85 protein-coding genes, 1 tRNA gene and 1 riboswitch (2 of these 87 cut by a window edge) are annotated in these 115,343 nt (G+C 60.8%); of the genes, 43 read left to right on the forward strand and 43 right to left on the reverse strand.

What is annotated here, in order from left to right:
- Positions 1-535 carry the 5' portion of a Rossmann-fold NAD(P)-binding domain-containing protein gene (locus ACYVM5_RS06265; protein ID WP_460617267.1) on the reverse strand. Its footprint begins 458 nt before the window's first position, so the window shows 535 of its 993 coding nt (coding positions 1-535); its start codon is at positions 533-535; its stop codon lies beyond the left edge, outside the window.
- A 143-nt stretch (positions 536-678) separates the two neighbouring features.
- Between ACYVM5_RS06265 and ACYVM5_RS06270 the strand changes: the two genes are divergently transcribed.
- From ACYVM5_RS06270 to kbl, 3 genes are all read left to right on the forward strand, one after another.
- Positions 679-1,116, forward strand: coding sequence for a BLUF domain-containing protein (locus ACYVM5_RS06270; RefSeq protein ID WP_460617268.1), 438 nt, complete (start codon positions 679-681; stop codon positions 1,114-1,116).
- 42 nt (positions 1,117-1,158) lie between these two features.
- Positions 1,159-2,232, forward strand: a complete 1,074-nt coding sequence (locus ACYVM5_RS06275) for a patatin-like phospholipase family protein (RefSeq protein ID WP_460617269.1) — start codon at positions 1,159-1,161, stop codon at positions 2,230-2,232.
- A gap of 175 nt (positions 2,233-2,407) precedes the next feature.
- The gene (gene kbl, locus ACYVM5_RS06280; RefSeq protein WP_460617270.1) at positions 2,408-3,604 is read left to right on the forward strand and encodes a PLP-dependent aspartate aminotransferase family protein; all 1,197 of its coding nucleotides are present in this window, start codon (positions 2,408-2,410) and stop codon (positions 3,602-3,604) included.
- A 105-nt stretch (positions 3,605-3,709) separates the two neighbouring features.
- Here kbl and ACYVM5_RS06285 read toward each other — a convergent pair whose 3' ends face one another.
- From ACYVM5_RS06285 to folP, 3 genes are all read right to left on the reverse strand, one after another.
- A complete protein-coding gene (locus ACYVM5_RS06285; RefSeq protein WP_460617271.1) occupies positions 3,710-8,101 on the reverse strand; it encodes a beta strand repeat-containing protein in 4,392 nt (1,463 codons plus the stop codon).
- Positions 8,102-8,445: 344 nt separating this feature from the next.
- On the reverse strand, positions 8,446-9,279 hold the full coding sequence (cdaA, locus tag ACYVM5_RS06290) for a diadenylate cyclase (RefSeq protein WP_460617272.1): 834 nt from the start codon (positions 9,277-9,279) through the stop codon (positions 8,446-8,448).
- A gap of 110 nt (positions 9,280-9,389) precedes the next feature.
- Positions 9,390-10,265 carry a dihydropteroate synthase gene (gene folP / locus ACYVM5_RS06295; RefSeq protein WP_460617273.1) on the reverse strand — a complete coding sequence of 292 codons (876 nt, stop codon included), beginning with the start codon at positions 10,263-10,265 and terminating at the stop codon, positions 9,390-9,392.
- Between the two features lie 138 nt (positions 10,266-10,403).
- Here folP and ACYVM5_RS06300 point away from each other — a divergent pair, with 138 nt between their 5' ends.
- The 5 genes from ACYVM5_RS06300 (at position 10,404) to ACYVM5_RS06320 (ending at position 14,820) form a co-directional block, all read left to right on the forward strand.
- Entirely contained in the window at positions 10,404-10,940 is a 537-nt protein-coding gene (locus tag ACYVM5_RS06300; protein WP_460617274.1) for a DUF1599 domain-containing protein, read from the forward strand.
- 214 nt (positions 10,941-11,154) lie between these two features.
- Positions 11,155-12,324, forward strand: a complete 1,170-nt coding sequence (locus ACYVM5_RS06305) for a BT_3928 family protein (protein WP_460617275.1) — start codon at positions 11,155-11,157, stop codon at positions 12,322-12,324.
- 3 nt (positions 12,325-12,327) lie between these two features.
- A complete protein-coding gene (locus ACYVM5_RS06310) occupies positions 12,328-13,386 on the forward strand; it encodes an ABC transporter permease (RefSeq protein WP_460617276.1) in 1,059 nt (352 codons plus the stop codon).
- 120 nt (positions 13,387-13,506) lie between these two features.
- Positions 13,507-14,106, forward strand: coding sequence for a shikimate kinase (locus ACYVM5_RS06315; protein ID WP_460617277.1), 600 nt, complete (start codon positions 13,507-13,509; stop codon positions 14,104-14,106).
- Positions 14,107-14,142: 36 nt separating this feature from the next.
- Positions 14,143-14,820, forward strand: coding sequence for a sterol desaturase family protein (locus ACYVM5_RS06320; RefSeq protein WP_460617278.1), 678 nt, complete (start codon positions 14,143-14,145; stop codon positions 14,818-14,820).
- A 79-nt stretch (positions 14,821-14,899) separates the two neighbouring features.
- On the opposite strand, the gene ACYVM5_RS06325 is transcribed toward ACYVM5_RS06320, so the two are convergent.
- A complete protein-coding gene (locus tag ACYVM5_RS06325; RefSeq protein WP_198069810.1) occupies positions 14,900-15,079 on the reverse strand; it encodes a hypothetical protein in 180 nt (59 codons plus the stop codon).
- Between the two features lie 153 nt (positions 15,080-15,232).
- Here ACYVM5_RS06325 and ACYVM5_RS06330 point away from each other — a divergent pair, with 153 nt between their 5' ends.
- Complete coding sequence (locus ACYVM5_RS06330; RefSeq protein ID WP_460617279.1) at positions 15,233-15,871, forward strand: DUF1684 domain-containing protein; 639 nt, start codon at positions 15,233-15,235, stop codon at positions 15,869-15,871.
- 79 nt (positions 15,872-15,950) lie between these two features.
- On the opposite strand, the gene ACYVM5_RS06335 is transcribed toward ACYVM5_RS06330, so the two are convergent.
- From ACYVM5_RS06335 to ACYVM5_RS06345, 3 genes are all read right to left on the reverse strand, one after another.
- Positions 15,951-16,721, reverse strand: a complete 771-nt coding sequence (locus tag ACYVM5_RS06335; protein WP_460617280.1) for a TPM domain-containing protein — start codon at positions 16,719-16,721, stop codon at positions 15,951-15,953.
- A gap of 83 nt (positions 16,722-16,804) precedes the next feature.
- Positions 16,805-17,263, reverse strand: coding sequence for a TPM domain-containing protein (locus ACYVM5_RS06340; protein WP_460617281.1), 459 nt, complete (start codon positions 17,261-17,263; stop codon positions 16,805-16,807).
- Positions 17,264-17,378: 115 nt separating this feature from the next.
- Positions 17,379-17,957 carry a LemA family protein gene (locus tag ACYVM5_RS06345; RefSeq protein ID WP_198069806.1) on the reverse strand — a complete coding sequence of 193 codons (579 nt, stop codon included), beginning with the start codon at positions 17,955-17,957 and terminating at the stop codon, positions 17,379-17,381.
- Between the two features lie 201 nt (positions 17,958-18,158).
- Here ACYVM5_RS06345 and ACYVM5_RS06350 point away from each other — a divergent pair, with 201 nt between their 5' ends.
- A complete protein-coding gene (locus tag ACYVM5_RS06350) occupies positions 18,159-19,160 on the forward strand; it encodes a sugar phosphate nucleotidyltransferase (protein WP_460617282.1) in 1,002 nt (333 codons plus the stop codon).
- A 133-nt stretch (positions 19,161-19,293) separates the two neighbouring features.
- Here the strand turns inward: ACYVM5_RS06350 and ACYVM5_RS06355 are convergent, their stop codons facing one another.
- A complete protein-coding gene (locus tag ACYVM5_RS06355; RefSeq protein WP_460617283.1) occupies positions 19,294-23,943 on the reverse strand; it encodes a T9SS type A sorting domain-containing protein in 4,650 nt (1,549 codons plus the stop codon).
- 297 nt (positions 23,944-24,240) lie between these two features.
- Here ACYVM5_RS06355 and ACYVM5_RS06360 point away from each other — a divergent pair, with 297 nt between their 5' ends.
- The 4 genes from ACYVM5_RS06360 (at position 24,241) to ACYVM5_RS06375 (ending at position 29,598) form a co-directional block, all read left to right on the forward strand.
- Positions 24,241-25,338, forward strand: coding sequence for a hypothetical protein (locus ACYVM5_RS06360; RefSeq protein ID WP_460617284.1), 1,098 nt, complete (start codon positions 24,241-24,243; stop codon positions 25,336-25,338).
- Positions 25,339-25,399: 61 nt separating this feature from the next.
- Positions 25,400-27,631 (forward strand): prolyl oligopeptidase family serine peptidase, encoded by a 2,232-nt coding sequence (locus ACYVM5_RS06365; protein WP_460617285.1) that lies wholly within the window; start codon positions 25,400-25,402, stop codon positions 27,629-27,631.
- 127 nt (positions 27,632-27,758) lie between these two features.
- Positions 27,759-28,802, forward strand: coding sequence for an LLM class flavin-dependent oxidoreductase (locus tag ACYVM5_RS06370; protein ID WP_460617286.1), 1,044 nt, complete (start codon positions 27,759-27,761; stop codon positions 28,800-28,802).
- A gap of 28 nt (positions 28,803-28,830) precedes the next feature.
- The gene (locus tag ACYVM5_RS06375; RefSeq protein WP_460617287.1) at positions 28,831-29,598 is read left to right on the forward strand and encodes a hypothetical protein; all 768 of its coding nucleotides are present in this window, start codon (positions 28,831-28,833) and stop codon (positions 29,596-29,598) included.
- Positions 29,599-29,667: 69 nt separating this feature from the next.
- Here the strand turns inward: ACYVM5_RS06375 and ahcY are convergent, their stop codons facing one another.
- Together ahcY and ACYVM5_RS06385 are read right to left on the reverse strand one after the other, a co-directional pair.
- Complete coding sequence (gene ahcY / locus ACYVM5_RS06380) at positions 29,668-30,987, reverse strand: adenosylhomocysteinase (protein ID WP_460617288.1); 1,320 nt, start codon at positions 30,985-30,987, stop codon at positions 29,668-29,670.
- A 123-nt stretch (positions 30,988-31,110) separates the two neighbouring features.
- Positions 31,111-31,887: a DUF4397 domain-containing protein gene (locus tag ACYVM5_RS06385; protein ID WP_460617289.1), complete on the reverse strand. Its 777-nt coding sequence runs from the start codon at positions 31,885-31,887 to the stop codon at positions 31,111-31,113.
- 278 nt (positions 31,888-32,165) lie between these two features.
- Between ACYVM5_RS06385 and ACYVM5_RS06390 the strand changes: the two genes are divergently transcribed.
- The 4 genes from ACYVM5_RS06390 to metK all read left to right on the forward strand — a co-directional run bounded on the left by ACYVM5_RS06390 (position 32,166) and on the right by metK (position 36,196).
- Positions 32,166-32,654: a hypothetical protein gene (locus ACYVM5_RS06390; protein WP_460617290.1), complete on the forward strand. Its 489-nt coding sequence runs from the start codon at positions 32,166-32,168 to the stop codon at positions 32,652-32,654.
- A 29-nt stretch (positions 32,655-32,683) separates the two neighbouring features.
- Positions 32,684-33,904: a class I SAM-dependent methyltransferase gene (locus tag ACYVM5_RS06395; protein ID WP_460617291.1), complete on the forward strand. Its 1,221-nt coding sequence runs from the start codon at positions 32,684-32,686 to the stop codon at positions 33,902-33,904.
- 108 nt (positions 33,905-34,012) lie between these two features.
- Positions 34,013-34,747, forward strand: a complete 735-nt coding sequence (locus ACYVM5_RS06400) for an SDR family NAD(P)-dependent oxidoreductase (protein ID WP_460617292.1) — start codon at positions 34,013-34,015, stop codon at positions 34,745-34,747.
- Positions 34,748-34,933: 186 nt separating this feature from the next.
- Positions 34,934-36,196 (forward strand): methionine adenosyltransferase, encoded by a 1,263-nt coding sequence (gene metK / locus ACYVM5_RS06405; RefSeq protein ID WP_198069794.1) that lies wholly within the window; start codon positions 34,934-34,936, stop codon positions 36,194-36,196.
- Positions 36,197-36,274: 78 nt separating this feature from the next.
- On the opposite strand, the gene hpf is transcribed toward metK, so the two are convergent.
- The 4 genes from hpf to ACYVM5_RS06425 form a co-directional block, all read right to left on the reverse strand.
- Positions 36,275-36,574: a ribosome hibernation-promoting factor, HPF/YfiA family gene (gene hpf, locus ACYVM5_RS06410; protein ID WP_198069793.1), complete on the reverse strand. Its 300-nt coding sequence runs from the start codon at positions 36,572-36,574 to the stop codon at positions 36,275-36,277.
- 38 nt (positions 36,575-36,612) lie between these two features.
- Positions 36,613-37,491 (reverse strand): site-specific integrase, encoded by an 879-nt coding sequence (locus ACYVM5_RS06415; RefSeq protein WP_460617293.1) that lies wholly within the window; start codon positions 37,489-37,491, stop codon positions 36,613-36,615.
- A 167-nt stretch (positions 37,492-37,658) separates the two neighbouring features.
- On the reverse strand, positions 37,659-37,853 hold the full coding sequence (rpsU, locus tag ACYVM5_RS06420) for a 30S ribosomal protein S21 (RefSeq protein ID WP_168672574.1): 195 nt from the start codon (positions 37,851-37,853) through the stop codon (positions 37,659-37,661).
- Positions 37,854-38,030: 177 nt separating this feature from the next.
- On the reverse strand, positions 38,031-39,176 hold the full coding sequence (locus ACYVM5_RS06425; protein WP_460617294.1) for an acyl-CoA dehydrogenase family protein: 1,146 nt from the start codon (positions 39,174-39,176) through the stop codon (positions 38,031-38,033).
- Positions 39,177-39,425: 249 nt separating this feature from the next.
- On the opposite strand from ACYVM5_RS06425, the gene ACYVM5_RS06430 reads away from it, so the two are divergent.
- The 6 genes from ACYVM5_RS06430 (at position 39,426) to ACYVM5_RS06455 (ending at position 47,362) form a co-directional block, all read left to right on the forward strand.
- A complete protein-coding gene (locus tag ACYVM5_RS06430) occupies positions 39,426-40,391 on the forward strand; it encodes a polysaccharide biosynthesis/export family protein (RefSeq protein ID WP_460617295.1) in 966 nt (321 codons plus the stop codon).
- A 57-nt stretch (positions 40,392-40,448) separates the two neighbouring features.
- Positions 40,449-42,953: a P-loop NTPase family protein gene (locus ACYVM5_RS06435; RefSeq protein WP_460617296.1), complete on the forward strand. Its 2,505-nt coding sequence runs from the start codon at positions 40,449-40,451 to the stop codon at positions 42,951-42,953.
- A 14-nt stretch (positions 42,954-42,967) separates the two neighbouring features.
- Positions 42,968-43,738, forward strand: a complete 771-nt coding sequence (locus tag ACYVM5_RS06440) for a tyrosine-protein phosphatase (RefSeq protein ID WP_460617297.1) — start codon at positions 42,968-42,970, stop codon at positions 43,736-43,738.
- Positions 43,739-43,822: 84 nt separating this feature from the next.
- Entirely contained in the window at positions 43,823-44,845 is a 1,023-nt protein-coding gene (locus tag ACYVM5_RS06445; protein ID WP_460617298.1) for a Rossmann-fold NAD(P)-binding domain-containing protein, read from the forward strand.
- Between the two features lie 164 nt (positions 44,846-45,009).
- Positions 45,010-46,407, forward strand: a complete 1,398-nt coding sequence (locus ACYVM5_RS06450; protein WP_460617299.1) for a tetratricopeptide repeat protein — start codon at positions 45,010-45,012, stop codon at positions 46,405-46,407.
- 124 nt (positions 46,408-46,531) lie between these two features.
- The gene (locus ACYVM5_RS06455) at positions 46,532-47,362 is read left to right on the forward strand and encodes a phosphosulfolactate synthase (RefSeq protein WP_460617300.1); all 831 of its coding nucleotides are present in this window, start codon (positions 46,532-46,534) and stop codon (positions 47,360-47,362) included.
- 147 nt (positions 47,363-47,509) lie between these two features.
- Here the strand turns inward: ACYVM5_RS06455 and ACYVM5_RS06460 are convergent, their stop codons facing one another.
- Positions 47,510-50,839, reverse strand: a complete 3,330-nt coding sequence (locus ACYVM5_RS06460) for a T9SS type A sorting domain-containing protein (protein WP_460617301.1) — start codon at positions 50,837-50,839, stop codon at positions 47,510-47,512.
- A gap of 211 nt (positions 50,840-51,050) precedes the next feature.
- On the reverse strand, positions 51,051-51,974 hold the full coding sequence (locus ACYVM5_RS06465) for a bestrophin family protein (protein WP_460617302.1): 924 nt from the start codon (positions 51,972-51,974) through the stop codon (positions 51,051-51,053).
- A 421-nt stretch (positions 51,975-52,395) separates the two neighbouring features.
- Here ACYVM5_RS06465 and ACYVM5_RS06470 point away from each other — a divergent pair, with 421 nt between their 5' ends.
- From ACYVM5_RS06470 to uvrB, 5 genes are all read left to right on the forward strand, one after another.
- A complete protein-coding gene (locus ACYVM5_RS06470) occupies positions 52,396-53,058 on the forward strand; it encodes an SNARE-associated domain-containing protein (protein ID WP_460617303.1) in 663 nt (220 codons plus the stop codon).
- Between the two features lie 122 nt (positions 53,059-53,180).
- The gene (locus ACYVM5_RS06475) at positions 53,181-53,933 is read left to right on the forward strand and encodes a shikimate dehydrogenase family protein (protein ID WP_460617304.1); all 753 of its coding nucleotides are present in this window, start codon (positions 53,181-53,183) and stop codon (positions 53,931-53,933) included.
- Between the two features lie 159 nt (positions 53,934-54,092).
- Complete coding sequence (locus ACYVM5_RS06480) at positions 54,093-54,752, forward strand: RNA polymerase sigma factor (RefSeq protein ID WP_460617305.1); 660 nt, start codon at positions 54,093-54,095, stop codon at positions 54,750-54,752.
- Positions 54,742-56,457, forward strand: coding sequence for a hypothetical protein (locus tag ACYVM5_RS06485; protein WP_460617306.1), 1,716 nt, complete (start codon positions 54,742-54,744; stop codon positions 56,455-56,457). The genes ACYVM5_RS06480 and ACYVM5_RS06485 overlap by 11 nt, the downstream gene beginning before the upstream one ends.
- A gap of 188 nt (positions 56,458-56,645) precedes the next feature.
- Entirely contained in the window at positions 56,646-58,688 is a 2,043-nt protein-coding gene (gene uvrB / locus ACYVM5_RS06490) for an excinuclease ABC subunit UvrB (RefSeq protein WP_460617307.1), read from the forward strand.
- Between the two features lie 26 nt (positions 58,689-58,714).
- Here uvrB and ACYVM5_RS06495 read toward each other — a convergent pair whose 3' ends face one another.
- From ACYVM5_RS06495 to ACYVM5_RS06545, 11 genes are all read right to left on the reverse strand, one after another.
- On the reverse strand, positions 58,715-59,218 hold the full coding sequence (locus ACYVM5_RS06495; protein WP_460617308.1) for a DUF421 domain-containing protein: 504 nt from the start codon (positions 59,216-59,218) through the stop codon (positions 58,715-58,717).
- Positions 59,219-59,299: 81 nt separating this feature from the next.
- Positions 59,300-60,550, reverse strand: coding sequence for a metal-dependent hydrolase family protein (locus ACYVM5_RS06500; protein WP_460617445.1), 1,251 nt, complete (start codon positions 60,548-60,550; stop codon positions 59,300-59,302).
- 215 nt (positions 60,551-60,765) lie between these two features.
- On the reverse strand, positions 60,766-63,165 hold the full coding sequence (locus tag ACYVM5_RS06505; protein ID WP_460617309.1) for a glycoside hydrolase family 3 C-terminal domain-containing protein: 2,400 nt from the start codon (positions 63,163-63,165) through the stop codon (positions 60,766-60,768).
- 34 nt (positions 63,166-63,199) lie between these two features.
- Positions 63,200-65,194, reverse strand: a complete 1,995-nt coding sequence (locus ACYVM5_RS06510) for a glycoside hydrolase family 65 protein (RefSeq protein ID WP_460617310.1) — start codon at positions 65,192-65,194, stop codon at positions 63,200-63,202.
- A 192-nt stretch (positions 65,195-65,386) separates the two neighbouring features.
- Positions 65,387-66,952, reverse strand: coding sequence for a RagB/SusD family nutrient uptake outer membrane protein (locus tag ACYVM5_RS06515; protein WP_460617311.1), 1,566 nt, complete (start codon positions 66,950-66,952; stop codon positions 65,387-65,389).
- 25 nt (positions 66,953-66,977) lie between these two features.
- Positions 66,978-70,037: a SusC/RagA family TonB-linked outer membrane protein gene (locus ACYVM5_RS06520; protein WP_460617312.1), complete on the reverse strand. Its 3,060-nt coding sequence runs from the start codon at positions 70,035-70,037 to the stop codon at positions 66,978-66,980.
- A 164-nt stretch (positions 70,038-70,201) separates the two neighbouring features.
- Complete coding sequence (locus tag ACYVM5_RS06525) at positions 70,202-72,034, reverse strand: glycoside hydrolase family 13 protein (protein ID WP_460617313.1); 1,833 nt, start codon at positions 72,032-72,034, stop codon at positions 70,202-70,204.
- Positions 72,035-72,079: 45 nt separating this feature from the next.
- Positions 72,080-73,624, reverse strand: coding sequence for a glycoside hydrolase family 32 protein (locus ACYVM5_RS06530; protein ID WP_460617314.1), 1,545 nt, complete (start codon positions 73,622-73,624; stop codon positions 72,080-72,082).
- 45 nt (positions 73,625-73,669) lie between these two features.
- Complete coding sequence (locus tag ACYVM5_RS06535; protein WP_460617315.1) at positions 73,670-74,551, reverse strand: carbohydrate kinase family protein; 882 nt, start codon at positions 74,549-74,551, stop codon at positions 73,670-73,672.
- 171 nt (positions 74,552-74,722) lie between these two features.
- Complete coding sequence (locus tag ACYVM5_RS06540) at positions 74,723-76,045, reverse strand: MFS transporter (protein ID WP_460617316.1); 1,323 nt, start codon at positions 76,043-76,045, stop codon at positions 74,723-74,725.
- A 203-nt stretch (positions 76,046-76,248) separates the two neighbouring features.
- On the reverse strand, positions 76,249-79,029 hold the full coding sequence (locus ACYVM5_RS06545) for a hybrid sensor histidine kinase/response regulator transcription factor (RefSeq protein ID WP_460617317.1): 2,781 nt from the start codon (positions 79,027-79,029) through the stop codon (positions 76,249-76,251).
- A 485-nt stretch (positions 79,030-79,514) separates the two neighbouring features.
- Here ACYVM5_RS06545 and ACYVM5_RS06550 point away from each other — a divergent pair, with 485 nt between their 5' ends.
- The 4 genes from ACYVM5_RS06550 (at position 79,515) to ACYVM5_RS06565 (ending at position 83,461) form a co-directional block, all read left to right on the forward strand.
- The gene (locus ACYVM5_RS06550; RefSeq protein ID WP_460617318.1) at positions 79,515-80,885 is read left to right on the forward strand and encodes a site-specific integrase; all 1,371 of its coding nucleotides are present in this window, start codon (positions 79,515-79,517) and stop codon (positions 80,883-80,885) included.
- Between the two features lie 21 nt (positions 80,886-80,906).
- Entirely contained in the window at positions 80,907-81,884 is a 978-nt protein-coding gene (locus ACYVM5_RS06555; RefSeq protein ID WP_460617319.1) for a hypothetical protein, read from the forward strand.
- Between the two features lie 68 nt (positions 81,885-81,952).
- Positions 81,953-82,237: a helix-turn-helix domain-containing protein gene (locus tag ACYVM5_RS06560; RefSeq protein WP_460617320.1), complete on the forward strand. Its 285-nt coding sequence runs from the start codon at positions 81,953-81,955 to the stop codon at positions 82,235-82,237.
- 6 nt (positions 82,238-82,243) lie between these two features.
- Positions 82,244-83,461, forward strand: coding sequence for a hypothetical protein (locus tag ACYVM5_RS06565; protein ID WP_460617321.1), 1,218 nt, complete (start codon positions 82,244-82,246; stop codon positions 83,459-83,461).
- A gap of 503 nt (positions 83,462-83,964) precedes the next feature.
- Here the strand turns inward: ACYVM5_RS06565 and ACYVM5_RS06570 are convergent.
- On the reverse strand, positions 83,965-84,507 hold the full coding sequence (locus ACYVM5_RS06570) for a hypothetical protein (RefSeq protein WP_460617322.1): 543 nt from the start codon (positions 84,505-84,507) through the stop codon (positions 83,965-83,967).
- 206 nt (positions 84,508-84,713) lie between these two features.
- Between ACYVM5_RS06570 and ACYVM5_RS06575 the strand changes: the two genes are divergently transcribed.
- A complete protein-coding gene (locus ACYVM5_RS06575; RefSeq protein WP_460617323.1) occupies positions 84,714-85,223 on the forward strand; it encodes a Panacea domain-containing protein in 510 nt (169 codons plus the stop codon).
- A gap of 15 nt (positions 85,224-85,238) precedes the next feature.
- Positions 85,239-85,898, forward strand: coding sequence for a hypothetical protein (locus ACYVM5_RS06580; protein ID WP_460617324.1), 660 nt, complete (start codon positions 85,239-85,241; stop codon positions 85,896-85,898).
- Between the two features lie 395 nt (positions 85,899-86,293).
- On the opposite strand, the gene ACYVM5_RS06585 is transcribed toward ACYVM5_RS06580, so the two are convergent.
- Positions 86,294-86,366, reverse strand: a tRNA-Gly gene (locus tag ACYVM5_RS06585).
- 104 nt (positions 86,367-86,470) lie between these two features.
- Between ACYVM5_RS06585 and ACYVM5_RS06590 the strand changes: the two genes are divergently transcribed.
- Genes ACYVM5_RS06590 through ACYVM5_RS06600 form a run of 3 tightly spaced genes read left to right on the forward strand, consistent with a single transcriptional unit; the run spans position 86,471 to position 88,386 of the window.
- Positions 86,471-86,740 (forward strand): hypothetical protein, encoded by a 270-nt coding sequence (locus tag ACYVM5_RS06590; protein ID WP_460617325.1) that lies wholly within the window; start codon positions 86,471-86,473, stop codon positions 86,738-86,740.
- Positions 86,741-86,769: 29 nt separating this feature from the next.
- Positions 86,770-87,315 (forward strand): GNAT family N-acetyltransferase, encoded by a 546-nt coding sequence (locus tag ACYVM5_RS06595; RefSeq protein ID WP_460617326.1) that lies wholly within the window; start codon positions 86,770-86,772, stop codon positions 87,313-87,315.
- Positions 87,316-87,339: 24 nt separating this feature from the next.
- Positions 87,340-88,386, forward strand: coding sequence for a dienelactone hydrolase family protein (locus ACYVM5_RS06600; RefSeq protein ID WP_460617327.1), 1,047 nt, complete (start codon positions 87,340-87,342; stop codon positions 88,384-88,386).
- 15 nt (positions 88,387-88,401) lie between these two features.
- On the opposite strand, the gene ACYVM5_RS06605 is transcribed toward ACYVM5_RS06600, so the two are convergent.
- Complete coding sequence (locus tag ACYVM5_RS06605) at positions 88,402-89,406, reverse strand: lipocalin-like domain-containing protein (protein WP_460617328.1); 1,005 nt, start codon at positions 89,404-89,406, stop codon at positions 88,402-88,404.
- A gap of 91 nt (positions 89,407-89,497) precedes the next feature.
- Positions 89,498-91,807 carry a B12-binding domain-containing radical SAM protein gene (locus ACYVM5_RS06610; RefSeq protein ID WP_460617329.1) on the reverse strand — a complete coding sequence of 770 codons (2,310 nt, stop codon included), beginning with the start codon at positions 91,805-91,807 and terminating at the stop codon, positions 89,498-89,500.
- A gap of 113 nt (positions 91,808-91,920) precedes the next feature.
- Here ACYVM5_RS06610 and ACYVM5_RS06615 point away from each other — a divergent pair, with 113 nt between their 5' ends.
- Complete coding sequence (locus tag ACYVM5_RS06615; protein WP_460617330.1) at positions 91,921-92,436, forward strand: hypothetical protein; 516 nt, start codon at positions 91,921-91,923, stop codon at positions 92,434-92,436.
- Here the strand turns inward: ACYVM5_RS06615 and ACYVM5_RS06620 are convergent.
- The 4 genes from ACYVM5_RS06620 to ACYVM5_RS06635 all read right to left on the reverse strand — a co-directional run bounded on the left by ACYVM5_RS06620 (position 92,433) and on the right by ACYVM5_RS06635 (position 94,324).
- On the reverse strand, positions 92,433-92,630 hold the full coding sequence (locus tag ACYVM5_RS06620) for a hypothetical protein (protein ID WP_460617331.1): 198 nt from the start codon (positions 92,628-92,630) through the stop codon (positions 92,433-92,435). The genes ACYVM5_RS06615 and ACYVM5_RS06620 overlap by 4 nt on opposite strands.
- Positions 92,631-92,729: 99 nt before the next feature.
- Positions 92,730-93,302 (reverse strand): helix-turn-helix domain-containing protein, encoded by a 573-nt coding sequence (locus ACYVM5_RS06625; RefSeq protein ID WP_460617332.1) that lies wholly within the window; start codon positions 93,300-93,302, stop codon positions 92,730-92,732.
- A 5-nt stretch (positions 93,303-93,307) separates the two neighbouring features.
- The gene (locus ACYVM5_RS06630; RefSeq protein WP_460617333.1) at positions 93,308-93,667 is read right to left on the reverse strand and encodes a hypothetical protein; all 360 of its coding nucleotides are present in this window, start codon (positions 93,665-93,667) and stop codon (positions 93,308-93,310) included.
- Positions 93,668-93,721: 54 nt separating this feature from the next.
- Positions 93,722-94,324 carry a thioredoxin family protein gene (locus ACYVM5_RS06635; protein ID WP_460617334.1) on the reverse strand — a complete coding sequence of 201 codons (603 nt, stop codon included), beginning with the start codon at positions 94,322-94,324 and terminating at the stop codon, positions 93,722-93,724.
- A 168-nt stretch (positions 94,325-94,492) separates the two neighbouring features.
- Here ACYVM5_RS06635 and ACYVM5_RS06640 point away from each other — a divergent pair, with 168 nt between their 5' ends.
- A complete protein-coding gene (locus ACYVM5_RS06640; RefSeq protein ID WP_460617335.1) occupies positions 94,493-94,765 on the forward strand; it encodes a hypothetical protein in 273 nt (90 codons plus the stop codon).
- Positions 94,766-94,922: 157 nt separating this feature from the next.
- On the opposite strand, the gene ACYVM5_RS06645 is transcribed toward ACYVM5_RS06640, so the two are convergent.
- The 5 genes from ACYVM5_RS06645 to ACYVM5_RS06665 form a co-directional block, all read right to left on the reverse strand.
- Positions 94,923-95,927, reverse strand: a complete 1,005-nt coding sequence (locus tag ACYVM5_RS06645; protein WP_460617336.1) for a DUF5074 domain-containing protein — start codon at positions 95,925-95,927, stop codon at positions 94,923-94,925.
- 96 nt (positions 95,928-96,023) lie between these two features.
- Positions 96,024-97,973: a TonB-dependent receptor gene (locus ACYVM5_RS06650; RefSeq protein WP_460617337.1), complete on the reverse strand. Its 1,950-nt coding sequence runs from the start codon at positions 97,971-97,973 to the stop codon at positions 96,024-96,026.
- A gap of 176 nt (positions 97,974-98,149) precedes the next feature.
- Positions 98,150-98,364: riboswitch (cobalamin riboswitch) on the reverse strand.
- 14 nt (positions 98,365-98,378) lie between these two features.
- Positions 98,379-99,233: a transporter gene (locus tag ACYVM5_RS06655; RefSeq protein WP_460617338.1), complete on the reverse strand. Its 855-nt coding sequence runs from the start codon at positions 99,231-99,233 to the stop codon at positions 98,379-98,381.
- 31 nt (positions 99,234-99,264) lie between these two features.
- On the reverse strand, positions 99,265-101,670 hold the full coding sequence (locus ACYVM5_RS06660) for a TonB-dependent receptor (protein WP_460617339.1): 2,406 nt from the start codon (positions 101,668-101,670) through the stop codon (positions 99,265-99,267).
- A 244-nt stretch (positions 101,671-101,914) separates the two neighbouring features.
- Positions 101,915-103,276, reverse strand: coding sequence for an Nramp family divalent metal transporter (locus ACYVM5_RS06665; RefSeq protein ID WP_460617340.1), 1,362 nt, complete (start codon positions 103,274-103,276; stop codon positions 101,915-101,917).
- 272 nt (positions 103,277-103,548) lie between these two features.
- Here ACYVM5_RS06665 and ACYVM5_RS06670 point away from each other — a divergent pair, with 272 nt between their 5' ends.
- Positions 103,549-104,544: a cation diffusion facilitator family transporter gene (locus tag ACYVM5_RS06670; RefSeq protein WP_460617341.1), complete on the forward strand. Its 996-nt coding sequence runs from the start codon at positions 103,549-103,551 to the stop codon at positions 104,542-104,544.
- Between the two features lie 92 nt (positions 104,545-104,636).
- Here ACYVM5_RS06670 and ACYVM5_RS06675 read toward each other — a convergent pair whose 3' ends face one another.
- Positions 104,637-107,258, reverse strand: a complete 2,622-nt coding sequence (locus tag ACYVM5_RS06675; protein WP_460617342.1) for a gliding motility-associated C-terminal domain-containing protein — start codon at positions 107,256-107,258, stop codon at positions 104,637-104,639.
- 785 nt (positions 107,259-108,043) lie between these two features.
- Here ACYVM5_RS06675 and ACYVM5_RS06680 point away from each other — a divergent pair.
- Entirely contained in the window at positions 108,044-113,566 is a 5,523-nt protein-coding gene (locus ACYVM5_RS06680) for a beta strand repeat-containing protein (protein ID WP_460617343.1), read from the forward strand.
- Positions 113,567-113,659: 93 nt separating this feature from the next.
- On the opposite strand, the gene ACYVM5_RS06685 is transcribed toward ACYVM5_RS06680, so the two are convergent.
- Entirely contained in the window at positions 113,660-115,060 is a 1,401-nt protein-coding gene (locus ACYVM5_RS06685; RefSeq protein WP_460617344.1) for a PQQ-dependent sugar dehydrogenase, read from the reverse strand.
- Between the two features lie 135 nt (positions 115,061-115,195).
- On the opposite strand from ACYVM5_RS06685, the gene ACYVM5_RS06690 reads away from it, so the two are divergent.
- Positions 115,196-115,343 carry the 5' end (the start) of a GNAT family N-acetyltransferase gene (locus ACYVM5_RS06690; RefSeq protein ID WP_460617345.1) on the forward strand. It continues 311 nt past the right edge of the window, so the window shows 148 of its 459 coding nt (coding positions 1-148); the start codon lies at positions 115,196-115,198; its stop codon lies off the right edge, out of view.

Below are 115,343 nucleotides of genomic sequence, written 5' to 3' on the forward strand. Positions count from 1 at the left end.
GCACGTCCAGTCCGTGCTTGCGGTGGTACCACTCGCACCACTGTTCGCCGGCCAGTTTGCTGATGCCGTACACCGTGTTGGGGTTCATGATGGTGACCTGCGGCGTGTTATCGCGCGGCGTGTCGGGGCCGAACACGGCAATGGAGCTGGGCCAGTACACCTGGGCCACGCCGTGGGCCACAGCGGCTTCGAGCACAATGAGCAGGCCGTCCATGTTCAGCTGCCAGCCGAACAGCGGGTTCTTTTCCGCCGTGGCCGAAAGCAGGGCGGCGAGGTGATAAATCTGCTTGGGCCGGTACTGGCGGATGAGCTTGTCGAGCCGGGTGCGGTCAAGCACGTCGAGCAGCTCAAACGGGCCGCCGGCCAGCAAATCCGGGTTTTTGGGCGGGCGCACGTCGGCGGCTACTACCAAGTGGGGCTCGTAGCGCTGGCGCAGGGCGGCCACCAGCTCGAGGCCCAGCTGGCCGCAGGCGCCAATGACCAGCACAGAGCCGGGTAATACAGAAGTTTCAGTGTCGCCGGGATTGGTGGCCATGCGCGGGGGTCGGGTTGAGGTGGTGGGAGTGGGAATTGGGCTGCAAAGATACCGGGGCGACCGTAGCCGGGCCGTGGGAGCGGGCACGGTTTTGCCCACAACGGTGTTGGAGCGCCTTAGTTACACCAACCCCGTCTCACGCTATGCCACCCCGACCCACACTTTACACCCTGATTTACCGCAGCCAGGCCTCGCGGGCGGTGCACGAAGTGACGCTGCCGCCGCTGCTGCGCAAGGCCCGCCTGCACAACGAGCGCACCCGCCTCGGCGGCCTGCTGCTGTATGCCAAAGGCGAATTTATGCAGGTGCTCGAAGGCCCCGAGCCCGCCCTAAGCCAGCTCTACGCCCGCATCAAGGCCGACCCGCGCCACTACGCCGTGCGCACCCTGGCCTATGGCCCCATCACGGAGCGCGCCTTCCCCGACTGGCGCATGGCCTACGTGCCGGCCGATGCCAAAGCCCTGGAAAAAATCACCGGTTTCCTGCCGCTGGCGGCGGTCCCCGGCCACACCCCGCACCCGCCCCAGGAAGTGGCGCAGCTGCTGCATAGCTTCGCCCAGGGCCGCGCCCAGGACCAATAGCGTCCGGCGGCCCGGCTAGCGCTCAGCGGTATCTTTGGCGCCATGAAGGTGCGTCTGCTGTTCTTATTTTTTGGAATCTGGCTGCTGGGCAGCACGGCGGTGCGTGCCCAGGCACCCGCCCGCCCACGCTACCGCAACCTCGTGATGGAAGGCGGCGGCATCCGGGGCATTGCCTACGGCGGGGCGCTTCTGGAGCTGGAACAGCGCGGCGTGCTGGCCGGACTCACGCGGGTGGGCGGCACCTCGGCCGGGGCCATTCAGGCGGCGCTGCTGGCAGTGGGCTACTCGGCCCAGGAAATCATCGACGTGGTGAACGCCACGCCCGTGCAGCGGCTCAACGACGGCCGGTTCATCTTCTTCGGCGGCACGCACCGGTTGGTGAAGGAGTACGGCTGGTACCGGGGCGACGAGTTCAGCACCTACCTCGGCGAGCTGGTGGCCCGCAAAACCCAGAACGCCCACCTCACGCTGGGGGAACTGCACGCACTGGCCCAAAAAGAGCCCACCCGCTTCCGCGACCTCTACACCACGGGCACCAACCTTACCCAGCAGCGCGTGCAGGTGTTTAGCCACGAAACCACGCCCACCATGCGCGTGGCCGATGCCGTGCGCATCAGCATGAGCATTCCGCTCTACTTCCGGGCGGTGCTGCTTGATGCGCAGAACAATGTGATAACCGGCACGCCCACGCCCGGCCAGTCCGTGCAGGTGCTCGTCGATGGCGGCCTGCTGGCCAATTATCCCATTGATTTGTTCGACTACCCGCGCTACCTGGCCGCCGGCTTTACCGGCCCGCCCGATGCCCGGGGCCACGTCTTCAACCCCGAAACCCTGGGCCTGCGCCTCGACCGTGCCGAGCAGATTCCGCTGGATGGCGCGCCCGCCGGCCGCCAGCAGCTCGCCCCCTACGACATCACCGATTTCAACACCTATATGGGCGCGCTCTACACCGTAGCCCTCGAAAACCTCAACCCTGTGCATCCCAACGACTGGCAGCGCACCATCAGTATCGACTTTCTGAACTTCAGCCCGAAAATCAAACGGATTTCGGATGAGCAGAAAAAGCAGCTGATGGACAGCGGAAGAAAGGGCGCGCAGGCGTTTTTTAACAAATGAACGAGATGAAAAGAACGTCATGCTGAGCGGAGGCGCAGCCGTAGTCGAAGCATCTCTACTGCGTAAGTAATTCGCTGCTTGCAACGAAGCGGTAGAGATGCTTCGACTACGGCTGCGCTCAGCATGACGTTCTTTTACATCCGTTACTTCACTACTCCACTCAACCCACCAAAATATGTACGCCACTCTCCAGCCCGACCTCACCCAGCAGCTTCAGGAAATCAAAGACGCCGGCCTTTTCAAGAAGGAGCGCATCATTACCTCGCCCCAAGGGGCCGAAATTGAAACCGACGAAGCTGGCGAAGTGCTGAACTTTTGCGCCAACAATTACCTGGGCCTGAGCTCGCACCCCGAGGTCATCAAAGCAGCTAAGGAAGCCATCGACACGCACGGCTACGGCATGAGCTCGGTGCGCTTCATCTGCGGCACGCAGGACATCCACAAGGAGCTGGAAGCCAAGCTGGCCGAATTCCTCGGTACCGAGGACACCATCCTCTACGCAGCGGCTTTCGATGCCAACGGCGGGGTATTCGAGCCACTGTTTAATGAACAGGACGCCATCATTTCGGATGCGCTGAACCACGCCAGCATCATCGACGGCGTGCGCCTGTGCAAGGCCCAGCGCTACCGCTACGCCCACAACGACATGGCCGACCTGGAAAAGCAACTCCAGGACGCCGTGGCCAAAGGCACGCGCCACCGCATCATCGTCACCGACGGCTCGTTTTCGATGGACGGCACCATCGCGCAACTCGACAAAATCTGCGACCTCGCCGATAAATACCAGGCCCTGGTGATGGTGGACGAGTGCCACTCGTCGGGCTTCTTGGGCAAAACCGGCCGCGGCACCCACGAGTACCGCAACGTGATGGGCCGCGTCGACATCATCACCGGCACGCTGGGCAAGGCGCTGGGCGGGGCCATGGGCGGCTTCACTTCGGCCCGCAAGGAGATTGTGGACATGCTGCGCCAGCGCAGCCGCCCCTACCTGTTCTCCAACACGCTGGCCCCGGCCATCGTGGGCGCCAGCCTGCGCGTGCTGGAGCTGCTTACCGAAAGCACCCAGCTGCGCGATAAGCTCGAAGAGAACACCAAATACTTCCGCGAAAAGATGACGGCCGCCGGCTTCGACATCACGCCCGGCGAGCACCCCATCGTGCCCGTTATGCTCTACGATGCCAAGCTGGCCCAGGAATTCGCGGCCCGCATGCTCAAGGAGGGCATTTACGTGGTGGGCTTCTACTACCCCGTGGTGCCGCAGGGCAAGGCCCGCATCCGGGTGCAGCTCAGCGCCGGCCACGAGCGCGAGCATCTGGACAAGGCCATTGCCGCCTTCACCAAAGTGGGCAAGGAGCTGGAAGTGCTGAAATAGAAACCTCGGCTCAGTCAGTTGCTGAGGCTGTTTCATCGACCACAAAAAAAGCCCCGCTGGCAGCTGCCAGCGGGGCTTTTTACTTGCTTGGCGCAAGGCGCTACGCTATTCGCGTACCACGCGCTGGGTCAGCACGCCTTCGGTCGTTTTCACGCGGAAGGTGTACACGCCCGAAGCCAGGTGGCCGAGGTTCAGCGAAGCCGAGCCGGCGGCGATGGTGCTGGTGTGTACCACCTGGCCCAGCGAGTTCAGCACGGTTAGCTGCGAAGCCGTGGCGCGGGGGCCGCGCAGCTCCAGCGTCAGGCTGCCGTTGGGCGTGGGGTTGGGGTACACCAGCAGGCTCACGCCGGTGAGCGAAGCCGTTTGCGTAGCCGTCACCACTACCGCCACCGCGTTGGACGGGGCCGACGAGCAACCTGTGGTCGAAGTTACCACCACGGTGTAGTTGCCATTCTGGGCACCGGGCTGGAGCAGCAGCGTGTTGCTGGTGCCGGGAGTGGCAGTTACGGGAATGCCGTTGCGGAAGAACTGGTAGGTAACCCCGGCCAGGGCCGGCGTAGTCAGCAGCACGCCGCCGCCCGTCTGCGCCGTCGAGGTGAGCGTAGGCGTCACCACGCCAAAGTTGATGGTGATGGTGGTGCTGGACGAAGTACCGCTGCAAGCGCCCGACGTAGCCACCGTGTTGAGGATGGTGTAGGTACCGTCGCTGGTGGCCGTGGCCAGGTTGATAGCGCCCGTGGTCGGGTTCACGCTCAGGCCCAGGCCCGTGGTGGAGAACGTACCGGCCACCGCGCCGGGGGCCAGCACCGGCAGCACCGGCGTAGTCGAGCCCGTGCAATACGTGCCAGCGGGGTAGCTGAAGGCCGCGTTCGGCGGCGTAGCCAGCGTCAGCACCACCTGCCCCGTCGAGGTGCACGGAGCCGAGGGACCGGTAGGCGTCAGGGTGAGGGTCACGGTGCCGGCGGTTACGTCAGCGGCCGAGGGCGTGTAGGTTGCGTTGAGCGTAGTAGCATTGGGCGAGAATGTGCCCGTGCCGCTGGTGGTGTAGGTAGCGCCCGTGGCCGAGCCGGCAATGGTGCCGGACAGCTGGTAGGGAGTCCGGCCGCAGCTGGTAGCGGCGGCCACCGGCAGCGAAGCCACCAGGCCCGGCGTCACGTTCACCACAATCGGGGTGCGCGAAGCACCGACGCACTCGCTGCCGAGCACCCAGTCAAAGAAGTAGTAGTAATACATCGGGTAGCCCGAGAAGGTATTACCAGTAATGCTAACGGCCCCGCTGGGCGAGGTGTAAGGGTACGAAGCCCCGGCCGTGTTGCGGTACAGGCTGGCCGTGGAGCCCGTCGAAGTCAGCGCCAGGCGCTGGCCCGTGCCGGCTGGCAGGGCAAAGTTCAGGGGCACGAACGTCTTCACGTTCAGGTCGGCCGCCGTGAAGGTAGCCTGGTAGGTTTGCAGCACCGTACCAGCGCTGCTTTGCAGCTGAATGTTGCTGACGCCAGCCGCCGTGGGGTACACATACACGCCCGTGAGCGTGGTCGGCGAGGTCACGTCGAAAATCAACGCGTAGGTCAGGTTGGCCCCACCACCGGCGCCGATAGTGTTGGTTAGCGGGCCCACCCGCTCCGAACCGCCGCTGAATGCTTCGGCGTAGAAGGTGGTATTAGCCGTGAGGGCCGACGTCACGAAGGGATTGCCGGTACCGAGGGCCGTGCCGCCGGTAGCCGCCGCGAAGTAGCGCACCGAAATGCCCGTGGGCACCGTGGCCGACAGCGTAGCCGTGCCACCCGCGCAGGTGCTGAGCGGCGAGGGAGCCGTCGAAATCACCGGGTTGTTCACCGTGATGGCGGCCACGTTGCTGTAGGTGGTGTTGGTGTTGCAGGTGTTGCGCACGCGGTAGTAGGTGGTGCTGGTGAGCACGGGCGTGGTGTACGTAGCTGCCGTAGCGCCGGCAATATCCGTGAAGGTGCCGGTGGCGCTGCTGCTGCTCTGAAATTGGGTAGTGCCGTTAGAAGCCCCGGTGAGGACCAGCGTGGCGCTGCCGCTCACGCAGATGCTGGAGGCCGCGGGGGCCAGCACGCCGGCCACTGGTGCCACCACCGTGCGGGTAACGGCGGGCGTCAGCACGTTATTGGTGGTGTTGGCATCGCCCACTACGGTAGCCGTCACGGCAAACGAGTAAGCGCCCAGCGTGGTCATGTTCAGGGTGCCGGTCAGGGTCACGTTCAGGGTAGCGCCGCTGGTCAGGGTACCCGTGCTCACGGTGCCGGTGATGGTTTGGGTGGTGCCGCCGGGCAGCGTAACTACTACCGATACCGTAGCCGGCGTGGTAGCGAAATTGAGGGTCGAAGTACCGGCGTTGCGAATCTGCACAATCACCGCCTCGGTGGCGCTGTAGCAGCTCGTGCCCGTAGCCGGGCCCACCAGGGCCACCGGAGCCACGTCCACGCCCACTGGCGTAAACTCATAAGCGCCCAGGTCAGGCGTTGCGCCACGGGTTGCGCCCGTGATGTCGTCGGTCACGCGGGTGAGCGGCGTGCCGGCGTTGTTCAGCAGCACGTTGCTGGGCAGCAGGTTGCCGGTGCCGGCTCCCACGAATACCGGGTCAGCCGAGATGCTGTTCTGGTCGAACGCGTTGTTGTTGGCGGCCTGCAGGTTAGCCAGCGTCACCAAAGCGGCGCTGTAGTAGCCCACGTTGCCGTTGGGCACGTAAATGTCGTTGTAGTTGCTGCTGGTCGGAGCCGTCGAGTAGTACAGGCCGTACTTGGTGCCTGCAGCGGGACGGATGATGCTCACCACGTTATTCTTCACCTCGACGCTGGCGCCGGAGTTGTAGATGCCGTAGGTGGTGCTGGTGTTGGCCGACTGGTCGTCCGCGTTGATAGTGTTGTTGTAGATGCGGCTGAAAGCAGCACCCGAATTGTAGATGAGGTACTGCGTACCCACGCCGTTGATGTTGTACAGCACGTTGTTCACCACATCGTTGGTGGTCGTGGCCGTAGCCCCGGTGCTGGTGGCCAGGTAAATGCCGTAGGTGGTACTGGTCGAAGTCGGGTTGCCCGTGAACGGGTCGTGCAGGCGGTTTTTCTCGATGGCCAGGCTGCGCGACGAGCCGAAGTTGTAGATGCCGTAGTACGTGCTGGGGTTGGTGCGCAGCGCCCGGCTCACGTCGTTGCCAATAAACTGAGCGCCGTCCTGATACCCCGAGTAAATCCCGTAGGTATTGAAGTCGCGCACGTTGTTGTTCCGCACCACGTTGCCCGTGTTCAGCGAAGTCGCGGTGTTGCCATACAGCGTGATGCCATAGTAACCGCCGTTGATGGTGTTGCCCTCAATGGTCAGGTTGTTGGCCGAGTTGCCGCTGGTGGTGGCACTGGTCAGCGAACCGTTCACCGCAATGCCTGCGAAGTTGCTCGACGTGGTGGCGATGTCCGCGTTGATGGTGTTGTTGGTGATGCGGTCGTTGTCGGCCGCGTTGGCCAGCAGCACGCCGTAGCCGTAGGTGGCCGCCGGCGACGCCCCGGCACCGCCGGTCGCATCAATGTTCAGGTTGTTGATGGTGGTGTAGTCGGTGCCATTGAGCTGCACCACTGCCCGCTGCGTGCTGTTGGTCGAGGCGTACTGAATGGTGCGCCCGCCGCCGTTCACCACAATGGTGTTGGTGGCGCTCACGCCGGTCACGTCGTTCAGCAAAAACTGCTCGGTGTAGGGGCCGCCCGAAACCGTCAAAGTCACCGGGCCGCTGATGCCGTCCTGGTTCAGGCGGTTAGCCGCATCGGTGAAGCTGGTGAAGTTGGTGCCGGCCGTGGGCTGCGCGCTGTTGATGGTGTAAGCCCCGCTGATGGGAACAGCCACGCGGCTGGTTACCGAAATGTTGTCAATCGTGGCCGGGGGCTGCGCGCCGCCCGTGCCGTCATTGCGCCAGGAAAAAATGAGGCGCTGGGTGCTGCCGGCAAGGCTGCCCGGCAGTTGAAGCGTGGTGCGGCCAAAGGTAGTTTGCAGGTTGATTTGGGCCAGCACCGTGACACCGGTGGTGCTCAGCGCGGTGCCGGCTACTGGCGTAAACGAAGTCGGAGCTACCTGCACCAGGATGTAGTCGTAGGTGCTTTCGCCGGCCGCTTTCCAGTCGAAGCTCAGCTGAATGTTACCCTGGCCAGCGGCCACGGTCACATCGCGGTACATGTGCACGAAGGACGACGACGTGATGGTGTAGGCGTTGCTCACGCCCGCGTCGTTGCTGATGTAAGCCGATTTGGTGCCCGTGGTGGTCGGGCCATTGCCGCCAGCCGTGCCCACCGCCCATTGGTTAACAACAGAACCGTTTACGAGCGTGAAGCTGTTGGTAGCGCCTTCAAAATCTTCATTGAAGACCGTGGTTTGGGCCTGTGCTCCTAGGCCACCCAAGAGCAGAAGCCCGGCGCCAAACAGGCGCGTGAACCGCTTTGGTGATGACAGGGCACGGAGCAGCAACCCCTGCTGCTCGCGGAGTGTTTTTTTGTGCATAAGACAAAAGAGTAAAAAGAATGAATACGAGGGTGAAGAAGGGGGTGAACGAAAAAATCGGGTGGTAGCGCAGCGTCTAGAAACCGTTCCGAAGTTGGTCGACAGTTGGACTTTGTTTAGAAAGGCGGTGGGTGAGTCGCACCAAAATACAACTACCTATAAAGGCACAGCACAGAACGCTACGAGAAAAGTAAAACCGAAAAGCTCATAAACCTAATCGGCCTCTGGCTGAGGCCAGTACCACCCAAGCCCAAACCGCAGTATTACGATTTGATTAACAGTTGAATACCCTTAAAAAATGATTTTCCGCATTGCGCCTGCCCCACCACTGGCGCGCACCATTATCAGGCGGTGGCTTCTGCTTTGCGCGAGGCGTTGGCGGCGTTGGGGGCCGGGGCTAAGAGCCATTCGTTCAGGCGGGCACGCAGCTCGCCGGTGCCCAGGTTGCGGAATACTTCGCCGTGGCGCACGAGGCTCATGGCCCCGGTTTCCTCGCTCACCACGAGCACCACGGCGTCAGTGATTTCGCTCAGGCCGATGGCGGCGCGGTGGCGCAGGCCGAGGGAGGCGGGCACGTCGGGGTTTTCGCTCACGGGCAGGATGCAGCGGGCGGCCCGCAGGCGGCCGTTGGTCACAATCACGGCCCCGTCGTGCAGGGGACTGGTTTTGTTGAAAATGGAGAGCAGCAGGCGCTTGCTGATTTCGGCATCGAGCCGGTCGCCGGATTCGGCGAAGGCCGTGAGGTCGGAAGCCTGGGTGAAGCAGATGAGCGCGCCGGTGTACTTGTTGGAAAGGCTTTTGGCGGCTTCCACAAAGGGGCTGATGGGCAGCGGGGCCACCTCGGCCGGGCGGCCCCAGGCCCAGCCGCGCATCCGCTCCAGTGCCGTGGCCTTGCCCACATTCAGCAAAAACCGCCGGATTTCCTGCTGAAACAAAATGATGCTGGCCAGCACGCCCACGCTCATAAACTGCCCCAGAATCTTGGTGAGCAGTTCCATGCCGGTGGCCTTCACCACCAGGTACAGCAGGTAAAACGACACCAGCCCCAGCGCCACGTTCAGCGCCACCGAGCCGCGCAAAAGTTTATATAACTGGTACAACAGCACCGTCACCAGCAATACATCGGCCGCGTCAATCCAGCCGAACTGCAGGAAATTGATGGGGAATGGGCCGTTCATCGGGTGGGGCTGAAGGAGGGAGTACGGGCAATAGCGCGCCCGTTACAAAAGAGGCGCGCCGGATAGCGGCCGTTGCACGGCCGGACTTCCCGCCCTTCAAATTACGGCCTTTATTCCGCCATTGGAAAGGTATTGGCAAATAATTGTATGGTTTGATGGGCTTCGGCCACGTCGTGGGCACGCAGGAGCTTGGCGCCGCCTTGCAGGGCCACCATGTGCAGGGCCGTGGTGCCGTTGAGGGCCGTTTCGGGGCCGAGGCCGAGGGGGCCGTACACCATGCGCTTGCGCGAGAGGGCGGCCAGCACGGGCAGGCCCAGCGCCTGCAGCTCGGGCAGGCGGCGCAACAACTCGTGGCTTTGGGCAGCGGTTTTGGCAAAGCCGAAACCGGGGTCGAGCATCACCTCGGTCACACCCAGGGCGCGCAGGGCGGCCAGGCCGTCGCGGAAGTAGCGCAGCAGGGTGAACACCAGGTCGTCTTCGTAGTGCGTGAGCTTGGCCATGGTTTGGGGCGTGCCGCACAGATGCATTAGCACGTAGGGCACACGCAGGCGGGCCACGGTGGCAAACATGGCGGCATCGAGCGTGCCGCCGCCCACGTCATTCACCAGGTCGGCCCCGGCGTGCACGGCGGCTTCGGCCACGCCGGCCCGGAAGGTATCGGCGGAAAGAAAGGCCTGCGGAAACTCCCGACGCAGGGCCTCCACGGCGGGCAGCAGGCGGCGGGTTTCTTCTTCGGCCGAAATGTCCTCGGCCCCGGGGCGGGTGCTGTAGGCCCCGAGGTCGAGCATGGCGGCCCCGGCTTGGAGCATGGCCTCGGCGCGGGTGAGCAGGTCGTTTTCGGAGGCCACGCGGCTGTTGGCGAAGAACGAGTCGGGCGTGAGGTTGAGGATGCCCATCACCTGCGGCCGGCGCAAATCGAGCAGGCGGCCGTGGGGGCTGTGGAGTGACTGAGCGGCGGGGTGAATAGACGGATGCTGAGAATGCATGGATTTACTTTGTCATGCTGAGGCACGAAGCATCTTATCACGGCTGCGTGTTTTTGGAATTATTTACTCAAAGCAGGGCGGACGTGATAAGGTCCTTCGCGCTGCTCAGGATGACAATATTAAGTTGTCGCGCACCGCTTGAACACTCCCGAACACTACGACCTGCTGCTGGCCCGCTGCCGCACCCTGTTCCTGGCCAAAACCCACGACTACGGCACGGCGTGGCGCATTTTGCGCCTGCCCTCGGTCACGGACCAGATTTTTATCAAGGCCAACCGCATCCGGACCATTCAGGAAACCGGCGTGCAGCTGGTAGCCGATGACGTGAACGAGGAGTTCGTGGCCATCATCAACTACTGCCTCATTGCCCTGATGCAGCTGCACCTGCCCCAGGACACGCCGCTCGATATGACGCCGGAGGCCGTGGCCCTCGCCTACGACCACGAAGCCGCCGAAAACCGCCGCCTCTTGCTGGCCAAAAACCACGACTACGGTGAAGCCTGGCGCCAAATGCGCGTAGCCAGCATCACCGACCTGATTCTGATGAAGCTGCACCGCGTGAAGCAGCTCGAAGACATCGGTGGCGCGGCGCTGGTGAGCGAGAGCGTAGAAGGCAGCTACCGCGACATGCTGAACTACGCCGTGTTTGCGCTGATTTTGCGGGGCGAAGGGTAAGGAGTTAAACGAGAAAAAGAACGTCATGCTGAGCGCAGCCGAAGCATCTCTACTGCTGAAGTAAATTAGATTACTTGTGCGGTAGAGATGCATCGGCTGCGCTCAGCATGACGTTCCTTATAATATATCTTCTGGCCTTACTTCGTCCGGCGGCCCGACCTTTACCCAAACATTGCGCGTTGCCTGCGCGTTTGCCACCGGCTTACTTTGTCTTATGTCTCCAACTAGCTCTGCTCCGGCCGTTGCGCCGGCCCCTCATTTGTTGCGCACCATCACCCGCGTGTGCTGGTTTTTGCTGGGCGCGCTGTTCATTTTTTCGGGTCTGATTAAGCTGAACGACCCGGTGGGCACGGCCTACAAGCTGGAAGAATACTTCGAGGTATTTGCCGTTTCGGTGCCGTCGCTGGAAGGGCTTTTCTTCTGGTTCAAGGACTTTTCGCGCACGCTATCCATCCTGCTCAGCTCGCTCGAAGTCATTCTGGGAGTGGCGCTGCTGCTGCGCTGGCACCTGCGCATCACGCTGTGGGTGCTGCTGGGGCTGCTCATTTTCTTCGCCTTCCTCACCTTCTATTCGGCGGCCTTCAACAAGGTGACGGACTGCGGCTGCTTCGGCGATTTCATCAAGCTCACGCCCTGGATGTCGTTTGCCAAGGACATGTTCCTGCTGGTGCTATGGCTGGTGGTGTTCACGCACCAGCGGTTTTTGCGGCATTCCTTTGTCACGGGCACGTTCGGGATTATGGTCATGACGTTTGCTACGGCCATTGCCATCGGCATTGGGGTGCGGGCATTGGGCCACCTCCCCTACTTCGATTTCCTGCCTTATAAAGTTGGCAACGACATTGGCAAACTGATGAAGCCCGCCGAGCCCGCCCAGTACCGCTACACGATGACGCGCAACGGCGAAACCAAGACCTTCGACGCCTACCCCACCGATACCACCTGGAAATACCAGGCCATGGAATCGCTGAATCCCAAAACCTCCACCCCGGTCATCACCGATTTCGAGGTTTCGGACGTCAACGGCAATTCCTACACCCAGGAACTGCTGAAAGGCAGCAAGCTGGTGCTCATCGTGCAAAACACCAATAAGGCAGACCGCGACCGGTTCACGGCCATCAACGCCCTGATGGATGCGGCCGCCAAATCGCGCCGCAACATCACGCCCCTCACCATCACGAGTACCAGCGCAGCCAAGTTCGACTCGTTCCGCCACGACGTGAACCTGCCCGGCGCTTACTACTTCGCCGATGCCACGGTACTCAAATCCATCATCCGCTCCAACCCCGGCCTCATGGTGCTGCAAAACGGCGTGGTGAAAGCCAAGTACCACTACCACGACATTCCGGCGCTGTGGCAGGTGGAAAAAGTGCTGAAGGAGTAGTTTATGCTCGCCTTTATCCTCCGTCGCCTGGGCCAGGGCGTGCTTGTACTGGTTGGCGTGGCCTGCACGGTGTTTCTGCTCTTCAACGTGCTGCCCGGCGACCCCGCCGCGCTGCTCGCCGGCCAGCGCAGCGACCTGGCCACCAAAGCCGCCATCACCGCCGACCTCGGCCTCGACCAGCCCTTGCCCGCCCGCTTAGTGGGCTACCTGAACGATATTTCGCCGCTCGGCCTGCACCCCGCCGACTCGGCCGGCCGCGCCCGCTACGGCGGCTTCGCGGTGCTGCCGCTGGGCAGCAAAGCCCTGGTGCTGAAAACGCCTTATCTGCGCCGCTCCTTCCAGAGCAACAAGGATGTGCTGCGTATTCTGCTCGATTATTTCCCCGGTACCATGTGGCTGGCGCTGGCCGCCATGCTCATAGCCAGCGTGGGCGGCGTGGCCTTCGGCGTAGTAGCAGCGCTGCGGCCCCAGTCGTGGCTGGATAGGGTGCTGGTGAGCACGTCGGTGCTGGGCATTTCAGTGCCGTCGTTTGTGGCCGCCATTCTCATTGCCGTCACCTTTGGTTTTTACTGGAGCCACTGGACGGGTCTGAGCCTCACCGGCCAACTCTACGAAACGGACCCATTTACGGGCGTGCGGCACCTCGTGCTGCGCAATTTGCTACTGCCGGCCGTGGCGCTGGGCATCCGGCCGCTGGCCATCATCACGCAGCTCACCCGCTCCAGCATGCTCGATGTGCTGAGCCAGGACTATATCCGCACGGCGCGGGCTAAGGGCCTGAGCCGCACCGCCACCGTGCTGCACCACGCCCTGCGCAACGCCCTGAACCCGGTGGTGACGGCCGTATCGGGTTGGCTGGCCTCGCTCATGGCGGGCGCGTTTTTCATCGAATACATCTTCAACTGGAAAGGCCTGGGCACCGTGACGCTTCGCGCCGTCGAAAACCTCGATTTTCCGGTGGTAATGGGGTCGACGCTGTTTGTAGCCGCATTATTTGTACTGATAAATATTATCGTGGACGTCCTCTACGCCATACTCGACCCGCGCGTGAAACTGAGTTAGCGCGTTCGGCATTCAAGGCAATGGCCTGTCATCCTGAGCTTGCGAAGGACTTTATCACCGCTGAACATTTTGCAGTAATTCAGATAATAAGGACGTGATAAGGTCCTTCGCAAGCTCAGGATGACAGACAATAAAAAACCTCTTCTGACCACCGACTCCATTATTCCGCGCGGCGGCTCTGGGCACTTGAGCCTGGTGGGCCTGCCCGGCGCGGGCAAAACCACCCTCGGCCGCCAGTTGGCCGCCCACTTCAACCGCCCGTTTCTGGACCTGGACGTAGCCATTGAAGCCCGCACCGGCCGCAGCGTGCGCGCCATTTTTGCCGAAGACGGCGAAGTCAGCTTCCGGGCCCTGGAAGCGGCGGTGCTGCGCGATGCGCTGGCCCACGCCGGGCCGCCGCTGGTGCTGGCCACGGGCGGCGGCACCCCCTGCTTTCATGATAACATGGCCCTGCTCAACCAGGCCGGCCCCACGCTCTGGCTCGATGTGCCCATTGAGATGCTAGCCGCGCGCCTACCTCCCGAAGAAGTAGCTAAACGCCCCTTACTGGCCGCTGCCGGCGGGGCCGAGGCCTGGCTGCGCGAAACTCTTGCCGCCCGGAGTAAGTTTTATGCCCAGGCGCGGCTGCGGTGCTCGGCATCCTGCACGTTACCGGCCGTGGTGGCCCAGCTGGCGGGGGCCGGATTTGCCCTCCCCGCGACATTGCCGCCCGCATCGTAATTTTGTTAATTGATTCGTTCGACGTCTGTTACCCCTATGCAATCAGTATCCACCGAAGAACCGGCTGTAAACGAGGCACCTACCCCCGCTACGGCAGCCCCTGTCCGGCCCAAGCACAAAGGCTCGGCCCAACTCTTCCAAAACCCGGTGCTGGAGCGGCTTTCGCACACGCACATCGCGTTGCCAGTGGGCATTTTTGCCGCTACGGGCATCATCAGCATGTATTATGGCCTTACGCATGGCTTCATGACGGGTGTGGCCGCGCTGGGGCTGTTTTTGGTGGGGCTGCTGGCTTTTACGCTGGTGGAATACCTGGTGCACCGCTACGTGTACCACATTCCGGCCACTACGCCGGGCCGGGCCAAGTTTCAGTACACTATGCACGGCGTGCACCACGAGTACCCCAAGGATAAAACCCGGCTGGCCATGCCGCCCATCATCACGGTGTTCGTGGCGTCGCTGCTGTTTTTCATTTTCCGCTTCAGCTTCGGCTCGTATGCGTTTGGGCTGCTGTCGGGTTTCACGTTTGGGTATGCCATGTACTTGTTTGTGCACTACGCCATTCACGCCTACTCTCCGCCCAAAAACTTCCTGAAAGTGTGGTGGACGCACCACAGCCAGCACCACTACCGGCAGGACGAAGTGGCCTTCGGCGTAAGCAGCACGCTCTGGGACCACATTATCGGCACCATGCCCAGCAAGAAAAGCGCCTAGCTTTTCCCAATTGAAAGACATAAAAAAAGCGCGACTCCCGCCAGGGAGCCGCGCTTTTTTGTGGTTGCTACACGCCGGATTAGGGGCGCGGGCCACGCATTTTGCTCACGATGAAGAACAGCAGCGCCACCACGATAAACACGGCAATAATGCCCGTGTAAGCGCCGGCTTTGAAAATGTCGCCGATGACTTCGCAGCCAGTCAGCGCAGTAGCCATCACGCTGAGAAAAAGAAAAAGGGTAAAACGGGAAGCATTCATGGCGTGAAAGAAAAAGAAGGGAGGTGAAAGCCGCGTAGCACGCTGGCTACCGGGTTAGGCCTGATACTGTGCCGACGCCAAAAAGGTTGAGACCGGGCCGATTGCTGTGGTTGGCGGCCGGGCTTTTGGCGGCTTCTGCGGTAGCTTTGGCGCATGAATCGTTTCCTTCTACCGGTCTGCCTGGCAGTGCTGCTGCCCGTGGTGGCGGCCGCGCAAGCACCCGCTGTTGCCACTCACCTCACGGCTTCTGCCCATCAGCAGAGTGTATTGGAATTTCAGACGGCCCTGAACAAGGAATTCCACGACCCGCAGGAGTCGCCGCTCACGCCAGCTGAACAACAGGCCCTTACTACCCTGCCCTTTTTCCCGACCGATTATAGCTACTACGTGGAAGCCACCCTGGTGCGCGATTCCACTTCCCGGCCGTTTGCTATGGAAACCAGCACTGCCCGGCGTCCCATGTACCGCAAGTATGGCGAGCTGCGCTTCGTGCTGAACGGCCAGCCCCAACGCCTGAGCGTGTACCAAAACCAGGAGCTGCTGAAGCGGCCCGGACTGGAGGATTACCTGTTTGTGCCGTTCACCGACCTCACCAATGGGCACGGCAGCTACGGCGGTGGCCGGTACATCGACCTGCGCATTCCACCGGCTGGCACCAGGACTTTGGCGCTGGACTTCAACCGGGCCTACAACCCGTCCTGCGCCTACAACCACGGCTATTCCTGCCCGGTACCGCCCGCCGAAAACCGGCTGGCCATTGCCATTCCAGCCGGGGTTCGCAGCGACCATTAATCCGACCCGACGCACACCGAAAAAGAACAGGCCCCGCATTGATGCGGGGCCTGTTCTTTTTTTAGCATTTGCGGAGGCTTTACCAGCTGCCACTGGCCCCGCCGCCGCCACTGCTGCCGCCGCCAAAGCCCCCGAAGCCGCCACCTCCGCCGCCACCGCCTCCCCAGCCGCCGCCACCGCCGCCGAAGCCACCACCAAAGATGATGGGCGGAACAAAGCCGCCGCCAAAGCCCCGGTTGCCGCGCCCGCCGCCACCGCCCCGGTTGCGTATCATGGTGAACACGATGACCATCACGAGAATGATAATCCAGAATGGAAAGCCCGAGCCGGTGCGGTCGCCCTGGCCCTGGGGCCGGGCGTCGGCGGGGTCGGCCTGGTATTCGCCTTTGGCTAGGGCAATGAGCTGGTCGGTAGCCCTATCGAGGCCGGCGTAGTACTGATTCTGACGGAAGGCCGGCACCAGCGTGTTGCTGATGATGCGCTTGGCCAGGGCATCGGGCACGGCTCCTTCTAGGCCGTAGCCGGTCTGGATGCGGGCGGTGTGCTCCTGCTGCGCCACCAGAATCAGAATGCCGTTGTTCTTGCCCTTGCGGCCAATGCCCCAGCCTTCGTACAGCTTCTGGGCATAGTCGGCAATGTCGTCGCCGTCGAGATTTGGCACGGTGACCACGGCGATTTGCGACGACGTGCTGTCGTTGTACGCCACCAGCTTGCGCTCCAGCTGGTCGGCCTCCCCGCCCTGCATCAGCCCGGCCAGGTCGTTGACTAGGCGGGGGGGATTAGGCCGGGGCGGGATGTTCTGGGCCGCGCTGCTCAGGGCTGATGCCAGCCCAAACAACAGCAGCAGCATTGGCCACCATGCCCTTGACACAGCTGATTTCAGCAGGGAGAAGCTCAACAAAGGCGATATCCTGGCAGTAGCCACGGAATTTTTCATGCGTCGGAAGACGGTTTTTGACCGCCGAAAGAAATGGAATCGTCCAGCTCGTTCTGGTCGGTGGCGGCGTTGTAGGGAAAGTAGCGCTTGAGCTGCTCGCCCACCATTCGGATGCCGCGCTCCAGGCCCAGCACGTAGTTTTCGTGCCGGAACTGCTCGAGCACGGCTTCCTTAGTGGTTTCCCAGAAGTCGTCGGGCACGGCCGCGTTGATGGCCGAATCGCCTACGACGGCAAACTGCCGGCTTTGCCAGGCCAGGTAAAACAGGACGCCGTTGCGGGCAGCGGTTTTGTGCATATTCAGCTCGCCAAATACCTGAGCGGCGCGGTCCAGCGGCTCGGGCGTGGGGCAGGTGTCTTCGAGATGCACCCGGATTTCGCCGGAAGTGGTGACTTCGGCCTGCCGGATGGCGGCCACCAGAGCCGCATCCTGGGCGGGAGTAAGGGGGGAGGTCATGGAATTATATGGGAGTAGGGTGCGGGGCTTGCCCCCGCCCGGCGCTGCACGGAATCGTTGAAACGGCGCGGACGGCGGGCGGGGACAAGCCCCGCACCCTACACAAGATTCAACCCTAAAACTGAACGGTCGGAGCCTTGCTGGCGGCCGGGTCGGCCTCGAAGTAAGGCTTGGGCGGGAAGCCGAACATGCCGGCAAACAGGTTGTTCGGGAACGAGCGGGTGAACGTGTTGTAGTCGTTCGTCACGGCGTTGAACTTGTTGCGTTCCACGTTGATGCGGTTTTCGGTGCCTTCAATCTGGGCCTGCAGTTCCTGGAAGTTGGCGTTGGCTTTCAGGTCGGGGTAGTTTTCGGACACGGCCAGCAGGCGGCCCAGCCCGGCCGACACCTGGCTCTGGGCATCCTGGAATTTCTTGATGTTTTCGGGCGTCAGGTCGTTGGCGTTCAGCTGCACGCTGGTGGCTTTGGCGCGGGCTTCGATGACGCTGGTGAGCGTGCCCTGCTCAAACTTGGCGGCACCTTTCACGGTGTTCACCAGGTTACCGATGAGGTCGTTGCGGCGCTGGTAGGCGCTTTGCACGTTGCCGGCCTGGGCCTTCACGGCCTGGTCGCGCGTCACCATGCCGTTGTAGCCGCACGACGACTGGGTGAGCAACAGGGCCAAGCCCGCGAAATAGAGAAGAAAGCGTTTCATGATGGGTTGTGAAGGGTGTTGGTGAAGGGTATTCGGGGGTTGAAAGCGCAGCGGGCCAAACCTACGGCCGCTGCCCCGGTTTGGTACCGGGTTTGGGGCAAAGTACGCAGCTTAGCCCTAGTGGTTGTAGCTTGCTGCTTAGCTGGCCCGAACGCCTTCCTTTATCGTCCCCCCGCCTACTTCATTACACAGCCCCGTTTCATGAAAGCTGTTATTCCCGTTGCCGGCATTGGCTCGCGCCTGCGTCCCCACACCCACACCCAGCCCAAAAGCCTGGTGCCGGTGGCCGGCAACACCATTCTGGGCCACATCATCGACCGTTTGCAGGCCGCCGGCCTCACCGAATTTGTGTTCATCGTGGGCTACCTGGGCGATAAAATCGTGCGCTACGTGCGCCGCCAGTACCCCGACCTCAAGGCCACGTTTGTGGTGCAGGAACCGCGCGAGGGCATCGGCCACGCGCTGTGGCTGGCCCGTGAGGAATTTCGCCACGACCCCGACGGCGTACTTATCATGCTCGGCGATACCATTGTGGACGTGGACCTGGCGGCCCTCATGGCCACGCCCGGCTCGGTGCTGGCCGTGAAGGAAGTGAAAACCCCCAGCATGTTCGGGCTGGTGGAAACCGGCAGCAACGGCCGGGTAAACAAGGTGGTGGAAAAGCCCAAAATTCCCAAATCAAACTTCGCCATGGTGGGCCTATACAAGCTGGCTTATCCCGAAAAGCTGGCCCAGGCCCTGGAGTGGCTCATCGACTCGGACGCGCGGACCCACGGCGAATTTCAGCTCACCGACGCGCTGATGCACCTCATCGAGGAGGGCGAGGCGATGACGACCTGCCCGGTGGACAACTGGTTCGACTGCGGCCGCAAGGAAACCCTACTCGAAGCCAACGCCCGCCTGCTGAACCGCCCCGAATTCCTGGACAACCAAAACTATTCCGACTATCCGGACGCCGTGATTATTCCGCCGGTCAGCATTGGGCGCGGCTGCCAGATTTCGCACTCCATCATCGGCCCCAACGTGGCCATCGGCGACAAAACCATCGTCAAAAACTGCATCCTGAGCGACTCCATCATCGGCAGCTACTCGGAGTTGCGCTCGGCCGTGATGCACGACTGCATCGTGGGTTCCGATGCTTCGTTCCGGGGCATGAACCACTCGCTGAATATCGGCGATAATACCGAAATCGACTACAGCTAAAGTCGCGCGAGGCGCCTGAGCACCGCCGATATTAACGCCAAAAAGCCCCGACTGCACTGGCAGTCGGGGCTTTTTAGTATGCTCAATCAAGCCAACCTGAGAGCCGGCCCCAGGCGGGACCGGCTCAAGCAATCTAGTTGATAACCACGCGCTTGACCAGGCTGGCATCGCCGGCCCGCAGACGCAGCGTGTATACACCGGTCGCCAAATCGGTGGTGGGAATCAGGAGCGAGGCCCCGGCAGCGGGTAACGCTGCCGACTGTCGGCGCACCACCTGCCCGAGGGCGTTGAGCAGTTCGGCCTGCACGCTCGTGGCGTTGGCCACGGCGGGCACCCGTACCGTGAAGCTCTCGTGGGCCGGGTTGGGGTACACGCTCACCCCGGCGGCCGTGAGGGCCGTGGTGGTGGCAGTGGTCACGATGTAGCTCACGTTCACGTTGTCGAGGCCGATGTCGGTGCTGCCGTTGTCGCCCGTGGCGCGGAAGCGAATCACGCTCGTGGCCGTGGCCCCGGTCAGCGGCACGGTGTAGGTGGTCCAGTTCGCAGCCAGGATTTGCGTGAAAAGGGGCGCGCCAAACGTAGCCCCGCCATCGGTGCTCAGTAGCACCTCGATTTTGTCAGAACCCGAGGTGTTGATGTAGTCAAACTTCAACGTCGGTACGTTGGTGGCCGTGCCGGCGTTTATGTTGGCGTAGAGGTCGAACGTGGCGAATTCGGTTACCGGCGACACGTTGCCCGAGTGGTAGCGGGCCGAGAACGAGGACGAAGCCCCGCCCGCGTTGCTGCCGGCCGGCGTGTAGCCGTAGTTGGTCGAGCCGCCGGTCCAGTTGCCGGCCGCGCCGTCGTCGTAGCGGCGGAACGAAGCGTCGGGGTCATTGCCGGCCGTCATTTTCCAGTTCAGGCTCGGCACCTCGCGCAGGGCGCAGTTGCTTACCCACGTGTTCTCGAACGTCTGCGTGTAGGGCAGCGTGGCGTAGGTCGGCGTCACGCAGGCAAAAGGCGTCGTGAAAGTGGTGGTAACGGGCGACGAGTTGCCTCCACCGGTGCAGTTGGCGGTTAGCGTCACGGCGTAGGCAGTGCCGGCAGTCAGGCCGGTGAGGGTGATGGGCGAAGTGGTGGCGTTGGCCTGGGTGGTGGCCGGGAAGGTCGTCACCGTGTAGGTGGTCGAGCCGCTGGCCGGGGCCGTGAACGTCACCTGGGCCGTGGTGGTGGTGATGGTGGCCGCTGGCACTGCCAGGGCCGTAACCGGTGCGCAAGCCACGTAGGTGATGCCCACGTTGTCGAGGCCGATGTCGGTGAGGCCGTCATCGCCCGTGGCGCGGAAGCGGATGATGCTCGTGGCCGTGGCTCCGGTCAGCGGCACGGTGTAGGTGGTCCAGTTCGCAGCCAGTATTTGCGTAAACAAAGGCGTGGTGCTGAACGTGGTACCACCGTCGGTGCTCAGCAGCACCTCCAGCTTATCCGTGCCCGAGGTGTTGATGTAGTCGAAGCTCAGCGTAGCCGTGCCAGTGCCGCCGCTTACGTTGGCATACAGGTCAAGCTGGCCCTGGCTGCCCGTAGTGGCGTTGTAGGAGTGGAAGCGAGCCGAGAACGAGGACGTAGCGCCGGCGGCGTTGCTGCCGGCCGGGCTGTAGGCGCCGCTGGTGGTACTCCAGCCGCCAGCAGTGCCGTCGTCGAAGCGCCGCCAGGCGTTGTTACCCGTCAGTGGGGTAGAGCGCCAGTTAGCGTCGGGCACGTCGCGGGTGCCGCAGGCACTGGCCCAGGTGCTCTCAAAGGTTTGCGTGTAGGGCACTGCGGCGTAGGGCGCCGCCACGCAGGCGGTGGTGAAGGTCGTGGTTACTGCCGCCGAAGTGGTGCTGCCGGCGCAGTTGGTGCTCACGCTCACGGTGTAGGTAGTGTTGGGCGTGAGGCCCGTGAGGGGCACGGGCGAGGCCGTGGGGGCGGGCGTGACGGTGGTAGCCGTGCCGCCGGCGGGAGTGTAGGTTACGGTGTAGCTGGCCCCGCCGCTCGGAGCCGTGAAGGTCACGTTGGCGGTGGTGGCGGTGATGTTTGCCACGCCCAGGCCTGCCACAATGGAGCAAGCCACGTAGTTCACGCCCACGTTGTCGAGGCCGATGTCGGTGCTGCCGTTGTCGCCCGTGGCACGGAAGCGAATCACGCTCGTGGCCGTGGCACCCGGCAGGGGCACGGTGTAGGTAGTCCAGTTGGCAGCCAAAATTTGCGTGAACAAGGGCGCACCAAACGTGGTGCCGCCGTCGGTGCTCAGCAGCACTTCGATTTTGTCCGAACCCGAGGTGTTGATGTAGTCAAAAGTGAGCGTGGGCGTGCCCGTGCCGCCGCTGGCGTTGGCGTAGAGGTCGAACGTGGCAAATTCGGTTACCGGCGACACGTTGCCCGAGTGGTAGCGGGCCGAGAACGAGGACGAAGCCCCGCCCGCGTTGCTGCCGGCCGGCGTGTAGCCGTAGTTGGTCGAGCCGCCGGTCCAGTTGCCGGCCGCGCCGTCGTCGTAGCGGCGGAACGAAGCGTCGGGGTCATTGCCGGCCGTCATTTTCCAGTTCAGGCTCGGCACCTCGCGCAGGGCGCAGTTGCTTACCCACGTGTTCTCGAACGTCTGCGTGTAGGGCAGCGCGGCGTAGGTTGGCGTCACGCAGGCGAAAGCCGTGGTGAAGCTCACCGGGGACGTGGCCGTGGAAGTACCCACACCGCCGGAGCAGTTGGTGGTCAGCGTCACGGTGTAGGGGGTGCCGGGCGTCAGGCCGGTGAGGGTGATGGGCGAGGTGGTGGCGTTGGCCTGGGTGGTGGCCGGGGAGGTCGTCACTGTGTAGTCAGTCACGCCACTGGCCGAGGGGGTAAACGTCACCTGAGCCGTGGTGGTGGTGATGCTAGCCGCCGGTACCGCTACGGCTGTGGCTGGCGCGCAGGTCACGTAGTTCACGCCCACGTTATCGAGGCCGATGTCGGTGCTGCCATTATCGCCCGTGGCGCGGAATCGAATCACGCTCGTGGCCGTAGCCCCGGTCAGGGGCACGGTGTAGGTGGTCCAGGCGCTGTTGGTCACCTGCGTGAACAGCGGCGCGCCGAACGTGGTGCCGCCGTCGGTGCTCAGCAGCACTTCGATTTTGTCCGAACCCGAGGTGTTGATGTAGTCAAAAGTGAGCGTGGGCGTGCCCGTGCCGCCGCTGGCGTTGGCGTAGAGGTCGAACGTGGCGAATTCGGTTACCGGCGACACGTTGCCCGAGTGGTAGCGGGCCGAGAACGAGGACGAAGCCCCGCCCGCGTTGCTGCCCGCCGGCGTATAACCGTAGGAGGTCGACGACCAGTTGGCGGCGGCCCCATCGTCGTAGCGGCGGAACGAGGCATCGGGGTCGTTGCCGGCCGTCATTTTCCAGTTCAGGCTCGGCACCTCGCGCAAGGCGCAGTTGCTCACCCACGTGTTCTCAAACGTCTGCGTGTAGGGCAGTGCGGCGTAGGTTGGCGTCACGCAGGCGAAAGCCGTGGTGAAGGTGGTGGTGGCGGCAGTGGCCACGCCTCCGGCAGCGCAGTTGCTCACCACACTCACCGTGTAGGCGGTGCCGGCCGTGAGGCCCGTGAGTACCAGCGGTGCGGTAGTGGTGGCACTGCTGACGGTGTAGGTGCTGGTAGCGGGCGTCGTCGTCACAGTGTAGGTCGTCACGCCCGGGCCGTAGTTGGTAAACGACAGGCTGGCCGAGGTAGTGCTGATGGCGCTAACGGTCAGCGCCGTGGGTGGCGCACAAGCCACACCCGTCACAAAGCGGGTTTCGGTGGGCAGCGAAGCCCCGGCCGCATAGTTGGCCACGATGCTCACCGCGTAGGGCGTGGTAGCGGCCAGGCCGGTCAGGCTGAAGGGCGAAGCCGTGACCGTGAAGGGGCTGCCGGTTATGGCGGGCGTCACGGTAGCGGTGTAGGACGTGGGGGCGGTAGCTGGTGCCGGGGCCACAAAGGCCACCGTGGCCGTGCTGCCCGAAACGGCCGTGGCCGTGGGCCGGATGGCCGGCAGTTGCGCCGTGGTGGAGGGCGTGTAAGTATAAGTCAGGCCCGAAGCCGGAATCAGGGTGGCGCTCACGGCTACCGTGGAGGTGTTGGTGAGCGCGGCCCCGGTATTGGTCTGGTCCCAGCCCACGGCACTCACGCGGTTATTGAAATCGGTGGCGGCGGCCCCGCGCAGGCCCACCTGCGGGTTGGTGCCGGCGGCTAGTCCGGTGAAGCTGCCGTACACGATGCGGATGACGTTGCTGGTTTCGGCCAGCCGAATCTGGTAGTTTTCTACCCCGCCCACGCTGCCGTAGGCGCTCCAGTTGGCGTACTGCACCACAAACTCCCGGTTCGGAGCCGTGCCCTCGGTGGCGGTGCTGATGGCCGCCCCCGTATTGCTACGGCCGCCCCCATCGAGGCCAAACGCGGAGATGGCCCCGTCGTAGCCGGTAGTCGATGAGATGGGCGTGTAGCCGCTAGAGCTGGGCGCGGTAGCACCAAACGTGACGTAACCGTTCGAGGTGATGCGCAGGGTGGTGTACGCCGTGCCCGCGTAGGTGAACGTGAAGGGCAGCGTGGTGGCGGGGTACACCACGTTGTCGTCGCTGCTGGTGCTGATAACCGTGCCGGTGATGGCCGAGTAAGTGCCCGTGGTTTGGGTGAAGCCGTAGGCATCGGCCCGGCCCTGGGCGTGGCCCAGCGCCGGCAGCAGCCAGGCCAGCAGCGCCAGCGCGCCGGCCCAACGGCCACTCCGCGCGTGGCGCGGCGTGAATCGTAAAGGATTTGTCATGCTTGAAAAAGAAAAAAGGGTGGATAAAGTATGAGGGGGGAATACAGTAGCAAATCTAGTGCGTTAGTCGGGGGTCTGCGTAATTCTTTTGCTATCATCCTGTTCTTCATCATGAAACCAAGGTGCGGCGTATCGAATGGAAGCCCCACTGGTGCTTGACTGATTATTCCGCAACTCGGGTTGATTGCCCCTGTGGTTTCCTTTCCCCCATGATATGAGGCACAAAAGGACGTGTAGCATCCATCCCCTAATAAGTTGCGCCCAAAACCGTACTTTTCCGGTAAAATCGCGCTGCTTATGACTTTCCGCTTTGTTCTGGCCGCCCTGTGGGCCACTTTGTTCCTGGGTTCGGCCCGCGCCCAAACGCCGCTCGGCCAGCCCTCGCTCGATGAATCGAAGGTGCAAATCTGGTGCGCCACGGTGCGCTTCGTGTACGACGACGCCGGCCGGCCCAACCTCAAAAACACCGTGCGCTGCGATGGCGGCAACCTCGATGCCCTGGCCGCCAGCATCCGGCCCGACAGCCTGCGCGTGTACAGCGTGCTGTATCAGTCCATTGAAGGCCGGGGCGCTATTTACCAGGGCAAGAAAGACAACCCCGCCCGGCTGGCCGCCCTCACCAAAGCCATTATCAGCAAGCTGAAAAGCTCGCCCGCCCGCCGCAAAGACCCCGCCCGCATGGCCCGCGTGGCCGCCCTCGAAACCGCCCTCACCAACTACGTGACTTCGGGCACGCCGCTGGGCGAAGTGTCGGCCGCCATGGCCCCCGAGATGGCCGACACCACGACCGCCGCCCCCGGCGCGCCCGGCCCGGCTGAGGCCGCCGAAGCCCAGGCCGCCGCCGAGCGCGACGCCGCCGGCACTTCGGCCGCTGCCCTGCCTGCTACTGGTCCCGGCAGCCTGCTGTACCGGTTTGCGGCCCCGCTGGCGCTCATTCTGGGCATTCTGAGTTTGGTGCTCTACATCATGCTGCGCGTGACGCTGGGCCAGTGGCGCCGCCAGCAGCGCCGCGAAACCCTGGAAGCCAAGCACGCCGCCACCACCGCCCAGGCCGCCGCCACCGAAACCAGCGCCGCCGTGGCCGACTCTGTGGCCCGTGTGAAACGCGCCGAAGCCCTGGTGCTCGCTGCCTCTTCTGTCCCCGAGGCCAACAATGCCCCCACTACACCGGTTCTCAACCAGCTCAGCCCCGCCCAGCGCCTGGAAGTGGAGAGCCTCGTGAGCCAGCGCGTAGACGAGGAATTGCGCTGGCTGCGCGCCAACCTACCCGAGCTGGTAGCTTCCGCCATCAGCCAAACCAGCGTTGAAACGACGACGGCCGCACCTGCTCCCGCCGCCGATGCCATTCCCCGCAACCAAAGCGGCGCAGTGGCCGATGATGTTCAAATGGACTGATTTATAACCTTGATACGCAATTTGTTTGGCTGACAACGGCCTTCATCCTCCTTACATTTTTATGAAAGCTGCGTTACCCCTGGTTGCCATATTGGCGGCCGCTACGGCCTGCCGGGCCACTGCCCCGCCCGCCCACAACACCTTGCCCAACCGCCAGGCCCTCACCGAAACCACCGTGCCCGAAAACGGCGAGCCCAGCCGCCGCGCCGGCCTGGAGCTGCCCCCTCCCCTGCCCCCCGTGAAATACCCCGCAACCCGTAAAACCGACTTCACCGACACCTATTTCGGCACCAAAGTGCCGGACCCCTACCGCTGGCTCGAAGCCCTGGACTCGCCCGAAACCAAGGCTTGGGTCACGGCTGAGAACGAGGTGACCTTCGGCTATCTAAAGCAGATTCCGTTCCGGGATAAAATCCGCGAGCGGCTCACCAAAATCTGGAACTACGAGCGGTTTGGCGTGCCCGAGCAGGTTGGGTCAGAGCTGGTGTTCAGCAAGAACGACGGCCTGCAGAACCAGGCCGTGCTCTACCGCCAGCGCGGCACCGAGGAGCCGCAAATTCTGCTCGACCCGAACAAGTTCTCGGCCGACGGTACCACCGCGCTGGCGGGCACCGAGTTCAGCAACGACCACCGCTACCTGGCCTACGCCACCAGCGGCGGCGGCTCCGACTGGCACAAGGTCCGCATCATGGACCTGCAAACCAACAAGCTGCTGCCCGAAACCCTGGAATGGGTGAAAGTCTCGGGCACCTCGTGGACGAAGAACGGCTTCTACTACGGCCGCTACGACGCACCCAAAGCCGGCGAAAACGGCCTTTCGGGCAAGAATGAGTTCCACAAAGTGTATTTCCACAAGCTGAACACGCCCCAAAGCGCCGACCAGCTGGTGTACGAGAACCCGAAAATGCCCCTCGGCTTCCGCTTCGCCACGGCCACCGAGGACGAGCGGTTTCTGGCCCTGACGCTCACCGATGGCAAGGCCGACGGCAACCAGCTGCTGGTGCGCGACCTCACCGACCCCAGGCAGGCCAAAACCTGGACCATGCTCATTCCGAGCTACGAGTTCAACAACAACGTCATCGGCAACGTGGGCGGCGAGGTGCTGGTGTACACCAATTACAAAGCTCCCAACTACCGCGTCATCCGCATCGACCCGAAGAAGCCCGCCGAAGCCAACTGGCACGATGTGCTGCCCGAAAGCAAAAACAAGCTGGAAAGCGTGACGCAGGTAGGCGGCAAGCTGATTGCCGATTACCTGAACGATGCCAGCTCGCAGGTGAAGGTGTATTCGGAGCTGGGCAAGTTCGAGCACGACGTGAAACTGCCGGCTATTGGCACCGCCAGCGGCTTCGGCGGCCGGCGCGATGCTAAGGCGGTGTACTACGCCTTCACCTCTTTCACCTACCCGACTACCATCTATAAGTACGACCTCGCCACCAATACTAGCACCGTATTCCGCGCCCCGAAAGTGGACGTGAACCCGGCCGACTACGAAACCACGCAGGTATTCTACCCCAGCAAGGACGGCACGAAGATTCCCATGTTCATCGTCCGCAAAAAAGGCGTGGAGCTGAACGGCAAAAACCCCACCTACCTCTACGCCTACGGCGGCTTCAACATTTCGCTCACGCCCGGCTTCTCGGTGGCGCGCATGCTGTGGCTGGAGAATGGCGGTATCCTGGCCATCCCCAACCTGCGCGGCGGCGGCGAATACGGCGAAGCCTGGCACAAAGCCGGCATGACGCCCAACAAGCAGAACGTATTCGACGACTTCATTGCCGCTGCCGAATACCTCAAAACCAACAAGTACACCGACTACGACCACCTCGCCATCGCGGGCGGCTCGAACGGCGGCCTGCTTGTAGGCGCCACCATGACGCAGCGCCCCGACCTCTGCAAAGTGGCCCTGCCCGCCGTAGGCGTCATGGACATGCTCCGCTACCAGACCTTCACCATCGGCTGGAACTGGGCGCCCGAATACGGCACCTCCGCCGATAAAGCGCAGTTCGAGAACCTGCTGAAATTCTCGCCTCTGCACAATCTGAAGCCCGCCGCCTACCCCGCCACTATGATAACGACGGCCGACCACGACGACCGGGTGGTGCCCGCGCACTCCTTCAAATTCGCCGCCGCCCTGCAAGCCGCCAACACCGGCCCCAACCCCACCCTCATCCGCGTGGATGTGAACGCCGGCCACGGCGCGGGCAAAAGCACCAAGCTGCAAATCGACGAGTGGGCCGACGTGTGGAGCTTCTGCTACGCCAACATGGGCGTGACGCCGGACGTGAAGTAAGCCTTTTTACTGACTGTTGTAGAGACGCATACTTGCGTCTCGTCGTTGAACGGAAACGCTTGGCCCCTTTGCCGGTTGTTCAACGACGAGACGCAAGTATGCGTCTCTACTTCATTTATCATCTACTATGCAAATCGGAATTAGCTCATTCGGTGAAATCGCCCCGGCCCACGTAGCCGGCCAGAACCACGCTGCCGTCCAACGCATGCAGGAGCTCCTGGCCATGGGCAAGCTGGCCGATGAAACCGGCCTCGACGTGCTGGCCCTCGGCGAGCACCACCGCCCCGACTTCATCATCTCGGCCCCCGAAGTCATTCTGGCCGCCGTGGCCGCCATCACCAAGCGCATCCGTCTGAGCAGCGCCGTCACCGTCCTCAGCTCCGTCGACCCCGTTCGCACCTTCCAGAACTTCGCCACCGTCGACCTCATTTCCAATGGCCGCGCCGAGATTATCGCCGGGCGGGGCTCCTTCATCGAGTCCTTCCCGCTCTTCGGGCAGGATTTGAAGGACTACGATGCGCTGTTCATTGAGAAGCTCCAGCTACTGCTCAACATCAACGAAAACGAAGTGGTGACCTGGCAGGGCAAGCACCGCGCTTCCATCGACGCCAAAGGCGTGTACCCGCGCCCGGCCCAGCCTAAAATTCCGGTCTGGATTGGTGTGGGCGGCACGCCGGCCTCCGTCATTCGGGCCGGGCAATTGGGCCTGCCGCTCACCATTGCCATCCTGGGCGGCGCGCCCGCGCAGTACGTGCCGTTTGCCGAGCTCTACCGCGAATCAGCCCAGAAAGCCGGCTACGACGTAGCCGCGTTGCAACTCGCCATCAACTGCCACCTGCACCTGGCCGATACCGCCGAGCAGGCCCGCGACGAGTTCTTCCCGCCCTACTCCACCCTCATGAACCGCATCGGCCGCGAGCGCGGCTGGTCGCCCATGGACCGCCGCCACTTCGACTACCTCTGCGGCCCGCAAGGCCCGCTGCTGGTAGGCTCGCCGCAGGATATTATTCACAAGCTGCTTTACCAACACAAGCTATTCAATAACACCCGCTTCCTGGCCCAACTCGTCATCGAAGGCATTCCGCACCAGAGCGTGCTGCGTTCCATCGAGCTACTGGGCACGCAGGTAGCGCCGGCCGTGCGGACGGCGCTGGTCGCAAACTCCGCCTAAAATTGCGCCCTCAGCTATATATTTCTGCATGAAATCGACGCTCCTGACTGCTTGCCTTCTCTGGTGTGCGGTTTCTTCACATCGGGCATTTTCGCAAGTCTATCAACCCAAAGACGACTGTGCCTTTTTGAGCAGCAAGCGCTTTTTCCACTTTGTTGGTGATGCCAAACCGCTTCAGGCCGAAGAACTAAAGGATTTGCCGTTGACCCAACGTGTAGCTCCGGTCAAGCCTGCGGTGGCCCATCCAATCGAAGTAGCCGAATCGGAGCGCGCTTATGCCGATGGCCGGCTTGCTGATGCAGTTGAGGCAGTTGCCAAAGTGGCTGCCCTCAACCCGCCCGACCCGCAGGTATTAAACTGCTATGCCAGGGCTCTGTATCGGCAGGAAGCGACCAGAAACCAAAGCTACCCCGTGTACCAACGGCTTATCAGGTTGCTCGATAGCTACGGGCAGGAAGGTCCTGAAGTAGTAAGCATGTACATCCCTTTTTTGGAAGCTTACTTTAAGTTGGCTACGCTTCAGCTTGACCACGCACAATGGGCGGCGGCATCCTACAACCTGTCACGCGCCGCAGCCGCCATCCAGTCAATGCAAAATGCTGCCGCCGATAATCGGCTGATGCGGGAGCAAATTCTACAGTATCAAACCGAGTGCTTTTCACACTTGCATAACGTACCGCTATGTCGGTATTTCGGCCAACGCACGCTGCAATCATATCCTAACAATCAGTATGTCTTGAGTTACTTGCCGGCGCTCCCAAAATCCAGCCACAAAGCGCCGGCCTCCCGCCGCTAAAACCTGAAAAGCAAAAGCCCCGGCCGCATATCGCAGCCGGGGCTTTTTAGTTGCCGAAGCAACCGGTTTCTAGTAGCGGTACAAATCCGACTTGAACGGACCTTCTACCGGCACTTTGATGTAGTCGGCCTGCTTGGCGGTCAGCTCGTCCAGCTCCACGCCGATTTTGGCGAGGTGCAGGCGGGCTACCTTCTCGTCGAGGTGCTTGGGCAGGGTGTACACCTGGTTTTCGTACTGGTCGCCACGCTCCCACAGCTCCAGCTGGGCCAGGGTCTGGTTGGTGAACGAGTTCGACATCACGAACGAGGGGTGGCCGGTGGCGCAGCCCAGGTTCACGAGGCGGCCTTCGGCGAGGATAATCACCTCTTTGCCGTCGATGGTGTAGATGTCCACCTGCGGCTTCACCGTGTCTTTGGTGTGGCCGTACTTGCCATTCAGCCAGGCCATGTCAATTTCATCATCGAAGTGACCGATGTTGCAGACAATGGCCTTGTCCTTCAGGGCACGGAAATGCTCCTCGCGGATGATGTCGCAGTTGCCGGTGGTGGTGATAACGATGTCGGCGCGCGGAATGGCATTTTCCATCTTCTTCACTTCGAAGCCGTCCATGGCCGCCTGCAGGGCGCAGATGGGGTCAATTTCGGTCACGATAACCCGGGCACCCGCGCCGCTCAGCGAAGCAGCGGTGCCTTTTCCTACGTCGCCGTAGCCGGCCACCACGGCCACTTTGCCAGCCATCATCACGTCGGTCGCCCGACGGATAGCGTCCACGGCCGACTCTTTGCAGCCGTACTTGTTGTCAAATTTCGACTTCGTTACCGAGTCGTTCACGTTGATGGCGGGGAAGGGCAGCGTGCCCTGTTTCACGCGCTCATACAGGCGCAGCACGCCGGTCGTGGTCTCTTCGCTCACGCCTTTGATGCCGGCAGCCAGCTCGGGATAACGGTCCAGCACCATGTTGGTCAGGTCACCGCCATCGTCCAGAATCATGTTCAGCGGCTGACGGTCCTCACCGAAAAACAGCGTCTGCTCGATGCACCAGTCAAACGAGGCCTCGTCCATGCCTTTCCAAGCATACACCGGGATGCCGGCAGCAGCAATGGCCGCAGCGGCGTGGTCCTGGGTCGAGAAGATATTGCACGACGACCACGTCACCTCAGCGCCCAGCGCTTTCAGGGTTTCGATGAGCACGGCCGTTTGGATGGTCATGTGCAGGCAGCCGGCAATGCGGGCCCCTTTGAAGGGCTGCGCCGCGCCAAATTCCTCGCGCAAGCTCATCAAACCCGGCATTTCGGCTTCGGCGAGGCGGATTTCCTTGCGGCCCCACTCGGCCAGGCTCATGTCCTTTACTTTGTACGGAACGTACGTCTTCGTCGTGGTTTCCACCATGATACGGATTAATTTATGTGTGGCGATTCAACTGCAAAGATACTGGATTTGTTCGCCTCATATCGCAAAAAAGCCCACACCGTGCGGCGTGGGCTTTTTTGTGGCACAAGGCGCTTTCCAAGGCTAATTGTTTGGCACAATGTAGGCCTTTGGTTTCAAGGTGTTGTCGAGGTTGCTCTCGGCACCCCGCACGATGATGGTATAGATTTTACCGGCTTCGAATGCTTTGGTACCGGTGCCGGAGCCCGAGCCATCACCCACATTGAACTGGAATGTGTTGGAAGGCGCGGTGCCCGTAGTAATAGCGAGGTTGAATGTACCGGCGTTGATTTCCAAAAAGCTGGAGGCGGTGCCAAATGCCACATTTGGAATACGGTCGGCATACCCCACGGTCTGCGCTTCGCTCAAATTGATTGGCAGCGCGGTGCCTTGGCCACTGTTGGTGCCAAGCCCCTGCCCAATGTGCACCAACCGGATTTTTGCCTTGCCGGGGGCCGGCGTGGTAGCCGGAGCCGTCAGGTCATCGGCCACCAGTAGGCCGGTGGTCGCATTAGTAGGTCCGGGGTTATAGGCGAAAAAAGAGTAGCTCTTGTCTTTGTCGATGGTAAGTGGCTGGGTAGACAGCACGGTGGTCCCACCCACTATTTTGAAAGTGGGAGTACCCGCATTTATGGTCTGGTAGCTGGCAAACTGCCCGTAATTGAGCGAAGCTTTTTCCGCTTCGTCGACCAGCACCTTCGCCGCGACGTTCACGTTAGCAGCGCCGTTGAAAATGGCGATTCTGGCCGTAGATACCGCCGGCGTAGGCGTGGGCGTGTCGCTCTTGCTGCAAGCGGCCAGCAACAGGGTGGCCGGCAGAATGGCCTGAATGGCGCGGCGGAATACGAAGGATGTTTTCATGAACAATATCAGGTTGGTGGGTGAAATACGCGGCCCAAGGGGTGATTAGCCGGTTCGGCATGAACGTGTGGCACCCCGGGTTTGTTGGGTTAGCAGCCAGAAAATATTACCTCGACGTTCTTTTTAGCTCTTCAAGCATCATTATATTTGTTACTATGCACGAAATCAACCAGCTACGCTCAGTTAAATGGCAGCTCCGTGGCGCAGCCACTATTATCTTATCCGTTAGCCTATTAGCTCCTGCATTAGCTCAGCAAGCTCCTGGCAGTATTCGCCTCTTGCCCGAAGACGAGGCGCGGGGCCTGGGCGGCCCCCAGCACAATTTTGATTTTCTGGCCCCCGGGGCCAGCGGCGACAATTACCAAACAGCCGGTTTCTTTGGGCAGAAGCTCCGTCCCTACCTGGCCGGCAACGCCGACGCCCTGGCCCACCTCGATGAGTACCGCCGCCAGAAGACGTTTTTCCTGATTGACCGCCTGGTGGCCGTCGGGTCGTTTGGCGTGTATGGCCAGCAGATTCTGGCCCACGGCGACCGGGTGTATTTCAACTCCACGCAGCAGGTAGCCATTGGAGTATTCGCTACCAGCCTGATTGCCACTATTTTCATCAATCGCAACACCAACTCGCACCTGCAACGGGCGGTAAAATCATTTAACCAAGACGTGGCCCACGGCGGCACCTGGCAGCGCCTGCAGCCGGCCGCCATCGGCTTTGCGGCTGCGCCCACGGGCCAGCCTTTGCTTTCGTTGCGCTGGGCGTTGCGCTAACCGCCGCGTTTTCCCGTATAAGGTCTTCGATGGACTACCCCTTGCCCGAAGCGGCCCGGCGGTACGTGGCCGCGCACCTGCACGACGACCCCGCCCACCTGGCTCTCCAAGCCCGCCGCCACCCCGGCCTCCCCGTGCCCGAACTGGTGCGCCAGATTCAGGCCCGGCAAAAAGCCCGCGCCAAACTGCCCGCCTGGGCCGACAACCCGGAACTGATTTTCCCGCCTGCCCTGTCTGTCGAACAGGCATCGTCGGCCCGCACGGCAGCATTTAAAGCCAACCTGGTAGGCGGCCAGCGTTTGGCCGACCTTACCGGCGGTTTCGGCGCTGATTCGGCCGCATTTGCCGCCCGCGTGGGTCAGGTCGACTATGTGGAGCGCGACCCCGCGCTGGCCGGCGTAGTGCGTTATAATTTCAGCCAACTGGGCATTGATAACGTGACTATAAATGCGGCCGACGCGGTGGCATTTTTGAAAAGCACGCCGCACCACTACGACTGGATTTACCTCGACCCAGCTCGGCGCGACACGGCCGCCCGCAAAATTTTTCTACTGCGCGACTGCGAGCCCGACGTGGTGAAACTGCTGCCGTTGCTGCTGCACAAGGCCGATAAAGTTCTGCTCAAAACCTCGCCCATGCTCGATATCGAGCAAGCCGTCCAGGGCCTAGCTCACGTGCGCCGCCTCTGGGTGGTAGCCGTGGATAATGAGGTAAAGGAAGTGCTCTACGAGTTGGGCCAGGAACCCGCCATAGACCCCGAGCGCTTCGCTCTAAACCTTCGCCGCGACGGCACGCAGCAGGAATTCCGCCTCAACCGCGCCCGCGAGGCCCGCGCTACGCCGCGCTACGCCGAAGCCCAGCAGTACCTCTACGAGCCCAACGCGGCCGTGCTCAAGGCGGGAGCCTTTCGCAGCATTGGCACGGCGTTCGAGTTGCTTAAGCTGCATCAGCACAGCCACCTCTATACTTCGGATGTGTTGCGGGCTGATTTTCCGGGGCGCGTTTTCAAAATCCTGGCCGTAGAGAAAGCCGATGGTACGGCTCTCAAAGCCCACCTCGGGCCGGAAGCGCGCGCCCACGTCACCACTCGCAACTTCCCCGATTCGGTGGCCGATTTCCGGCGTCGCACCGGCATTCGTGAGGGCGGTGATATATACCTGTTTGCAACTACCGACCTGCGCGGCCGGCTGGTGGTGCTGGTGTGCGAAAAGCTTACCGCCCCAGTGAATGGCATTACTGCCATTGCCTGAACTCGTGGGCATCACGCTATTTAGCCAGCACAAAATCCTACTTATTCGGTTGTAGGCCGTAAAGCTCCTGCGCAGCTAATGCGGCGCTTTTCATTCAACCGTTTAGCAATGCGTTTTACAGATAAAGTGTGCCTGGTGACGGGCGGAACGTCCGGCATCGGCCGGGCCTGCTGCGTGCGGCTGGCCGCCGAAGGCGGCACCGTGGTAGTGTTGGGCCGCAATAGAGCCGACGGCACCGAAACCGTGCGCCTGATTACTAAAGCCGGCGGCAAAGCTGTTTTCATGACCTGCGACCTGGCCAAGCCCCGCGCCATCAGCGGCGTGGTGAAGAAGGTGCTGGCCAAGTACCACCGCATCGATGTGCTGGTGTGCGACGCGGCCATGATGACCTTCGACCACCTCGTAGACTTGCCCCTGCCCCAGTGGGACCTGCTGATGCTGGTGAACCTGCGCTCCCTGGCCCAACTCACCCAGCTCTGCCTGCCCCACATGCCCAAGGGCAGCGCCATCGTGGCCATCAGTTCGGTGCACGCCCATCAGACCACCGCCAACGTGGTGCCCTACGCCACCAGCAAGGGCGCACTCGAAGCCTTCGTGCGCGGCCTGAGCTTGGAACTCGACCGCAAGCAAACCCGCATCAATGCCGTGGCCCCCGGCGCCGTGGACACGCCCATGCTCTGGAGCAACCCCAACGTGAAAAACGGCACCGAGAAAATAGACAAAGCCACTGTAGGCACGCCCGAAGAGCTGGCCGCCGCCATTGCCTTCATGGCTTCCTCCGAAGCCAGCTTCGTGCACGGCACCACGCTGGTCGTTGATGGTGGTCGGCTGGCCCAACTGTAGCCCAATCATTCCCTTCCACAGATTTCAGCGATAAACTTTCGTTGGCTGCTGACCTCTACTGCATTTCATCGTCCCAGGCATAGCTACCAATAGCCCGGATTTCCGTACTTTTGCGCCGCGCCCGCCCGCCGGTTTCGGCCTGGCGGGCGCGCTTCGTTTCTATCTTCCGCTCTTTTCGCGCACTCAATGCCCTATCTGTTCACTTCCGAATCGGTTTCGGAAGGCCATCCCGATAAAGTTGCCGACCAGATTTCCGACGCCATCCTCGACGAGTATTTGCGCCAGGACCCCACTGCCAAAGTAGCCTGCGAAACGCTCGTGACGACCGATTTCGCCCTCGTTGCCGGCGAAATCAAGTCCACGGCCCACGTCGATGCCGAGCCCATTGTGCGCGAAACCATTCGCCGCATCGGCTACAACAAACCCGAATACCTCTTCAACGCCGACACCTGCGAGGTGATGAACCGCCTGCACGAGCAATCGCCCGACATCAACCAGGGCGTGGAGCGTGCCAAGGACGAAGACCAAGGCGCCGGCGACCAAGGCATGATGTTCGGCTACGCCAGCCACGAAACGGCCAATTACATGCCCTTGGCTCTCGACCTCTCGCACCGCCTGCTGCAGGAGTTGGCCGCCATTCGCCGCGAGGGCACGGCCATGCCCTACCTGCGCCCCGACGCCAAGAGCCAGGTAACCATTCGTTATTCGGACGACCACAAGCCCGAGGCTATCGATACCATCGTCATCAGCACGCAGCACGACGAATTCGATGCCTCCGAGAGCGTAATGCTAGACAAAATCAAAGCTGATGTACTCTCGATTCTCATCCCGCGCGTGAAAGCCGGCCTGAGCGCCGATGCCCAGGCTCTGTTCACCGACAAAATCATCTACCACATCAACCCCACCGGCAAGTTTGTCATCGGTGGCCCGCACGGCGACTCCGGCCTCACCGGCCGCAAAATCATCGTGGATACCTACGGCGGCAAGGGCGCGCACGGCGGCGGTGCCTTCTCCGGCAAAGACTCGTCGAAAGTAGACCGCTCGGCCGCTTACGCCGCCCGCCACATCGCCAAAAACCTGGTGGCTGCCGGCGTGGCCGACCAGGTGCTGGTGCAGGTGGCCTACGCCATCGGCGTGGCCCAGCCCGTGGGCGTGTTCGTAACCACCTACGGCACCATCAAGGCCAAGAACGCGGCTGGCCAGCCCCTCACCGACGGCGAAGTAGCCGAAAAGGTGAACAAGCTGTTCGACCTGCGTCCCTACGCCATCGTGAAGCGCTTCGGGCTGCAAAACCCCATCTTCGCCCAGTCGGCGGCTTACGGCCACATGGGCCGCCAGCCCGGCACCGTGAACGTGGTGATGCCCGGCGGCGAAACCAAAACCTTCGAAACCTTCACCTGGGAAAAACTCGATTACGTGCCCCAGATTAAGGCCGAGTTTGGGCTGTAATCCCTGCCATTCCCGTCAACAAAAAGCCCCGCCTGACTCATCAGGCGGGGCTTTTTGTTGGGCAGAACGCCGACTTTATTAATGGGCAATAGCCTTTTCCTTGTGCTTCGTAATCTGGCGGCGCAGGCTTTCGGTGGCAGCATCGGCGGCGGCTTCAAACGAAGCAGCATCTTCCTGACTGAACAAGATGTTACCAGGCACCAGCAGCTTTATCTCGACGGTTTTGTTCTCAATGCCGTCTTTATTGTTGAGGCGCATAATAACCTCGCCTTCGGTAACCCTATCGTAAAAAGTTTCCAGCTTATTCAAACGTTGCTGAACAAAATCAAGCAATTTCTGGTCGGCGTCGAAGTGCACCGAATGCATCTGTACTTTCATAAAGCGGGTGATTTAGAGGTAAAAGGGTAACACAAAACTCAGGCCCGGGGGTGGGCCTGTTCAAATACGGATTTCAGACGGTCGACGGACAAGTGCGTGTACACCTGCGTGGCCGCTAGACTGGCGTGGCCCAGCAATTCTTTAATGGAATTCAGGTCGGCTCCCTTGCCCAGCAGGTGCGTGGCAAAGGCGTGCCGCAACGCGTGCGGGTGCTGCTGCGCCCCGGAAGTCGTAATCTGGCTCAGGTAGCGCTTCACGGTGCGGTACACGAACTTTTCATACATCGCGTCGCCCTTATCGGTGAGCAGCAGCGGGCCGCCAACCGCACCAAATTCGTGCGCCCTGCGGGCCTGGTAGCGCTCAATCACGAGCTTCAGCGTGGGGTTCAGGGGCACGAGGCGTTGCTTGTTGCCCTTGCCGGTTACGCGCACCGTGCTGGCCCCCAGGCTCACGTCATCAGAGTGAATGCCAATGAGTTCCGAGAGGCGGATGCCGGTGCCGTACAGCATTTCCAGCACCAGCTGGTCGCGCTGTCCGGCAAAGTCGTCGCCGAATTCAAACGTATTCAGCAAGCCGTTCAACGCTTCTTCGGGCACGAATTCGGGCAGCTTCTTAGCCATCTTCGGGGCCTTGATGCGCAGCATGGGGTTGCTGTCAATAAGGCCGTTGCGAAGCAGGAACTTGTAGTACGAGCGCAGGCAGGCCACTTTGCGGTTTACGGTGCGCGGGTCGAGGTTCTCCTGCATCAGCTCCACTACCCAGCCGCGGATGAGAGCGTGCGTGGCCTGAGCGGGGTCGGTCAGTTCGTAGGCCGACTTGAGGTAGGCCGCAAACTGTCCCAAATCGGTCTGATAGGAGACAATCGTGTGCGGACTATAGCGCCGCTCAAAGCGCAAAAAATCGAGAAAAGCATCCATACCAACACCAAAAAAGCCCGGCGGTTGGGCCGGGCATCCAATGTAGCATTTTTTTAGTTGAAGCCAACTTAATCGTTGCCGTATGGACGCGAAAAAACCGGCCAGCTTGCCAACAGAGGCAAACCAGCCGGTTTTCAACAAAGCTAAACGGCCGAAAAACTTTCGGGCTATTCGCCGGGCTGGCCGTAGGTGGCAAGCTTGTAAACAGCCTTCTGCTTCATCTTGCGCTCGGTGATGCTCGGCTTTTGGAAGAAAGTGCGACGACGCAGCTCTTTCAGAACGCCGGTGCGCTCGAACTTCTTTTTGAAACGCTTCAGAGCGCGGTCAACCGATTCGTTGTCTTTGATTTGAATGATAATCATATCAGGGAATGAGGGAGATTTTCTGAGGGAGGCGGTGTAAACCGGGCCGCAAAGATAATCACGGATTTATCGGATTCAAACGGATTTCACGGATTTTGTAGTCGATTCATTTCCAACGCCTAGGCGCTGGCGGCCGAACCGGTCCCAAAACCCGCGAAATCTGCCATAATCCACGATTTACTTGAGCAGTACGCGGGCAATAACCAGCTTCTGAATTTCGCTGGTGCCCTCGCCGATGGTGCAGAGTTTGGCGTCGCGGTAGTATTTCTCGGCCGGGTAATCCTTGGTGTAGCCGTAGCCACCGAAGATTTGAACGCCTTCGTTAGCAGTGCGCACGGCTACTTCCGAGGCGTAAAGCTTGGCCATGGCCGATTCGAGGTTCACGTTCAGGCCGCGGTCCTTCATGTCGGCGGCACGGTAGGTGAGCAGGCTGGCGGCCTCTACCTCAGTGGCCATATCGGCCAGCTTAAAGCTGATGCCCTGGAAGCTGCTGATGGGCTTGTTGAACTGGTGACGCTCCTTGCTGTACTTGGTGGCGGCCTCCAAAGCGCCCTGGGCAATGCCCAAGCTGAGCGCCGCAATGCTGATGCGGCCGCCGTCAAGCACTTTCAGGCTCTGCACAAAGCCGTCTCCCACTTTGCCGATGACGTTCTCCTTGGGCACTTTGCAGTCGGTGAAAATCAGCTCAGTGGTTTCCGAAGCGCGCATGCCCAGCTTGTCTTCTTTGCGGCCGGCTGCGAAGCCCGGCGTGCCGCGCTCAACGATAAAAGCCGTCATGCCGTGGGAGTCGCCCACTTCGCCGGTGCGCACAATTACCACGGCCACGTTGCCGGATTTGCCGTGGGTGATGAAGTTTTTCGCGCCGTTGATAATATAATTTTCGCCGCTCTCGTCGAGCACGGCGGTGGTGCGCATGTTGCCGGCATCAGAGCCGGTGTTGGGCTCGGTGAGGCCCCAGGCACCAATCCACTCGCCGGAAGCAAGCTTGGGCAGGTATTTCTGCTTCTGCTCTTCGGAGGCGTGCTGCAGGATGTGGCCGGTGCAGAGCGAGTTGTGGGCGGCCATGCTTAGGCCGATGCTGCCGTCAATCTTGGCCAGTTCAGCAATGGCCGTTACGTACTCAACGTAGCCAAAACCGGCTCCGCCGTACTGCTGGGGCACGAGTACGCCCATCAGGCCCAGCTCGCCGAGCTTATGAAAAACGTCGATGGGAAACTCCTGGCTCTCATCCCATTTCATCATCTCGGGCTTGATGTGCTGGGCGCCAAAATCGCGCACCATCTGCGCTATCATGGTCTGGTTTTCGGTGGCTACGGCTTCCATGTAAAGGGAACTAAGGGTGGGATTTGGGAGAATATAAGGTCGTCGGTACTGCAACGGCCATTTAGCCGTTTTCAGTCCACGAAAGTACGATTCAGGCAGTTGGCAACGAGGAGTACGCCGCCCGGCGCAACCGCCTGTAGTTGAATGGGCGCGGCAAAAGCGTTACTTTTGAGGCTTTTTGGGGGGAATCTGCCTTTCGAGGCCAAAATTTTTCCTGGTTTTTGTTTGATATCGCCCTAATTGGCCTTCATGCCGACATTTCCCTTTCGCCGCCTCAAGCCGCTGTGGCTGCTGGCCCTGCCCGCGCTGCTGCTTTTTTCGTCGTGCGTTTCCACTCGTTATTACAACCAGCGCACCATGTTCCGGCTCACCGACAGCCAGGGCCGCCAGTTGGATAGCACCAAGTTGCGCTTGGCCGTGAACCGCACGGCACGCAACTACCTCATTCAGCCCAACGATTTTCTGGAAGTGCGGGTGAACACCAACAAGGGTGAGCGCATTCTGGACCCCAACGGCGAACTGCAATTTGGGCAACCCAGCGGGGCACTGCCCAGCCGCAGCACGGGTGCTGGTGCCAGCCCCAGCAGTGGTGGCGGTGGTAATGCCCGCGCTGCTGTTAGTCAGCGCCCTGTGGGCCAGACGGCCGGTAGCGCTACGGCGGGCTCCGAGTTTCTGGTGCAGGCCGATGGCACAGTGGTACTACCTCTGGTCAACCGGGTGAAGGTAAGCGGCTTATCGTTGCTTCAGGCCGACAGCTTGCTACAGGTTCGTTATAACGAATACTACAAGGAGTCCTTCGTGACCACACGCGTTACCAACAACCGCGTCTTCATTCTGGGCGCACCGGGTGGCCAGGTAATTACCCTGGCTAATGACAACATGAACCTGATTGAGGTGCTGGCCCTGGCTGGCGGCCTCGACGGGGGCAGCGGCAGCGGAGGCAGCATTAATCAAGGTTTCTACCGCTACGGCGGCAAGGCCAGCAATATTCGGATTATCCGAGGTGACCTGAAAAATCCGCGCATTCAGCAAGTAGACCTGACTACGCTAGAGGGAATGCGCCGGGCCAACCTGCAAATGGAGCCGAATGATATTATTTACGTAGAACCAGTACACCGCCCGGTACTGGAAACCCTAACCGACGCAGCTCCCATCATCAGCTTTGCCTCGCTTATTCTGACGACTACCCTTGTTATTATCAGCGTTATAAAATAAAGCACTGAGCGGCAATCTTTTATCATACCCAGCACGCTTGCTGGCAATAACATTACAATGGCCGTAAACGAAAACTCGGAGTTGGAAGAGCTCATCCGGAATGCCAGCGGCGGAGCCGTAGAGCCTTCGGTTGTGTCCAACGCCGGAGGCAATGAGGCAGACGACGATTCCGCTAGCCTGGATGTGGCCACTTTGGTATTGGTGGCCCGGCGCAGCCTGCTGTGGATGATTTTACTGATTATTCTCGGCGTTACGGCTTCGTGGCTGTACCTGCGCTATACCAAACCGGTATATAAGTCGACGTCTTTGCTCAAAATTGACGAGCGCAATGAAGGCAGCGCCCTTGGCTTGGCCGGACAGATGGCTCCGGCTGTGGTGGACAAAGCCCATGGCACCAAGCTAGCCGGCGAGGTGGAGCTGATTAAGTCCAACATCATTTACCGGCGGCTGAAAGACTCGCTGGACCTTGATGTGAACTACTACGTGCAGGGCACTGTGCTGGAGTCGGAACTGTACGGTACCTCTCCTTTCCGGGTGGTCTATAAAATCACGGATAAGGCGTTGTATAACCGCAAGTTTGACTTAAAATTTGTGAGCAAACAGCGGTTCAAGCTTGACTTCATCAATCAGAACCGGCCGCAGGGTGGCGAATACGCTTTGGGGCAAACCATCGCCCTGCCCGGTATTACCCTGCAGGTATTGCCCACCTCGCAGATGAATAAGGAGGCGTTGGATGCCAGCTACCACTTCACAGTGCAGGACGACAACACTGTGAGCGCCTACCTGGATAAAAACCTGACCGTTGAAATTGTAAACCCAGACGCTAACACGATTGGCATCTCGTTCAACGATTTTAATGCCGTGAAGGCCCAAGACATCGTCAACAAGATTGACTCTGTGTACTTGGTCGAGAAAATTGCCAGCAAACAGGAAGCCACCCAGAAGCAGCTCCGGTTCTTGGACAAGATTTCGGAAGAAAACCGCAAAAGCCTGCAGGAAGCCGAAGACAATCTGCAGGCTTTTGTTCAGAGCTCGGGCACGTATGATGTGAAGAGCGAGGTGGGCACCATCAGCGAAAAGCTGGAGAAGCTGGAGGAAGACCGGCTAAAGCTGTCGGAAACGCTGACGCTGCTGGGCCAGGTAGCCCAAATGGCGCAACAGGGTAGCCTCACACGCGACGAAAATCAGACGGTACAGCAGAGCATTCCCGCACTGGCAGAAATCAAAGACCCGCAGTTGGGCGACCAGCTAGCCGAACTCAACAGCCTGCAATGGAATCTGCGGCGGCTGTCGCGCTCCTACACCGACAAAACGGAAGTAGTGCAGGCCGAACAGGCTAAAATCAACTTTGCTCGCAACAACATCCAGCGGCTGCTGCTGCAAAACCAAAAGCTGTTGCGCCGCAGTATGGACGAGCTCAACGCTCAACGTGCTAAGCTGACCGGGGAACTGCAAAGCCTACCCGAGAAGGGCACCGAGTTGGCACGCCTGCAACGGCCGTTGGACTTATACGAAAAGTCCTTCCTGATGCTGCTGGACAAGAAAATGGAGTTCAACATCGAGAAAGCTGGTACCACAGCCGACTTCCAGATTCTGTCGCCGGCCTCGCCGCCCTCGCCGCCCATTTTCCCCAATAAGCTCATTGTGTACGCCGTAGGGCTGGCGGGCGGCCTGCTGCTGGGCCTGGGCCTGATTGCGGTGCGCTACCTCATGCATAATACGGTGACCAACGTGCGGGAGCTGGAGCGTAATACCAAAGCGTCGGTGCTGGGCATCATCCCGACCTACGACAAGGAGAAAATGGAAGTGTCGCGCCTGGTAGTGGATAAAAACCCCAAGTCGGCCATTTCCGAGTCCATTCGCTCCATTCGAACCAACCTGGACTTCATTAGCTCGGCCAAGAAGAAGCGGCTGATTTCGGTAACGTCCACCATCTCCGGTGAGGGCAAGACCTTTGTGACCGTTAACCTCGGCGGCATTATTGCCCTGTCGGGGCAAAAGGTTATCATCCTGGATTTGGACATGCGCAAGCCCAAAGTCAACCTAGCCTTTGGGGCCGAAAACACGCGCGGGGTGAGTACCATCCTCATCGACCGGCACAACGTGCAGGAGTGCATTCAGCCCACGAGCATTGACTCGCTGCAATTCATTTCGGCCGGCCCGACGCCGCCCAACCCGTCGGAGCTGATTTTGAGCGACCGGTTCGATACCATGATTCAGGAGCTGTTTCAGCTTTACGATGTTATTCTGATTGATACGCCGCCCGTGGGCTTGGTTACGGATGGCATCCTCATCATGCGCAAAGCCGATATTCCGCTCTACATCGTGCGAGCTGGCTACTCGCGCAAGACGTTCGTTAAGAACATGAACCGGCTGATGCGCAGCAACAACTTCACGCGCATGTGCACCATCCTCAACGATGCGCAATCGGGTGGCGGCTACGGCTATGGCTACGGGTATGGTTACGGCTATGGCTACGGCGCGTATGGGCAGGGCTATTACGAAGAGCCCGCGACTAAACAGTTGTCCTTTGGCGAGAAGCTGAAGAAGTTTTTCACCTAATACTATCAGGATAAATGGCTTCGCTCTGGCAACGTCTTTTTGGCGGGGCGACTTCCGCTCCGGCGGCCACGGCTTCGCTGGCGGCCCTGGCGGCTGATATGCACTCGCATCTGCTGCCCGGCCTCGACGACGGGGCCGAAACAGTGGAGCATTCGCTGGACCTGCTCCGGGCCTTGCGCGGCCTCGGCTATCGCAAGCTGGTGATGACGCCCCACATCATGGGCGACTTTTACAAGAACACGCCGGAAGGTATTCGGGCCGCGCTGAAACAGCTGCGCGAAGCCGCTGCCGCCGCCGGCCTGCACGATGTTGCGCTCGAATGTGCCGCCGAGTATTACCTCGACGAGTTTCTGGGCCGCAAGCTGGCCGATGGCACTGAAATGCTCACCTTCGGCGGCGACAAGCGCTACCTGCTATTCGAAACCTCGTACATGAACGAGCCGCTGAACTTGTTCGATATTATTTTTGAGATGAAAGCCCAGGGCTACCAGCCGGTTCTGGCTCATCCGGAGCGCTACACTTATTTATACGGTCGATTTGCTGAAATTGAGAAGATGCGCCGCGACCACGGTGTGCTACTCCAGGTGAACCTGAATTCGCTGGCGGGCTACTATTCGCCGGCCGCCAAAAAAGTGGCAGAGCAGCTGATTGATGGCGAATTAGTTGATTTTGTGGGGACTGATGCCCATCACCTTCGCCACACCGATACCCTAGCCCAGCGCACGCTCGCACAGCCTTACATGGAGAAGTTGCTCCGGCTCCCTTTGCTGAACAATACGCTTTAAGAACTGGTCCGTTAGTAGTAAGTAGCAGGCCATTATGGGCCGACTAATACCATCCATTTGCTCTGAGCGTTAATTACCGACTTCATGATATTCGTAACCGGCGGCACCGGCCTCATCGGCTCTTTTCTGTTGCGGGCGCTGCGGGAGCGGGGGCTGGCCGTGCGTGCGCTGCACCGGGGCGCGGTACCTGCCGACGCCGCGCCGGGCGTGGAATGGCTGGCCGGCGACTTGCTTGATACCGAACAGCTGCGGGTAGCCCTCACGCCCGATGTCACGCACGTTTTTCACTGCGCCGGGCTGGTTTCATACGCCCCGCAGGACGAGGACCTGCTGCTGAGCGTGAACGTGCAGGGCACCGCCGCCGTGGTCGACGCCTGCCTGGAGCGGCCAGGCATTCGGCTGATACACGTGTCGTCGGTAGCGGCGCTGGGCGGGCCAGCAGCGGGCGCTACGGCCGCCCCCGGCGAAGTGCTTACCGTGACCGAAAAGGCTTCCTGGGACTTGGGCGCAGCCCATCCGGCCTACGCCACTTCTAAATACCTGGGCGAGCTGGAAGTATGGCGCGGGGTGGCCGAAGGGCTGTCGGCAGTCATCGTGAATCCGTCGGTGGTGCTGGGACCAGGCGACTGGCACCGCAGCAGCACGCGCCTGTTGCGCTACGCGCACCAGCAGCACCGCTTCTACACCCGTGGCCTCATCAATTTTGTAGATGTGCGCGATGTGGTGGCCCAGCTGCTGGCCCTAGCCTTCGACCAACCTAAAGCAGACGGCCAGCGCTATATTTTGAGTGCCGAAGCAGTGCCCTTAGCCGATTTTTTCCGTCAGGCAGCGGCGGCCATGCAACGCCGCCCGCCCACAGTGGCCGTGCCCGACTGGGCCGCCGAAATTATCTGGCGGCTGGAGCACGCCCGGGCAGTGCTTACGGGCGCCCGGCCGCTCATCACCAAAGACACGGCCCGGGCCGGGCGGCAGCCGGTGGTGTACAGCCACGCCAAAGTACACAGCACCACCGGGCTTTCATTCCGGCCGTTGGCCGATACCCTGGCGTGGTGCGCGGCCGAACTAGGGGCGAAACCCGGCAGCCGCGAACCGGTTGTCGTATCTTAGCAACAGTCAGATTGCACGGTTTTGGCCAATATTTGTTATAATTGATAGAGTACTGAAAAAGTGGAGTGGAATGGTTCTGGCAAGCGGTGACACAAATGCCTCCGGTCGCTGGATTCGCTAATTCACAAAACCAGATTAATCCACTTAACTGCGATTTTATGCGCATGAACGAACATTTTGAAAACCACCGGACCGTGCTGGATACCGTGCGTCGCTTCGAGCGCATGGTTGCCCAGCAGGAGTCTGTTTTCTTCGACCTGGAAGACTTCGAGAACATCATCGACCATTATGTGACGAGTGCAGAGTTTGACAAGGCCCTTCAGGCCTGTGAAGCAGCCCTCGGCCAATACCCTTTCTCAACTGAGCTGCTGATTGACCGCGCGCAAGTGACGGCCATGCGCGGCGACTACACCGAAGCCGAGCGTCAGATTGACGCCGTAGCGGCCCTGGACCCCACCAACGCCGATGTGGCCGTGACGCGGGGCATTATCAGCACGCAGCGGGGCGAATTTGCGCAAGCAGTGGAATTTTTCCGGACCGGCCTGGAGCAGGAGCCCGAGCGCGAGGACATTCACTTCAACCTGGGTCTGGCCTTTCAGAGCTGGCAGAAATTCAAGAGCGCGGCCAAGCACTACAAGCAAAGCCTGCGCCTCAACCCCGACAATGAAACCGGGGTGCAGGAGCTGCTGCACTGCCTCGACATCACGGCGCGCTTAGAGGAGCACGAGGATTTCTTCAAGCGCTTCACCGACGATGACCCGTATTCGGCCACGGCTTGGTACAATCTGGGCCAGTACTGGTACCGCCGCGAAGATTTCGCGAAGGCTGCTGAGGCATTTGACTTTGCTGTGACCATCCGCGCCGATTTCTACGATGCCCACCACTGGCTGGCCGACACCTTCGTGTGCCAGCAGGAATACCTGAAAGCCATTCCGGAATTTGAAATGGCCTACCCTCCCGGCGAGCCAACCGATGAGGCGTTGTGCAACATCGGCGAGTGCTACGAGAAATTGCGCGAGTGGGAACCCGCCCGCAAGTTCTATCGCCAGGCGCTGGAGCTGAACCCTGAGATGGACGAAGCCTGGTTTGGCCAGGGCGTGTTGTTGCAGGAGCAAGGACGCTGGTTCGAGGCCATACACTACTTCCGCAAGGCGACCGAGCTATATGCCGAAAGCGGCGAGTACTGGTCGGCGCTGGGTGCGGCCGAAAACCAGGTGGGCAACGTGGTAAGCGCGCTCGAGTCGTATGAGAAAGCCACCGAAGTAGCCCCCGACGACGTGCAGGGCTGGGTGAGCTGGAGTGCTATCCTGTACGAGCAGGGCCACTTCAGCGAAGCGGCGGACTTAGTGCGCCACGCCGTGGAACTGCACCCGCACGAGGCACATTTTCATTACATGCTGTGCGCTTACCTGCTGGCCGATGGACGGATGAAAGAGGCGTACGGTGTGCTCGAAACGGCCCTCACGCTCAACTATGAGCAGCACGTTATTCTGTTCGACTACTTCCCGCAATTGCGTGAGCAGCCGGGCTTGAAACGGCTCATTGAACAGTTTCGGAAATAACATTTTGGCTTAATGCTACTTTTGTAACCGCCCGTCAGCCGACGGGCGGTTTTTCTTTGCCCGCGCTACCCGTTTCTTAGAGCGGGCAAGCTTTCCTCAAATTCTCATATTTCACTTTTTATTAATGAATTACGACCTCTCTCAACTGCCGGAGCGCACTACCAAGCCCCGCGAGCAGGGCTACACCATGGTAATGGACAAAGGCATGAGCCTGCGCGAAGTTGAAGACTTTCTGGAAGTAGGTGAATCCTACACCGACATAGTGAAGCTAGGCTGGGCCACGTCCTACGTAGTACCCAACCTGAAGCGCAAGCTCGAAATTTACCGCGAAGCCAATATTCCGGTGTACTTCGGCGGCACCCTGTTCGAGGCCTTCATCATCCGCAACCAATTCGACGATTATCGCCGTCTGCTGGACACTTACGGCATGGAATACGCTGAAGTATCGGACGGCAGCATCGACCTCGACCACGAACGCAAATGCGAGTACATCCGCGAGTTGAGCAAGGCCGTGCGCGTGCTGAGCGAAGTAGGCTCGAAAGATGCTGAAAAAATTATTCCGCCCTACAAGTGGATTTCGCAGATGCAGACCGAGCTCGAAGCCGGGGCCATCAAGGTAATTGGCGAGGCCCGCGAGGGCGGCAACGTGGGCCTGTTCCGCAGCACCGGCGAGGTTCGCTCGGGCCTGGTGGAGGAAATTCTGACCAAGATTCCGTCGGAGAAAATCTTGTGGGAAGCTCCCCAGAAAGCTCAGCAAGTGTGGTTCATCAAGCTGCTGGGAGCCAATGTAAACCTTGGCAACATTGCCCCCAATGAGGTGGTAAGCCTCGAAACCATCCGCCTGGGCCTGCGCGGCGACACGTTCTCACACTTCCTCGATATGGACGCTGTGGACCCCATGTTCCAGCCTGCAGCCAAGACCGGCAAGCCCGGTACTTCCATGCCCCGCGGCTAAGGAGGCAGCGTGTGCTAGCTCAAAATCCGGAAGGCCCGTCGTGCTGCGCATGACGGGCCTTTTTAGTAGGCATTGGCCTACCGTAACACAAAAAAAGCCGGCCTCCTTGCGGAAGCCGGCTTTTCTATGGCCGAAGCCGTGGTTAGCTTATTGCTTCACCACTTTCAGGTTCTTCACTTCGCCGGTAGGCAAGGTGAGTTTCACCAGGTACACACCAGCTTTCAGGTCGCTCATGCCAGCTACTGAAGTATCGGTGAGGCTGCCAGTCAGCACTACGTTCTGCTGCTGCAGGGTGCGGCCCGTCATGTCGGTCACCAATAGCTTGGCGGTGCCCGTAGCTGCCGATTGCAAGGCTACGTGGAGTTCGTTGCCAGCATTGAGGGGGTTCGGGTAAGCAACGAGGCTGGAAGCGGGAGCCTTGCCTTCGAAGCTAACAACCGTGGGGGCGAAGAAGGCATCTTTGCCGTCCAGGTCAATCTGGTGCAGGCGGTAGTAGCGCTTGCCCGTCTTGTTGGCCTCCTTGTCTACATAGCTGTAGTTGGTTACTTGTGTAGTGTTGGGCGAAGCGCTCGGAATTGAGGCCAGCGTGCGGTACTCGGTGCCGTTGGTCGAAACCTGCACTTCGTAGCCTTTGCTGTTTTCCTCCGTGGCCGTCTGCCAGGTCACCAGGGCATCGTTGCCGATGCGCTTGGCGTCGAAGGCCATCAGGCGAACGGGCAGCGGGGTTTCGGTGCTGCCCAGCGTGAAGGTAGCGAACTGGGTAACGCCGGTTTTGGTCACGTTGTTGTTCAACTGGTCAACCGGGCCATCGCGGCCAACCAGACCAAAGGCACCGCCACCATTGCTCGAGAGGAAGATGGTCAACTGGTCTTCCGGAATAGAACTGTTGCCGGGGGTACGGATGTCCGGGCCGTTCAGGTTGCGGGTTTCGGAATCGCGGTAGTGGAAAATCATCGTAGCAGTCAGACCGCCGTTGTTGGTAGCCTGGTCAGAAGGACGAACACCAAAGATGCGGCGGATGCCGAAGCGGCCACTCACCGGCGCATATGCTTCTACTGTGTTACGGGTTACATCTACGTTGCCGGGGCTGTTCGTGCCGTTGAAAGTCAGGGTCATGCCCATGTTGCCATACGTGCGCGTTTCACCTACCAGTACACCCTGACGGGTAGTGCGAACGAAACCACGCAGGTAGGAATCATCCGTTTCGCCGTTCAGTTGAGCACCGTTGTTGCCATTGGTGAGTGCCCGGTCGGCCAGTACAATCACCGACAGCAGAGGCTGAAGGATGTCGGTGGTCAAAATACCGGCATTGGCGTTGAGCGCAGTGTAGGGGTTCGGAATGATGGTGTTAACAGCGTTAACACTGGGAGTCAGGAAGTTTATGGCTTCCGAAACGTTCATGATGCCAATCACAGACTTGGTAGCGCCACCCGAGATGTCTACCCGAACAAACGAGCCGCCTGTAATGGTCTGGTTTACGCTGCCCGCGAATTCCATGATGGTGTTTTCGCGTTGGATAAAGCTGTCGTAGCTGTTATCGAAGTCGCCGTACACTTTCAGCTGGCCGCGCACGAGGCGGGTAATGGAGCGCGAGCCCTGCGAAGTACCACCCATAATCAGGTTACGGGTCTTGGCCGGGCCAGAGCCGAGGTTGCTGTAGGTAGGCGTAGCAACGTCAGAGTTAATGTTGGGGTACGGAACGCCGCTACCGGCACCCAGGTCACGAATCAGCGCGTTCTTGGTTTCATCTGGAACGCCATTGCTCCAGTTGCGGGCATCGAACCAGTTGTCGTTGATGGAACCAGTCCAGATGGTTTGGGCAACAGGGTTACCAACTACTGTGAAATTGGCCGAATAGAAATTGGCGGGAGCGCCGTTCGGGTCAGTAATGGTAAAGTTGGTGTTCGTAATCGAGTTCGAGCCGCTGGCCTGGTAGTACACGTCAACCACATAGTTGCCGGCAGCCGTAACGGCCGGGGTAGCAATCAGGTTAGGCTGGGGGTTGATGCCGTTAACACCGGGGTCGAGAATGAACGTACGCGTGCCGTTAACCGTGTTGCCGGACTGCGTGAGGTTGATGGGCTGGAAAGCGCCACCGGGCGTGCCACTCAGGCGGGTGCGGTAGTACAGCACCACGCTGGTAATGGTATTGGCACCGGCTTCGGTGGTGGTTACCGTGGTGGTGTTGAGGCGCAACTGGCCGTTGTTCACGTCGTAAGTCGTGCCGTTGTTGGCCGAGGAGCTCAGGTCAGCACCAACAAAAGGACGCGGCGTGTTGGGGTTGATGTTGTAGATAACGGTACCGCTGTTGTTGGGAGCGATGCCAATGGTGTTGCCCTGCACGGTAGGAGCCGGCGTTTTGGTACCGGTTACGTCGAAAGTAGCAGCGTACGAGTTGTTGTCGTTGGCGCGCTGGGGCAGGCCCGTGCCATTCACCTGGTAGGTGGCGTGGAAGGTTACCTGGATGGTGTAGCCGTTGCCAGCAGTCGATAGAAGGCTAATCAGGTTGGTGTTGCCGCTGCCGAGGGAGAACTGACGCACGCCATTGCTGGCGCTGGTCTGGGTGAGTTGCAGCGTACCGTTGCTGACAACACTAAAGTTGGGGGCGTACAGGACGTAATCCAAGGTAGCGCCGTTCACCACGTAAGTACCGGCTTCGGTAGTTGTCACCGTACCCCCTTGCAGAATGAGCTGGCCGGCATTGATGTCGAAAGCAGGAGCCGTGGTCGAGCCGGGCTTCTGGTCAACCAGTTGCGTATTGAAGCCAGTGCCAACGTAGGTAACGCTACCGTTGCCTTGGTCAACCGTAACTGACTCACCAGAGAAGGTAACCGAGCTAGGGGGAGGAAGAGTACCGGTTACGTTGAAAGTAGCCACATAGCCAGCAGTGCCGTTGTCATCACTTGCGGTTAGGTTCGAGACGGAGCCATTGGAAATACGGGTGCGGCGATAGGTCGCACGAAAACGAATGTTAATGTCGTAAAGTGTACCAGGAGCAGCACCGCCAGCAGTTACAGCGGCTTGGCGAATCAGGTTAATCTGAGCATTAGTCAGCGTAAAGTTGCGCACACCACTACCATCAGCGGCAGGAAGGTTCAGGGTCAACGTGGAATATGATGGAACGGTACCACCATCCACGTACACGGCATAGTCAATGAAGCCACCGGTCACGGCATAGGTGAACGTAGCATCATTGGTTTCCTGCGTGCTGAACGAACCACCATTCAAAAGCAAAGAGCCCGAATTGATGTCGTAAGTTCCCAAATCGGAACCATCGAAGGCAGCAGCAGCATAAGGGGTGTTTGTGCCCGGGGCGCTGTTCTGGTCAATTAGTACTGTTGAGCCAGTAGGACCCGTTACACCGGCTTGAGCCGTCAGTGAAGAGCCCAGACCCAAGAAGATGGCGAATAGTGGAATGAGAGAACTGAGGAAGCCTCGCTGTCGCAACAGCTTCTGAGTAAATGTTAAAGTTTGCATGTAATTGAGGGTTGAATGTTAGAGAGAATGAAACGCTTGGACTGCGGATTACACGACGAGGCGCATATACGCAAAGGTAAAAGAAAGGTCTGAGGTGTTCTGGGAAAATTTAAACAAATGCTGAATCTGTCCAAATAAACTATTTGTGACTTAGGCAAGCGGGCATCGATGAATGATATTTATTAATGGCTGAATGCATAAAAAAACTCGATTAATGCACTACGCTGTAGGGTACGGTCGCCAAAGCTTTTTTCTCGGCGGGTAGTTCCACGCCCAGCAAATCATGTACACTTACCCGGATTTTATTGGAGAGCTGGGTGATGGGTAAGTCGTTGCTGTCGTACCCAAACGGGTTCTCGATTTCGTTGCCAATCATCTCCAGCCCGAGCATGGCGTAGGCCCCAATCATGGTCACGGGCACCATCCACCAGCCGCAGGAATCGACCAGCACCAGAGGCATTACCATGATGAAAACCGTGATGTAGCACTTGATGAAAAAGCTGTAGGAGTACGGAATGGGCGTGGACTTGATGCGCTCGCAAGTGCCGTTCACGGTCATCATGCCCAGGTAGTGCTGCTTGATGTTGATGAGGTGGATGGGGTCGAAAATCTGGACCTGGCGCAGTTGTTCCACGCTTTCCATGAGCACGGCAATGATGGTGGAGCACACACTCTCGGCCTTTTGGAGGCGCTCGATGATGTCCGGGGTGGCTTCCATCTTATCGAAGCGGACTTTGTTGCGCAGGCTGCCTTCGAGGGCGATGGGGAAATTGGAGATGAGGGCGGCGAAATAGCGGCGGCTGGACTTGGCCTCGCGGGGCAGCAGGGCATTCATTTCCATGGCCAGGCCCCGGCAGTGCGACACGAGCTGGCCCCACACGCGGCGGCCTTCGTAGTACCGGTCGTAGGCGGTGTTGGTACGGAACACCAGCAGCAAGCTGAGCAGAATACCTAGGATGGAAAGGTATTCGCGCCCGATGCGGACGTTGAGGGTATGAAAATCGATGCTGATGACGGCAATGGCCGAACCGTAGAGGCCAACCAAGGCCACACGCTTCAACAACAGGCGGATAACCGCCGAGGTGTGAAAGTGCCACAAGGCCCGCCACCAATCACCGCCCTGATAAACAATCATTGAATATGTCTTTTTTGTCCTGCAACGGCAAATCATTTGCCGGGGTTGAGCCTATTTAGCTACACAGTAGAATAGTGAAAATGGACAACTACCGAATCCATATTCGCGTGGCTGTGGGCCATATCATAGGTCATGCCACATTTTGCCGCGTAGCGCTTACCCAGGCAACACACTTGTGCCCCACAGCACCCGGCAACAAGTCCATCATCCATAATATAGGATTTTTACATTATTCGGACGAATACCGAATAAATACCAAGCTGAGCGCCTGCTTGGCCAATCGGGCCGCAAAGGTAAGAATCACAGGCTCGGGACGCTAACTGCGGGGAATAATAAACTGGCCATGCGGAGTGCCGACGTCCGGGAATCAGGGTGGTTTCGGCGGCAACCGGTTTTCTTTGTGGCTCACTTCACGCCCGGCATGGAAATTATTAAACACTTTCTCGACCTTCTGCTGCACCTCGACAAAACCCTGGTAGATGTGGTGCACAACTATGGCACCTGGACTTATCTGGTGCTTTTCCTCATTGTTTTCACCGAAACGGGCATCATCGTGTTTCCCTTTCTGCCCGGCGACTCGCTGCTCTTTGCGGCCGGTGCGCTGGCTGCCCGCCCCGAAACCGGCCTGAGCGTGTGGATAATTATTCCGCTGCTGATTGCGGCCGCCTTCATCGGCGACAACGTGAACTATGCCGTGGGCGACTATCTGGGGCCGCGGGTGTTCCGCGAGGATTTCAAGTTTCTGAACCGCAAGTACCTCGACCAGACGCAAGCCTTCTACGCCAAGCACGGCGGCAAAACCATCATCATGGCGCGCTTCGTGCCCATTGTGCGCACGTTCGCGCCGTTTGTGGCGGGTATCGGCACCATGACTTATCGCTACTTCGCGTCGTACAGCATCATGGGGGCGGTGCTGTGGGTGGTGGTGCTCACACTGGCGGGCTTTCTGTTCGGCAACATTGAGGTGGTGCAAAAGAACTTCGAGCTGGTGATTCTGGGCATCATCGCGCTGTCGGTGCTGCCGCCGCTGTGGTCGTTTGTGAAAGGCAAAATGGCTGGCCCGGCCGACGCGCCGGCCCAATAACGGCCAAGTTGCTCCGCGCAGTAGCGCGCCTTCCATCAAATCGTAAGCCGTCTCGGATTTTCATATTCGGGACGGCTTTTTTGCGCTACTTTGGGTTGTTTTTCGCTTTCAAGTTCAATTCCATGCGTCAGTTCGGGCTTATTGGCCGCACCCTAAATCACTCGTTCTCGCAGACGTACTTCAGCCAGAAATTCTACTCAAAGAGCCTGGCCGACCACGCGTATGAGTTGTTTGAGCTGGCTACCGTGGACGAACTGCCGGCCCTGCTGGCCGCCCACCCCCACCTGGCGGGCCTGAACGTGACCATCCCCTACAAGGAAAGCGTGGTGCCCTACCTGGATGAGCTGGCCAGCTCGGCCCGCCGCGTGGGGGCTGTGAATGTGATTGAGTTCCTGCCCGATGGAAGTCTGCGCGGCCACAACACCGATGTGGTAGGCTTTCGGGAATCGTTGCGGGAGTTTTTTCCGGCCCCGCCCGATACGCGGGCCCTGGTGCTGGGCGCGGGCGGCGCGGCCAAAGCAGTAGGCGCGGCGCTGAATGATTTGGGCATCGCCTACTGGTCGGTAACGCGCGACCCGCTGGGCTCCGGCCTCACCTACGACGACCTGACGCCGCAGGTGCTGGCCGCGCATCAGCTCATCATCAATACCACGCCGCTGGGCACTTTCCCGCTGGTGGAGGAGTGCCCGCGCCTGCCCTACGAGGCGCTGACGGCGCAGCACTACCTGTACGACCTGGTGTATAACCCGGCCGAAACGCTGTTTATGGCCAAAGGCCGGGCGGCCGGGGCGCAGGTAAAAAACGGCTTCGAGATGCTGTGCCTGCAAGCCGAAGCCGCCTGGAACATCTGGAACAACGAAGCGACTGACGGATAACTGAAATCCATTTGCAACCTTTTCCGGTGGGTATGCATCTCGCATAAGCCAGCCCACCACATTGCTGGCTACTTTCTGGTTGACACACCTTTCTATGCAAGCGAAAATGGACCCTTCTACCCTTCTTTCCCTGGCCGGCGCGGGTTACCGGGCGCGGGCATGAGCAGCGGCGCCCTCACCTGGTTTGCGTTCGGGGCCGATGACGTGCTGCCCGACCAGCCCGCCACGGCGCCGCGCCTCACGGCCAGCCGCAGCACGGCCGTGACCAGCCCGCCCACCGAGGCCGAGTTGATTGACGGCTGCCTGCGCGGCCGCCAGCTGGCCCAGAAGCTGCTCTACGACAAGTACGCCGGCAAGATGATGGCCGTGTGCCTGCGCTATGCCCAGACCACCTTCGAGGCCGAGGACGTGCTGCAGGAAGGCTTTCTGACGGTGTTTCGGACGCTGGCTAGCTTCCGGCGCGAGTGCCCGCTGGAATTCTGGATTCGCCGTATCATGATTAACGCGGCCCTGCGCCAGCACCGCCGCAATGCTTCCCTAGTAGCGGTGAGCGACGGGGACTACCCCGAAACGCTATCCAGCGAAGAATTTACCCTCAGCAATTTCAACTTCAACGAACTGCTGGAAATGGTGCAGGAGCTGGCTCCGCGCTACCGCATGGTTTTCAACCTCTATGCTATTGAAGGCTATACTCATAAAGAAATAGGCGAATTATTAAGCATTACCGAGGGCACCAGCAAATCCCAATACTCCCGGGCCCGCGTCATCCTACAAACTAAACTGGAGCGCCTCGGTGCCCCAACCCGCCATGTCCGTTAATCCTATCGAAGACAACACTACGCCTAAAACCACCGGCAGCCTGGAGGAATTATTCCGCCACCACCTGGGCGAGGAGGCCGCCGTGCCCCCACGCCCCATGCTGTGGGACCAGATTGACAACTCCCTGCTGATTCGGCAGAACGAAACCTACCGCCGTCGCCTCGTGGCCACGCGCTGGGTGGCGGCGGCCAGCCTGCTGCTGGCCACGCTGGCCGGCACCGGCTGGTGGGCCAACCGCGCCGACGTGCTGGGCGGTGCTGAAATGGCGGCGAACAGAGGTACGCAATCAGGCCGCGCCAATACTGCGGCCACGTTGGGCATGAAAGAGGTAGCGGGCCAGTCCGATGCTTCGCTGGCGGCCAATGGCTCGGCAACTGGTACTAACGGGGCGACTTTGTCGGACAAGGCTTCTATCAGCAACGGAACTTCAGCGAACAATAGCGCCAGCGGTGCATCAGCAGGTAATCAAGGCTTTGGCACTATGACCGGGGGGACGGTAGCGGCTACTCAAAACAAGTACACTGGCTTCGGTTCGGCTGCTACAACGGCCCGCTACTCGGCGGGCAAACGTGCAGCGGCCGAATCGACTTCGCAGAACGGGCTTGCCTCAGAAGGCATCCCGGCAACTGCTGACGAAGCGCTGGTCGCAACCACCAACCCAGCCGCTGCCCGAACGCACTCCGATGAGCAGGCTCCAACTCAGAATTCCGACCGGATGCTGGCAGCAGCGGACGTAGCCACCACAACTGCAGCCGGCACCTCGGCAATCGTCGGCGGCACAGCCGGCGCAACGGGCAGCGGTGTAGCAGCCACCACATCGCTGGCTACTACCACCGCTTCAGCGGCGACGGTTGCCCCCGAAGAAGTGAGCCTGCTGGCCGCCCGCCAATCCGCGCTGAGTCTGGCCAATACTACCACCCTGCCCAATGGGTTGGCCACGGTATCGATTGAAGACCTGCCTACCATCGACGCGCACCGCTGGCATTACGGGGCCAGCTACACTGCTGGCGTATTTAATCCCAACGTCAATTTCTCGCGGGCCGGTATCGAGCCAGCATTTGATTATGACCGGGGCCCCGCTTTCGGCACTGACTCTCCAAAGCTGACCGAAGTGGCGGCCACCGAATACCGCAACAACTTGCGGCCGGGCCTGAGCCAGCGCATTGCGCTGCTGGCCACGCGCCACCTGCGCGGCCACTGGTCGCTGAGCACCGGGGCCGAATTCACGCAGGCCACGGCGCAGTCGGCTTCGTCGTCGTCTTTCGTAGGCGAGCAGCTATTCGACCTGGGCCAGGGCGGCACCAAACACGCGTTGCGCACCACTGATTTCCGCTACAGCATGGCCAGCATTCCGCTGGAAGTGCGCTATTCTAACCCGGTGAAGCGCGGCTGGAGCCTCTACGGCCGCCTGGGCGGCGTGGTAACGGCCCTGCTGGGCGTGCGCAGCGACGTGCAGGGCGACCCGGAAGCCACCCGCACCTATTCCATCGCCTCCACGGGCGGGCCTTACCGCCGTGTAATGGGCAGCCTGCGCGGTGGGGCGGGTACCCAGTTCCGCACCAGCACGGGCAAATGGGCCTTCACGGTGGGTCCGGTAGCCGAAGTTGGCCTGGTAGCGCTGAATGCTCACCCGGTGCAGAGCTACTTCGCGCAGAGCCACCCGTATAGCTTCGGGCTGGAGGCCGGCGTGGAGTTCGGGCGGTAGAAATCAGGGTTTGCCTGTCATCCTGAGCGCAGCGAAGGACCTTATCACGTTGAAACAATTTGTTCAGACGTGATAAGGTCCTTCGCTGCGCTCAGGATGACAGAGAGTCTTTTCCAATTCCCGCGAAACCCATTATCGCCAATTCGGGTTAAGGTAGGCTGACCATTTCGGCCTACCTTTCGCGTTGCATGGAGTACCAACTGACCTCTGAATTTAAGCCCACCGGTGACCAGCCCACCGCCATCGCCAAGCTGGTGGAAGGCGTGAACAACGGCGAGCCCGCCCAGGTGCTACTGGGTGCCACCGGCACCGGCAAAACCTTCACCATGGCCAACGTCATTGCCCAGACGGGCAAGCCGGCCCTGGTGCTCTGCCACAATAAAACCCTCGCGGCGCAGCTCTACGGGGAGTTCAAGGCGTTTTTTCCGAACAATGCCGTCGAGTACTACATCAGCTACTACGACTACTACCAGCCGGAAGCCTACATCGCCAGCACCGACGTTTTTATCGAGAAAGACCTGGCCATCAACCAGGAAATCGAGAAGCTGCGGCTGCACACCACCTCCACCCTGCTCAGCGGGCGGCGCGATGTGGTGGTCATTGCCTCGGTGTCGTGCATCTACGGCATCGGCAACCCCGAGGAATTCGCCAAAAATGTCATTTTCCTAAAGCCGGGCATGCGCTACACGCGCAATAACCTGCTCTATCAGTTCGTGCAGATTCTGTACTCGCGCACAGAGGTGGAGTTCACGCGTGGCTCGTTTCGGGTGAAGGGCGATACCGTGGATGTGTTTCCGGCCTATGCCGACTACGCGGTGCGCATCTACTTTTTCGGCGATGAGATTGAGTCGGTGCACAAGATTGACCCCATCAGCGGCAAGAAGCTGAGCGACGAGGCCAATGGCATTGCGCTGTACCCGGCCAACCTGTTCGTGACCGGCAAGGACACGCTGAACTCGGCCATCAAGCAGATTCAGGACGACATGGTGCTTCAGCACGCCTACTTCGAGAAGGAAGGGCGCGACTCCGAAGCCAAGCGCATCATGGAGCGCACGGAATTCGATTTGGAAATGATTCGGGAGCTGGGCTATTGCTCGGGCATCGAGAACTACTCACGCTACTTTGATGGGCGCACGCCGGGCTCGCGGCCGTTCTGTCTGCTCGATTATTTCCCCGACGACTACCTGCTGGTGGTGGACGAAAGCCACGCCACCATGCCCCAAATCCGGGCCATGTGGGGCGGCGACCGCAGCCGCAAAACCGCGCTAATTGAGTACGGCTTCCGGTTGCCCTCGGCGCTGGATAACCGGCCGCTGACATTCAACGAGTTTGAGAGCATGTTCCGGCAGGCCGTGTACGTGTCGGCCACGCCGTCAGACTACGAGCTGGCTCAGGCCGACGGCGTGGTGGTGGAGCAGATTATCCGCCCCACGGGTCTGCTCGACCCCGAAATCGACATCCGCCCCAGCCTAAACCAAGTTGACGACCTGCTGGACGAGGTAGACAACCGCGTGAAAATGGGCGACCGCGTGCTGGTGACCACCCTCACCAAGCGCATGGCCGAGGAGCTGAGCAAGTACATGGACCGCCTCGGCATCAAGGTAGAATACGTGCACTCCGACGTGAAAACGCTGGACCGCGTGGAAATCCTTCGCAAGCTGCGGCTGGGCGAAATCGACGTACTGATTGGCGTGAACCTGCTGCGCGAAGGCCTCGACTTGCCGGAGGTGAGCCTCGTGGCTATTCTGGATGCCGATAAAGAAGGATTCCTGCGCGACCAGCGCAGCTTGATTCAGACCATGGGCCGGGCCGCGCGGAACGACAAGGGCAAGGTGATTATGTATGCCGACCGCATCACCGGCTCCATGCAGCGCGCCATCGACGAAACAAACCGCCGCCGCGCTACCCAGCTGGCTTACAACGAAGCGCATGGCATTACGCCGCGCACCGTGCGCAAGAGCCATTCCGAAATCATGGGTCAAACGGCCCTGTCGGACTACCGCGTGGTGGAAACGCCAGGCTACGCCAGCCTCGAAGTCGACGGAGCGGCCCTGGCCATGGCTGCTGAGCCGGTGATTGCCATGATGACCCGGCCCGAGCTGGAAAAGCTCATCAAAACCACCGAAAAGCAGATGGAAGCCGCCGCCAAAGACCTGGACTTCCTCACGGCCGCCAAGCTGCGCGACGAACTGGCCGCGCTGAAAACCATGCTGAAAGGCAAGCGGGAATAACGAGCGGGGGACGGTATGCGCCCCGCTCAGTCCGCTTTTTTTACGATGCTGATGCTGCCGTCGTGCTCCAGGCGCACGGTTTTGACCTGGGCCAAATCGTCCAGATTAGCTCCTACGCGCAGGCCCGATTGCAGGGCTTCTTCGCTGATGCTGGCGCGCCGCAGCTCGTGGTAGTGGATGGTGGCACCTTCGGCCAGAATACTGGCTTCGCCCCTTACCAAGCGGCCGAGGGCCGGGAAGAAATACACGAGGTAGGCCAAAGCTCTATGCACCAGCACGAGCGTGAAAGCCGCGGCGAGGATGGTAAAAAACGGCGCATCGGCCGCAATGGCGCGGCTAAGAGTAGCCCCGAGCATGAATTTTACAATCATTTCCAGGGCGCTGTTGCTGGCAAAGGTGCGCCGCCCGGACACCCGCAGCAGCACCAGCGCCACCAGAAAGACTACCATGGTGCGGGCCGAAATCTGGCCGGCGCTGATGGTTTGGGCCGTTTCGTGCAGGCCGATGAGGTCGGCGAAGAATTCTTTCATCAGGAAATAAGGAAGTGTGCGGCTGCAATACGCAGGCCGACATCGCTACGACCATCTAAATCGCCAACATTAGAGCCGGAATCACGGCTGGCGGTAGAGCACACCGCCCTTCATTACCAGGCGGATTTGGCGGAGGGCGGCCACGTCCTGGGTGGGGTCGCCGGCCACGGCCACGAGGTCGGCCAGCAGACCGGAACGGATGGTGCCCCGGTCGGCGAGGTGGAAGATTTGGGCGTTGCCGCTGGTGGCCTGGCGCAGCACCTGCAGCGGTGTGAGGCCGTAGTCGTGCACCAATAGCTCGGCTTCGCGGATGTTGTCGCCGTGGGCAAATACGCCCACATCGCCACCCTGGGCCAGGGTCACGCCGGCTTTGAGAGCGGCGGCCATGCTGGTGTGCTTCTGCTGAATGCGGGGCGGGGCCGGGTCGGTGCCCTTGTGCCAGCCTTTGTACTGGGCGGTGGCATCGGAGGCGGCCACGGTGGGGCACAGGGCCACGCCGCGCTTTTTCATCAGGGCGAAGATTTCGGGGGTGCCGTAGTCGCCGTGCTCGATGGTTTCGACCCCGGCCAGGATGGCACGGCGCATGCCCTCGGGGGTGCTGGCGTGGGCCACTACGCCCCGGCCGGTGGAGCGGGCGGTTTGTACAATCAGCGTTAGTTCTTCCTGTGAGAACGTGGGCTGGGCCGAGCCATCAGGACCCCAGCGGTAGTCGGCGTACACCTTGATAATGTCGGCGCCCTTCCCAATCTGCTCGCGCACGGCCCGGATGATGCCGTCGACGCCATCGGCTTCCTGCGCGCCTTGGGGCACATCTTCATCCACTGACAGCTTGGGGCCATAGCTGCCCGTGGCCACCAGCGCCCGCGTGACGACCAGCAGGCGCGGCCCGGGAATGATGCCTTGGTTGATGGCTTGCTTGATACCGACATCGGCGAAACCCGCGCCCTCGGTGCCCAGGTCGCGGGCGGTGGTGAAACCGGCCAGCAGCGTGCGCTGGGCGTGCACGGTGGCCCGCGCCACTCGCAGCGCCTGCGATTCGAGCAGCACCTGGTCGTCCCAGGCGGTTTCGTTGTAAGGGTGCAGCAGCAGGTGCGAATGGCCTTCGATGAGGCCGGGCAGCAGCGTGAGGCCGGGTAGCTCCAGGGTGCGGGCGGTGGGCGGCGACGCTACCTGCGCAGCCGGACCAGCGGCCGTGATTTTGTCGTTTTCGACCAAGACAACCCAGCCGGGGTGCATTTCCTGACCATCGAACACGGCGGCGGGGCGCAACAGTGTGGCGACTGGGGCAGCCGCAATAACCTGAGCCTGTGTCGTTGCGGGCAGAATACTCATTGCCAGCAGGCAGCCCAATATCGAATAACGGAAGCGCCACGAACGGCGGGTGCTGCCTGATTGGTCTGTGGAAAATTGAGAATATCGCATAAATGGTCAAGGCCGCCCCAACCGTACGGGGCGGCCTTGCGAAGCTACTCCGCACGCGCGGCTTGCAGTTATTTGGGTAGGAAGCATCGATTACGCAGTGACTCAGAAGCGCCCGAATAGCCGCCTTATTTACCGGCGGTGGGCGCGGCCATTTCCGTCACCGGAGCCTGCGGAGCCAGCAGATGGCGGCTTTTGGCCACCACCACCGGCTTCCCCACTTGGAAAGTGGCACGCTGCTTCACCTCCACCGACGAGGCGGCCGCCTGCACGGTATAGGTGCCGGCATCGGTCACCCAGGCCGAGGCGGCGGTGTCGTAGGAAGCCAGGTCGGCGGCGGTGAGGGTGAAGCTGAGCGTTTGCGCCTTGCCGGGTGCGAGCAAAGACGTTTTGGCGAAGGCTTTCAGCTCGCTTTGGGGCTTGGCGAGCTTGCCTTTGGGCGCGCTCAAGTAAAGCTGCACTACTTCGCGGCCCGCCGTTTTGCCGGTATTGGTGATAGTGAGTGTGGCCGTAATCTTGTCGTTGAGGGCGGTGGCGCTGAGTTTCAGTGGGCCGTAGGCGAAAGTGGTATAGCTCAGGCCGTGGCCGAAGGCGTAGGCCGGCTGCTTTTGAAAAGTATTGAAGTAGCGGTAGCCCACGTAAATGCCTTCAGCATACGTGTTTTCGGATTCCTGACCGCCCAACGAATTGGTCGGCGCGGCCGCACCGGCCCGCACTTTACCGGGGAAATCCTGGCTGTATGGGATGTCGGTGTAAGCCATTGGAAACGTGGTGGCCAGCTTGCCCGAGGGGTTGGTCTGGCCGCTCAGCACGTCGGCCACGGCGTGGCCGCCTTCCTGGCCTGGCTGCCAGGCCAGCAAAATGGCATCGGCCTGGTTGCGCCAGCTGGCGGTTTCTACCACGCCGCCCACGTTCAGTATCACCACCACTTTCTTGCCCAGGGTGTGAAAAGCCGTGGCAACTTGTTGAATCAATGCTTTTTCATCAGCTCTAAGCGTGAAGTCGTCGGTCACCTTGCGGTCGCCACCTTCGCCCGCGCTGCGGCCGAGGGTGATGATGGCTACATCGGCGGCCTGGGCTTGCTGCTGCAGCGTGGCCGCGTCTAGCACCATTTCTGCAATGATGGGAACGGGCTCGAAGAAGGTCTTTTTCGGCGGAATCTTCGCTTTCTCGGCCCGCAGGTACTGCGTGTAGGCCTGGCTGGTGGCAGAGTTGACAGAGTAGCCGGCCTTGCTCAGGCCCTGCTCGATGGAAATGGTGTAGGCGCGGTTCACGTCGCCGCTGCCGGTGCCGCCGGCAATGAGGTTGTAGGACGTGTTGCCGAACAGGGCCAGCTTCTGGCCGGCGGCCAGCGGCAGCGCCTGGGCTTCGTTGCGCAGTAGCACCATGCTTTCGGCGGCGGCCTGGCGGGCCACGGCGGCATCGGCGGACAGCGCGGGGCGGCTGGTGTAGCTGTCGCCGAGGAAAGTGGGCGACTTGAGCACCAGCTCCAGCACGCGGGTTACGTTGGCATCGAGCTGGGCGGGGGTGAGCTGGCCGCTTTTGGTGGCCGCCAGCAGGGCCTGCGTCTGGGCCGTGGTGCCGGGCATGAGCAGGTCGTTGCCGGCCTGGAGCTGGGCCACCGGGTTCTGGCCGCCGTACCAGTCGGTCATTACCAGGCCTTTGAAACCCCACTCCTGCCGCAGCAGCGTGGTTAGCAGCTCGTGGCTTTGGGAAGTGTACGTGCCGTTGATAAGGTTATAGCTCGACATTACCGTCCAGGGCTGGGCCTTGCGCACGGCAATTTGGAAGCCTTTCAAATAGATTTCGCGCAGGGCCCGCTCGCTCACCTGCGAGTTCATCTTCATGCGGTTGAATTCCTGGTTATTGACCGCGAAGTGCTTGATGCTGGTGCCCACGCCATTCGATTCCACCCCATTCACAAACGCTGCCGCGATGTTGCCGGTCACCACCGGGTCTTCGGAGTAATACTCGAAGTTGCGCCCGCCCAGCGGATTGCGGTGGATGTTCATGCCCGGAGCCAGCAGCACGTCAATACCAAAGGCTCGTACCTCGCTCCCAAACGCCACGCCCACTTTGTGCACCAGTTCGGTGTCCCAGCTCGAAGCCAGCAGCGTGGCTACCGGGAAGGCCGTGGCGTAATAAGTCCGGGTGCTGTCGCCACCCCGAATGGGGGCAATGCGGACACCCGCCGGCCCATCGGAGAACGTGAGCGACGGGATGCCGAGCCGGGCAATGGCGTGGGTGCGCCCCGCCGCGCCGGGCACCTTCTCGGGCACTTTGCGGTCGGCGGGGTCGGAGGGCGGCAGCATGCCTTCGGGGAAGCCAGCCGGATAGAAACCCATGCCCACCACCAGCTTCACCTTTTCCTCGGTGGTGAGGGCAGCCAGGACTTCCTTTAATGGAGCCTTGCCCAGTTGCGGCGCAGCAGTTTGGCCCGAAGCCCCACGGCTGCCTAGCAGCGCCAGCAAAACCACCATCGAAAACTTACCACCAAAACGGCCATGCAAACGGTACAGACTGCTCATAATTTCAGAATCTATTGATTGAAAATCAATTTTTTTACCTACCAGCAGAATACGTGCGGCGCTGCGGCCCCACGCCCGTAATCTTCACCGACTGCCAGCCGGTGGGCAAGGTGCTTTTGCGCTGCGTGATGCCGGCCGGCGTGATATCCAGCCCACCAAAGCCCATGAGCACGGCCTGTAGCACGCCGCCCGCGCCCGTGGCGAAGTAGGGATTGGTGCCGCCCTTAGTTTCGGCGATGACGCGGAAGGGCGGCAGCAGATTGGGCTCGTAAGCGTCTTTGAACCAGAGCCTGGCCTTATAGGCATTGCCCAGGCGGGCGTAGAGCAGGGCGAAGATGCCTTGGGTCATGGCCGGCGTGCCTTCGTTGGGCACGCGGGTTTCGTAGTAGGCCAGGTCTTTGCGGATTTGGGCGGGGTCGGTGATGACGTTCAGCGGGTAGGCCAGCAGGTTTACGTCGCCCTGCTTGATGCCTTCGCCGTGGTAAGTGGCGTGCTCCTGGGTCACGCCGTCGGCCATTTTTAGGATGGGAATGTTCTGGGCCACCAGCGCCCAGTCGGGGTTGGCGCGCAGACCCAGTAGTTTGGCGGCAGCGGCGGCGTTTTGCAGGTTGACTTTGGCGGCGGCGTTGGTGAAGGCGTCGTTGTTCACGTTTTCGGCCCATTCATCCGAAGCCACCACGTTTTTGATGTCGTAGTGGCCGGGGCCGTTGCGCTCCACCCGGCTGGCCCAGAAATCGGCGGTGGCCGATAGCATCGGCCAGCCTTTTTCGCGCAGCCAGTCTTTGTCCTGCGTCACGCAGTAGTATTGCCAGGCGGCCAGGGCCACGCAAGCCGAAATATGGTGTTCGAACGGCCCGCTCAGGGCCCACACTGGCGTTTCCTCCACGCCCGAGTCGGCGCTTTCCCAGGGGTACATGGCGCCCTGGTAGCCGTGGGCGAAGGCGTTGCGCCGGGCCGGCTCCAGGCGCCGGAACCGGTATTCAATCAATGATTTAGCGATTTCGGGGTGCAGCACCAGCAGCGCCGGGAACATCCACAGGTCGGCATCCCAGAAGACGTGGCCGTTATAGCCCAGCCCCGAAAGGCCCATGGGCGAGGGCGAGTAATCGGTGCCGGCCCGCGAAAAGCTGTAGAGGTGGTATAGCATCGAGTGCACGTCCTGCTGCGCCTGGGCATCGCCGCTTATCTGGATGTCGCTCTGCCATAGGTCCTGCCAGGCTTTGGCGTGGAAGGCCAGCAGCCGCTCCCGGCCTTCGAGGCGGGCGAAAATGGTCATGCGCTCGGCCTCGTTTAACGGGTCGGGGTGGTGGGCCGAGGTAATGGCCGAGCCGGCCACGGCGTAGCCGTAGGTTTGGCCCGCCTTCAGGGCTTTGCTGAACTTCATCAAATGTTCGCCATTGTCCCACATTTCGTGGATGACGCGCGGCTCCAGCCCCTGCCCTTCCGTGAACAGGAACGTGGTGGAGGCGCACAGCAACAGCTTGCCCGTCGGGCTTTTGGCCGAGGACGTGAGCAGGCGAACGGTGGCGTGTGGCCGGTCAATTTCGTTATAGTAGTTCTGCACGTCGCGCAGGGCGTCGGGCGTGTCCATCACGCTGGCAGCGGTCAGGCCAACGTCCTTTTTGGCCACGATGGACACGTCCAGCAATACCGTATAGGGCAGGTGGCGCAGCGCGTAGGTGGTGTAGCTGATGGTGGCCTTGTCCTGGTAGTCGAAGGTGGTGGTGAGGGTGGCTTTCTGCATGTCCAGCGCCTGCCGGAAATGGCTGGCATCGGCGGCTCCGAGGCGGCGGCCGTCGATTTCCATGTACATGTTCAGCAGGTTGATGCCGTTGAGGAAATTGCTCACCCGGCCCCGGCCGTACTGGTCGTAGGCCCCGGCCAGCACCACGTTCTTCACCTTAAATGGTTCGGGCGACGACACCACGCCCATGATGCCGTTGGCCACGGTCACGCCGTAGTAGTTGGCCGGGTCCACCTTGTCGGCGATGATGTGCCAGGGGTCGGGCGTTTGGGCGGCTAGGGGCATGCGGGCCGCAATAGCAAACAGCGCCAAAGCACCGAACGCCATTCGCAGCCATTTTGATTCTGAAATCACCATGTTAAGATGCCAGGGAAAGAAGTGATGTGGAATAAAAAAGGGTAAGCGTCGGCTTACCCTTTTTCGTAGTTCATGCTACCGGCCGCCTGTGGCCAGCGCGGCCGGTGCTGAAATCAACCCTTAATAACCAGCATTCTGGGTATAGTTCGGGTTAACAGCAATTTGTTGGTTCGGAATGGGAAAGATGAGGTACTTAACGTCACTCCCGGTTGCCGGGCCTTCCTGAATGGGGCCCAGGAACTTGCCAAACCGCACCATATCCTGCCGCCGCCACATTTCCAAGTACAGCTCACGGCCACGCTCATCAAGCAAGGTGTTCAGGTCTACGGTGGCCAGGGGGCCGGCATTGCGCGACGGATGCGTGCGGAAGGAGTTCACCAGCGCCTGCGGGGTGCTGCCGTAGGTGCCGGCCGTGGTGCCAGTGCCTCCGCGCAGAATGGCTTCGGCCTTCATCAGCAGAATGTCGGGCAAGCGGAAGTGCACCATGTCGTTGTCAATGGCTCCGGCCGAGTTATTGGTAAAATCTGGCGGGTACTTCATCGGGCGAATACCCGTGCGCTCCAGCGTTTTGGCATCGGTCTCAATGATTTTTACCTCACGGGTAAAAGCCAGCGGAGCACCGGCGCGGTCGGTAAGCGGGGCGTCGGTTTGCAGGTTATACTGCTGGCCAATCAGGAAACCCACGTTCTGGCGGTTGCCGGGGTTGGCGGGGCCGTTGGTGTAGCGATACACCGTGCCGCGGCGAATGTCGGTGGCCCCGTACTTGTCGTAGAAGTCCGACAGCGCGCACGGCCCATTATAGCCGCCGGGCACCATGTTGTAGTGCGAAATAAAGCGCCACAAATCGTACTGCGCCCCACTGCTGATGCCGCCCTGGTTCAGTTCGGTGAAGATGTTTTCGGTGCCGATGTTGGTGTTATCGGGCGCGAAATTATCGAAGTAGTTGGTAGCGAACCGATACCGATTGGAAGTGATAATTTGGTCGGCCAGCGTGATGACCTGGTTCATGTCGGCGGCTGCAAACGTGGGGTTTGCGCGGTTGGCGTACACGCCCTTGTTCAGGTAGCACTTCATGAGCAGGGCGCGGGCGGCGTCCTTGGTAGCGCGCGAAACCGGGGCATCGGGCAGGTCGTTCTGCACAGCCGTCACTTCGCTGATGATGTAGGTGAGGGCATCGTTGCCCTTGCGCACGCGGGCCACCTGCGTCACGGGCTCGCCGGGGTCGCGGTAAGGCACCTGGTCGAACAGGTCCAGCAGCCAGTACATGGCAAACGCGCGCAGGAAACGAGCTTCGGCCTGCTGCTGGGTGGTGGGATTGTACTGCAGCATGTCGGTGGCTGCGTACACCACCCCGTTCAGGTTGTTGAAGGCGTCGCGTATCTGGCCGTGGTTGGCGTCCCAGGTGTGCAGGTGCAACTGGCGCCACACGCCGTTGTCGTCCCAGTCGCCGGCCCGGGTAGGCATCAGGCGCTCATCGGTGGTTACCTCCGATAGGGCAAACACCTGAGTAGCGCCCTGAAACGGGCTGCGCATGGCCGTGTACACCCCGCTCAGCAGCGAGGCCGGACTAGTAGAACCACCGCTGCCGCCTTTTTGCACGGTGCCCTGAAACTCTTCTTTAATCTGGCAGCTGTTGGCGAGCTGGAGCAGGGCCAGCGTGGCCGCAATACTAAGTAGCTTCTTCATGATATAGCTAGGTTAAAGATTTGATTTACAGAGAGAAATTGACGCCGAACGTGAAGGTGCGGGCCGTGGGGTAACCGGTGTAGTCGATGCCGGCCGAGGGCACGCCGCCCACCGTTTTGTTGGTGTTCACTTCCGGGTCGAAACCCGAGTACTTCGTGATAACGAACAGGTTCTGGCCGATGGCGTAGACGTTGACTCCTTTGAAGACCTTGCCGAGGTCGCCCAGGCCATACGACAGCGTAACATTGGTAAGCTTCACGTAGTTGCCGCTTTCCAGGAAGCGCGACGAGGGCGCCAGCCGGTTGCTGAGCGATTCCTTCACGCCGGCCTCGTAGTTGGCCAGGGCAATGTTTTTACCGCTCTGAATCTGGCTCACGTTAAGCACGCTGTTGAAGGTGTTGTTGTAAATCTTGTTGCCAAACACGCCGTTGAAGTTGCCCGTCAGCGACAGCTTTTGGAACCGCAGGGTGGTGCCCAAGCCCGCCAGCGCGGTGGGATTGGGGTTGCCCAGGTAGCGGAATATGCCGCCGTCGGTGTACACCGACTGACCACTTTCGTCAACCCGCTGGAATTCCTGCGTGTAGAACGCATTGATGGGCAGGCCGCTCTGAATCACCTCCACAGTTACGCCCGACAGACCCTGGCCGCTGAGTGCGCCCGTCTGGATAACCCCCGGCAGGTCCTGCACCGTGTTCTTGATGAAGGTCGCGTTGCCAGTGAAGCTCACCCCGAAACTGGGGCTTTCCACGGCCGTTACGCCGGCCACCAGTTCCACGCCCTTGTTGATGATGGAACCGGGCAGGTTTTTCCAGGTGATGGGGCCGCCGGGGGCAGCGGGCTGAATCGGAGCGGTGGGATAGAGCAGGTCCGTCGTCTTCTTGTAGAAGTAGTCGGCGGTCAGGGTCACACGGTTGTTGAACAGGGCCAGGTCAACGCCCGCGTCGTACTGGGCATCCGACTGCCACTTCAGGTCGGCGTTGTCGTTGGTGATTTGGCCCGTGCCACCGTTGCTATTGGCCAGGAACGAGAACTGCTTGCGCGAGGCCCCGGCCGGAAACTCCTGATTGCCGGTGCGGCCGTAGCCCACCCGCAGCTTGAACTGATTGATGGCCTCCGTTTTGAAGAAGCTCTCCTGGCTGAGGTCCCAGGCCGCCGATACCGACGGGAAGTAGCCGTATTTGTTGTTGTCGCCAAACTTGGTACTGCCGTCGCGCCGCAGGGTGGCCGTGAGCAGGTACCGGCCCCGGTAGTTCAGCGTGGCCCGGCCAAAGAACGACTGCAACTCGGAAACGGGGTCGACAAACGACGAAATGTTGCGGCCCGAAGAGTTAGAGAACTGCAGGTAGTTGGTGTAGTCCAGCCCGTAGGTGCCGAAGCCGATGGGGTTGCCGGCGGCATCCACCGGGCCGCGCCCGTTCAGGTTCGTGCCCGAGTAGTTGAACCGGGTGTATTCGTAGCCCAGCAAGGCTGTCACGTTGAAATCCTCCCCAATTTTCCGGTTGAAATTCAGCGTGTGGGTCATTTGCTGGGTTTGCAGCTCGCTCGTGCCCACGGCGGCGTAGCCCAGGCGCTGGTAATCCGAAATGTTGAGCCGCTGGTCGATGGATGTGCGACGGATGCCGGTGCTGTAGTTGAGGGCCACCAGGGCCCGGTAGTCCAGCCAGTCGGTAAACTTGTAGTAGGGCGAAACCGAGGCCAGGGCCGTGGTCACGCGCGAGTTGTCGTTGTAGTATTCCTGCTGCGCTACCGGGTTGATAACCGAGCTACCGATGCGCGACACCGGTTGGCCATTGGCGCTATACAGCGAGTCGGTAGGGTTCCACTGCAAAGCCTGGCCAATGAGACTGCCCCGGAAATCGCCGTTGTTGGTGATAGGCGCCAGCTGCTCGCGCGACTGGCTGGCCGTGACGTTAATGTCCATCCCCAGGCGTTTGCTTTCCAGGAACTTCATGTTGGTAACGAAGTTGGTGCTGAACTTCTCGAACTCGGTTTTCTTAACGATGCCCTTCTGGTCGAGGTAGCCAAGCGAGAGGCGGTAGCGCGCGTTTTCGTTGCCGCCGTTGATGGAAGTATTGTAGTTCTGCACCGCGCCGGTTTGCAGAATGGCCCCGAGGGCATCGTTGCTCAGGCCCTTGTCGTTGGAGGCGCTGGCGCCGTAGTAGGCCAACGCCTGGCGGTACTGGTCAGCGTTGAGCACCTTGATGCGGCGCATGATGTTGGAGAAGCCGCTCGATACGTTCACGTCCAGCTTGGCATCACCAATCTTGCCCCGCTTGGTCGTGATGATAACCACGCCATAGGCGGCTCGTGAGCCGTAGATGGCCGTAGCCGAGGCATCCTTCAGCACGTCAATCGTTTCGATGTCAGCCGGATTCAGGAAGTTGAGCGGGTTGCTGTCGGGGCTGTCGCCGAAGGCCGTATTCAGGCCCGGGCGAGCCGAACGCCCGTCGAGCGGCACCCCATCCACCACGTACAGCGGCTGACCCGTGCCCGTCACGGCCGAGTTGCCCCGGATTTTGATGGTGGCCGCCCCGCCGGGCTGGCCGCTGTTCTGCGTAACCTGCACGCCCGAGGCCCGCCCCTGAATCAACTGGTCGGGCGAGGTATAGGTCCCCTTGTTGAAGTCTTTGGTCGACAGGGCACTTACGGAACCAGTCAGGTCACTTTTCCGCACCGTGCCATAACCCACTACCACTACATCGCTCAGCGCCTGCGCGTCGCTTTTCAGCGCCAGCGACACCGACGACTTACCCGTGATGTCGACCTGCTGCGCGGAGTAGCCCACAAATGAAAACGAGAGCTTGGTGGCCGTGGCCGGCACATCGAGCTGGAAGCCGCCATCGGCCCCGGTGCTGGTGCCAATGGAAGTACCGGGCACCAGTACCGTGACGCCAGGCAGGCCGCTGCCGGCTTCGTCCGTCACCTTGCCTGAAATCGTGCGGTTGGCCTGGGCTTGGCTCAACAGCGGAAACAAGATAAATAAGGCTCCCAACAGCAAGAGCTTCAGCAGTGTTGTTGGGCCGCGGCCTGCCGGGGCGGCCGGCAGCTCGCACGGATTGTACCGTTTGTACACGTTGTTTATCATGGTGTGAAAAGTGAAATGGTGGGAGATTTTTAAGCACTAAGTGGTTGGCAATTCCCCAAAAACGATTTCTGCAAACGATTTCGGAGAGGGCAGCGAGTGGCGGGTCTATTCATGTATTGCAGCGTTAGGTGAGAAGAATGAATTGTTGCGAAAAGCCAGGGTTTTTACTGCAGCGGAAGCACCACGGCCTGCCAGGGCTGAAGTGCCAGCGCCGGACTGCCGGCAGGGGTAGTGGGATAGTTATTGAGCCAGGCGGCCCCAGCAGGCTTCAAGCCCGTGGGCACGGCCCAGCTGCGCAGTTCCGATGAGAAGTTGAGCACCACCAGCACCTTATCTGCCCCCTGGGTGCGGGTGTAGGCGTAGATGTGCGGGTTGGCCGCGTCGAGCACTTGGTACTGCCCGTACACCAGCACTGGGTGCGCCCGGCGTAGGGCCGTGGCCCGGCGGAAGTGGTTCAGCACCGAAGCTGAGTCTTTCTCCTCCGCCGCCTCGTTGATGGAGAGGTAGTTGGGGTTGACTTTAAGCCAGGGCGTGCCCGTGCTGAAACCGGCCTGGGCCGTGGCATTCCACTGGAAGGGCGTGCGGCTGTTGTCGCGCGAGAAGCGGGCTAGGTCCTTGAGGTAGGCCGGCAGGCTGCCGCCCTGGGCTTTCACCAGCTGGTAGCCGTTGCGGGCAGCCACGTCGCGGTAGTCGGCGATGCTGGTGAGGCCGATGTTGGTCATGCCCAGTTCGTCGCCGTTGTAGCAGTAGGGCGTGCCGCGCATGGTGAGCAGGAAAGTATTCAGCAGCTTAGCCGAGGCGGCACGGAAAGCCGGTCGGTCGTCGCCAAACTTGCTCACGATGCGCGGCTGGTCGTGACTGCCGAGGTAGATGGACTGCCAGCCCTTGCCCGCAAAAGCGCTGTCCCAACGTGTGAACACGCGCTTGAGGTCGATGAGCTTGTAGCCAGCGGCCGAGTTACCCACGCCCACCGCATCGAAGTGGTAGGTCATGTTCAGCTCGTGGCGGGCGGGGTCCACGAAGAGCATGGCCTCCTGAGGGTTGCGGCCGGCTCCCTCGGCCACGGTCATGATGTTGTACTTGCTCAGCACCTCGCGGTTCATCTCCTGGAGGTAGTCGTGCAGGTGCGGGCCGTGGTTGTAGGCGTTGGTGTAGTTGCGCTCATTCAGGCCCGGCATGGGTGGGAACGTGGGGTCTTTGGCCACAAACTGGAAGGCATCCATGCGGAAACCGTCGATGCCCTTATCCAGCCAGAACTTCATCATGGCGTAGATTTCCTGGCGCAGCTTGGGGTTGTTCCAGTTCAGGTCGGGCTGCTTCCGCGAGAAATAGTGCAGGTAGTAGGCGTTGGTGAGCGAGTCGTACTGCCAGGCATTGCGCTTCACGTCGAAGGTGCTGTAGCGGGCCGGGGGCGTGCCTTTTTCGGCGGGCCACCAGTAGTAGTAGTCGCGGTAAGGGCTGGTACGCGAGCTACGCGACTGCTTGAACCACTCGTGCTCATCGGAGCTGTGGTTCACCACCAGGTCCATCACCAGCTTCAGGCCGCGCTGGTGCATCCCTTTCAGCAGCGCATCGAAGTCCTGCATGGTGCCGAACTCGGGCATAATCTGCCGGTAGTTGCTGATATCGTAGCCGTTGTCATCATTAGGCGAAGCGTAGATGGGGTTCAGCCACACGGCCCCCACGCCCAAACTTTTCAGGTAGTCGAGCCGCGAGCTGATGCCCTTGAGGTCGCCCACGCCGTCGCCGTTGCTGTCCTGAAAGCTGCGCGGATAGAGCTGGTACACCACCGTTTCCTTCCACCAATCGGGTTTCTTAGTCACCGTGCTGTCCGTTGCGGCAGCCGCGCCCGATGTGGGCGTTTCGGCCGTTTCAGCTTTCTGCCCCACCTGCCCGCAGCTCGCCAGCGCCAGCAGCAACGCACTGCTTGGCACCAGCCGCCGCAACTGCGGGCCTGTGGCATTCAGCAGAAATAAGGCGAGCGAAGAAAATGACATTATACGAAAATTTAGTAGAATTTTTCTTCTTTAACAAGCAGAACACTAAGGCATTATGGGCTGTCTGAGGTCTGCCAGACGCAAGCTGGTTAGTTGCGCCGGGCCGTCGGTAGTAAGGGTGATGCGGCCGGTGTGCTGCCGGGGAAAAACCAGGTCGGTGAGCGTGGTTTCGCCATCCTGGGCGAAAACCTCAACCACCGACTTGTCCACTAGCAGGCGCAGTTGAAGTTGGCCATCGCGCAGGGGTACTTTGGCCGTTTCGAGACTCATGGCGAACATGGGATGGAAGGCCACGTTGCCCGACTGCCGCCGGTCGAGCGTCAGTTCCTGCTTGGCTACATCGTAGCGCAGCACCGTTTTCTCATCGGCGCTTTGCAGCAGGTTCAGGGTGAGCAAATTGGCTTTGCCGGGTTTCAAGGTCAGTTCCAGGTCGTAGGACTCACCGCGGAAGGGCAGCTCGTAGCCGGCCGCGCCGGGCTTGAGGTCGCGGCTTCTCACGGTCAGGGTTTCTTTGCCCAGGCGGCGCAGTTCGGCCAGGGGCTGCTGGGCCAGCACGAGGCCGGCGGCGGTGCGGCGCAGACTCAGCTCGCGCGGCACGGCGAAGCTGCCGCGCCACTCGGTGCCGGTGGGCACGGCCTGCGCGTAGGCCCAGTCGTTGGCCCAGCCCACCAGCAGGCGGCGGCCATCGGGCACGTTATTGAAGGTGACGGCGGCAAAATAGTCTTTGCCGAAGTCGAGGTAAGCCGGCTCCTCGTAAGCATGGTCGGGCGTAAACGTCTTACCATCAAATTGCCCCAGGAAATACTGCTGGCCCCGGAACTGCTCCACCGGGTTGCCGGCCGAAATCAGCAGCACCCATTTGGTGCCGCCGCCGGGAACGGGCAACTCAAACAAATCGGGGCATTCCCACTCCTTCACCGTGTTGCCGGCACGGCCCCAGCGGCTCAGGAAGGTCCAATTTTTCAGGTTCTTCGATTCGTAGAGGTACACCTGCTGGCGGTCGGCTTTCACGGTTGCCATCACCCACTTCTGCTGCGGCGCGTACCAGAACACCTTGGGGTCCCGGAATTCCTTACTGCCGATATCGAGCACGGGGTTGCCGGCGTAGCGCTGCCAGGTGCGGCCGCCGTCCTGGCTGCTGGCTAGGTTCTGGTGCTGGGCCACCACCGCGCCGGCCCGCTCCTGGTGGCCGGTATAAAAGGCCACCAACCCGTCGGTTTTGCCCGCTGGAAACAGGCCCGAGGTGTTGTCTTTATCGACCACCGCGCTGCCCGAGAAAATCATGGTATTACTACCGTCAGGGCTGGCGTACTCAGTCAGGGCTACGGGCTGATGCGTCCAGTGCAGCAGGTCGGGGCTGGTGGCGTGGCCCCAGGCCAGGTGGCCGGGCTGGGCGCTCTGCGGGTTGTACTGGTAAAACAGGTTGTACTGGCCGTTGCTATACACTAAGCCGTTAGCGTCGTTTATCCAGTTTTTGGGCGCCGTAAAATGGTACACCGGCCGGTACGGGTCGGTGGCCGGCACCGGGGTTTGGGCCGGGCTGGAGATGCTCACGAGCAGAGGCAAAGCGCAGAGGAGCAATCGGTTCATCAGGTGGGAAATGGGCAACTTGAGGCAGATAGTAAAGTCAGATAATCAGGCAGTAGCGCCGGCCAATTCGCGCACCATGCTTTCGGAAATTGCCGGCGTGGCCCCCTGAAAAGTGGCGACCAGCGAGCCTGCCGCGCAGGCAAAAGCAAGATTGTCGGCGGGCGGCTGGTGGCTCAGCAGGCCCCGGAGCAGCGCTGCCAAGAAAGCATCGCCGCTGCCGATGGTGTCCTGCACGGCCACGGCGATGCCGGGGCTGCGGTAGAACTGCCCACCGGTCCAGAGCGCGGCACCGTCGGCGCCTTTGGTCACGCACACGGCTTGCAGCTGGAAGCGGGCCGCCAACCATTCCAGAGCCGTTTCTTCGGCCGGGCTGGCCCCGAACCATTCCATAATTTCGGTCAGCTCGTGGTGGTTGAGTTTCACGATGTCGGCGTGGCGCAAGAGGTATTGCACCACGTCGCGCGAATAATGAGGGGGCCGAAGATTGACGTCGAAGACCTTCAGTGGCGCCTGTTGCAGCAGGCGATACAAGGTTTCGCGGCTCACCGGACTGCGAGCAGCTAAGCTGCCAAAGACGAAGGCTTCGGCCCCCTGAACCAAGTCGCTAAGTGCGGGTTCATACTGGATGTAGTCCCAGGCCACCGGCTGGACTATCTTATAAGTTACCTCGTTGGTATTGCTCACGTTGGCTTTCACTACACCCGTGAGGTGAGTTTCGCCGCGCTGCACATACTTCGTGCTCAGCCCTTTGCTTTCCACAAAGGCCAGTAGCTCAGTCCCCAAATCGTCGTGCCCCACGCGGCTGATAAGCTGCGCTTCAAGCCCAAAATTGCGCAGGTGCACCGCCACGTTGAGCGGGGCCCCGCCCGGTTGCTTTCCGGTGGGCAGCACGTCCCAGAGCATTTCTCCGAAGCAAGCAATGGCCATGGCGTGAGGGGTGGGTTTTGGAGGTGAGAGTGTGAGTGGTGGCGAGTCAATTAATCGGCTGTCATCCTGAGCAGAGCGAAGGACCTTATCATGTCCGCGTCAATTGATTTACTGCAAATTTTTCAGCTGTAATAAGGTCCTTCGCTGCACTCAGGATGACAGATGGGCGTGCTAGTGCATGACCAACGCTTTATCGACCTGCTCCAGACTGGTACCCTTGGTTTCGGGCATAAAGCGCAGGACGAAAATGAGTTGCAGCACCATCATGCCGCAGAAGAATGCGAAGGTGTTGCCCCCGCCGAGGTGCTCGGCAAACCAGGGGAAAGTGAAAGCGATGACAGTGGCCATCACCCAGTGCGTACTCGAACCCAGCGCCTGTCCCTTGGCCCGCACCGCGTTAGGGAAAATTTCAGAGATGAAAACCCAGATAACCGCGCCCTGCGAGAAGGCGAAAAAGGCGATGTACACGAACAGCAGCACCGGCACCAGCACCCCGCCAAACTGCTGCGTGTAGAAGGCCCGCGCCACCAGCCCCAGCGTGGCAATGAGCCCCACCGAGCCCACCAGCATGAGCGTGCGCCGCCCAAACCGGTCAATCAGATTGACGCCCAGCAAGGTGAAGATGAAATTGACCAGCCCAATGCCCGCCGACGACAGCAGCGCCGCCCCCTGCCCCAGCCCGGTCATCTCGAAAATGCGCGGGGCGTAGTAGATAATGGCATTGATGCCAGAGACTTGATTGAAAAAGGCGAAGGCCACGGCCAGCAGCACCGGCGTGCGGTACTGCGCGCTCCAGAGCGACTCATCCTGGCCGGCATCGTGCGCCTGCGAGGTGAGAATGGCGGCCACGTCGGCATCCACGGTGGTGGGGTTGATGATGCGCAGCACGTCGCGGCCTTCGTCGAGGCGACCGTGCAGCAGCAGCCAGCGCGGGCTTTCGGGCACCCTGAACAGGAACAGGAGGAACAGCACCGCCGGCACGGCCTGCACGCCCAGCATCAGGCGCCAGGAATGCTCGCCCACGTTGGCCAGCAGGTAGTTGGAGAGGTAGGCGGCAAGGATGCCGAACACGATGTTGAACTGGAACAAGCCCACCAGCTTGCCCCGCGATTCGGCCGGCGAAATCTCGGAGATGTAGAGCGGTGCCGTCACTGACGACGCCCCTACTCCTAGCCCGCCCAAAAACCGAAACACCATGAACGGCACCCAAGCCGGGGCCAACGCCGCCCCTACCGCCGATACCAAATACAAGACTGCAATCCACCGCAACGTCTGCCGCCGCCCGAGCGCATCGGAGGGAATACCGCCGAAAATGGCCCCCAGCACCGTGCCGATAAGGGCAATGGAAATGGTGAAGCCGTGCTCAACCGCACTCAGGTGCCAGAGTTGCTGGATGGCTTTCTCTGCGCCCGATATGACCGCCGTATCGAAGCCGAACAGGAAGCCGCCGAGTGCCGTGACGATGGACCAGAAAAGGACTTTGCGCTGCACCATGAGAATGCGGGACGAGATGAGGTTGGCTCAAAAGTCCGGTGCGGGTTTCCCAAAGGCTTGCTCGTTTCTTTCAATTGCTTGCAGAATTCCAACATAAGCTGGTTTTGAAAACAATCTTTTGTTTATCAGTATTTTAATTCACGAAAAAAGGCAAGCCGATTTGGCTTGCCTTTCATTAATCTGACCCGATTTGCAAAAATATTTCAGCTGCGCGCGGGGGTGTGGAGGGCTTTATACTCCGAAGGCGACACCTGATACTTGCCTTTGAAGGCGGTGGAGAAGTACGAGGGCGAGGAAAAACCGGTGAGGTAGGCGATTTCGGCAATGGTGCTGCCTTCCTGCAGCAGCAGCAGCCGGGCTTTGGTGAGGCGCAGGCTCTGGATATAGTCCGACACGCCGGTGCCGAGCAGGGCTTTCACTTTGCGGTAGAGCTGCATCTGGGACACGCCCAGGCTGCGGGCCACATCGTCCACGCTCAGGGTGGGCTGGTCGAGGTTGGCTTCGATGATGGCGGTGAGGTCGGCGAGGAATTTCTGGTCGACGCGCTGCGGGGCCACGGTGGCGGTGTCCACGCTCAGTTCGCGGCGGAAATGCTCGCGCTGCTGGTCGCGGTTGCGCAGCAGCGTGCGCAGGCTTTCCACTAAAAAGGTGGGGTTGAATGGTTTGGTGAGGTAGAGGTCGGCTCCGGCCTGCACGCCGGCCACCTGCTCCTCGGGCGCGCTGCGGGCCGTGAGCAGCACCAATGGAATGTGCGAGGTGCGCCAGTCGGCCCGCAGCTGGGCCACCACTTCCAGGCCGCTCAGGCCGGGCAGGTTCACGTCGCACACCACCACGTCGGGGATGGTTTCGCCGGCCAGGCGCAGGCCGGTGAGGCCATCGGCGGCGGAGCTGACCTGGAAATAAGGTTGCAGCTTCTGGAGCAGGAAGCTACGCACGTCGTCGTTGTCCTCTATCACCAGGGCGGTGGCATCGGTGCGGGCCAGCGGCGGGGCGGGCTCGGCGAGCTCGTCGTCGGGCAGCAGCTCGGCGGTGGGGGCCGGGCGCGAGTCGGGGTCGGCTTCGAGGAAGGTGGCGGGACGGGCCAGGGGCAGTTTCACCTCGAAGGTGGTACCATGGCCCGGCTCGGTCCGAAAGGTGAGTGAGCCCTCGTGCAGCCGGGTCAGGCCCTCGGCCAGCGCCAGCCCGATACCGGAACTGTTAGCCGACGACCGGGTACCCTGGTAAAACCACTCAAACACGTGCGGCTGGTCGACTTCGGCAATGCCGCGGCCGGTGTCCTCCACGCTCACGCGCACCACGTGGGCCACCAAATCGGGCTGCAGGCTCACCGTGATGTGGCCGCCATCGGGCGTGTATTTAAAGGCATTGGATAAGAGGTTGAAAAACACCTTGTCCAGAATTTCGCCATCGAACCAGAGTTGCACCACCGGCTCGGCGGGCAGAAAACGGTAAGTAATGTTGCGCCGCCGCGCCGTTTTCTCAAACACGTCCATCAGCTCGCGCACGAAGTCGACGAGGTTGCCCTCGGTGGCCCGCACCGACATCCTGCCCACGTCAATTTTGCGAAAATCCATGAGCTGGTTCACCAGCCGCAGCAGCCGCTGGGCGTTGCGGCGCACCAGCTGCAGGTCTTGGCGCTGCCCGTCCGAGAGGTCGGCGCCATCGGTCAGCAGTTCTTCGACCGGCCCCAGAATGAGGGTGAGCGGCGTGCGCAACTCGTGCGAGAAGTTGGTAAAGAACCGCAGCTTGGCCTCGGAGGAGCGGCTGGCTTCCTCTGCGGTGCGGCGGCCGGCTTCGGCCAGCTGCTCAATCTGGTTGCGCTGGGTGCTGATTTCGGCGTTCTGCTGCTCCAGCTGCCGCCGGATGCGCCGGTTGAGGCGCAACGCCCGCCACGCCGACGCGCCCAAAAGCGTAGCAATCAACAAGCTGGTCAGCAGCAAATACACGGCCGTGCGCTGGCTGGCGTAGCGGCGCATCTCCGATTCGAGCTGCTGCTGCTGCCGCCGCAGGTCGTGCTGTTGAATGGCCAATTGCTCGGTCTGGGCGCGCATCGGCCCTACGTTGGCCGAGTCTATGACCATGGTTTCCAGCATGTTTTCCTTCTCGAAAGGCTCGTGGCGCAGGATGCGCAGGGCCGTCCGAATGGCCTCCTCGCCGCCCGTGGGGTAGAGCATGGTGGCGTTCAATATGCCGTCTTCCACTAGCTGCAGGCCGTTGCCCGGTCCGGCCAGCCCATCTACTCCGATGATACGTACGGGGTGTGGCAACTGCAATCGACTCACCACTTGGTAAGCAGCACGCGCCATGGGGTCATTGTGAGCAAAAATCAGCTCCGTTTCGGGGTGCACCCGTAGCACAGCCGGCAGCTGGCGCAGCACCGAGGCGGGCTGCCAGTCACAGGCCACCTCGGCCGTTAGGTGAATGTCGGGGTAAGCAGCCAGCACCTGCGCAAAGCCCTTGGCGCGGTCGGTGGCCGGCGAGGAACCCGGCCGACCCAGTATTTCGAGCACTTGGCCGCGCTGGTGCAGTAGCTGGGCCACGTAGCGGCCGGCCGTGCGGCCCACCTCCAGGTTGTTGCCGCCCACGTAGGCCGTGTACAGGCGCGAAGTGGTGCGCCGGTCCAGTATCACTACCGGAATACCTTGGTTGTAAGCCGTTTCGGTGAGGGCCGTGAGCGGGCCGGATTGGTTGGGGGAAATAATCAGCAGGTCGACCTTGTCCTTAATCAACTGCTCGACCTGCTGGCGCTGCAACTCACTGTCGTTGTGGGCGTCAAGCACCTGAAACTGCACGTTGGGATGGAAGCTCAGCTCCTTTTCCATGCCCGCCAGCATGGCCCGGCGCCAGTCGTCGCCCATGGTGCACTGCGAAAAGCCGATGCGGTAAACGGGTTCGGGCGGAGAAGCGGCGCAGCCTCCCAACAATACTCCTACTTGTAGTAGCAGCAGTGCCCGACACCATACCAACCTCAGAAAATCAGCCACTTATATTCCAGAATAAAAACTACGGGGTAAACGCGTTATTCAGGTGAGCCAACAGCCCATGCCTGCTGCAAACTACACATTATATGATGACTTAAATAAATCCTGGTGAACAGCAGGGTTTTCCTGACCATTTCCTCATGCAAACAACGAGGGTATAGCATTCGATTTTTTAGCACCCAGCACGTTTTATGACAAGACAGGAGATGCTGATGCTACGAATAACGGTGGAGGCCAAAAGCAAAACAGCCACCCAGCGTTGTAGCTAGGTGGCTGTTTTCGAATGAGCGAGAAACGAGGTTCGAACTCGCGACCCTCAGCTTGGGAAGCTATGTAATTAGTGTAATTGATAATTGCTAATAGCCCTTAGCGGTAGCTAAAACGCTGTTTTTGATACCCTCAGCCTATCACGGCTTATTGTCATTACCCCCCTTCTTACTACATTTGTGTAATTCGCCGTGTAATTGATGACATGCGGATTTTACAGCATGGGTAAGACGACAGAATACAAGGAAGGCAAGGCGACGGTGAAAGTGGTGTACTACACCAGCAACAAGCTGGCCGATGGTTCGCACCCGTTTTTCCTTCGCATTACGAAAGACCGCAAGCGCCAGTACATTGCCACCGGCTTAACGCTGCACCCCAAATACTGGAACCCGCTCAAAAAGGAAGTCCGTAAGTCTTACCCAGAACCAGCCCGCGAGAAGCTATTGAAAAAAATTGCTGAATGGGAAGCTAGATTTAGCACGGCCGCCGAAGAAAAGGCAGAAGCCGACGAGCAACACGACGTGGCAGCGGTAGCGCTTAAGGGCAATGAGGTTCGCAAGGCAGCGCGGCGCGTGAAGCTGCTGGCCTACTGCGACGAGCTAAGCGCTAATTACCTCAAAACCGGGCAGACGGGCAATGCTACGGTGTACCGGGACTTACGCAACCAGCTTGCCAAATTTGTGGCCGCTGAATCTAACGCCCCTACCCCACCAGCAGGCCGGGGGCAGGCCGACGCTTGGGCCACCTGGTTGACCAGCTACGATGTGCCCCTTGAAAAAGTCAATGTATCGTTCTGCCACGAATGGGAGCAGACGCTACGCGCTACTGGCATCAAGGAAATAACCTTGTCGCTCCGGTTTCGCACGTTGCGGGCGGTGCTCAATCAAGCCATAGCAGCGGGACTAATGAAGGCGGCTTCTTACCCATTCGCCCGCACCGTAGCAGAGAAGCACAAGTTGCAGGTCGGCAAGTTTGATGTGAGCACGGCGAAGCGGGCTATAAGTCGCGACGAATTACGCCTACTCGAAGCATTGGAGCCAGCCAATGAGCGGCAACGGCTGGCAAAGGACGTGTTCCTATTTTCCTTCTACTGCGGGGGTATCAATTTCGTGGACTTGGCTCAGCTACGCTGGCACAACCTAAGTGGGACTGCCGTAGGCAGCGGCCACCCTGACCGCCTCCATTACGTGCGCCAAAAGACGGGCGGCAAGTTCTCACTGCGACTGCTGGCCCCCGCCGCTGCAATTGCGGCTGCCTATCAACCGCTGACCTTTGCCACGCCCACAAGTTACGTTTTCCCCATACTTGACCCGGCTAAGCATAGCAACCCTACGCAAGTCAAAAACAGGCTGCATAAAGTGCTAGGGCAAGTGAACCAGGATTTGAAAACGCTGGGGCAAGCGGCTGGCATTGCAACGCCCCTCACTACTTACGTGGCCCGTCATAGCTTCGCCACCACTTTGAAGATGAGCGGGGCCGCAACTGGCGTTATCAGTCAGGCAATGGGCCATAGCTCAGAAGCGGTAACGGCTGTGTACTTGGATAGCTTTGCCTCAGAAATGGTTGATGCCGCTTATGAGGGGCTACTTTAATTCTGCCTTTGACCTTTACGGATGGCTTCTTACAGCGAAGAACTAGCGAGGCGAAAACAGGCAGCGGCTGATGAAGAGGCAGCATTTGTAGCCCATTTTGGCCGTGAAGCGGAAAACTGTGCGAACTGGGATGACCTTTGGCAACATGGTTGGCGCGAGGAACTAGTAAATCCAGCCCCTACCGCCACTTACCAGCCGAAAGGTCTACCAGAGGACGGGGCAGGCGGCTGGGTTTCTGATGACGGCCGCCAAGCCTTTGCTGACCCACCGAGCCTTTATAGCGATAAGTTTCTATTTCACTTTGCTGGGCAGTTGGTTGATGAGGAAGCTACGGTGGCTGCAAGGGTTTCTGACTGGCTGCAAGATGCCGACGAAATGGACTGCGACCAGTTGAGTGCGATAGTGGGCAAAGTGGCTACCTACTTAGCGAATTACAGCTTATACCATGTATCTGGCACTGGTCGGAATGTAGACATGGGATTACTTGGACCCGAACGGCTAGAAGCCTTTTTTCAAAACTGGGATAGCACGAAGAACGCCGCCGGCTTATTTATTTCCTGTCCTGGTCTTGCGGTTGCTAATCGGCGGCCTGTGCCAGCGGTAGTGGTTGGCAGCGTATTGCAAGCTGTGAGAAGGCAAATTGAGGCGCGACGGCAACAGTTACAAACCACTGTTTTCATTCCAGCACCTAAAGAGAAGAAAGGCAAAGTCTCATTGTCCACGCTGGCTCTAATTATACTCTACAAGGGCGAAACGGTACAACGTGGAGCGCAAGCAAACCGGCTTGCCCAGGAGGCTGGCTATGCTAGCGGTGACAGCCTGTATAACAACTACTGCAATTACTCGACACAAGAAAACCGGATTGGGTTTGGCAACGATACCGCTAGGAAGGGCCGTAACATGATTGCGCGTATTCAAGCCGCCCTGCCTTACTTGGATGGAGCCGCAAGGGAAAAGGCTGAAAACGAGATTAATACAATAGAAGCAAGAATTTCGTAACCGATTATAACCGATTACCGCATTTGCCTTCAGGGAGTTTTGGGCCGTCAAACTAACAGACGCAAGCAATGCAAAACCCCTTTGAAACACTCAGCACCAGACTGGGCCACTTGGAAACCCTAGCACTTCAAATTCTGGATAAGCTGGGAAGTCAGCACGAACCTACTGCCCACGTTGGCGGGATTGAGCTTGCCCAAGAAGTAACCCGGCTAAGCAAGCCGCGCATCTACGCGCTAGTATCGGCGCGGGGCATTCCACACAGCAAACGGGGAAACAAACTCTATTTTGACCGAGCCGAACTGCTGGCATGGGTAGCGGTTGGGCGGCGCGGTGAAGTAACCGCTACCAAGTAGCAGGTAATGATTGACTTCGTAAAAATCGAGCTGCCTCCCAAAGTAGGGGCCGCCTGGGCGAAGCATCCAGACCTGAACTTCTCTACTTCCGTCGGTTGCCAGACGGGCGAGGTTTCGCCCCGTAGCCAAGCCCGGTACCGGCACTTGCTGTTTGAAACCTTTACGGGCGGCCGGGCTACTATTGCGGGCAGCTTGCATAAGTACGCCCACGGCTTGCATAACGGCGACGACTTTCCGGCGTGGAACGTGGCGGCCACCATTGCCGAACTAGCGCACGCCTTTGGGTTTCGGCCGGAGCAAGCCACGTTGCGAACGGTGGAGTTCGGATTGAACGTGCCGCTGCCGGAATCGGCCACAAACTTGCTGAGTAGGGCTGTACTCTACAAAACCTTGCCGTTCAGCATTGAGCATTTTGGAGGAGCAGGTTACTACTTAAACGCTGCCGCGCAACAGTACTATCTCAAGCTCTACGACAAGCAACGGCACTTGGTGGCAATAAACCACCCACCACCGGGCCCACTGCTGCGCGTCGAAGTGAAGGTTACGCGAATGGTGTGGCTAAGTGATGCCGGGGTTGTTACGCTGGCTGACCTTGCCAACCCTGAGTGCCTGCGGCAACTGGGGGTACTGCTGGCACAAGCATTCCAAGATACCCTGTTTGCAGCTGTAGCAGTTCCGGCCAGCCTCTCTAATGCTGAACAACGATTGCTGACTGCGGGCAGCCGTTCGAACTATTGGCAGACCCTACGCAAGGAGCATCCGGCCAGCCTGCGCAAGAACCGCCAACGTTACCGTGAACTGACTGCCCTACACGCTCCTGATACGCTGGCAATGGTGGTAGCTGCCGACCTACCGGAACGATGGGAACGACTGCGAATGGCGGCCCAACCCATTTCGGAATCAACAGGCCGGGCGAAGGCATTTATCCCGGAATTAACCGACCTATCAACTGAGCCGGTGAGGGTAGCCTTTCCCGGTTTTAACCCCTTGATTATAGGGGAAGAAGTGGGAATCGCAGAAGCTAGCGCGACGGTACGACGGTGCAAGACGTGCGGGCGGGATATTTCAGGACAACAGGCGAATTCACTGTTTTGCAGTCAGGCACTATACGGAGCCGCTGGTAAGCGTTGCCGCAATGCCGATAGCAACCCGCGCAACAACGTGCGCCGGGCGGCAGCACTCAAATACCAGAAGCTCCTTACTCGGCAGCTTGCTTGCTTGTAAACGGCGTTGTCGTTATGCTGGCTGCTGGGTAAGGCTGGCGACTATGAGCAAATGGCCTCAACTTCTGCGCTACAAACAAGCCGGAATAACCATTGGAATTTGGTCACGCGACGACTCTGCACCAATTTGATTACAAGCGTCTGAACCATAGCTAGTAACTATGCTCCTAAAGTTCAGTAGCAGCACTAGTAATTCCCACGGTTTGTATGGGGTAATGGCATGCCTAGAAAGGGGGCGTTTATCCCGGTTTTAACAAGTAGTTGGCTGTACCTACACAAATTAAATTTTTGAGCAAGTCGGTTGGGTGTGCCCGCTTCAATCAGGCCCACCGGGGTTTGCTGGTTTGATTTACCCACTAGTTAGAATTGGCTCAACAGGTACACTTGGCGCAGTAAGGCACTCACAACGCTGCTGTTTTATCAGTATTGAACCCAAAACAATAAAGCGACAAGTTGGACAAACCGACTAAACAGAAGCGTCCCCGAAGGTTCATGCCATTTTGATTAGTCGGGGACAACGGAGGTCTTTCGTCGGAGTTCTACAAAGTAGCGCGGGGAGCCATCGTCATAGGTTGTATTTGAAAGTGTCACAACGTAGGTAGCACCGGTGTATTGGTAGCGAATCCCGTTCTCCATGACGCTGGTGGCCACCTGCATTTTATTTTGCACTGCTTGTTGCTTGATGGCTTGATATACATTGGCCGATGGTTGGTAGAGCACCATAAAGGCGTGTTGAGCATTGCTGCCATCTGCATGTATGTCGGGACTGTCACAGTAGCGGTTGGTTATTTGATTACAGAAGAACACGTTCACCACGGCAGGACGCATGCTGACGCTGTTAGGCTGAGCGTGTTTCCAAGATACCTGGTCTTGTTCCTCGTCCGGCGATGATTCACTGAAACGCCACCCCAATTGCTCTAACCGAGTTTGTACGCTCGGCAGGTCCACTTGATTATGTAGGACGATGAGTTGTGCCAATGTGAAGTTTTGAGCACTAGCCTCCCCAATAAAGAGGTACAGGGTCAGCGTTATCAATAGTTTTTTCATGAAAGGAGCATACAGGACTAGAATCCCTAAACAGCAGTGCACAATATTACAACACTCAGTAAGACCAGTATAAATACTTATTTTAAGTAAACTTTCATTGGGCAGGAAGCTTTAGCGGAAGCAATTGTCGTAGTTGCAGCAGCTAAGCACTAAAATACTAATTTAAGTGTTACTTTTGCACTCCAATTGCCAAAAAAATTAGTGCGATGACTTCCTCAGAAGCTGCTAAATATATCATCGCCTTTTCCGATTCTAAAGGCGACTTGATAACCAATAAGAAGTTGCAAAAGCTTCTGTATTACGTTCAAGCGTGGAACCTTGCCGTGTTTAATAATCCCTTGTTCAATGATGAGCCACAGGCTTGGCGTCATGGGCCTGTATATCCTACGGTGTATCAAGCCTTCAAAAAACACGGCGCTGAACCCGTTTCATTGAAAGATGAATATGAGCGTGATGCGCTGGATGCTGACGACATGATGAAGCTTATCTCTCGCGATAACAACTTGACGCTGGAGAAACAGGGCTTAATCGAAGAGGTTATGACCAAGTATGGCACGCAGTCAGCCTTTTCCTTAGAGATTTTGAGCCACCGTGAGCGCCCTTGGTTAGATGCTCGCGAGGGATTAGACGATTTTGACCGTTGCGACAAGGTGATTACACACGAGGCAATGCGTCAGTACTATTCCTCATTACGCAAGAAGAAGCAAGAAGCTTAATAGCCAAAATGCTGTATGGCAACAAGCTACTTAGACGATTTTGGAGATGATGCCTTTGAGGAAATAACAACGCAAGGTGTTAAGACCAAGCCGAACGACTCTATTCCTAGTTTATCAGACCATCATCATTTCAAGCCTGTGTTTGGGCTTGATTATATTTCGTTTAGCCAAAGTGGGTTTTGCTTCAATAACCCTTCCGTTCCTGCGCTTGACTTTATCGAGTTGCTCAGATGTTGCCAAACGATAAGTCAATTTACTTATGGCGAGTTACGGGACGTATCTGTCGGTAACGCATACCACTTCCACGAAGTGGATAGGTGGAGATTGGTTCAACATGGCTTGATTGAAAAATTCCAAGCAAAGTTGTCAGGTAGAACAAAAGGCTTACCGCCAGTCTATCAATTTGCTCTGTACACAGATTCTAGTAGAGGTTCTGCTCCGCGAGTTTTAGGCTATGTTGGCAAATGGGGCATATTTTACTTGCTCTGGTTTGATTGGCTGCACGCACTTTATCCTCGCGCTGCTCCAGCCGCGCCGGTAACTCCTCCCCCGGCAAATACCTCAGTTACTCCGGTCCCGCTAGTAACCAATTCCCCGGCAGATTCTCCATCTGCTTTTCGCGCTGATGGGAAGGCGAAGCGACCTAGGTTGCCCAAGCCTGATAGTAACAATTGACCGCCCCTTTACGCGCCCCTACGCGCGTACGCGCCCCTACGCGCGCGGGTCATGCACGCGGCTACATGCGTGCGCCTGCGCGTGTTGAGGAGACCTTTTAAGTCACCTCTATGTTGCTTAGGGCTACCTAGTGTAGAAGGGCAATAAAGAGCAAAACACCTAGTAGCTGCGAGTGCCCGCCTTTAGCTTAGGCTATTGGGTGCGGGGGGTAATTAGCACCTGTCCCGGTTTAACAAAACAAGTTTGGGGCAACTAGTGAAGGGCACCTTGATTGGCTACCTAGTCAGGTAATGCAAGGCGCTTGGCTAGACTTAGAAAACACTTGTGTAATTCAACGTGTAATTAAAAACCAAAACAGCCACCTAGCAAGTGCGCTAAGTGGCTGTTAATCAATGAGCGAGAAACGAGGTTCGAACTCGCGACCCTCAGCTTGGGAAGCTGATGCTCTACCAACTGAGCTACTCTCGCGGGGATATCTTGGTGGCCCGAAATTACGCCAAAGAACCGGAATCGCAACGAAGGAAACGCAAACGGCCAACCTCACCTTTGCGGGCATCGTATGACCGGCTGATATGGCCACTCCTCCCCTCCCTCCTGCTACCCAACGCCTGGTTGGCCTGCTGCTGATATTTAGCGGCGCGCTTTTGGGGATTGGTTTACTCCTGAAAGTAGCCGTCGGGGCCTATTCCTGGAATGCGGGCAGTCCGGATAGCCCCTCGGCATTGATGCTGTCGGTGAACCTGGTAGGATTGCTGGCCAGCGGCTTGCTGATGCGCGTGGGACTGCGGATGCGGCGCGGCACCAGTGTGCACCGCAATCCCAACGCCGACGAGATACTTTAAATCCCCGGCGGCAACGCGACCTTTGCGCTATGTCATCTCCTCTGCGCATCTCGCTGGCCAAGGCCAATACCGCCACCGCCGCCCAACTCGCTGATTTGGGCCGCCAAACTTTTCAGGACACCTTCGCCGCCACCAATACCCCGGCGGATATGGCTACGTATCTGGCCGAAAACTTCGGCCCGGATATTCAGATGGCCGAATTGCAGGACCGCGAAAACACGTTTTTGCTGGCGCACATGCAGAACGAACTGGTGGGCTACGCCAAGCTACGCGATAACTCAGAGTTGGGCCTGCCCGAAGGCCAGGACGCTGCCGGCCGCCTCGAAATCGAGCGCCTGTACGTGCGCGACGACTGGCAGGGCACCGGTTTGGGCGCGGCCCTGATGCGCGGCATCCTGGCCCTGGCTGAGCAGCTGCACTGCTCGGCCGTGGTGCTGGGCGTGTGGGAGAAAAACGACAAAGCCCGGGCTTTCTACCAGCGGTTTGGCTTCCGCGAGATTGGCCAGCACGAGTTCCGGCTGGGGCAGGATGTGCAGACGGACCTGATTTTGCGCAAGGGCATGGCCGGCCGCTAAAGCGCCTATTTTTACCGAATGCCTATGCCAGCTCCTACGCACCCGCTTATCTCCTATTCTTTTCGCAGAAAGGGCATTTTGCTGGGCGCGTTTCTGAGCATATTACTGACGGCCTGCCAGCCCAAACACGAGCAAGCTGCCGAGGCCACTACCCCACCGGTGGGGCATTACGAAGGCAGCCTCAACGCCGCCGGGCAGCCCGAGGTGCGGGCCACGCTCGACATTCGCCACCCCAGCCCGGGCCACTACGAGGCCGAATTCACGGCCCCCGGCACGCTCAGCTTCGTGGCCGACACCATCGTTTTCAGCAACAACCAGCTGCGTCTGATGCGACCCGCCCGCCCCGGCCAGACCCTGGCCCTGACGCTGGACGGCGACTTCTGGCGCGGCACCCTCACCCTGGATTCCACCAAAGCCACCACCATTCTGGTGAAGCGCGGCGTGCCCACGCCCAGCACCTACCGCGCCGAGGAAGTGCCGCAGGCCACCGGCTCGGCCTGGCTGTTTACGCCCGCCGATACGGGCACGCCCGGCGCGGCCCTGGCCCTGCTCCCCGACGCCAAAACGGCACCCACAGCCGCCATTTGGGCCGATGCGCTGGCCCGCGAAGGCCTCATCGTGCTGCTGCTTCCGCCCACCGACTCGGCTACGGCCGCGGCCGAAACCCCGCGCCTTCAGGCCGCCGTGCGCCTGCTGCGCGGCACCGCCGGAGCCGACACGGCCAACGTGGGCGTATGGGCTACCGGGGCGCGGGCCTCGGCCGTGGCCCAGTTGCTGACCACCGCCGAGGCGCCGCGCGTGGCCTTTCTCATGGCCCACAACATGGCCGTAGGCCCGGCCAGCAATGCTGTGCTACGGGAGTTGCGCCGCCGCAAGCTGGCGGTACTGGGGCTGTACGGCGGCGCCACGGCCAGCCAGCGGGCTACCGCCCTGCGCAACGCCTTGGGCGGCCGGCGCGGCGGCACGGTACTGGCTTTCCGCACGGCCGGCCCCGATTTGCTGCGGCCGGACGGCGGCGCCTTTGGGCCGGGCCTGCCCGGTGCCGTGGTGGAGTGGCTTCAGGGAAAGTAGCGCCGGCCCTACTGCCTAAAAGGCCGTGTAGGTGATGTAAGCAGTGTATGCCGCGCCCGTTGCGGTAGTACCACTCGTGCCTAGCTGCAAAGTGGTTGCGTTCAATGAGTAAAGAATGCTCTTGGTTGACGCGGTGCCCGGCACGGTCAGGGTGATATTGCTTTGGTTGGCGTCGAAGGCCCAGGTACCGGCTACCGTTTGGGGGTCGGAGGCCGAACACTTGGTCGCGCCTTCGTCCTTGATATACTGGTTGGGAATGTTGAAACGGTAGAAGTTGTCGCGCTCGCAGGCGGGCATTTGCGCATAAACGTCCACTGCACCGTTGGCACCAGCCACGTCGAGCAGGTAACCGGTGATGCGCCATTTGGGCGTGCTGAGCTTATTGGCACGGGTGGCAACAGCCGTAGCCACAGGCAGCACCGTATTTTGCCCCGATACCACCGCCACGTTGGCCAGTTGGCTGGGCGGGTAGTAAGCCAGGAACTCAAACGTGGTGATGCCACCCAGGTACGTGGCGTTGAAATCCAGGTAATAGTTGCCGGGCGGGAGGCTGGGGAAAGAAAAAGCCCCGGTGCTTGTGACCGTGGCCGTGGCCGTGAAGTGGGTGGTGGCCTCGAATACGGTCACGAGTGTCGCGGCGTCGGCGGGCGTTATCGCGCCGCTCAGCGAGCCGCTGGTTTGCTGCACGGCCACGGCCGGCACCTGAGTGGTGGCCCCGGCGGCCACCACGGCCGTCACCGGAGCCGGGGCAATGTAGGTGGCCGCCGGCGCGAAGCTCAATACGTAGGAGCCCGCCGCCAGGCCCGTAAACTGATAGGTGCCGGTCGTGCTCACGGCAGCCGTGGCCATGGTACCGCCCGGGCCGGTAGCTGTGATAGTGGCAATAGCGGCAGCCGGCGTCACCGTGCCGCTGATGCCACCGGGGGCGGGCGCGGCGGGGTCTTCTTTTTTCGAGCAGGCGCTGAGCAGGAGCAGGCAGCCGGCCAGCAGCGTGCACAGGAAGCGTAAAGGATGCGTCATAGAAAGGAAAGCGAATAAAATTCAGAGGATTAAACCACCCGAAAGTTAATGCTTTACCGCAGATGTGGCCCGCCACTGGCCGCGCCCGGCGCTATAGCAGCAGCAGGCCCTTCTCGCGCAGCAAGGCCCAGGCCGGGCTTTGCAGGAAAGCTTCAAACGAGCCCTCCGATTTGGGAAAGCTGGCGGCGGCATCCTTCAGCAGCACTTTGGTATCGAAATCCTGGCTGAGCCGGGTGAGGAGCTGGTGCAGCCAACGGCCGGCGGCTTCGGTGGTTTTCACTTCGAAATCCTCGGCCTGCTCGTAGCAGGTGAGCACGGCACGGGGGGCTTTTTTGCCGGCTTCGAGGCGGATTTCGGGGGCGTTGCCGAGCCAGAACAGGCGCTGGTTCTGGCGGGCAAAATCGGGCTTATCGGGCGCCTGCAGGGCCTGCTGGATGAGGTGGCGCGGGGTGGTCGTCTTCGGAGTCTTGAAATCGAACCAGCGGGCCAGCGGCTCATCGAGGGCCACGCCGTGAAGGTAGTTATACAGCGACTTGGCCAGGCCGGGGCCAAAGGCTTCGTGGTCAGTGCCGAGCGGGTCGTCGTGCCAGAGGTCGTTCCAAGCGAAGCCGGCGGGCTCCGGGCCGATGGCGGCCACCTGGTATTTCGCTGGGTTCTTGCCCACGGGCGAGTGCGCCGTCATCGAAAAGCGGTGCCAGTAGCCGCTCTGTACCACGCCAGCCGCGAACAGCTGGCGCACCACTTCGAGGCTGTCCACGGTTTCCTGGGCGGTTTGGGTGGGGAAGCCGTACATCAGATAGGCGTGCACCATGATGCCAGCCTGGGTGAAGCCGTCCGTGACGCGGGCCACCTGCGCGATGGTCACGCCCTTTTCCATCAACGCCAACAGCCTATCCGAAGCCACTTCCAGGCCGCCCGAAATGGCGATGCAGCCCGAGGCGGCCAGCAGCCGGCAGAGGTCGGGCGAGAAGGTTTTTTCGAACCGGATATTGCCCCACCAGGTGATGGCCACGCGGCGCTTGAGCAGTTCGATGGCCAAGTCGCGCAGGGCCAGAGGCGGCGCGGCTTCGTCCACGAAATGAAAGCCGGTCTGGCCGGTTTGCTGGATGATTTGCTCAATTCTATCCACCAGCAGGGTGCTGGGGGCAGTTTCGTACCGACTGATGTAGTCCAGCGTCACGTCGCAGAACGAGCAGCGCTTCCAGTAGCAGCCGTGGGCCACGGTGAGTTTGTTCCAGCGGCCGTCGCTCCAGAGGCGGTGCATAGGGTTCAGCACCTCCAGCACCGAGAGGTACTCGGTGAGGGGCAAATCAGAGTAGTCGGGCGTGCCTACCTCGGCGTGCGGCACGTCGGGGTACGGGTGGTTGACGTATTCGATTTGCCCTTGCGCGTTGCGGAGAAAAGTTCGCTGAAGCATATTGCTGCTATCCGGAGCATAGAGCACGGGCTGTAGCTCACAATGCACATTATCAACAGCTTCGCTACCCGATACCAAGCTAGCCGGTGACGAGCTACGCTGGAATTGACCGACTGCCTGTTCTTTCAAGCCGCCCAGATATTCCAGCAGCCGCAGCCATGGCCCTTCGCCATCATCCAGCGTCAGGTAGTCGATGTAGTCGAAAAAGCGGGGCTCCTGGATGGTGCGCAGTTCGGTGTTGGGGTAGCCGCCGCCCATCACCGTCACGGTGGCGGGGCTGATTTCCTTGATGCGCTTCGCCAGCCGCAGCGCCCCGTAGAGGTTGCCGGGGAAGGGCACGGTGAAGCCCACCACCTCGGGCCGCACCCGGGCCAAAAGCGGCTCCAGCTCCTCCAACAGCATGCGGTCGAGCAGGTTGGGGGCAGCTTCGAGCTCCTGGTGCAGGGGCTCGAAGCTGGTGGCGGAGAGGGCCAGCTTTTCCGCATACCGGGAGAAGCCAAAGTGCGGCCCCACGGTTTCCTTGATGAGGTCGGCGAGGTCTTCGAGGTAGAGCGTGGCCAGGTGGCGGGCCTGGTCGGTGAGGCCCATGGTACCAAAAGCGGTTTCGAGGTCGGCCACGTTATCGAAGCGGCTGGCTTCGGGCAGGAAGCGGCCGTGGCAGATGCGCGGGGCCAGCGTGAGGTCCTTGTTCTGGAGGAAGCGGATGACCGGGCCGATGGTGGCCAAATAGCGGTTTTGGAGCCGCAGCATGCGCCGGGCGTTGTCGCTCAGCTCGAAATTTCCGACTTCAATTTCCTGAAAAACCCGCCGCAAGCCAGCCTCCGAAAACAGTCGCAGCACCAGCTGCAAGCCCATATCGGCCTGCGTCACGTCGTAGCCGCGCCCGCCCAGAAAGCCTTTTATGTAGGCCGTGGCCGGATACGGGGTGTTGAGCTGCGTGAGCGGCGGCGTCAGGAGCAGGATGCGGGGAGAATGGTTCGACACAATGGGGACTAACCCGGCGCGGCCGGCCGGGGTTCATTTCTGGCAAAGGTCGGGCCTGACGGCCGGTGGGCCGCGGGGCGCAAAACTTTCGGCTAAAATCCCTATTTTACTGCATGGAAACCTCCCCCTTACCCGCCGCCGCCGAGCGCCCCGCCGGCTGGCTCCGCGCAGCACTCATTACTGGTTTGCTGGCGGGCACGCTCGACATCACCGCAGCGTGCACCCAGTACGTGCTGATGACGCATAAGCCCGCGGTCAACGTGCTATACTTTGTGGCCAGCGGGCTGGTGGGGCAGGCAGCGTTTGGGGGCGGCCCGGGCATGGCCGCACTGGGCCTGGTGGCCCACTACTGCATTGCGGTGGCGTTTGCCGTGTTTTTGTATTGGCTGAGCCCGCGGCTGCCGGTGCTGCTGCGGCATCCGGTGCTGGCCGGCCTCAGCTACGGGCTGGTGGTGTGGCTGATAATGAACCTGGTGGTGCTGCCCAGCTCGCGGGTGGCGGTCCGGCCGCTCAAACCGGAGCCGGCGGCCATTGGGCTGGTCATTCTTATGCTGTGCATCGGGCTACCCATTGCCCTGCGCGCCGCCCGCTTCTACGGCGGCCGGCGGCCTGGGGCAAAACGCCGTTAGCGGCGGGCGCGCAGCACTTCCAGCGTTTCGCGGTGGCGCTTTTCGGCCAAATCCTGGCTGCGCGACGCCACGCCCCAGATAGCCGCCGGAATCCAGCCAATCAGCGTTATCTGAAGCACGAAGCAGAGAATACCTTTCAGCAAATGGCCGTTGACCATCATGGACAAGCCGGGCAGCAGAATAGCGAGCAACATGGGAAAAGCAGGAAGTGAGTGACGCGGCAAACCTAAATAAAAAAGGCGGCTCCCGATTAGGTAGCCGCCTTTTTTGGTGTCGAAACAAAGACTGGGGCCTTATGCCAGCGCGTCCAGCGACATGCGCTCGGGCAACATCAGGCGGCGAAACTCGCTCACGGAATAGCCCGTCACCTGGCGGAACTGGTTGCTCAGGTGCTGGCCCGAACTGTAGCGCATCTGGTCGGCTATCTGGTTCAGGGTCAGCTCGCCGTAGCTGAGCATTTCCTTCACGCGCTCGATTTTGAGGCGGATGAGGTACTTCTCGATGGTGAGGTGGGCGGTGCGCGAAAACACCTTGCTCAGGTGCGAGTAAGTGGCGGCAAACCGGTCCGTCAGGAAGGCCGAGGTGGTGAGCGGCGAGCGCGCCGTGCGCAGGTGCTCCAGGTACTCAGCCAGGGTGCCTTTGATTTGTTCGGTGAGTTGCTCGGCGCGGCCGCGCAGCAATTCGAAGCCGGCGGCGTGCAGCAGCGGGGCCAGGTCTTCGGGGTCGGCGGGGGTATTCTCGTCGAGCTCGGCCACGCCCAGCGTTACGGCTTTGGGACGGTAACCAGCGCGCTCCAACAGGTTGTGCACGGCTTCTACGCACCGGGGGCACACCATATTTTTGATGTGCAGTAGGTTAGTTTTCAATGGCTTTAACGTGTTTGGGGCCGCCGCGAGGCAGCCGGTGGAGAAATAGAACGCACTGCTGATGCGCCGGGGGATGCCCGACGGGAACGCGGAGCCGGCGTCGAGACTTCGGCCCACCCGCGCCCGAACCAATGCGCGGTGGCCCAGGTCACGAAGGGCACCACGGCGAGGAACGTAACGGCCAGCAGCCAGACCAATACGAGAAACGCAAAAAAAAGTCGACTAAAGAAATGGTCACTTACGCCGAACAAATATCCCACCAGCATTAGTGCCAGCACTAGGCTGACGCCGGCCAGCACGCCCACCCGCCGCCAGGGCCAGGCGGCAACGTGTTTCTGAAGGCGACGGTGCAACGGCAAGGGCATATAATTCGGAATTGGGAAGGTGAAAATAGGGGAAATTTTGATTCAACCCCAATCTTAGCTCACTAGCGCCAGCAGTTCGTGCTGCATGGACTGGCCATTATCGGCCTCGTACCACATATTCATGCCTTTTACTACCTGGTTGGTATGCAAAGATTTATCGCCGTGCAATTGCTGGCTCAGCCGTTGGGCCTCGGCCGGGCGCGGGCCCCAGGTGCCCAGCTCGGTGCCGGTGGCCGCGTCGTAGCGAATGAGCTTGGGGATGCTGTTTTTGCCGTCGGTCTGGTGGGTGGCCATGAGCTCGGGGTGCTCGGAGCGCAAGGCTACGTGCAGGGCGATAAGGCCCTGGCTTTCTTCGGCCAGGTGCGCCAGGATGGGCAGGGCGTGGGCGGTGTCGCCGCACCAGGTTTCGCCCAGCACCAGCCAGTGCTCGGGGCGGGGCAGGCGCCGGAGCTTTTCGACCAACGCGGGCAGCAAGGGCCGGGCGTAGACGGCATCGAGCGCCTGCTGGTTCTGGGCAGTGTAGCGGATGAGGCCCGGCAACTGCTCGGGGCCGGTGGTGCGGTGTTCGGCGGCCAGCGTGTCCATCAGCGCCCGGAACTCCGGATACGTGTAGGTGGGCCCAGGCGCGGGCAAGGAAACGGAAAGCGGATTGGACATCAGGCGGATAATGAAAAATGAGGCGGGAACACGCGGCCTGGGGCAACCTTGGGCCGGCCCGCGCCGGTACAACCGTACCCGCGCCCGGTGGTTCGGGTTGCGCGCGGGCGGGTTATTTTTCTACCTTGCGGCATCGCTTATTATTTACCCCTTCACCTTCGCTCTTTCATGTCTCTGAAAAACCTCCTCCGCCCGCTCGCCGTGGCCTGCGCCCTCACCGCCACGTTTAGCGCCTGCAGCTCGGGCACCAAAGACGGCGATACCAACGTAGAGCGCGGCTACACCAAAAAAGGCCCCGCCGCCGGCACCGACGGCGTAGCCAATGGCGACTCGGCCACCGCCGGCCTTTCCCGCGACACCACCCACCACGTTACCGGCAAAGACTTGTACAAGGCCGCTGGCGACGCCAAAGACCGCAACCACGACGGTATTGCCGACTAGTTTTACCGGCTCGGCCCCGCCGAAACCGACCCGCACAAAAAGGCCCGTACCAATGGTACGGGCCTTTTCCATTTTTGCAGAAAGAGGAAGAAAAGTCTAATGATGAGAGCTCAGGCTCCGGACCTTGCGAACGAGGAAACGCCGGACGTGGGAAAGGCTAGTTGAATACGAAGCCGTTGGGGTATTTCCCAACCTGGAAAGAGTCGATTTTGGTGCCGGTGGTGCTGTAGCGGGCCACGTAGCCGTTGGCAGCGCCCCGGGAAGAAGCTCCGTAGATAACATTGTCTTTATCGATGCCCAGGCCGTAGAAATTACGCTTGATGAGCGGCGCGGCCGGCAGAGCCGTAGCCGTGAGCGACAGCTGGTAAGTACCCGTGCCCAGCGACACGAATACGTTGTCGCCGGCCGGGTTCAGGCGCAGGTTACCATTTCGGTAGTCATTTGGAAAGGCAATATCGGTCTGAGTAGCCGGCGTGGCCGGATTGAAGCGGATAAGGTGGTCGGTGGTGGCGACATACGGGCTGCACAACACCCAGATGTTGCCGGTATTGTCCTGCACAATGCCTTTGGGGCCAGCGGGCGTGGCGATGGGGGCCTGCACCGCATCAGTAGCCGGGTTGATGACGGTGATGAAGTTGCTTTGGCTGTTGGCCACGTACACCAGACCGTTTTTGCCCAGCAGAATCTGCTCGGGCTGCACCCCCAGCCCGGTGCTGATGGTGCCCGTGATGCGATTGGTGGCCAGGTCCACAATGCTCACCGTGCCATTAGCCACGTAGCCGTTCCACTGCGTCACATAGGCCTTGGTGGCCGATACCGCTACCGAATAGCGCGGCTGCTTCAGGTGAATGCCCGCCGTGTGCCGAAAATCGGTGAGGTTAACGATATTCAGCGAGTCGCTGGCCGTCACGGTCAGGTAAGCCTTCGTGCCGATAATGGTCATCGACTGCGGGTTAGAGCCTAAGTCGCCCTGGTTGACACTTTTGTAGAGGCCGGCGCTGGTCACGGTCTTAGTAGTGGTGTTGAACAGGCTGATATCGCCATCGGGGCTGGGGAAGTTACCTTCGTTCACCACGTACACCCGCTCGCTGGGGCTGGGCAGTTCGACCTTGGGGTCATCCTTTTTGGGGTCGCAGGCGGTGAGCAGAAGGCTGCCAGACAAGGCCAGCAAGGATAGGTTCTTGAGAGAAAACATGAAGCTTATAAAAGGTGGTTTAATTGAAAATGACACGTTGAAATACCTGCCGGGCCTGGCCGCTTACCGCCAGGCTACGCGCAGGCTGAGCTGCCCGGCGCGGGGCGGCATGAGGCGGTAGGCATAGCTTTGGTAAGCCTGGTTGGTGAGGTTGGTACCCTGGAGCAGCACGGTGAAGGCCCACGCCGAAACGGGCCGAAACGTGTAGCCCAGGTTGGCATTGAGCAGCAGGTAAGACGGCAGAAACTCCTGGGCGTCGGCGGTGGTGTAGCGGTAGCCGGTGAGCTGCAATGCGGCTCCGCCCTGCCAGCCCCGCCAGGTATGGTCGCTGCTGAGGGTGGCGGCGTGCAGGGGCACATAAGGCAGCTGCACGCCCACGGGGTCGGGGTCCTGCGCGTAGCCTGCCAGCTTGCGGGCCTGGGTGAACGTGTAGGCCACCCGCACCCGCATGCCGTGGATGGGCCGCCGCCACCGGATTTCGGCGCTGGCTTCGAGACCCTGGGTGCGCACCTGGCGCAGGTTCTGGGGCGAGTAGCTGCCCGCGTATTCGGCGGCGGGCAGCCACTGGACCCAGTTTTTCACGGTTTGGCGGTAGGTCGTGACTTCGGCCTCCCACTGCACCGGCGCGGGCTGGGCAGGCTGGCCCTTGTAAGCCAGACCGGCCTCGTAGCCTTCGCCGGTTTCGGGCAGCAGGTTGGGGTTGCCGCCGGGGCTCCAGTAGCGCTCGTTGAGGGTGGGGACCCGGTAGCTGCGGGCCGCGCTGGCCTTGGCGGTGAGGTGATGGGCGGGGCGCTCCAGCAGCGCCCACTCGGCCCCCAGGGCGGGTAGTATGGGCGGTTTCTGTCCCGGCAGCAGGGCCTGGCGCAGCTGGGCGCTCAGGTGCAGGCGGGCAAAAGGGTCGTAGCGGGCCAGCAGGAAACCCGCGCTCCGGTACTCGCTCAGGTTGCGGCCGTAGTCAGAAATGCGGGCGTCGAACCGCTGGGTTTCCAGGCCCGCGTGCAGGCCGAGCTGACTGGTGAGCTGGGCCGTGTATTCGGCCTGTGCCTGGGTGGTGTACACCCGCGACGGGCTGCTGAGGTCATCGTCCCAATAATCGAGGCCGTCATCAAACCAAGCCCCGCGCACCGCCCAGCTTTGCCGGGCCGAGATGGTGTGCCGGTAGCCCAGCAGCACGCGGCGGTTGCGGTCGCGCTGCATGGCGTGGCGGTTGGCCGTGCCCAAGCTGGGCTGGATTTCCCGCTCAGTATCGGTCAGCCAGACCGAGGCCAGTACTTCGCCCGCCGTGCCCACCCGCCAGCCCAGGTCCTCGGCCACGCTCCACTGGTGGCGCAGGGCGGCATTTACCAGCCGCCGGGTGCGGCCGGTGCCGGGCTCCGCGTAGGCAAAATCGTTTTGCGCGGTGCGGGCCGAGGCCGTTACCTGCGCGGCCACCCGCTCGTTGCTGAAACCGGCTTCCACATTGCCGCCCCACAGGCCGAAGCTGCCCGCATCGGTCTGGGCGCTGGCCCAGCCCTGGCGGCCCCAGCGCAGGGGCGACGACAGCAGCACGGCTCCGCCCACCGCGCCGCTGCCAAAGGCCGCGCCGCCCGGCCCCAACTGCACCTCCACTCGGCTGCTGGCACTGGCGGGCAGGGTAGCAAAGTCGGATTCGCCCAGGGAGGGGGTGCTGATATTGAACCCGTTCCAGAGGACGGCCGTGTGGCGCGACGCCGTGCCCCGGATGGTGATGGTGGTGAGCTGGCCCGGCCCGTAAGTCTTGAAATAGATGGGGTTGCGGGCGGCCAGTACGTCGGCCAGCGTGCCGCCGCGCTGCTGGCTGAGCGTGGTGGAATCGACCAGAAGCCGGCGGCTGCCGACGCCAAACCGGGCGGGGCGACTGGCGCGCACCTGCACGTCGGACAGCGGATGCACGACGTCCGTCAGGCTGGTCCCGGCTGGCGGCGGCGCTACCTGCGCTCCCGCCAACTGGCTCAGCAGCAGCAAGCCCGGCACCAGGCAAACACGCCTGAACAATAAAAAAAACTGCATCCGAATCAAATTTTCCAGGAGAAAATTCGATTCAAAATCTACCGTCAGTCGCCTTCAAGCTGAAGAAAACCAGCGCCAGACCGAGGCCGAAAAACAGTTGTAAAACGGGCCTGCCGAAACCGGCCCCTGTTCTCTTTCTCCATTCGTCCTCCGCGAATGCTGAACCTGTGAATGTCCGGGCAGGTCTCCTGGCTTGCTCCGCCGAACGGGCCGCCTTCCCATTCAGTCAGTTGAAAATCAACCGGTAAACAGTGGCATTCGTGGCCCGCTCCGATGTGAAGCGTACAGTTGCGGGGACAGCTCCGGCATTGAACCGGATTCCCTTTTCAGCCGCGCCCCGCGCTTGGGGTCTGGCACCTTGACGGCGCAAAGGTACGGCCGACGCGCTAATCAGCGACGCAGCGTGAAACCAACGAAGTATTGGTGGTCGCTCAGGTTGTTCAGGGCGAGGTGCGTACCGAAATCGAGTTGGAGGTTATCGGTGACTTTAATAATGGGGGCAATGTTGGTAGAGGCCTGCCAGCGGCGCTGCTCGGTGTTCCACTGGGTCACCCCTTCGATGACGACGCCCAGCTTTTTGGCGAAGTCCCATTCTATGGCCGCCGAAGGCATAAGGCCGAGGTAGCGGCGGTCCTGCTCGCGGTCGTAGTTGAGGTCGGTTTCGAGTTGGGCTTCGAGGTTGATTTCGTCGCTCAGCTCCACATCGATGGGGAGCACGACGCCGTATTCGGTGCCGCCGTCGCCCACGGGGCCGCCAGTGGGCAGGCGCACGTAGCCGATGACGGACATGGCCAGCCTACCGTCCTGGTCGTCGCCGAGGAAGTTGTGCTTCACGCGCACCGTCACGTCGCCGAAGCCGGCGTGGCGCTCCTGCCAGTCATCGGTGCCGGTGGGGCGCTGCTTGGCAATGCTGTAGATGGGCACTTCAAGTTGCACGTCGGTGCGGCGGCTCAGGCCCAGCTTGAGCATGGTATAGGCCGCGTGCAGCTCGCGGGTTTGGTCGTCGTTGCCGGTGCCGCCGTTCAGCAGGCGCAGGCCATCCACTTCCAGTTGGGCGTGGCCGGCATCCACGGTGAACGGGCTTTCGGTGATGCCGGGGCGGTCGGGCTGGAGCTCGCGCAGGCGGTTGCGCGGCACCGGCTTGCGCCAGCTGAAATGAGCCGAGTCGTAAGGAGAAGTTTTGGCCGGAGCTTGGGCGTAGCCAAGTACGGGAAACAGGTAAGCAAGCCAGAAAAGGTGTTTCATGAGCGCCTGTACGGGCCGGCGGGCGCAACGACTAAAATGGCAACACCACTTTCACGCCCACGTTGCGGCCGGGGTTGTAGATGCCCGAGCGGCCGTTGGGCGCGGTGGCGTAGTATTCGAAGTATTTCAACCGGTTGAGGTGGGCCTGGTAGGCGGTGTCGAACACGTTATCAACCTGCACGATGAGCTGCACCACCGGCCGGCCGCCGGGAGTGGCCAGGGTGGTGCCCGCGCCCAGGCCCAGCAGGGCGTAGCCGGTGGTGGCAGTTTCGGTGTTGTCGAGGGCGTAGAAATGATTCTGACTGGCGCTGCCGTCCACCGTGGCCCGGAAATAGGTGCCCGTGAGGCGGCCTTTGCCAGTAGGCAAGGTGGCGCGCACTTCGGAGCGGGCCCGCAGTGGCGGGATGAGTGGGAGGTAGCGGGCGGCTTCGCCCTGGCGTTCGAGCAGGCTGGCGTCGGCGTTCTGGCCGTTCACGAATGCCACGCTATTGTTGAGCGCCAGCCAGGGCAGGGCGGCGGGCCGCCAGTTCAGGCTGGCTTCCAAGCCGAAGAGCCGGGCGGCGGATTGCTGGAACTGGTAGGTGGTATTGCCGGGCACGATGACGACCGGCTGACCGGCCTCGTTCAGCAAACGGCCCTGGTAAATGAAGTTCTGGACGTAGTTGTGGAATACCTCTACCGAGGCATCGAGCGTGGTTTGGTGCCAGAGCACACCCACGTCCTGTTGCCAGCTGAACTCGGGCCGGAAGCTGCGGTTGCCGAGGTACACGATGTGGGCGCCGGGGTCGAGGCCGTTGGAACCGATTTCGGGGATGTTGGGGGCGCGGTAGCCCCGGGCCAGGTTGGCGCGGAGCGTGAGTTGTTCAGTAGCCACAAAGCTCACTCCTGCACTGGCCGACACGCCCTGGTAACGCTGCCGAAACGCCGGAAACGGCAGCTCCGCTCCCACCGCGCCGGGGCCGGCCGTACCCGCAAAACCCGTGGCCGGGTTGGGCGCCAGGTAGAAGTCGTTCCAGGTTACGAGGCGGGTATCGTAGCGCAGGCCGCCGCTTAGCTCCAGCTTGCCCAGGGGCTTTTTCAGGAGCAGGAAGCCACCCGCATCCAGCAGGTTGTAGTCGGGAATGGGGAAATCGGTGGCGTTCTGGTGGCGGTTGAGCTGGCCCATGCCGTTGCTGCCGAGGCTGATTTGCAGGCCCTGCCAGTCGGGCAGGTGGTAGCGCACATCGTAGGTATAGGTGGTGAGGCGCAGGGCCAGGCCGGGCTGGGCGGGCGCGGTGGGGTGGTTGAATTCTTCCCGCGTGTTCTGCTGCGCCCCCAGCAGCAGGTGCAGCTCGCCGCCGCCAATGTGGAATTGAGTTTTGGTGAATACCCGGTAGTGCCGAATGCGCTGGTGTAACGGGCTAATGGAGTAGGAACCCAGCTCATCTTCGCTCACCAGCGGCCGGCTTTTGATGTCATCCAACCCACTCTCGGCCACTTGGCGGGTGAAGCAGCGGCTGAGCGAGTCGCGGCTGCCATCCGGGATTTCCTGCTGGTTGTCATACAGCGTGAGGTACCAGTGCGAGCTGCCCCAGGTCTTGCTCACGCCGGCCATCCCGGTTAGCGTGAGCTCCCGAAAGCCAGTGTTGTACACCCGGCCATCCACGCGGTTGCGGTAGTCACGTGCCAAGCGGTGGCTGGCCCGGAAGCTGGTTTGGAAACCGTTTTTCTGGTAGTTCAGTCCCAGCGAATTCCCCAGCAAGCCGTTGTTAGATTGGTACTCATTGAGGACTTCGCCCCGCAGCCGGCCCTCGGGGCCGCTGGGCAGGGCAGGCAGCAGGTTCACCACGCCGGCCACGGCATCGGAGCCGTAGAGCAGGCTGGCGGGGCCTTTCACCACTTCCACGCGCTCGATGTCGTAGCCGTCTACTTCCACGCCGTGCTCGTCGCCCCACTGCTGGCCTTCCTGGCGCAGGCCGTTGTAAAGGGTCAGCACGCGGTTGTAGCCTAGCCCCCGGATGAACGGCTTAGAAACGTTGGGGCCGGTGGTCACCGCGCTCAGCCCCGGAATGCCGCGCACGGCCGCGTCGATGACGTTGGTGTTGGCATTGAGGTTGATTTCGCGGCGGCTGAGCGTGGCAATGGGCACGGGGCTGCGCCGGATTTCGGTGGCACGGCTCACGCCTGTCACCACCACTTCTCCGAGGTCGGCAGCGGCAGCTTGTAGCAGGAAATCAACCGTCTGGGGCGGGCCGGCAGTTACCTCGGCGCGCTGCTCTATTGGCGCGAAGCCTACGGCGCTGGCCCGCAGGCGCACCGCCCCGGCCGGCACGCCGGTTAGCTCGTAATGGCCCGCCGCGTCGGCTACGGCCCCCAGCGTGGTGCCCACCACGGCCACGCTGGCAAATGGCACCGGCTGGCGAGTGGCACCACGCACTACACCATCAATGCTAGACACTTGAGCAAAAGCCAATTGCGGCAATAAAAAAATCAGTGTCAATAGTATTTTCATAGATATTTTATTCGATATAAATGGGCACAAGAATTCTGCGCCGCAAAATGTGCGGATGCTAACGGTGAAGCCCAATGCTGACTGGAATGGGAGATGGACTACAACGGCGAGTTATTCACCCGCCTCACCCACTGGCTCGCCACTCACGCGTTCATGTGCAAGCTGCGGCCAGCGGGACCAGCAGAAATTATCAGGCAAAGAAGGTTTGCCAGAGCAAAAACACGTTGAGAATGATGATGATACCCGACACTACCCAAGCCACGATTTTCACCCACGGCCGATTCACAAATACGCCCATCTTGGCCTTGCTACTGGTGAACAGCACCAGCGGCACCACCGCAAAGCTTAGCTGAAACGACAGAATTACCTGGCTGAGCACCAGCAGCTGCCCTGTTCCCTTCTCGCCGTAGAGCAGGGCCACTATCAGGGCAGGTATCACGGCAATAAGCCGTGTAATGAGCCGCCGCACCCAGGGCTTCAGCTTCAAATCGAGGAAGCCTTCCATCACAATCTGGCCGGCCAGCGTGCCGGTCAGCGTCGAGTTCTGGCCCGACGCGAGCAGGGCAATGGCAAACAGGGCGCTGGCCGCGCCCGCGCCCAGCACCGGCGTGAGCAGCTTGTGAGCATCGGCAATGTCGGCCACGTCCTCATGCCCCTTGCCGTGGAAAGCCGCCGCTGCCGTCACCAAGATGGCCGCGTTCACAAAAAACGCCAGAAACAGCGCCAGCGTCGAGTCGATGGTGGCGAACTTGATGGCCGAGCGTTTGCCCGGCTCATCTTGCGGGAAAGCCCGCGTTTGCACGATGCTGGAGTGCAGGTACAGGTTGTGCGGCATCACTGTAGCGCCCAGAATACCGATGGCCACGTACAGCATTTGCGGATTGGTCACCACTTCGAGGCGCGGGACCAGGCCTTTGCCCAGCGCCAGCCAATCAGGGTGCGAGGCAATGATTTCGTAAAGAAAACACCCGAAAATCAGCGCGATAAGCCCGGCCACGATGCTTTCGATGATGCGAAAGCCCTTGTTCTGAAAGTACAGCACCACCAACACATCCAGCGTGGTGAAGACCACGCCCCAGGCCAGTGGCAGGCCAAACAGCAGCTTCAGCGCGATGGCCGAGCCGATAACTTCGGCCAAGTCGCAGGCCGCGATGGCGATTTCACAAAACACCCACAGCATCAGGCTGATGGGGCGCGAGTAGTGGTCGCGGCAGGCTTGGGCCAGGTCGCGCCCGGTCACGATGCCCAGCTTGGCCGCCAGGTGCTGAAGCAGCATGGCAAACAGGTTGGAAATCAGCACTACCGACAGCAGCGTATAGCCGTAGCGGGCCCCGCCGGCCAGGTCGGTGGCCCAGTTGCCGGGGTCCATGTAGCCCACGGCCACCAGCAGGCCCGGCCCCCAGAAGGCCATCAGCTTGCGCCAGAACGAGGCATCGGCTGGCGGCACTTTAATGCTGGCGAAAACCTCGCTCAACGAATTGCCCCGGCGGGCATGACGCCAGCCGGTCTCAGTGGCCGGTTGCTTGGGCTCGGTAATGATGGAAGGAGGCACGTTGGATAATTGATTCAATTCAAATTTACACATTTTTAGGTTAACCTAAAAATAATTTTCGGCCACCTTAAATACAGGAATAAGCGAAAAAAGTTGCGCCCGCCCGGCAATTATTCGTCGCCCCAAAAAGCTCGGTACCGGCACAGGCATCGGTTACCGAACCATTTAGGTTTAATCGGGCATTGGCAACGATGGTAGCAGCGCAGGCCCGCTCGGAATCCGTTGGCCCGCTTGCAGCCGGTGCCCGACCTTTGCGCCGAAAATCCCGTTGCATGACGCCCTCCCAAACCAAGTACCGCCTCGGCCTGCTGTCCCTCGTGGTCAGCATCGGGCTCGTGGGCATCAAGTTCTACGCTTACCACCTCACCCGTTCGCAAGCGGTGCTCACTGATGCCTTGGAAAGCATCATCAACGTGGCGACAAGTGGCTTTGCCCTCTATAGCCTTTACTTGTCCAGCCTACCCAAGGATGAAAACCATCCCTACGGCCATGGCAAAGTAGAGAACCTGTCGCTCGGGTTTGAGGGGGGACTGATTTTCATGGCTGGCGCGTTCATTCTCTACAGCGCCGGCCTGAGCCTGCTTCACCCCCACCCCGTGGCCCGGCCCGACTGGGGTGTGCTGCTGCTGGCCAGCACCGCCGTGGTCAACCTAGCCGTGGGCCTGCTGCTGGTGCGCAACGGCAAGCGCCTGAAGTCGGTGGCGCTGGTGGGCGACGGGCAGCACCTGTACATCGATGCGCTCACGTCCATTGTGTCGTCGGGGGCGCTAGTGCTGGTGGCGGCCACGGGCATCGTGCGGTTCGACTCGGGTGCGGCGCTGTTGCTGGGCGGCTTCATTCTGGTGAACGGCGGACGAATGATGCGCCGCGCCGTATCGGGCCTGATGGACGAAACCGATACCGCCGTGGTAGCCGAGGTGATTGCCGAACTCCAGGCCCAGCGCCGCGCGCCCTGGATTGACGTGCACAACCTGCGCGTGCAGCGCTACGGGTCCAACCTGCACATCGACTGCCACATGCAGATGCCTTACTACTTCACCCTGGACCAGGTGCACACCGAGCTGCACGATATTGAAGAGCTCATCCGGGCGCGCTTTGCCGTGGAAGTTGAAATGTTTGTGCACGCCGACCCCTGCACCTTTGCGGCCTGCTCCCTGTGCCTGATGCCTGCCTGCCCGGTGCGCCAGTTCGCCTTCCGGCACGAAGTGACCTGGACCGTGCAGAATGCCGTGAAGAACGAGCGGCACCACCTCGGGCAGCCCGCCTAAATCAACCGCTGAGCAGGAATCGACCACAACAAAAAAGGGTGCCGCGATAATCGCGGCACCCTTTTTCGATGCGTCTGGTGAGAAGCGAGTGCTTAGCGCACTACCTCAATCCAGCCTTTGGTCTGCGCACCGTTGGACGAGGTGAGCAGGTAGTAGTACACACCAGCAGGCTGGTTATCGCCACCCCAGTTGTTGGCGTAGTTGGCCTGCTCGTACACTTTGCGGCCCCAGCGGTTGAAAATCTCAATCTTGCTGGTGGTCGTGCTCACAGTCGATACCTTGAATACGTCGTTCTGGCCATCGCCATTGGGCGTAATCACGTTCGGCACCTGCAGGTCTGGCACCAGCACAATGCGCTCTGCTACCGAAGGTGCGCAAGTCGTGGTCACACCGCCGTTAACGATGGACACAAACGTGGTGAGACGGATGCGGTAGTAGCCGGCAATGGCTAGCTGCAAGGGACCCGGCGTTGCCGTAGTCGTACCGAAAGTGGTTTCAGTACCCGACACCCGGTTGTTGGCAATGTCTTTAATGCGCTCGTAAGTCCACTTATAGGTAGTGGTCGCGCCCTGTGGCAGGCCAGTGTAGGTCGTGGCATCCTTGAAGGTGAAAATTACCGGCGGGCGGTTGGTGTGCTGGCCGTTGAGGCCCACCGAGTCGGCAGTCGTAAAGCTGGCTTTCACGCCGGGCAGTACCCGCACCAGTACCGAAGTCGTATCCGTGCAGCTCGTGGGGGCGCTGCCCGAAGCGGTTACGTAATAGCGGGTGGTCACCGTGGGGGTTACCGTGGGGTTAGCCTTCGTCTGGTCGGCAGCGGCCAGGCCGTTGGCAGGACGGAAGCTGTAGGTGTAGGTGCCGGGAGTACCGCCGCCGGAAGGAGTGGCCGAAGCTTGCAGCGTAGCCGTTCCGCCGGGGCAGATGTAAGCATTGTTGGTAACCAGGCGGGCTACCGGCGGAGCTACCACACGCACCAGAATGGAAGTGGTATCGCCGCAAGCACCCTGTGCAAAACCCAGGGTAGGCGCAATGCGCAGGAAATAGCGCGTGGTGGTGGTGGGGTTCACCGAAATGTTCTGCACGTTGGTTACCGCTGGCAAGCCAGTGCCACCGGCCGAAGCCGTCCACTGGAAGGTGTACACCTGCGGCTGGGTAGTGTTGGTAGCCAGCCGGCGCACCGAGTCAGGTCGGATTACCCGGCCTTGCAGCGAAAGCGAGCTGCCGCGGCAGATTGCCGCCGCGCCCTGTACCGTGGAGCCGCCTACTGCTGCTACGGCCGAGGCGAAGTTGCCGCGGAGGATTTTGATTACAATTACCCGGTTCTGCAGGCCCTTCACCGGGCAAGCATTGTCTTCAACCCGCACGTTGATGCGGATGGTGCGGCCCACCTGCGAAGGCGAGGGCTGGAAGAAGAACACACCGCGGGGGTTCTCGGTACCGTTGCCGGTCAGGGTAAACGTTCCTACGTCGCCCGAAGCCAGGAAACTGGGGTCGGTGTTGATGTTCGAAGGCAGCGTTACCGTCAGTTGCTGGTGGGCGCTGGGGGTGCGCAGGTTGTCGGGGTCGGTGAAGTTCACCAGCACGCGCGAGTAGTTGCACGAGTACACGCTGATTTGGGTAGTATCAGCCGTGTTGATGGTGCCGGTGTTGGAGTTAGGCGTCTGGTTGGTAGCCTGCACAGGGTTGGGGGTCGTGTTGGCACCGCAGTTAATTACGATGAGCACGGCCTCGCGGCGTACGCGGCCCACAATGCGGCGCGCGCCGTTGATGCGGCGATACTCGGTTACTTCTACTACTACCTGATACTTGTTGCGGCCATCGGCGGCCGACGTAGCCGGGCTATACACGTTCGGGGTGAACGTAACCGTGCGGGCCGTCTGGTTGAGGCCGAAATACGGCACGCCCTGCTTGATGGGGCAGGTGCCCGTAGTATCAGTAGCTACCGGGATGGGCAGGCGGGGCGTAAACAATGTGCCGCCCGTGAGGCCGGGAATTTCCAGGATGCAAAGCGGGCTACGGGTGATGATGAACACGCCACCAGCGTTGGCGCCGGGGTAAGCGGTGTAGGTAACGGGCGTGCCGCAGGCACCCAGGGGGGCAGCCAGGGCGTACACCAGCGAGTCGCCATCGGGCTCAATGGCCGAGAAGCCGAACGTGGTGCGCTGGTTCACGCACACATACTGAATCGGAATATCCTGCGGGTCGAACTGGGGCGAAGTGTTGGCTACCGTGGTAGTGCCGCTGTTGCGGTTGTCGAGGTAGGCTTCGGCGTAGAGGTCGGGCGAGCCAACGATGTTGGCGATGGTGGGGCGCGAGCCTTGGCTCGTGCTCATCGTCCACTGGCCGGGGGGCAGCGTAACGGTGGCTTCGTAGTTGGTGAAGTCGTAGAGCGGGTAGAGCGACGACGGGCTGGCGCAGGAACCGGGCGTGCTGGGGCACAGCGGCGTTGCAGCCAGCGTGTTGCCTTGCTGCACGAGCGGGGCCGTAACGGTTGCGCTGGCGTTGCAGCCGCCGTTGCGGCACTCCAGCACAAAGGGCGAAGCCTGGATGCCGGAGCAGTCGCGGTAGAGACGGAATTTCACCCGGTACTGGTTATTACCCAGCGAGGTGTAAGTCATGTCGCAACCCAGCAAGTGGGAGGCCCGCGCCGACGGCAGTCCGCCCAGCAGACCACACGCAAAGAGCAGGATGATGAATGAATGTAAGATTTTTCTCATGGGTGAAAAAAAGAGGGGTGTGAGGGTGTGAAAAAACACAAATCGGGTGGTTACCGACGAATCGGCGAACCAAGATACAGGTAGAAAGAACGAGTTCAAAAAAAGGCGTGAAACTATTGACGCATACAGCAAATTAAGGGCCAGAAATGATAATTTTCTTCCTAAAAGGAACTTATTTTCAATTCTATATCCCAGCTTCTTAACTCAAGTAAGCTTAACACTTATAAAAGTGGTGTAAAGCGGCACTGCAACAACCACAAATAACTGTTTATAAGACCTATAAAACAATTGTTTGCATCGTATCGCAAAGCAAGGCTACCTGACTATAACTGGATGTACCGGGCCAATGCGCCAACGCCGGATACTGAAGTAAATGGGCAACTATTTCGGGAGCGTAGCAGGCCGAGGTTCACTCGCGCAGGAATTGAATCCTGAACGTACAACGGCTCATCTTCAACCTGAATAATATTGGCTGACATTCAATAATATATATCGCTTAACCACAGCGCATGAAAAGGTATTTTTCCGAGCGGTCGGTTTGGGGAATTTACAAAAACTGCTGGACGCGACTTCTTACTTTATTTGTAAGTAAATGTGGGAAAGCACGAAAGGCAGCAAAACATTCGAGCTTTGTCTCTACATTACGACACCAAACCAGTAGGAACGGCTATTGGCCGTTGTTCTATTTCTCCACCTTTTCCCCATTTTCCCCATTCACCCTATTCACCTTTATGACAACACTCCTACGTTCCTTCACGAGGCGGCACTGGCCTCAAGCGGGAGCTATGCTGCTTACAGCACTGCTCTTTGGTAGCGGGCCAGCCCAGGCCCAGACTACTGCCTATTGCGCCACGGGCCTGGGTGGCGTTTGCGGCGGCAACGACATCACCGATGTGGGCTTGTCGGGCACTACGCTCAACGCCACGGGCCTTACCTGCGCTGCTACCGGTGGACAGTCGTACACCAGCTACCCCGCTACCGGCACCAACACGGGTACAATTTCGGGCGGGGTGCCCTACACGCTGAGCGTGACCCTGACCGGCAGCAGCATTGTATCGGTGTGGGTGGATTACAACCACAATTTCGTGTACGAGGCCAGCGAGTGGACGCAGATAGCCACGGCTTCGCCCACGGGCACACCGGTTAGCGCGACGCTGCTGGTGCCCTCCAACGCAGTGCAAGGCCAGACGGGTATGCGTATTCGCAGCCGCGGGGCCACCAACGCCAATGGCGCGACCGATGCCTGCACAAACTTTGGCAGCGGTGAAACCAAGGACTTTACGCTCACGATTGGCGCGCCAGCGGCTTGTCCTAGCGTAAGCGGCCTGGCAGTTTCCGGCATCACGGCATCGGGAGCTTCGGTAGCTTTCACGCCCTCCTCGTCGGCGACTACTTATACGGTAACGGTGACGCCGGCTGGTGGCACAGCGACGACCCAGACGGCCACCACCTCGCCGGTGACGCTGACGGGCCTGACGGCCAGCACGAGCTACACCGTGAGCATCGTGGGCAACTGCGGCGCCGGTCAGACTTCGGCCCCGAATACCATTACCTTCACCACGGGGTGCGCCACGGCGCCTTACGCCACGGTGAACAACACCACGGCCTACACGCAGGACTTCGAAGCCACCTGGCTGAATGTGTGCGCCACCCGCGATGCACCGGATGCTAACTGGCGCACCCTGCCCCTGACGGGCAACAACGCGTGGCGACGCGAAGACGACGGCGCCAGCGCTGCTTGGGTAGGCGTTACCTCGGGTGCGTACACGCCCACGGGCAGCCCCCTCAACGGCGGCACCAGCGCGCACTCGGCCCGCTTCCACTCTTATAATGCTACCAGCGGCACCCGCGGCACGCTGGACCTGTCGGTGAACATGGCCGGCACGGCGGGTACGCCCACGTTGCAATTCGACTACATCAACACCTCGGGCTCGGACTCGCTGAAGGTGTTTGTGAGCACCAACGGCGGCACCTCGTTCAGCGCCTCGCTGCTGAGCCTGACCACGGCCAGCACCTGGACCCGCCAGACGGTGAACCTGCCCGCTACCGGCCTGACGGCCACCACCATCATCCGCCTGCGCGCCACCAGCGACTTCGGCGTGACGGACATCGGCGTGGACAACGTGCGCGTGAGCTACATCACCTGCCCCGCTGTGACGGCCGCTACGGCTACTGGCATCACGGCCACGGGCGCAACGGTGAGCTTCACGCCTGCCTCGGCGGCGTCGAACTATACGGTAACGATAACCCCAACCGGCGGCACGGCCACGACCCAGACCATCACGGCTTCGCCCCTGACGCTGACCGGCCTGACGCCCAGCACAGGCTACACGGTGAGCATTGTGGGCAACTGCGGCGCGGGTTCGACTTCGCAACCGACGGTTGTGACCTTCACCACCGGCTGCCTGGCCGCACCATATGTTACGGTAAACAACACCACGCCTTACACCCAGGATTTTGAAGCCACCTGGCTGAGCCAGTGCGGCACGCGCGAGGTGCCCGGCGTGAACTGGCGCACGACGCCTCTCACCGGCAACACCTCGTGGCGCCGCGAAGACGACGGCACCAGCGCCGCCTGGAGCAGCACCTCGGGCGCTTACTCGCCGGCCGGCAGCCCGCTGGGCGGCGGCACCAGCGCGCATTCAGCCCGCTTCCACTCCTATGATGCTACCAGCGGCACCCGCGGCACCATGGACCTGTACGTGAACATGGCCGGCACGGTAGGTACGCCCTCGCTGGAGTTTGACTACATCAACACCTCGGGCTCGGACTCGCTGAAGGTGTTTGTGAGCACCGACGGCGGCACCACGTTCGGCCCCGCCCTGCTGGGCCTGAACCTGGCCAGCACCTGGACGCACCAACTGGTGAGCCTGCCCACTACCGGCCTGACGGCCACCACCGTTATCCGCCTGCGCGGCCGGGGTGATTTTGGTGTGACGGACATCGGCGTAGACAACGTGCGCGTGAGCTACATCGCCTGCGCGGCCATCACCGGCCTTACTTCTTCGGGTGTGACGGCCACCGGCGCGGTTCTGACCTTCACCCCGCCCGCCGGCCCCACTACTTATACCGTAACGGTGACCCCGGCCGGTGGTACGGCTACCACGGTTACGCCCGCTCCTTCGGCCTCGCCCATCACGCTGACGGGCCTCACGCCTAACACGGTTTACACCGTGAGCATTGTGAGCAACTGCAGCGGTGGCACCACGTCGACGGCGACCATCACGACCTTCACCACGAGCTGCGCGGCCGCGCCGTATGTGCTCATCAACAACACGACGCCCTACAACCAGGACTTCGAGGCAGCCTGGACCAGCCAGTGCGGCACCAACGAAATTCCGGCCGTGAACTGGCGCAACACGCCGCTGACGGGCAACAACTCGTGGCGCCGCGACGACGACGGTGCCAGCGCCGCTTGGACGTCCCCGGCTTCGGGCGCTTACGCGCCTCTCGGCAGCCCACTGGGCACGGGCACCAGCCTGCACTCGGCCCGCTTCCACTCCTACAATGTATCGGGCCGCGCCCGGGGCAGCCTGGACCTGTTCGCTAACATGGCCGGCACGTCGGGCACGCCCGTGCTCACCTTCGATTACATCAACACGTCGGGTACGGACTCGCTAAACGTGTTTGTGAGCACCAACGGCGGCACCACGTTTGGTGCGGCACTCATCCGCCTCGGCCAGTCTGCCACCTGGACTCGCCAGACACTCAACCTGCCCATCACCGGCCTCACGGCCACGACCATCATCCGCTTGCGCGCGGTGGGCGACCTCGGCACCACCGACATTGGCTTGGATAACGTGAACGTTACGTACGTGGCCTGCGCCGCCGTGACGGGGGTTACGGCAACCGGCGTAACTGCCTCCACTGCCACCATCAACTTTAACCCCACTTCGGGCCCGACCAACTACACGGTGACGGTAACGCCGGCCAGCGGCACGCCCACGACCCAGACCGTTACCACGTCGCCCGTTTCCCTGACGGGCCTGACGGCCAGCACGAGCTACACGGTGAGCATCGTGGGCAACTGCGGCGCCGGCCAGACCTCGCAGGCTGTTACGGTGACCTTCACCACCGGCTGCCTGGCTGCTCCCTATGCTACGGTGAACAACACGACGGCTTACACCCAGGATTTTGAAACTACCTGGCTGAGCCTGTGCGGTACCAACGATGCTCCGGCCGTGAACTGGCGCAACACGCCGCTGACGGGCAACAACTCGTGGCGTCGTGAAGATGACGGCGCCAGCGCCGCCTGGACCGGCCCGGCTTCGGGTGCCTACACGCCCACCGGCAGCCCGCTGGGCACGGGCACCAGCGCGCACTCGGCCCGCTTCCACTCCTACAATGCCAGCAGCGGCACCCGCGGCACGCTGGACCTGTCGGTGAACATGGCCGGCACGGCAGGTACGCCCACATTGGAGTTTGACTACATCAACACCTCGGGCTCGGACTCGCTGAAGGTGTTTGTGAGCACTAACGGCGGCACCTCGTTCAGCGCCTCGCTGCTGAGCCTGACCACGGCCAGCACCTGGACGCACCAGACGGTGAACCTACCGGCCACCGGCCTGACGGCCACCACCATCATCCGCCTGCGCGCCACCAGCGACTTCGGCGTGACGGACATTGGCGTGGACAACGTGCGCGTGAGCTACGTGTCTTGCCCCGCCGTGACGGCAGTGACGGCTACCGGCCTTACCACGACCGGAGCTACGGTGAGCTTCACGCCCGCCTCGGCGTCGACGAACTATACGGTAACGGTGACGCCAGCCGGCGGCACGGCCACGACCCAGACCATCACGGCTTCGCCCCTGACGCTGACCGGCCTGACGCCCGGCACAAGCTACACGGTGAGCATCGTGAGCAACTGCGGTGGCGGCCTGACCTCGCAACCCGCTACGATTACCTTCAACACGCTGGCCGTAGCGCCGGTGAATGATGACTGCGCCGGTGCTATCAACGTGCCCATTCAGTTTGGCACCTGCATCACGCAGACGACTTCCGATAACACCGCCGCCACGACCTCGGCGGGTGCCCCCACTCCGAGCTGCAGCACGACCCTGAACCGGGACGTGTGGTTTAAAGTGACGGTGCCCGTGAGCGGGTCGGTAACGGTGAAAACCGTGGCCCCCACCGCTGGCAGCAACATCACGGATACGGTTATAAGCCTGTACTCCGGCACCTGCGGCAACCTGACGGAGATTGGCTGCAACGACGACACCAACGGCCTGTACTCGCAGGTGGCCCTGACGGGCCGCACGCCGGGCGAGGTGCTTTACATCCGTGCCTGGTCGTACAGCACTACCAACGCCGGCCTCATCGCCGTGTGCGTAACGGCTCCGTCGAACTGCGCGGCCCCCAGCGGCCCCACCGTTACCGGCCTGACCAACACCACGGCTACCCTGAACTGGCTGGCCCCCACGGGCGGCCTGCCCGCCGGCAATACCTACGAGCTGGAATACGGCCCGCAGGGCTTCACGCAGGGCACCGGCACGAGCGTAACCGGCCTCACGGCCGCTACCTACGCGCTGACCAACCTGCAGGCGGCTACCGACTATTGCTTCTACGTCCGTCAGAACTGCGGCACGGTGAATGGCAGCAGCACCTTCGTGGGCCCGACGTGCTTCACCACGCCGCTCACCGCTCCGGCCAACGATGAGCCTTGCGGCGCGGTTGCCCTGGGCACCACCACCGTTACCGGCTCGAACGTGGGCTCGACCACCAGCGTACAGAACGGCATCAACACGCCCGCCTGTTCGCCGGCAGCCCTGCCCAAGGACGTGTGGTTCAGCTTCACGGCTACTACTACCAGCCGCACCCTGACCATCACGGGCACGGCAGCTGGCATGGTGCGCGTATTCACCACCCCCAGCTGCTCGGCCGGACCTTTCAACCAGGTATTCTGCCAGGCTGCTACGGGTAGCAACCTGAACGTGGGCCCCGTGCACCTCACGGGCCTCACCGTGGGCACTACGTACTACGTGGCCGTGAGCGGCTACGGCAGCTCCGACACCACGGGTTCGTTCACCATCCTGAGCACCGCCACCGCCACCAGCGCCCAGGCCAACACCGATGCGCTGCTGGTGTACCCCAACCCCAGCAACACCGGCCAGCTCACGCTGCGCCTGAGTGGCTTGAACGCAGCCGGCCAGGCCACGCTGTTGAACACGCTGGGCCAGGTAGTGGCTACCAAAACTCTGAGCGGTACTGCCGAGCAGACCATGAGCACCCGCGGCCTGGCCACGGGCCTCTACACGCTCCGCGTGACGGTAGCTGGCCAGATACTGACCCGCAAAGTGGTGCTGGAATAACCCTCCGCACTACCCCGCAACGAAAAGGGCCGGCAATTTGCCGGCCCTTTTTTGTTGTCAAATCCTGAGCAGCCAACTCGGTTTTTTAATCATTTATTCTACCACCAGCTTGCGGGTGCTGCGGCCGGCCGCGCCATCGGCCTGCACCAGGTAGGTACCGGGGCGCAGGGCAGCAAGGTCCAGCGTGGCGGTAGTGCCCGTGGGCTGCACCGAATACACAGGGCGGCCCAGCAAGTCGCTCACAAGGAGCCGGCTGCCCGGCGTGGGCAGCTGCACGGTGGCCTGCCGACGGGCAGGGTTAGGAAACAGGTCGAAGGCAAAAGCAGTGGCCGGGCGTGTGGCTGTCGGCACGTAGGCGCGGTTTTCGAGGGTCAGAATCCGGTCGTCGGTGGTGGCGGGGGTACCCCGGCCGTCGCGGTTGCTGGTGCCGATGTACACCTTGCCATCCGGCGACACGCAGATGGCCCGCAGCCGGCCAAAGGTGGTAAGAAAATCACCGCTGGGGGCGGTGCTGCCAGCCGCATCCAGCGTGAGCTGGATGAGCTTGTGGTCTTTGAGCACGGCCAGCAGCAGGCTGCCCCGCCAGCCGGGAATGGCCGGGTGGTCGTAGTACGTGAGGCCGGCCGGGGCAATGGTGGGCGTCCAGACGGTGAGGGGCTCGCGCACGTTGTTGGCGGTGCAGAAGGTGGCTTCGGCAGGCAGGTCGCAGAGGCCTTCCACGTTGGGCCAGCCGTAGTTGCGGCCCGCTTCTATCTTGTTGATTTCGTCGTCATTATTCGGCCCGTGCTCCGAGCTGTAGATGCGGCCATCGGGCAGTCGCACAATGCCTTGCGGGTTGCGGTGGCCCAGCGTGTAGATAGCGCTGCCAGCAGTGGGGTTGTTAGTCGGAATGGTGCCATCGAGGTTCAGCCGCAGAATCTTACCGTTGAGGGAGTTTCGGTTCTGCGCCTCGGAGGCCACCAGCGCGTCGCCGGTGGTCATGAGCAGGGTGTGGTCGGGCAGGAGCAGCAGGCGCGAGCCGCTGTGGTTGGTGGTGGCCACGATGTTGCCCAGCAGCACCACGGGGTTGCTCAGCGTGCCGTTGGCGTAGGAATAGCGCACCAGCTTCTCCTTCAGCGTGCCCTGGTCGGTGTAGTTATACACCACAAACACGCCGTAGGTCCCGGCCGGTTGGCCCGTGGGCGCGGCATCGATGGCCATGCCCAACAGTCCGCTCTCATTGTTTTCGGTCACATCAGCAATGGTAAGCAGCGGCAGCAACTGCCCGGTGGCCGGGTTCACACGGCTGATGCGGCCGCTGCGCTCCGTCACCCAGATAAAATTATCCGGCCCCCACACCAGCTCCCATATCGTGCTCAGATTGGATGCCAGGGCCGAAACCGTGACCGTAGTACTGCCCACCGGAAACGTGGTGAGGGACGGCGCCTGGGCACAGGCGGCGAGTGGCAGCCCCGTGGTGCACAGGGCAAGCAAAGCATTGCGTAGAGATTTCATGGCAATAGGCAGGAAGTGGTGAAAGAATAAAAGCGCTGTTTATCAAAAGATAACGAAACTTTTCTACCGCCGGATGCACCATGCCTGGCCCGGAGCTGATTTTGTAGCTTGCAACGGCATTTACTGACTTCCGCTATGGCTGATTTTTTCACCGCCGCCCACCCCACCGGCTACACCCTCAGCACCGACCCCGCCCGGCTCGACCTCACCGCCATTCACCGCTGGCTGAGCGAGGAATCGTATTGGGCCAAGCACATTCCACGCGCCACCGTGGAGCGCGCCG

It is taken from the genome of Hymenobacter ruber (genome assembly GCF_054783255.1).

Excerpts from the sequence above, each read along its gene's own strand:
- ACYVM5_RS06270 (WP_460617268.1), top strand. The coding sequence starts at position 679 with ATGCCACCCCGACCCACACTTTACACCCTGATTTACCGCAGCCAGGCC.
- ACYVM5_RS06275 (WP_460617269.1), top strand. The coding sequence starts at position 1,159 with ATGAAGGTGCGTCTGCTGTTCTTATTTTTTGGAATCTGGCTGCTGGGC.
- kbl (WP_460617270.1), top strand. The coding sequence starts at position 2,408 with ATGTACGCCACTCTCCAGCCCGACCTCACCCAGCAGCTTCAGGAAATC.
- ACYVM5_RS06285 (WP_460617271.1), bottom strand. The coding sequence starts at position 8,101 with ATGCACAAAAAAACACTCCGCGAGCAGCAGGGGTTGCTGCTCCGTGCC.
- cdaA (WP_460617272.1), bottom strand. The coding sequence starts at position 9,279 with ATGAACGGCCCATTCCCCATCAATTTCCTGCAGTTCGGCTGGATTGAC.
- folP (WP_460617273.1), bottom strand. The coding sequence starts at position 10,265 with ATGCATTCTCAGCATCCGTCTATTCACCCCGCCGCTCAGTCACTCCAC.
- ACYVM5_RS06305 (WP_460617275.1), top strand. The coding sequence starts at position 11,155 with ATGTCTCCAACTAGCTCTGCTCCGGCCGTTGCGCCGGCCCCTCATTTG.
- ACYVM5_RS06310 (WP_460617276.1), top strand. The coding sequence starts at position 12,328 with ATGCTCGCCTTTATCCTCCGTCGCCTGGGCCAGGGCGTGCTTGTACTG.
- ACYVM5_RS06315 (WP_460617277.1), top strand. The coding sequence starts at position 13,507 with ATGACAGACAATAAAAAACCTCTTCTGACCACCGACTCCATTATTCCG.
- ACYVM5_RS06320 (WP_460617278.1), top strand. The coding sequence starts at position 14,143 with ATGCAATCAGTATCCACCGAAGAACCGGCTGTAAACGAGGCACCTACC.
- ACYVM5_RS06325 (WP_198069810.1), bottom strand. The coding sequence starts at position 15,079 with ATGAATGCTTCCCGTTTTACCCTTTTTCTTTTTCTCAGCGTGATGGCT.
- ACYVM5_RS06330 (WP_460617279.1), top strand. The coding sequence starts at position 15,233 with ATGAATCGTTTCCTTCTACCGGTCTGCCTGGCAGTGCTGCTGCCCGTG.
- ACYVM5_RS06335 (WP_460617280.1), bottom strand. The coding sequence starts at position 16,721 with ATGCTGCTGCTGTTGTTTGGGCTGGCATCAGCCCTGAGCAGCGCGGCC.
- ACYVM5_RS06340 (WP_460617281.1), bottom strand. The coding sequence starts at position 17,263 with ATGACCTCCCCCCTTACTCCCGCCCAGGATGCGGCTCTGGTGGCCGCC.
- ACYVM5_RS06345 (WP_198069806.1), bottom strand. The coding sequence starts at position 17,957 with ATGAAACGCTTTCTTCTCTATTTCGCGGGCTTGGCCCTGTTGCTCACC.
- ACYVM5_RS06350 (WP_460617282.1), top strand. The coding sequence starts at position 18,159 with ATGAAAGCTGTTATTCCCGTTGCCGGCATTGGCTCGCGCCTGCGTCCC.
- ACYVM5_RS06355 (WP_460617283.1), bottom strand. The coding sequence starts at position 23,943 with ATGACAAATCCTTTACGATTCACGCCGCGCCACGCGCGGAGTGGCCGT.
- ACYVM5_RS06360 (WP_460617284.1), top strand. The coding sequence starts at position 24,241 with ATGACTTTCCGCTTTGTTCTGGCCGCCCTGTGGGCCACTTTGTTCCTG.
- ACYVM5_RS06365 (WP_460617285.1), top strand. The coding sequence starts at position 25,400 with ATGAAAGCTGCGTTACCCCTGGTTGCCATATTGGCGGCCGCTACGGCC.
- ACYVM5_RS06370 (WP_460617286.1), top strand. The coding sequence starts at position 27,759 with ATGCAAATCGGAATTAGCTCATTCGGTGAAATCGCCCCGGCCCACGTA.
- ACYVM5_RS06375 (WP_460617287.1), top strand. The coding sequence starts at position 28,831 with ATGAAATCGACGCTCCTGACTGCTTGCCTTCTCTGGTGTGCGGTTTCT.
- ahcY (WP_460617288.1), bottom strand. The coding sequence starts at position 30,987 with ATGGTGGAAACCACGACGAAGACGTACGTTCCGTACAAAGTAAAGGAC.
- ACYVM5_RS06385 (WP_460617289.1), bottom strand. The coding sequence starts at position 31,887 with ATGAAAACATCCTTCGTATTCCGCCGCGCCATTCAGGCCATTCTGCCG.
- ACYVM5_RS06395 (WP_460617291.1), top strand. The coding sequence starts at position 32,684 with ATGGACTACCCCTTGCCCGAAGCGGCCCGGCGGTACGTGGCCGCGCAC.
- ACYVM5_RS06400 (WP_460617292.1), top strand. The coding sequence starts at position 34,013 with ATGCGTTTTACAGATAAAGTGTGCCTGGTGACGGGCGGAACGTCCGGC.
- metK (WP_198069794.1), top strand. The coding sequence starts at position 34,934 with ATGCCCTATCTGTTCACTTCCGAATCGGTTTCGGAAGGCCATCCCGAT.
- hpf (WP_198069793.1), bottom strand. The coding sequence starts at position 36,574 with ATGAAAGTACAGATGCATTCGGTGCACTTCGACGCCGACCAGAAATTG.
- ACYVM5_RS06415 (WP_460617293.1), bottom strand. The coding sequence starts at position 37,491 with ATGGATGCTTTTCTCGATTTTTTGCGCTTTGAGCGGCGCTATAGTCCG.
- rpsU (WP_168672574.1), bottom strand. The coding sequence starts at position 37,853 with ATGATTATCATTCAAATCAAAGACAACGAATCGGTTGACCGCGCTCTG.
- ACYVM5_RS06425 (WP_460617294.1), bottom strand. The coding sequence starts at position 39,176 with ATGGAAGCCGTAGCCACCGAAAACCAGACCATGATAGCGCAGATGGTG.
- ACYVM5_RS06430 (WP_460617295.1), top strand. The coding sequence starts at position 39,426 with ATGCCGACATTTCCCTTTCGCCGCCTCAAGCCGCTGTGGCTGCTGGCC.
- ACYVM5_RS06435 (WP_460617296.1), top strand. The coding sequence starts at position 40,449 with ATGGCCGTAAACGAAAACTCGGAGTTGGAAGAGCTCATCCGGAATGCC.
- ACYVM5_RS06440 (WP_460617297.1), top strand. The coding sequence starts at position 42,968 with ATGGCTTCGCTCTGGCAACGTCTTTTTGGCGGGGCGACTTCCGCTCCG.
- ACYVM5_RS06445 (WP_460617298.1), top strand. The coding sequence starts at position 43,823 with ATGATATTCGTAACCGGCGGCACCGGCCTCATCGGCTCTTTTCTGTTG.
- ACYVM5_RS06450 (WP_460617299.1), top strand. The coding sequence starts at position 45,010 with ATGAACGAACATTTTGAAAACCACCGGACCGTGCTGGATACCGTGCGT.
- ACYVM5_RS06455 (WP_460617300.1), top strand. The coding sequence starts at position 46,532 with ATGAATTACGACCTCTCTCAACTGCCGGAGCGCACTACCAAGCCCCGC.
- ACYVM5_RS06460 (WP_460617301.1), bottom strand. The coding sequence starts at position 50,839 with ATGCAAACTTTAACATTTACTCAGAAGCTGTTGCGACAGCGAGGCTTC.
- ACYVM5_RS06465 (WP_460617302.1), bottom strand. The coding sequence starts at position 51,974 with ATGATTGTTTATCAGGGCGGTGATTGGTGGCGGGCCTTGTGGCACTTT.
- ACYVM5_RS06470 (WP_460617303.1), top strand. The coding sequence starts at position 52,396 with ATGGAAATTATTAAACACTTTCTCGACCTTCTGCTGCACCTCGACAAA.
- ACYVM5_RS06475 (WP_460617304.1), top strand. The coding sequence starts at position 53,181 with ATGCGTCAGTTCGGGCTTATTGGCCGCACCCTAAATCACTCGTTCTCG.
- ACYVM5_RS06480 (WP_460617305.1), top strand. The coding sequence starts at position 54,093 with ATGAGCAGCGGCGCCCTCACCTGGTTTGCGTTCGGGGCCGATGACGTG.
- ACYVM5_RS06485 (WP_460617306.1), top strand. The coding sequence starts at position 54,742 with ATGTCCGTTAATCCTATCGAAGACAACACTACGCCTAAAACCACCGGC.
- uvrB (WP_460617307.1), top strand. The coding sequence starts at position 56,646 with ATGGAGTACCAACTGACCTCTGAATTTAAGCCCACCGGTGACCAGCCC.
- ACYVM5_RS06495 (WP_460617308.1), bottom strand. The coding sequence starts at position 59,218 with ATGAAAGAATTCTTCGCCGACCTCATCGGCCTGCACGAAACGGCCCAA.
- ACYVM5_RS06500 (WP_460617445.1), bottom strand. The coding sequence starts at position 60,550 with ATGAGTATTCTGCCCGCAACGACACAGGCTCAGGTTATTGCGGCTGCC.
- ACYVM5_RS06505 (WP_460617309.1), bottom strand. The coding sequence starts at position 63,165 with ATGAGCAGTCTGTACCGTTTGCATGGCCGTTTTGGTGGTAAGTTTTCG.
- ACYVM5_RS06510 (WP_460617310.1), bottom strand. The coding sequence starts at position 65,194 with ATGCCCCTAGCCGCCCAAACGCCCGACCCCTGGCACATCATCGCCGAC.
- ACYVM5_RS06515 (WP_460617311.1), bottom strand. The coding sequence starts at position 66,952 with ATGAAGAAGCTACTTAGTATTGCGGCCACGCTGGCCCTGCTCCAGCTC.
- ACYVM5_RS06520 (WP_460617312.1), bottom strand. The coding sequence starts at position 70,037 with ATGATAAACAACGTGTACAAACGGTACAATCCGTGCGAGCTGCCGGCC.
- ACYVM5_RS06525 (WP_460617313.1), bottom strand. The coding sequence starts at position 72,034 with ATGTCATTTTCTTCGCTCGCCTTATTTCTGCTGAATGCCACAGGCCCG.
- ACYVM5_RS06530 (WP_460617314.1), bottom strand. The coding sequence starts at position 73,624 with ATGAACCGATTGCTCCTCTGCGCTTTGCCTCTGCTCGTGAGCATCTCC.
- ACYVM5_RS06535 (WP_460617315.1), bottom strand. The coding sequence starts at position 74,551 with ATGGCCATTGCTTGCTTCGGAGAAATGCTCTGGGACGTGCTGCCCACC.
- ACYVM5_RS06540 (WP_460617316.1), bottom strand. The coding sequence starts at position 76,045 with ATGGTGCAGCGCAAAGTCCTTTTCTGGTCCATCGTCACGGCACTCGGC.
- ACYVM5_RS06550 (WP_460617318.1), top strand. The coding sequence starts at position 79,515 with ATGGGTAAGACGACAGAATACAAGGAAGGCAAGGCGACGGTGAAAGTG.
- ACYVM5_RS06555 (WP_460617319.1), top strand. The coding sequence starts at position 80,907 with ATGGCTTCTTACAGCGAAGAACTAGCGAGGCGAAAACAGGCAGCGGCT.
- ACYVM5_RS06560 (WP_460617320.1), top strand. The coding sequence starts at position 81,953 with ATGCAAAACCCCTTTGAAACACTCAGCACCAGACTGGGCCACTTGGAA.
- ACYVM5_RS06565 (WP_460617321.1), top strand. The coding sequence starts at position 82,244 with ATGATTGACTTCGTAAAAATCGAGCTGCCTCCCAAAGTAGGGGCCGCC.
- ACYVM5_RS06570 (WP_460617322.1), bottom strand. The coding sequence starts at position 84,507 with ATGAAAAAACTATTGATAACGCTGACCCTGTACCTCTTTATTGGGGAG.
- ACYVM5_RS06575 (WP_460617323.1), top strand. The coding sequence starts at position 84,714 with ATGACTTCCTCAGAAGCTGCTAAATATATCATCGCCTTTTCCGATTCT.
- ACYVM5_RS06580 (WP_460617324.1), top strand. The coding sequence starts at position 85,239 with ATGGCAACAAGCTACTTAGACGATTTTGGAGATGATGCCTTTGAGGAA.
- ACYVM5_RS06590 (WP_460617325.1), top strand. The coding sequence starts at position 86,471 with ATGGCCACTCCTCCCCTCCCTCCTGCTACCCAACGCCTGGTTGGCCTG.
- ACYVM5_RS06595 (WP_460617326.1), top strand. The coding sequence starts at position 86,770 with ATGTCATCTCCTCTGCGCATCTCGCTGGCCAAGGCCAATACCGCCACC.
- ACYVM5_RS06600 (WP_460617327.1), top strand. The coding sequence starts at position 87,340 with ATGCCAGCTCCTACGCACCCGCTTATCTCCTATTCTTTTCGCAGAAAG.
- ACYVM5_RS06605 (WP_460617328.1), bottom strand. The coding sequence starts at position 89,406 with ATGACGCATCCTTTACGCTTCCTGTGCACGCTGCTGGCCGGCTGCCTG.
- ACYVM5_RS06615 (WP_460617330.1), top strand. The coding sequence starts at position 91,921 with ATGGAAACCTCCCCCTTACCCGCCGCCGCCGAGCGCCCCGCCGGCTGG.
- ACYVM5_RS06620 (WP_460617331.1), bottom strand. The coding sequence starts at position 92,630 with ATGTTGCTCGCTATTCTGCTGCCCGGCTTGTCCATGATGGTCAACGGC.
- ACYVM5_RS06630 (WP_460617333.1), bottom strand. The coding sequence starts at position 93,667 with ATGCCCTTGCCGTTGCACCGTCGCCTTCAGAAACACGTTGCCGCCTGG.
- ACYVM5_RS06635 (WP_460617334.1), bottom strand. The coding sequence starts at position 94,324 with ATGTCCAATCCGCTTTCCGTTTCCTTGCCCGCGCCTGGGCCCACCTAC.
- ACYVM5_RS06640 (WP_460617335.1), top strand. The coding sequence starts at position 94,493 with ATGTCTCTGAAAAACCTCCTCCGCCCGCTCGCCGTGGCCTGCGCCCTC.
- ACYVM5_RS06655 (WP_460617338.1), bottom strand. The coding sequence starts at position 99,233 with ATGAAACACCTTTTCTGGCTTGCTTACCTGTTTCCCGTACTTGGCTAC.
- ACYVM5_RS06670 (WP_460617341.1), top strand. The coding sequence starts at position 103,549 with ATGACGCCCTCCCAAACCAAGTACCGCCTCGGCCTGCTGTCCCTCGTG.
- ACYVM5_RS06675 (WP_460617342.1), bottom strand. The coding sequence starts at position 107,258 with ATGAGAAAAATCTTACATTCATTCATCATCCTGCTCTTTGCGTGTGGT.
- ACYVM5_RS06680 (WP_460617343.1), top strand. The coding sequence starts at position 108,044 with ATGCTGCTTACAGCACTGCTCTTTGGTAGCGGGCCAGCCCAGGCCCAG.
- ACYVM5_RS06685 (WP_460617344.1), bottom strand. The coding sequence starts at position 115,060 with ATGAAATCTCTACGCAATGCTTTGCTTGCCCTGTGCACCACGGGGCTG.